The sequence below is a fragment of the Ignavibacteriales bacterium genome, from assembly GCA_026390575.1.
Taxonomy (GTDB): domain Bacteria; phylum Bacteroidota; class Ignavibacteria; order UBA10030; family UBA10030; genus Fen-1298.
In genome coordinates this window covers 634,108-732,357 of the sequence record JAPLFR010000016.1, presented here as the reverse complement: position 1 = coordinate 732,357, position 98,250 = coordinate 634,108, and the positions used below count along the sequence as shown (strand labels likewise).

At 43.0% G+C, this 98,250-nt stretch carries 87 protein-coding genes (1 of these 87 only partly in view); 34 read left to right on the top strand and 53 right to left on the bottom strand.

The window, feature by feature from the left end; all coding sequences use genetic code 11:
• Positions 1 to 213 precede the first annotated feature (213 nt).
• From NTX44_16050 to NTX44_16020, 7 genes are all read left to right on the top strand, one after another.
• Positions 214 to 654, top strand: a complete 441-nt coding sequence (locus tag NTX44_16050) for an energy transducer TonB (GenBank protein MCX6123127.1) — start codon at positions 214 to 216, stop codon at positions 652 to 654.
• A 266-nt stretch (positions 655 to 920) separates the two neighbouring features.
• A complete protein-coding gene (locus NTX44_16045) occupies positions 921 to 1,157 on the top strand; it encodes a hypothetical protein (GenBank protein ID MCX6123126.1) in 237 nt (78 codons plus the stop codon).
• Positions 1,158 to 1,409: 252 nt separating this feature from the next.
• Positions 1,410 to 2,327 carry a hypothetical protein gene (locus NTX44_16040; protein ID MCX6123125.1) on the top strand — a complete coding sequence of 306 codons (918 nt, stop codon included), beginning with the start codon at positions 1,410 to 1,412 and terminating at the stop codon, positions 2,325 to 2,327.
• Positions 2,328 to 2,760: 433 nt separating this feature from the next.
• Entirely contained in the window at positions 2,761 to 3,474 is a 714-nt protein-coding gene (locus NTX44_16035; GenBank protein ID MCX6123124.1) for a hypothetical protein, read from the top strand.
• Positions 3,475 to 3,562: 88 nt separating this feature from the next.
• Positions 3,563 to 3,961, top strand: a complete 399-nt coding sequence (locus NTX44_16030) for a hypothetical protein (protein MCX6123123.1) — start codon at positions 3,563 to 3,565, stop codon at positions 3,959 to 3,961.
• A 112-nt stretch (positions 3,962 to 4,073) separates the two neighbouring features.
• The gene (locus NTX44_16025) at positions 4,074 to 4,700 is read left to right on the top strand and encodes a hypothetical protein (GenBank protein ID MCX6123122.1); all 627 of its coding nucleotides are present in this window, start codon (positions 4,074 to 4,076) and stop codon (positions 4,698 to 4,700) included.
• Positions 4,701 to 5,203: 503 nt separating this feature from the next.
• Positions 5,204 to 6,118 (top strand): alpha/beta hydrolase, encoded by a 915-nt coding sequence (locus tag NTX44_16020; GenBank protein MCX6123121.1) that lies wholly within the window; start codon positions 5,204 to 5,206, stop codon positions 6,116 to 6,118.
• A gap of 302 nt (positions 6,119 to 6,420) precedes the next feature.
• Here the strand turns inward: NTX44_16020 and NTX44_16015 are convergent, their stop codons facing one another.
• From NTX44_16015 to NTX44_15960, 12 genes are all read right to left on the bottom strand, one after another.
• Positions 6,421 to 7,131: an RsmE family RNA methyltransferase gene (locus NTX44_16015; protein ID MCX6123120.1), complete on the bottom strand. Its 711-nt coding sequence runs from the start codon at positions 7,129 to 7,131 to the stop codon at positions 6,421 to 6,423.
• A gap of 62 nt (positions 7,132 to 7,193) precedes the next feature.
• A complete protein-coding gene (locus NTX44_16010) occupies positions 7,194 to 8,471 on the bottom strand; it encodes a hypothetical protein (GenBank protein MCX6123119.1) in 1,278 nt (425 codons plus the stop codon).
• Between the two features lie 125 nt (positions 8,472 to 8,596).
• Positions 8,597 to 11,476 carry an aminomethyl-transferring glycine dehydrogenase gene (gcvP, locus tag NTX44_16005; GenBank protein ID MCX6123118.1) on the bottom strand — a complete coding sequence of 960 codons (2,880 nt, stop codon included), beginning with the start codon at positions 11,474 to 11,476 and terminating at the stop codon, positions 8,597 to 8,599.
• The gene (rnc, locus tag NTX44_16000; GenBank protein MCX6123117.1) at positions 11,460 to 12,302 is read right to left on the bottom strand and encodes a ribonuclease III; all 843 of its coding nucleotides are present in this window, start codon (positions 12,300 to 12,302) and stop codon (positions 11,460 to 11,462) included. The genes gcvP and rnc overlap by 17 nt, the downstream gene beginning before the upstream one ends.
• A gap of 39 nt (positions 12,303 to 12,341) precedes the next feature.
• Positions 12,342 to 13,607, bottom strand: a complete 1,266-nt coding sequence (gene fabF / locus NTX44_15995; GenBank protein ID MCX6123116.1) for a beta-ketoacyl-ACP synthase II — start codon at positions 13,605 to 13,607, stop codon at positions 12,342 to 12,344.
• Positions 13,608 to 13,744: 137 nt separating this feature from the next.
• Complete coding sequence (locus NTX44_15990) at positions 13,745 to 13,981, bottom strand: acyl carrier protein (protein MCX6123115.1); 237 nt, start codon at positions 13,979 to 13,981, stop codon at positions 13,745 to 13,747.
• Positions 13,982 to 14,032: 51 nt separating this feature from the next.
• The gene (gene fabG, locus NTX44_15985; protein MCX6123114.1) at positions 14,033 to 14,779 is read right to left on the bottom strand and encodes a 3-oxoacyl-[acyl-carrier-protein] reductase; all 747 of its coding nucleotides are present in this window, start codon (positions 14,777 to 14,779) and stop codon (positions 14,033 to 14,035) included.
• Between the two features lie 66 nt (positions 14,780 to 14,845).
• A complete protein-coding gene (gene fabD / locus NTX44_15980; protein MCX6123113.1) occupies positions 14,846 to 15,760 on the bottom strand; it encodes an ACP S-malonyltransferase in 915 nt (304 codons plus the stop codon).
• A 3-nt stretch (positions 15,761 to 15,763) separates the two neighbouring features.
• Entirely contained in the window at positions 15,764 to 16,774 is a 1,011-nt protein-coding gene (locus NTX44_15975; protein ID MCX6123112.1) for a ketoacyl-ACP synthase III, read from the bottom strand.
• 7 nt (positions 16,775 to 16,781) lie between these two features.
• The gene (gene plsX, locus NTX44_15970) at positions 16,782 to 17,804 is read right to left on the bottom strand and encodes a phosphate acyltransferase PlsX (protein MCX6123111.1); all 1,023 of its coding nucleotides are present in this window, start codon (positions 17,802 to 17,804) and stop codon (positions 16,782 to 16,784) included.
• Between the two features lie 50 nt (positions 17,805 to 17,854).
• The gene (rpmF, locus tag NTX44_15965; GenBank protein MCX6123110.1) at positions 17,855 to 18,037 is read right to left on the bottom strand and encodes a 50S ribosomal protein L32; all 183 of its coding nucleotides are present in this window, start codon (positions 18,035 to 18,037) and stop codon (positions 17,855 to 17,857) included.
• Between the two features lie 24 nt (positions 18,038 to 18,061).
• On the bottom strand, positions 18,062 to 18,571 hold the full coding sequence (locus NTX44_15960) for a DUF177 domain-containing protein (GenBank protein ID MCX6123109.1): 510 nt from the start codon (positions 18,569 to 18,571) through the stop codon (positions 18,062 to 18,064).
• A gap of 496 nt (positions 18,572 to 19,067) precedes the next feature.
• Here NTX44_15960 and NTX44_15955 point away from each other — a divergent pair, with 496 nt between their 5' ends.
• Positions 19,068 to 19,544 (top strand): methyltransferase domain-containing protein, encoded by a 477-nt coding sequence (locus NTX44_15955; protein MCX6123108.1) that lies wholly within the window; start codon positions 19,068 to 19,070, stop codon positions 19,542 to 19,544.
• On the opposite strand, the gene NTX44_15950 is transcribed toward NTX44_15955, so the two are convergent.
• From NTX44_15950 to fni, 9 genes are all read right to left on the bottom strand, one after another.
• Complete coding sequence (locus NTX44_15950) at positions 19,534 to 21,810, bottom strand: hypothetical protein (GenBank protein MCX6123107.1); 2,277 nt, start codon at positions 21,808 to 21,810, stop codon at positions 19,534 to 19,536. The genes NTX44_15955 and NTX44_15950 overlap by 11 nt on opposite strands.
• Positions 21,811 to 21,816: 6 nt before the next feature.
• The gene (gene ribH, locus NTX44_15945) at positions 21,817 to 22,308 is read right to left on the bottom strand and encodes a 6,7-dimethyl-8-ribityllumazine synthase (protein MCX6123106.1); all 492 of its coding nucleotides are present in this window, start codon (positions 22,306 to 22,308) and stop codon (positions 21,817 to 21,819) included.
• Between the two features lie 6 nt (positions 22,309 to 22,314).
• Positions 22,315 to 23,196: a PHP domain-containing protein gene (locus tag NTX44_15940; GenBank protein ID MCX6123105.1), complete on the bottom strand. Its 882-nt coding sequence runs from the start codon at positions 23,194 to 23,196 to the stop codon at positions 22,315 to 22,317.
• Between the two features lie 71 nt (positions 23,197 to 23,267).
• Positions 23,268 to 23,954, bottom strand: coding sequence for a Crp/Fnr family transcriptional regulator (locus NTX44_15935; protein ID MCX6123104.1), 687 nt, complete (start codon positions 23,952 to 23,954; stop codon positions 23,268 to 23,270).
• A 248-nt stretch (positions 23,955 to 24,202) separates the two neighbouring features.
• The gene (locus tag NTX44_15930; GenBank protein ID MCX6123103.1) at positions 24,203 to 25,255 is read right to left on the bottom strand and encodes a bifunctional phosphoglucose/phosphomannose isomerase; all 1,053 of its coding nucleotides are present in this window, start codon (positions 25,253 to 25,255) and stop codon (positions 24,203 to 24,205) included.
• A gap of 129 nt (positions 25,256 to 25,384) precedes the next feature.
• A complete protein-coding gene (ptsP, locus tag NTX44_15925; GenBank protein MCX6123102.1) occupies positions 25,385 to 27,139 on the bottom strand; it encodes a phosphoenolpyruvate--protein phosphotransferase in 1,755 nt (584 codons plus the stop codon).
• Positions 27,140 to 27,171: 32 nt separating this feature from the next.
• Positions 27,172 to 27,441, bottom strand: coding sequence for an HPr family phosphocarrier protein (locus tag NTX44_15920; protein MCX6123101.1), 270 nt, complete (start codon positions 27,439 to 27,441; stop codon positions 27,172 to 27,174).
• Positions 27,442 to 27,456: 15 nt separating this feature from the next.
• A complete protein-coding gene (locus tag NTX44_15915) occupies positions 27,457 to 28,434 on the bottom strand; it encodes a polyprenyl synthetase family protein (protein MCX6123100.1) in 978 nt (325 codons plus the stop codon).
• A 14-nt stretch (positions 28,435 to 28,448) separates the two neighbouring features.
• Entirely contained in the window at positions 28,449 to 29,537 is a 1,089-nt protein-coding gene (fni, locus tag NTX44_15910; GenBank protein ID MCX6123099.1) for a type 2 isopentenyl-diphosphate Delta-isomerase, read from the bottom strand.
• A gap of 118 nt (positions 29,538 to 29,655) precedes the next feature.
• Between fni and NTX44_15905 the strand changes: the two genes are divergently transcribed.
• Entirely contained in the window at positions 29,656 to 30,420 is a 765-nt protein-coding gene (locus NTX44_15905) for a UDP-2,3-diacylglucosamine diphosphatase (protein ID MCX6123098.1), read from the top strand.
• A gap of 28 nt (positions 30,421 to 30,448) precedes the next feature.
• Positions 30,449 to 32,761, top strand: a complete 2,313-nt coding sequence (locus NTX44_15900) for a PBP1A family penicillin-binding protein (GenBank protein ID MCX6123097.1) — start codon at positions 30,449 to 30,451, stop codon at positions 32,759 to 32,761.
• A gap of 157 nt (positions 32,762 to 32,918) precedes the next feature.
• Here the strand turns inward: NTX44_15900 and aroB are convergent, their stop codons facing one another.
• The 3 genes from aroB to NTX44_15885 form a co-directional block, all read right to left on the bottom strand.
• Positions 32,919 to 34,013 (bottom strand): 3-dehydroquinate synthase, encoded by a 1,095-nt coding sequence (gene aroB / locus NTX44_15895; protein MCX6123096.1) that lies wholly within the window; start codon positions 34,011 to 34,013, stop codon positions 32,919 to 32,921.
• A gap of 4 nt (positions 34,014 to 34,017) precedes the next feature.
• Complete coding sequence (locus NTX44_15890) at positions 34,018 to 34,587, bottom strand: shikimate kinase (GenBank protein MCX6123095.1); 570 nt, start codon at positions 34,585 to 34,587, stop codon at positions 34,018 to 34,020.
• 63 nt (positions 34,588 to 34,650) lie between these two features.
• Entirely contained in the window at positions 34,651 to 36,762 is a 2,112-nt protein-coding gene (locus NTX44_15885; protein ID MCX6123094.1) for a peptidylprolyl isomerase, read from the bottom strand.
• A 238-nt stretch (positions 36,763 to 37,000) separates the two neighbouring features.
• On the opposite strand from NTX44_15885, the gene secD reads away from it, so the two are divergent.
• The 15 genes from secD to rpsT all read left to right on the top strand — a co-directional run bounded on the left by secD (position 37,001) and on the right by rpsT (position 51,007).
• Entirely contained in the window at positions 37,001 to 38,890 is a 1,890-nt protein-coding gene (gene secD / locus NTX44_15880; protein ID MCX6123093.1) for a protein translocase subunit SecD, read from the top strand.
• An 87-nt stretch (positions 38,891 to 38,977) separates the two neighbouring features.
• Entirely contained in the window at positions 38,978 to 39,913 is a 936-nt protein-coding gene (gene secF / locus NTX44_15875; protein MCX6123092.1) for a protein translocase subunit SecF, read from the top strand.
• A 27-nt stretch (positions 39,914 to 39,940) separates the two neighbouring features.
• A complete protein-coding gene (locus NTX44_15870; protein MCX6123091.1) occupies positions 39,941 to 40,279 on the top strand; it encodes an STAS domain-containing protein in 339 nt (112 codons plus the stop codon).
• A gap of 72 nt (positions 40,280 to 40,351) precedes the next feature.
• Entirely contained in the window at positions 40,352 to 40,990 is a 639-nt protein-coding gene (locus NTX44_15865; GenBank protein MCX6123090.1) for a deoxynucleoside kinase, read from the top strand.
• Positions 40,991 to 41,177: 187 nt separating this feature from the next.
• Complete coding sequence (gene ccsA, locus NTX44_15860; GenBank protein MCX6123089.1) at positions 41,178 to 41,993, top strand: cytochrome c biogenesis protein CcsA; 816 nt, start codon at positions 41,178 to 41,180, stop codon at positions 41,991 to 41,993.
• A gap of 1 nt (position 41,994) precedes the next feature.
• A complete protein-coding gene (gene hemA / locus NTX44_15855; GenBank protein ID MCX6123088.1) occupies positions 41,995 to 43,278 on the top strand; it encodes a glutamyl-tRNA reductase in 1,284 nt (427 codons plus the stop codon).
• Positions 43,271 to 44,209 (top strand): hydroxymethylbilane synthase, encoded by a 939-nt coding sequence (hemC, locus tag NTX44_15850; protein MCX6123087.1) that lies wholly within the window; start codon positions 43,271 to 43,273, stop codon positions 44,207 to 44,209. Before hemA ends, hemC begins: the two co-directional genes overlap by 8 nt.
• A gap of 77 nt (positions 44,210 to 44,286) precedes the next feature.
• The gene (locus NTX44_15845) at positions 44,287 to 44,988 is read left to right on the top strand and encodes a uroporphyrinogen-III synthase (GenBank protein MCX6123086.1); all 702 of its coding nucleotides are present in this window, start codon (positions 44,287 to 44,289) and stop codon (positions 44,986 to 44,988) included.
• A gap of 74 nt (positions 44,989 to 45,062) precedes the next feature.
• Positions 45,063 to 46,106, top strand: coding sequence for a uroporphyrinogen decarboxylase (gene hemE, locus NTX44_15840; protein MCX6123085.1), 1,044 nt, complete (start codon positions 45,063 to 45,065; stop codon positions 46,104 to 46,106).
• A 50-nt stretch (positions 46,107 to 46,156) separates the two neighbouring features.
• The gene (hemH, locus tag NTX44_15835; GenBank protein MCX6123084.1) at positions 46,157 to 47,227 is read left to right on the top strand and encodes a ferrochelatase; all 1,071 of its coding nucleotides are present in this window, start codon (positions 46,157 to 46,159) and stop codon (positions 47,225 to 47,227) included.
• A gap of 55 nt (positions 47,228 to 47,282) precedes the next feature.
• The gene (locus NTX44_15830) at positions 47,283 to 47,906 is read left to right on the top strand and encodes a cyclase family protein (GenBank protein ID MCX6123083.1); all 624 of its coding nucleotides are present in this window, start codon (positions 47,283 to 47,285) and stop codon (positions 47,904 to 47,906) included.
• A gap of 10 nt (positions 47,907 to 47,916) precedes the next feature.
• Positions 47,917 to 49,137 (top strand): aminotransferase class I/II-fold pyridoxal phosphate-dependent enzyme, encoded by a 1,221-nt coding sequence (locus NTX44_15825; protein MCX6123082.1) that lies wholly within the window; start codon positions 47,917 to 47,919, stop codon positions 49,135 to 49,137.
• 15 nt (positions 49,138 to 49,152) lie between these two features.
• Positions 49,153 to 50,061 carry an alkaline phosphatase family protein gene (locus tag NTX44_15820; protein MCX6123081.1) on the top strand — a complete coding sequence of 303 codons (909 nt, stop codon included), beginning with the start codon at positions 49,153 to 49,155 and terminating at the stop codon, positions 50,059 to 50,061.
• A 15-nt stretch (positions 50,062 to 50,076) separates the two neighbouring features.
• Positions 50,077 to 50,664, top strand: a complete 588-nt coding sequence (locus tag NTX44_15815) for a CoA pyrophosphatase (GenBank protein ID MCX6123080.1) — start codon at positions 50,077 to 50,079, stop codon at positions 50,662 to 50,664.
• 88 nt (positions 50,665 to 50,752) lie between these two features.
• Positions 50,753 to 51,007, top strand: a complete 255-nt coding sequence (rpsT, locus tag NTX44_15810; GenBank protein MCX6123079.1) for a 30S ribosomal protein S20 — start codon at positions 50,753 to 50,755, stop codon at positions 51,005 to 51,007.
• Between the two features lie 176 nt (positions 51,008 to 51,183).
• Here rpsT and NTX44_15805 read toward each other — a convergent pair whose 3' ends face one another.
• From NTX44_15805 to miaB, 6 genes are read right to left on the bottom strand one after another with little or no spacing between them, the layout of a single operon-like run.
• Complete coding sequence (locus NTX44_15805) at positions 51,184 to 52,464, bottom strand: hypothetical protein (protein MCX6123078.1); 1,281 nt, start codon at positions 52,462 to 52,464, stop codon at positions 51,184 to 51,186.
• Positions 52,461 to 53,987 carry a glycosyltransferase family 2 protein gene (locus NTX44_15800; GenBank protein ID MCX6123077.1) on the bottom strand — a complete coding sequence of 509 codons (1,527 nt, stop codon included), beginning with the start codon at positions 53,985 to 53,987 and terminating at the stop codon, positions 52,461 to 52,463. The genes NTX44_15805 and NTX44_15800 overlap by 4 nt, the downstream gene beginning before the upstream one ends.
• Before the next feature lies 1 nt (position 53,988).
• A complete protein-coding gene (locus NTX44_15795) occupies positions 53,989 to 54,504 on the bottom strand; it encodes an LptE family protein (protein ID MCX6123076.1) in 516 nt (171 codons plus the stop codon).
• Complete coding sequence (locus NTX44_15790; GenBank protein MCX6123075.1) at positions 54,501 to 55,619, bottom strand: sigma-54 dependent transcriptional regulator; 1,119 nt, start codon at positions 55,617 to 55,619, stop codon at positions 54,501 to 54,503. The genes NTX44_15795 and NTX44_15790 overlap by 4 nt, the downstream gene beginning before the upstream one ends.
• Positions 55,619 to 56,338 (bottom strand): SPOR domain-containing protein, encoded by a 720-nt coding sequence (locus NTX44_15785; GenBank protein MCX6123074.1) that lies wholly within the window; start codon positions 56,336 to 56,338, stop codon positions 55,619 to 55,621. Before NTX44_15785 ends, NTX44_15790 begins: the two co-directional genes overlap by 1 nt.
• Positions 56,339 to 56,342: 4 nt before the next feature.
• Positions 56,343 to 57,695, bottom strand: a complete 1,353-nt coding sequence (miaB, locus tag NTX44_15780) for a tRNA (N6-isopentenyl adenosine(37)-C2)-methylthiotransferase MiaB (protein MCX6123073.1) — start codon at positions 57,693 to 57,695, stop codon at positions 56,343 to 56,345.
• 292 nt (positions 57,696 to 57,987) lie between these two features.
• On the opposite strand from miaB, the gene pta reads away from it, so the two are divergent.
• Positions 57,988 to 58,968 (top strand): phosphate acetyltransferase, encoded by a 981-nt coding sequence (gene pta / locus NTX44_15775; GenBank protein ID MCX6123072.1) that lies wholly within the window; start codon positions 57,988 to 57,990, stop codon positions 58,966 to 58,968.
• A gap of 224 nt (positions 58,969 to 59,192) precedes the next feature.
• On the opposite strand, the gene NTX44_15770 is transcribed toward pta, so the two are convergent.
• From NTX44_15770 to rpmH, 13 genes are all read right to left on the bottom strand, one after another.
• The gene (locus NTX44_15770) at positions 59,193 to 60,209 is read right to left on the bottom strand and encodes a PorV/PorQ family protein (GenBank protein MCX6123071.1); all 1,017 of its coding nucleotides are present in this window, start codon (positions 60,207 to 60,209) and stop codon (positions 59,193 to 59,195) included.
• A 206-nt stretch (positions 60,210 to 60,415) separates the two neighbouring features.
• On the bottom strand, positions 60,416 to 62,200 hold the full coding sequence (gene dnaX, locus NTX44_15765; protein ID MCX6123070.1) for a DNA polymerase III subunit gamma/tau: 1,785 nt from the start codon (positions 62,198 to 62,200) through the stop codon (positions 60,416 to 60,418).
• A 77-nt stretch (positions 62,201 to 62,277) separates the two neighbouring features.
• Positions 62,278 to 64,683: an endopeptidase La gene (lon, locus tag NTX44_15760; protein ID MCX6123069.1), complete on the bottom strand. Its 2,406-nt coding sequence runs from the start codon at positions 64,681 to 64,683 to the stop codon at positions 62,278 to 62,280.
• A gap of 127 nt (positions 64,684 to 64,810) precedes the next feature.
• Complete coding sequence (locus NTX44_15755) at positions 64,811 to 65,185, bottom strand: ribonuclease E inhibitor RraB (GenBank protein ID MCX6123068.1); 375 nt, start codon at positions 65,183 to 65,185, stop codon at positions 64,811 to 64,813.
• Positions 65,186 to 65,262: 77 nt separating this feature from the next.
• The gene (locus NTX44_15750) at positions 65,263 to 65,973 is read right to left on the bottom strand and encodes a DUF2461 domain-containing protein (protein MCX6123067.1); all 711 of its coding nucleotides are present in this window, start codon (positions 65,971 to 65,973) and stop codon (positions 65,263 to 65,265) included.
• Between the two features lie 20 nt (positions 65,974 to 65,993).
• On the bottom strand, positions 65,994 to 66,953 hold the full coding sequence (gene murQ / locus NTX44_15745) for an N-acetylmuramic acid 6-phosphate etherase (GenBank protein ID MCX6123066.1): 960 nt from the start codon (positions 66,951 to 66,953) through the stop codon (positions 65,994 to 65,996).
• A 30-nt stretch (positions 66,954 to 66,983) separates the two neighbouring features.
• A complete protein-coding gene (gene rsmG / locus NTX44_15740; protein MCX6123065.1) occupies positions 66,984 to 67,706 on the bottom strand; it encodes a 16S rRNA (guanine(527)-N(7))-methyltransferase RsmG in 723 nt (240 codons plus the stop codon).
• Between the two features lie 55 nt (positions 67,707 to 67,761).
• On the bottom strand, positions 67,762 to 69,681 hold the full coding sequence (mnmG, locus tag NTX44_15735) for a tRNA uridine-5-carboxymethylaminomethyl(34) synthesis enzyme MnmG (protein ID MCX6123064.1): 1,920 nt from the start codon (positions 69,679 to 69,681) through the stop codon (positions 67,762 to 67,764).
• A 38-nt stretch (positions 69,682 to 69,719) separates the two neighbouring features.
• Positions 69,720 to 71,111: a tRNA uridine-5-carboxymethylaminomethyl(34) synthesis GTPase MnmE gene (gene mnmE, locus NTX44_15730; GenBank protein ID MCX6123063.1), complete on the bottom strand. Its 1,392-nt coding sequence runs from the start codon at positions 71,109 to 71,111 to the stop codon at positions 69,720 to 69,722.
• A gap of 122 nt (positions 71,112 to 71,233) precedes the next feature.
• Positions 71,234 to 73,018, bottom strand: coding sequence for a membrane protein insertase YidC (gene yidC, locus NTX44_15725; protein ID MCX6123062.1), 1,785 nt, complete (start codon positions 73,016 to 73,018; stop codon positions 71,234 to 71,236).
• 33 nt (positions 73,019 to 73,051) lie between these two features.
• Entirely contained in the window at positions 73,052 to 73,267 is a 216-nt protein-coding gene (yidD, locus tag NTX44_15720) for a membrane protein insertion efficiency factor YidD (protein MCX6123061.1), read from the bottom strand.
• Between the two features lie 4 nt (positions 73,268 to 73,271).
• On the bottom strand, positions 73,272 to 73,661 hold the full coding sequence (gene rnpA, locus NTX44_15715) for a ribonuclease P protein component (protein MCX6123060.1): 390 nt from the start codon (positions 73,659 to 73,661) through the stop codon (positions 73,272 to 73,274).
• A 32-nt stretch (positions 73,662 to 73,693) separates the two neighbouring features.
• The gene (rpmH, locus tag NTX44_15710; GenBank protein ID MCX6123059.1) at positions 73,694 to 73,840 is read right to left on the bottom strand and encodes a 50S ribosomal protein L34; all 147 of its coding nucleotides are present in this window, start codon (positions 73,838 to 73,840) and stop codon (positions 73,694 to 73,696) included.
• Between the two features lie 355 nt (positions 73,841 to 74,195).
• Between rpmH and dnaA the strand changes: the two genes are divergently transcribed.
• From dnaA to NTX44_15675, 7 genes are all read left to right on the top strand, one after another.
• The gene (gene dnaA, locus NTX44_15705; GenBank protein ID MCX6123058.1) at positions 74,196 to 75,632 is read left to right on the top strand and encodes a chromosomal replication initiator protein DnaA; all 1,437 of its coding nucleotides are present in this window, start codon (positions 74,196 to 74,198) and stop codon (positions 75,630 to 75,632) included.
• 340 nt (positions 75,633 to 75,972) lie between these two features.
• The gene (dnaN, locus tag NTX44_15700) at positions 75,973 to 77,088 is read left to right on the top strand and encodes a DNA polymerase III subunit beta (protein MCX6123057.1); all 1,116 of its coding nucleotides are present in this window, start codon (positions 75,973 to 75,975) and stop codon (positions 77,086 to 77,088) included.
• A 90-nt stretch (positions 77,089 to 77,178) separates the two neighbouring features.
• Positions 77,179 to 78,327, top strand: coding sequence for a DNA replication/repair protein RecF (gene recF / locus NTX44_15695; GenBank protein ID MCX6123056.1), 1,149 nt, complete (start codon positions 77,179 to 77,181; stop codon positions 78,325 to 78,327).
• Complete coding sequence (locus NTX44_15690; GenBank protein MCX6123055.1) at positions 78,299 to 78,598, top strand: DUF721 domain-containing protein; 300 nt, start codon at positions 78,299 to 78,301, stop codon at positions 78,596 to 78,598. The genes recF and NTX44_15690 overlap by 29 nt, the downstream gene beginning before the upstream one ends.
• Positions 78,599 to 78,624: 26 nt before the next feature.
• On the top strand, positions 78,625 to 80,673 hold the full coding sequence (gene gyrB / locus NTX44_15685) for a DNA topoisomerase (ATP-hydrolyzing) subunit B (protein MCX6123054.1): 2,049 nt from the start codon (positions 78,625 to 78,627) through the stop codon (positions 80,671 to 80,673).
• 39 nt (positions 80,674 to 80,712) lie between these two features.
• Positions 80,713 to 83,340, top strand: a complete 2,628-nt coding sequence (gyrA, locus tag NTX44_15680) for a DNA gyrase subunit A (GenBank protein ID MCX6123053.1) — start codon at positions 80,713 to 80,715, stop codon at positions 83,338 to 83,340.
• Between the two features lie 93 nt (positions 83,341 to 83,433).
• Positions 83,434 to 83,973, top strand: a complete 540-nt coding sequence (locus NTX44_15675; protein MCX6123052.1) for a VanZ family protein — start codon at positions 83,434 to 83,436, stop codon at positions 83,971 to 83,973.
• Positions 83,974 to 84,047: 74 nt separating this feature from the next.
• Here the strand turns inward: NTX44_15675 and NTX44_15670 are convergent, their stop codons facing one another.
• From NTX44_15670 to NTX44_15635, 8 genes are all read right to left on the bottom strand, one after another.
• Positions 84,048 to 85,961: a TIGR03545 family protein gene (locus NTX44_15670; protein ID MCX6123051.1), complete on the bottom strand. Its 1,914-nt coding sequence runs from the start codon at positions 85,959 to 85,961 to the stop codon at positions 84,048 to 84,050.
• Positions 85,958 to 86,488 carry a TIGR03546 family protein gene (locus tag NTX44_15665; protein MCX6123050.1) on the bottom strand — a complete coding sequence of 177 codons (531 nt, stop codon included), beginning with the start codon at positions 86,486 to 86,488 and terminating at the stop codon, positions 85,958 to 85,960. Before NTX44_15665 ends, NTX44_15670 begins: the two co-directional genes overlap by 4 nt.
• 351 nt (positions 86,489 to 86,839) lie before the next feature.
• On the bottom strand, positions 86,840 to 88,069 hold the full coding sequence (locus tag NTX44_15660) for a DUF418 domain-containing protein (protein ID MCX6123049.1): 1,230 nt from the start codon (positions 88,067 to 88,069) through the stop codon (positions 86,840 to 86,842).
• A 210-nt stretch (positions 88,070 to 88,279) separates the two neighbouring features.
• A complete protein-coding gene (locus tag NTX44_15655) occupies positions 88,280 to 89,449 on the bottom strand; it encodes an ABC transporter permease (GenBank protein MCX6123048.1) in 1,170 nt (389 codons plus the stop codon).
• Positions 89,450 to 89,552: 103 nt separating this feature from the next.
• The gene (locus NTX44_15650; GenBank protein ID MCX6123047.1) at positions 89,553 to 90,713 is read right to left on the bottom strand and encodes an ABC transporter permease; all 1,161 of its coding nucleotides are present in this window, start codon (positions 90,711 to 90,713) and stop codon (positions 89,553 to 89,555) included.
• Positions 90,714 to 90,722: 9 nt separating this feature from the next.
• Positions 90,723 to 91,397: an ABC transporter ATP-binding protein gene (locus NTX44_15645; protein MCX6123046.1), complete on the bottom strand. Its 675-nt coding sequence runs from the start codon at positions 91,395 to 91,397 to the stop codon at positions 90,723 to 90,725.
• 108 nt (positions 91,398 to 91,505) lie between these two features.
• Positions 91,506 to 92,693: an efflux RND transporter periplasmic adaptor subunit gene (locus NTX44_15640; protein ID MCX6123045.1), complete on the bottom strand. Its 1,188-nt coding sequence runs from the start codon at positions 92,691 to 92,693 to the stop codon at positions 91,506 to 91,508.
• Positions 92,694 to 93,225: 532 nt separating this feature from the next.
• On the bottom strand, positions 93,226 to 93,642 hold the full coding sequence (locus NTX44_15635) for a hypothetical protein (GenBank protein MCX6123044.1): 417 nt from the start codon (positions 93,640 to 93,642) through the stop codon (positions 93,226 to 93,228).
• Between the two features lie 482 nt (positions 93,643 to 94,124).
• Between NTX44_15635 and NTX44_15630 the strand changes: the two genes are divergently transcribed.
• Positions 94,125 to 96,233 carry a glutamine synthetase III gene (locus tag NTX44_15630; protein MCX6123043.1) on the top strand — a complete coding sequence of 703 codons (2,109 nt, stop codon included), beginning with the start codon at positions 94,125 to 94,127 and terminating at the stop codon, positions 96,231 to 96,233.
• 103 nt (positions 96,234 to 96,336) lie between these two features.
• On the opposite strand, the gene NTX44_15625 is transcribed toward NTX44_15630, so the two are convergent.
• Positions 96,337 to 97,839 (bottom strand): DUF2851 family protein, encoded by a 1,503-nt coding sequence (locus NTX44_15625; GenBank protein ID MCX6123042.1) that lies wholly within the window; start codon positions 97,837 to 97,839, stop codon positions 96,337 to 96,339.
• A 49-nt stretch (positions 97,840 to 97,888) separates the two neighbouring features.
• On the bottom strand, positions 97,889 to 98,250 hold the end of the coding sequence (gene pyrF, locus NTX44_15620) for an orotidine-5'-phosphate decarboxylase (GenBank protein ID MCX6123041.1). The gene runs 460 nt beyond the window's last position; the window shows 362 of its 822 coding nt (coding positions 461–822); its start codon lies beyond the right edge, outside the window; the stop codon is at positions 97,889 to 97,891.

Below are 98,250 nucleotides of genomic sequence, written 5' to 3'. Positions count from 1 at the left end.
CATTTGATTGAGCAAAAATATATTTGACAATTGCTGGCTAACCAGGCGCTCAAGCTGACGGTTGCCAGCTGGGTACGTTAAGCATGGCGAGCATAGGTTTTGTTCTTAATAATTTCTTTATCAGCATGAACTCATTTCGTTTAGTGCATATTGAAACTTATCAGCGCCGCAGCTTAGCGCCGATCCGTTAGGCGCCACAAGGATAATTCATCTATGAAAAATAAATATTTGAATATTCTGATCTTCGTTGCTCTATTATCCTTGAGTTGCTCAAAAAACACGCAAAGCCCGACCAACACAGACGAGAACAAACCAGAACCAGCTCCATATGTTCTTGGTGATACTTCAAGTAGTGCAATTCCACCCCCCGATTTTGTTCCATATGCTAAAGCACCAACTGTCACAAAAATAGTAGAACCTCAAGTTCCTGAATATGCAAAAGTCAACAATATCGAGGGTAATGTATTTGTCAAATGTTGGGTTACTACAGTTGGAACAGTCCGAAGAGCTGTTGTGATTAAAACAGATAATGAAATATTTAATAGGCCATCTTTGGAAGCCTCAATCCAATGGGAATTCACACCTGCGTTAAAGGCAGATAGCACTCCAGTTGATGTTTGGGTTTCAATTCCATTTCGGTTTAGGAATAATTAAAATGTGGTGTGGCGCCTAACCAGGCGCTCAAGCTGACGGTTGCCAGCCGAGTACGTTAAGCATGGCGTGTAGAGGTTTAGATGTTTAATAATAAACTTTTCAGCATGAACTTGTTTCGTTTAGTGTATTTTGAAAGTTATCAACGCGGCAGTCCGATCCCGCCAAGCGGGATCGCGATCGCGTCCCGATATGTAATATCGGGACGGACTTAGCTGCCATCCGTTAGGCGGCTACAAATATTTTCGTAATTGAAAAAGGAAAGTACAATGAGCAAACAATTTCAATGTAGTAAATGTGGCGGTTCAATGGTTGAAGGATTCGCCATGGAACTTCCTACTGGAAGACAAGCTGTAAATTGTTGGATAGAAGGAATAGTTGAACGATCATGGTGGACAGGAATCAAATTCATTAATAAACGTCGTCATCCTATTACAACTTATTGTTGTGATAAATGTGGTTATTTGGAATCGTTTGCCAATCTTAGCATTCAGGGATGGAAGTAAAAATAATTATCCCGTAGCCGTCTGACCCACGGCTCCCCGCAAAAAGAGCGGGGTTTCACACAAAACGTTCAACAAACTGACCGAATGAACGTTGGTACTTTACGCAAGGCTAATAGAGGTTTTGATGTTTAATAATTTATTTTTCGGCATGAACCTGTTTCGTTTTGTGAATTACGAAACTTATCAACGCCACAATTTAGTTGCGTCCGTTAGGCAACAACTTTAAAAAAGACAAGAAAGTTGAAGTTTAAAATGACAGAAAATAGAAAAACTAACCTAATGAAATCACAGAGTAGCACATCATTAGACAATAGGCTGGAGCAACGGATCGCACTAACTTTATGTATTGCAGTGCTCGCGGCTAGGATACTTGAGCAGTTCGTTCACAACCGGCTGGTCAGCGCTGAAATTTTCGCTTCGATCGGGATTCCTTTTATTGCCATCGGGTTTGTCGCAGTGGGGCTCATACAAATGAATGGTAGTCCCCAAGGGCTTCGCGTACAGCAAACACTTCGTTGGGGCAGTCTCCTGCTGATGGTGTGGATAGCCAACGGGCTACCGCTCGACTTATTGCGCATAACAGGTCTCATACCCTTTCCCGTTGACTGGCCGGCGCTTGCAACTAAGGCTCTGGCTCTCGCCTCTGTTGTTATACTTGCGCGTCTTGTCCTTGCACGTCCTGTCACACTTAAACCCAGGCACGTGACTACATGGTACGGTTATGCCGCGTTCATGCTGGCACTACCCTATCCGATCCTTAGGACATGTTGGGCACTGGGAGGAACATTGGGGTTAATGAAACCCGGTGTGGCTGGCATTGGTTTTATCCCTTGGCTTGCATCTATTCCATGGTTAGTGGCTGCCGCTCTTTCCCTGTTTCTGGTCTCAAAACGTTGCTGGTTGCCGCGTCGGCTGTTAGTGTTTGCAGGCTGGTCCGCAACGGCCATCGTCGCGTTGATCGGGCCGATTGCCTGCTGGGTGTTGTTTTCTAATTTATTAAAGGGAGAAGATATCGGCGTTAAAGGTATGGCGATCTGGGTTCCATATCTCTTCTATAGTAGCTGGCTCCTCTGGGCTTTAGCAATTGGAGCTGCCACTCGCTCGTTTCAACTACGTAGTTCTGGCTCTGCGAATGCCCTTGAGGGTGTGGCCGATATCGTAAAAGATTAGCATATACAAATAAGTCTAGGCTTATAAGAAGAGATGTATTTTTGTTTTAAGTTGATAAGGTCAAGTTCCGGTTGCACCGCCCGCGTCAGAAAGTTTAAGCGGCATGTAATTCGTAAAGTTTTACAGATATTCAGCAATGAACATAAATCATAATGTGTTGCCTAACCAGCGGCTCCCCGCAAAAAGAGCGGGGTTTCACACAAAACGTTCAACAAGCTGACGGATGAGCGTGTTAGCAATTTACATTGCGAGTAGAGGTTTAGTGCTTAATAATTCAGTTAGTAGTGTGAACCTGTTTCCTTGAGTGCATCGCGAAACTTTTCAACGCGGCAGTCCGATCCCGCCAAGCGGGATCGCGATCGCGTCCCGATATGTAATATCGGGACGGACTTAGCCGCCAACCGTTAGGCAGCGCGTTAAGGAGAATAACAAATTGAAAAAATCCTCGAAAATATTCTTGATAATCTCCCTTATTTGGAGCATAACAACTACGATCTGCTGTATATTGATTATAACAGTTTCTACTTGGACGATGATGCATATTGAATCCTACAATTTCTTCTCTAAGTGGGTAATCTTGCAGGTGGTGCTGAGTATCCTTATTCTTCCCGTTTTGTTTATTCTATTAAGAACCAAATTATTTCCAGAACGTCAACGATTTTATTTAATCACTAAAAGGATCCAAGTTGTTGTTGCCATATTGTATCTGTTTACTGTTTTCTTTGAAGTAAACCGATATGAGCGTTTTATCAAATTCAATTCACTCGGGCCATACAAATCGCTGTCTGGTAAACAAATCGTTCCAATTAATACATCTACTAGTGAAGTGATAAATGGACGTAAAATATTTACTGTAATATATCAATCAGAAATAAATGGCGCAGACACACTCGCTTTGCGGCAAGAGGCAATGTACGTATGGCAACAGATTATTGTCGATGCTGATAAACAAAACGCAAATTTTGCAACAGTCAGCACCAGTAGTGTAAGTAATTCTAATAATGATTCTATTTCAAATATAATATCAATTATTTCTACTAAGGATTCATTAGGAGTATGGAAAGTACTTTATTATAACGTGTTGCCTAACCATTTTAAAAAGGAAAGAGTTCCCGCCGAAGCGGGATTTCGCAGGCTCAACAAGTAAATAATAATCTCGCGCCGCATCCCCATGTATCGGGGCACGTCCGTTAGCGGGCATGTTCTATAAATCATACAATTACACGATAATGTCTATGAAGTCATATTTATTTTTAATATTAATAGTTATTGGGTTGATTGCATGCTATAAAGAAACGTTTATGATCGATGCCCAATACGGACGAATTCCAAGTAATTATCAGCTATCAGCATCACCGAATCCGTTTTCTGATTCTCTTTTTATAACATATACAGTTCCTCCAGCGTCATCACCACATAAGTTGCGTTTAACAATCCATGATATGTCTCAACAGGAAACAATCGTTCTTGTTGATTCTGCTTCACACCAATCGGGGATTTACACTGTTTTATGGAATGGAACCTATCAAAACAATAAACAAGCGCCCGCGGGTTTTTATTATGTCGAACTCAGTGGGTGGGCATACTCTGATCCTCCAATTTGCCGTCTTCTAATTTATAGAGTAGTCAATTAATATGAAAATACTGCTAATACTATTTCTCGGAATAAATAGTTTACATTCTCAAACCGTATTAATGGATTCTACTAGTAAGCTACCGAAATTCACTTTTATGTTTTCAGGCAGTATGACAAACCTTAGGGGCGGAAGCACTTCAAGTTATTATCGTGATGTCGAGTATCTTACTCAACCAACGTTTTTTGTTGGTGCTATTACCCCTGGTGTTATGGCGGTTTCGAACCAGCATAGCAATGTTTCAGTATCTCCCATGTTTACTCTATCAACATTCTATCGTCCGCATAAAGATTGGTATTTTGGTTCAGTTCGAGTATCACGTTTTACGGTCAGCAGGGAGACCTATTTTCCATTTATGACACCAACTGGAAATATTGATGCAAGTATCAAAACAAATCATATAGTGTATCCAATGAGTATTGGTGGTGGTATTAGCAATCCTCAATTGTCAGGGGTGAGAGCCGAATTAGGAGTGATATATGCTCTTGCACAGATACGAGAAGAATCATCGCTCACGGGGTATCCATCTGTAATGGCATCTAGTAATGGTCAAGGTTTCGGACTCTACTTCATATTGTCACCGAGATTAGAAATTGTCAATTCCGTCATATTAAATCTTGAGGTTTCATCTCGTTGGCTCAACATTTGGTATTATCGCGACAATAACAATTTCATTGGCATGAATAGTTTTTCTTATGATGGATTTATCTATTCGATAGGATTAGAAACGGCTTTTTAATATATCATAAATAATTCACGCCGGTTAACCAAGCGCTTCCCGCAATCCCGCTTCAAGAAAGCGGGGCGCATAAAACGCGTAACCTCACCTGCTGAGAATGGCGTGAGCATCTTTACGCTCTCTACCTATGATACAGATCTCATTCTTGTGCGTGAGAAGTCGTTCGAGATTACTTGCCAAACACTAACTAAGGCGGGGCATAGAATCACTTGAGAACAACCGCCGCCAGCTGACCGGGCGCTCACTGACAGCCGGAAATCTGAATATTTATCGCGCAGAGCACGAAACAATTTCTTATTTAGCATTCAAATTAAAAAGATATTAATTTATGATGTGCATCGTGTAGTATAGCTTGTGCTCCAGAGGCTCATGCGCCTCAGGCGCAAAAGTTATCAATGCAGCATCCCGATTTATCAGGAGTCCATCCATTAGATTACGTTTTGAAATATCGAAAGACCATAATAATTCATCTGCACAAGATATCAAATTAGATCCAAAAAGAGATGCGTAAATCAATCATCGTTTTTCTTTTGTTATTTTTTTTAAGCAACTGTGCAACGAATATCAGCAAAGAGACTGATATTTTTCATGGAACATTCGATTATTCCGACAAAATACAAATCAACTACGAGATTCACGGCAATGGGAACTCCACTATTGTATTTCTCCATGGTTTTGGAGCTTCTGTAGAAACCTGGCGAGACATCCAATTACCGCTTTCCAAAGGAAATACGCTCATCTTTTTAGACTTAAAAGGATTTGGTTTGTCATCAAAACCTGACGACGGCAAATATTCTCTTGAAGATCAAGCTGAAATCGTTCTCGCTTTTCTCAAGACACATCATATCCATGACATCACCCTTGTGGGAAATTCTTATGGTGGTGCAGTCTCGGTAATTGCGTATCTCAAGGATCGATCTGACAATGCCCGTGGTAATGTTCGTCGGCTCATTTTGATCGATGCCGCCGCGTATGAACAAGTATTCCCCTTCTTCATTGATGTTCTGAGAAAACCAGTAATAAATTGGATAGTCATGAACCTCGTCCCGACTCAAATAATGGCAGGCTTTATCTTGTACTATCTTTTTTATGATGCAAGTAAAGTGTCGGAAGAGAGGATAGCAAGACATGCTGAATATTTGAGACAACCAGGGAGTTATGATTCGTTTGTCGATTGTGCCAGACAAATGATTCCTGCAAATCCGGATTCTATCTCAGCCTTAATCAAAACTATTGCCGTCCCCACATTGATCATTTGGGGGGCAAACGATCCGGCAATTCCTTTGGAGCATGGTCAGAGGCTGCACCGCGATATTCAGAACTCACAGTTGGTGATCATTCCAAATTGTGGCCATATGCCGCAGGAAGAATCACCAGATGAAACCGTAAAGGCTCTCTTAAAATTTTTGGGACAATGATGGAGTTTTTCGAGCGTCGGATTCGTTCCCATTGCTTATGTCATCAAATAGAAGGAAAATTATGGATCATAATTTTACCAAATATTAAATCAGCAAAATGCCGCCCGACAAGGCGCTCTCTGACCAAATGAGCTTGCCTGCTACAGGCATAGCATCCAAACCACTTTTCGGATTGACTTCCGGTTCATCAATAAATCGAAAACGAAAGCATGTCTCGTCGAACGTGAGACGTTCCAGATATTATAACGGCACAGACCCGTTGAATTTGGCTTGGATGCTGAAGAGACGACGTAACCAGAGAATCACACAAGCACATGGCTTACCGCTACTACCGCCGCTGTTTCTGTACGCAGGCGGCGTGTGCCAAGCAAGATAGACTTGAATCCAGCATGTGATGCATACGCTATTTCTTCTTCGGTAAAACCACCTTCGGGTCCAACGACAATGAGGAGCGAGTGAAGATCGTCGTGCAATATCAATTCTGATGCAATTGAATGCGAGAAATCGGTTTTTTCATGAAGAACGAATTTCAGCTGATAGTGAGAGGAATTATCTACTATCGATCTAAAACTTTGCAATGGCTGAATCCGGGGAAGCCAGCTGCGCCCGCATTGCTTCATTGCCGAAAGAGCGATCTTTTCCAAACGCTCATGTTTTTCGTTGTGAGATATGGTACGCTCACAAGAAACAGGAAGGATTGTCCGCACACCAAGTTCTGTAGTCTTTTCCACCAAATAGTCAAACCTTGCAGGATTTTTTAATAACGAAACGGCAAGCGTGACATCAATCGATGGTTCGTTGTACTTACGATGGATTGCAGCAATAGTACAGCGTGTATCCGTCTTTCCTATCTCTGCAATAACCGCCTGATACATCATCTCATTTCCATCAGTCACAAAGATGGTGTCGCCAATATTCTTTCTCAGCACGCGGACAAGATGTTTCGATTCATCGCCGCGCAGCGTTAATCCATGGCTTGTTACATCTTCCAATTTGACGTAGAAGTAATCCATGATAAATATTCCATAATAACACTCGGGTTTAAATTCCCTTTTTCTTGGGAACGACCGAGGATTTAAAATGATGTATCAAAGTCGATGAAGTATTCGGTCTTGTCCAAGTTGTTTATCGCTGTTTCTGTGCGAATAGTAAATCCGTACGGGAGAAGAAATTGCAATCCCGCTCCATATCCTAAATACCAAGGCTGTTCCGACAGCACTTGACTGCGCGACCATGCTTTTCCTGCATCAGCAAATATACCGAAATATAAGCCGTAGCGGAGTTTTTGGAATTCCGGCACGGGGAACCAATCAATTTCTAAATACCGCGGCAGAAAAATCGGCAGGCGCAGTTCAATGCTTGCACTTATTTTGTTTTCTGCCTCAATCTTTTTATAAAAATATCCGCGAATGCGTTCATCATATCCGAAGAAGGCATGCCGGTACGAAGGAATGATACCGCCCCATGCAAAGGATCCAGCTGTCCGCACACCGAAGGTACTTCCCCCGTTGAATCCAAAAAATTTTCGCACGTCGTAATATGCCGTTATAATGTTTACTTCTGATTCTCCAAATCCATTCTTTGCGACAGCAAAAGAAATAAGCGTGCCGTTCGTCGTGTATTCGTAGTTGTCCCTCGTATCAAACCTGTAGGAAAGCGACAGTGTAAGGAACGCATCACGTCCTGACGAAGAGACCGTGCTATTTAATCGAGGATCACTGACCTGCCAAAGTTCATAACCAAAGGTACTTGAGAGCGTCTGGTATATGCCAAATCGCTTGCCGAGTGTTCCGCGCAGAAAAAGGTTAGAATTCATATACTCTTCAGAAGTGCTGCTCAAGTTATGTATTTTTTGAAGTGTCAGCGCTGTTCCGAAATAGATATCGTCATTGTCTGTTGCTTTAGGATTCTGATAGTTGATCATAAACAATTGGTCGTACCCAAAATATATTAGTGCAAAGACCTTTTCGTTTCGCCCGCGAAAATTATTGTGCATCATTCCGGCACCGTAATACAGTTTCGTCACATCTCGATATTTCATGCCAAAAACTGGAAATGGAATAAAGTACCACCGTTCCGACACTGTCACGATGAGCGTTGCATGATGTTCGTACACCGAATCTTCTATATCCACTTTATTGAAGAGGCGAAGATTGTAGATATTATTGCGATCGAGATTTTTCGCTTGTTGTGTGAGCGTATCGCCGATTTTTAACGACATCTCACGCAGGATGACGTGCTCTTTTGTCGTACTATTGCCTCGAATTTGAATACCCCGAATAATAATCGCAGAGTCAGGTGAAGTCTGCGCCTGAAGCGGTAAGTTGAGAAATGAAATGAATACAAGAAGCATGAGATGTCTTATCACAAAACTCCAAATAATGCAGAACCCATCAGGGCAAAGCAACAATCATGATTGTTCAGCATCGTAGCGTCAGATAGGTTTTTCGGAGTAGGTCTCTACCCGCAATACATGATTTATTTATATTCTTCCATGGGCGGACAAGTGCAGAAAATATTCCGATCGCCATAGGTGTTATTGATACGGCCAACAGACGGCCAGAATTTATTTTTCTTAAGCGATTGGACCGGGAACGCCGCCTGCTCACGTGAATATTTGTGATTCCACGAATCGCTTGTTACTGCCAAAGAAGTATGCGGTGCATTCTTTAAAGGATTATCAATTGTATCAAGCTTTCCTTCTTCGATATCCTGCATTTCTTTTCTAATAGCAATCATTGCATCGACAAAACGATCCAGTTCTGCTTTCGGTTCGCTTTCAGTTGGTTCAATCATCATCGTATCATGAACAGGAAACGAGACCGTCGGTGCATGGAAACCGTAATCCATAAGACGCTTCGCAATATCATCTACGTCAATACCGACATGTTCTTTGAAAGAGCTCATATTCAAAATAAATTCGTGCCCTACTCTTCCATTTTTTCCTTGATAGAGAACTGGAAAATGGTTTTCCAATTTTGATTTCAGATAGTTGGCGTTCAGGATAGCGGTTTTTGTGACTTCTTTCAGCCCTTCCGCACCGAGCATTTTGATATACGCGTAAGAAATAATTAAAATATTTGCACTGCCCCACGGAGCTGAGGCAACAGCGTGTATGGCTTTCTCACCGCCGAGTTTAACAATCGAATGTCCGGGTAAGTACGGCATAAGGTTCTGCGTTACACAAATAGGTCCCATGCCGGGACCGCCGCCGCCGTGCGGAATTGCAAAAGTCTTGTGCAGATTGATATGGCATACGTCGGCACCGATTTCTGCAGGAGAGGTAAGTCCAACTTGCGCGTTCAAGTTCGCACCATCCATATAGACCAGACCGCCATTGTCATGAATAATGTCGCACATCTCATGAATGCGTTCTTCAAACACGCCGTGTGTGGATGGATACGTTACCATAAAAGCGGCAAGTGTGTCTTTATACTGTATTGCCTTTACTCGTACGTCGTCCACATCAATATTACCATTCGCATCACAATTCACAACGACAACGTTCATTCCTGCCATCACTGCGCTGGCAGGATTAGTGCCATGTGCGGATGATGGAATGAGTGTCACGTTACGCTGTGCTTGTCCGTGGTCCTGATGAAAGGCGCGAATGACAAGCAAGCCTGTGAGCTCACCCTGTGCACCAGAATTCGGTTGAAGCGATGCCGCTGAAAAACCGGTCGTCTTGCAAAGTGCACTTTCCAATTCCTGGAATATTTTTAAATATCCTATTGATTGATCAGCTGGTGCAAACGGATGAATGTTCGCAAACTCCGGCCACGTCAGGGGAAGCAATTCTGTTGCAGCGTTCAATTTCATTGTACAGGAACCGAGCGGAATCATTGATGCTGTGAGTGAGAGATCTTTGTTCTCCAAACTTTTAAGATAACGCATCATAGCTGTTTCAGAATGATAGGAGTTGAAGACGGGATGCCGGAGATACGGGCTCATTCTCTGAAATGGAAATGGATATAACACTGCTGTCGATTCAAAATGGGCGTTCAGCGATCCTTTTTGAACTGCGGCGCCTTTCGCTTTTGCAAAAATAGTAACCAGTGCTTCGATATCTTCAAATGTCGTCGTTTCATCAACCGAAACACCGATATATTTATCTTCGATGAATCGGAGATTATAACCCGCTTCAACGGCAAGTTGAAGAATTTGTGCCGCTTGTTTCTTGCTGGCAACTTCAATTTTCAGCGTGTCAAAATAAATTTCGTTGAGTTGTACGAAGCTGCGCTTTATAAGTTCGGTATCCAGCAGTTTTGTTAAGCGATGAATACGGGTCGCGATAGTTTTGATGCCTTCAGGTCCATGATAGACTGCATACATCCCGGACATGATCGCTAAGAGTGCTTGCGCTGTGCATATGTTTGATGTCGCTTTCTCGCGGCGAATATGTTGTTCTCGAGTTTGCAGTGTCAGGCGGTATGCTTTATTGCTTTGCGCATCAATCGAAACGCCAATAAGCCGGCCTGGCATACTGCGGACGTATTCATTTTTAGTCGCAAAGAATGCAGCATGCGGGCCACCGTAACCAAGAGGAATTCCAAATCGCTGAGAGTTGCCGATAACAATATCTGCGCCGACTTCACCCGGAGGAGTCAGCAGTGCCATGGCCATCAAATCCGTTGCAATAATAGCAAGTGCGCCCGCCTCATGCACTTTCTTGATGAATCCACGCCGGTCAATTACTGCGCCGTCTTCACAGGGATATTGAATCAGCGCTCCAAAGAATGACTTATCAAACTCCACTGTATCAGGATTACCGATGACGACTTCGATACTGTGCGGGGTGGCGCGTGTCAGAATGACATCAATCGTTTGGCGGTAACATCGTGCAGAAACAAAAAATTTATTTGCCGATATTTTCGGAGATTTGTTGACGATGCCATACGCCATCGTCATTGCTTCCGCGGCCGCGGTACCTTCATCTAACAGCGAAGCGTTCGCCACCGGCATTTCTGTAAAATCTGCAACCATCGTTTGAAAATTGAGAAGCGCCTCGAGACGGCCCTGTGAAATCTCCGGCTGATATGGCGTGTACTGTGTGTACCAACCCGGATTCTCGAAAACATTTCGTTGGATAACGCTTGGCGTGATGCAATTGTAATACCCCTGACCGAGATACGACTTCAGAACGACATTATTCTTTGCGATTTCACGAAGTTCATTCAGTATTTCGTACTCCGTCTCAGCGGGATCCATCTGTAGTTGTTGCTTACTGCGTATTGTTTCAGGAATTGTCTGATCAAGTAATTCATCCATCGAACGAACGCCGATGGCATGAAGCATCTCGGGAATTTCATGCTCACGCGGGCCAAGATGTCGAGCGAGAAATTCATTTTTCTGTTGCATTGTTTTCATTCTCTACTTTGGAAGTTATAGGATTGAGTTGGATATGTTCAAGCGCCTGCGCAGCCGCAGCTTGTTCAGCTTCTTTCTTGCTTCTTCCAAAACCGCTGCCATAGGACTGCGCTCCAATGGAAACTTCTATCGTAAAACGCCTGTCGTGTTCTGGTCCTTCTTCATGGATAATAGAATAACGTGGAATACCCAGCGAGCGCGCTTGCGCATATTCCAGCAGTGTGCTTTTATAGTTATCATCTGCCATGGCAGAATTGAACACTTCTGTGTTTTTCAAGAGGGTTGTATAAATAAATTTTCGCGCCGCTGCCAATCCTCCATCTAAATAGAGCGCGCCGATGACAGATTCAACGGCATCCGCAATGATCGACTCTGAGCCGTTATCAATTGACTGCGCTGCGCTTGAACTCAAGAGCAGATAATCTGATAGGTGCAATTCTTTTGCGCGTTGCGCTAGAATTTTTCTGTTGACCAATCGAGAACGTAATTTGGTCAGTTCTCCTTCTTCCATATCCGGATACGTTACGAAGAGATGTTCGGCAACAACGAAATTCAAAATCGCATCACCAAAAAATTCCAGGCGTTCGTTGGAATTCCATTGCTCCTCGAGAAACTGAAGATAGGAACGGTGAAGCAACGCTTGCAAAAACAGTTTCCAATTGCGTGGATAGTACTGAATGGCTTCTGTGAACCGAACAAAATCAAATTTCGTTAAGCTGAGTTTCTCTACAAGCAGTTTGAACTGCTCGTCCCGTGAGAAACGAGAAAACCATTGTAGGCGAAGTCGGCAGCAAAGCCGACGGAGTACGTTCTTCAACACAACTCCTTCAGCCCCACCGAAAACATATGGTGAGGATTAGTGTTCTTCTTGATACCTTCTAAACAGAAGGGAGGCGTTATGTCCGCCAAATCCAAATGTGTTGCTGATTGCTACGTTGACATTCCAATCCTGCGCTTTGTTTGGTATATAATTCAAATCGCAATCAGGATCGGGGGTTTCGTAGTTAATTGTCGGGTGCACTTTGTTATTCTGAATCGCCAAGATGGTTGCTACCGATTCAATCGCACCTGCCGCACCAAGAAGGTGGCCTGTCATAGATTTTGTGGAATTGACGGCAATTTTCTTTGCACGTTCCCCAAAGACTGTCTTAATTGCGGCTGTTTCAGATTTATCACCCGGTGGTGTCGATGTACCGTGAGAATTCACATGGTCGATATCATCTGGAGTCAATCCCGCATCGCGGATTGCAAGGCGCATAGCGCGTACTGCGCCTTCTCCGCCGGGAGCCGGCTCAGTGATATGATGTGCATCTCCAGAATAGCCAATGCCGCCAATTTCTGCATAAATTTTAGCACCGCGTTGTAGAGCATGTCCAAGTTCTTCTAATATGAGAATACCGCCGCCTTCGCCCATCACAAAACCATCCCGGTTCTTATCGAACGGACGGCTGGCTTTTTGAGGAGCGTCATTGCGCGTGGAAAGAGCTTTTAATGAATTGAATCCGCCGACACCCATAGGACAAATGCTCGCCTCGCCTCCGCCTGTTACCATAACATCGGCGTCACCGCGCTGAATATGTATAAATGCATTACCTATAGAATGAGATGATGTTGCGCATGCGGAAACCGTTGCGTAGTTAACACCTTTAAGCCCGTATATCATCGAAATGCGTCCGGCTGCAATATCGGGAATCAACATAGGAATAAAAAATGGACTGATGAGGCGCGGACCTTTTCCTTCCACAAAATTCATAAACTGCTTATGGTATGTCCACATGCCGCCAATACCGGAACCGTAAATCACACCGATGCGTTCACGATCTTCTTTCTCGAGATTCAGTCCTGAATCTTTCATCGCTTCCTGACAGGCGGCAATTCCGTACAGCGCAAATAAATCGGCACGCTGCGCAAGTTTTCGATCCATATACGTGAGAGGATCGAATCCCTTTACTTCGCATGCAAATTTCGTTTCGTATGCGCTGGCATCAAAGAGCGTAATTGGACCTGCGCCGCTTTTTCCGTCCATCAAAGCTTGCCAATACTCCTGCACAGTATTGCCGAGAGGTGTAATAACTCCCATTCCCGTTACAACTACTCGTCGTTTGTTTACATCAAACGCCATTGGTTCTTCCTTGTCAAATAAAATGATGCTCAGCGCCGTACATATCTGCACACTTCGCTCACCGACACTGTTCTTTTGAAGAGAGCAAAGCCGGTTAAATCCAGCTGTTCCCTTTCCAACGTATTACCAAGAGTGAATTAGATACCCTTTGTTTTTAAATAATTAAGCACATCGCTCACGTTGGTAATTTTTTCTGCGTCCTCATCTGGAATCTGGATGTTGAATGCTTTTTCAAATTCCATAACCAACTCAACTGTGTCGAGTGAATCTGCGCCGAGATCATTTGTGAACGACGCTTCTGGTGTCACTTGAGCGGCATCAACGCCTAGCTTGGACACAATAATTTCTTTTACTTTTTCAGCAGTATCTGCCATCGTATTACTCCTTGGTTTATTGAAAGAATATTATTTGAATTAATTATTCACTTACATAACAAGTCCACCGTCCACGTTTAACACTTGGCCGGTAATGTAGCTTGCAGCCGGGGAAGCGAGGAAGGCAACAACGTTCGCAATTTCTTCCGGCTTGGCAATTCGTTTCATCGGGATCACATTCATTAAAGTCTCGCGTTGTTGAGGAGTGAGTTTCTGCGTCATTTCAGTATCGATAAATCCCGGCGCAACCGCGTTTACTTGAATATTGCGAGATGCAAACTCTTTTGCAAGTGTTTTCGTAATACCGATAACGCCTGCTTTCGAAGCAGAGTAATTCACTTGACCTGCGTTGCCCATGACACCAACAATTGATGCGATGTTGACAATTTTTCCCTGTCTTTGACTAAGCATTTGCCTTGATGCGGCTTTACAAAAATTGAATGTGCCTTTCAAATTAATAGCAATGACAGAATCCCATTCATCTTCTGACATGCGCATGATCAAGTTGTCCCGCGTGATGCCAGCATTGTTCACAAGGATATCGATGTGTTGATATTCCTTCACCACCGCATCTACTGTACTTTGCGCTTCGGCAAGATTACGGACATCGGATTGAATCGCTGTTGAATGAACACCCTTGGCACGGATTAAGTTCATCACTTCATCTGCCGCTCCCTCTAAACGGATATCAGTAAATGCCACATGTGCACCTTCGGAGGCAAGCTTGAGAGCAATTTCCCGGCCTATGCCACGAGCACCGCCAGTCACCAGTGCTACTTTATTATCAAGAACACCCATACATTTCCTTTTAAATTAATATTACAATATTACAGCTATGGAGCGCTCAACTCTCTCAACCGATTATTACTTTCTATCAACAATGTCGCTCAATTTTTCAAATCCGACAGTTTTTACATTTCCATTAATCCGTTTCACCAATCCTTGAAGCACTTTGCCGGGACCTATTTCGACAAACGCTGCCGCGCCATCGGTGATCATATGTGTCACACTTTCTTCCCATTGTACCGGACTGATAAGTTGCCGAATCAACAGAGTACGAATCTCATCCGCAAAACGCATCGGCCGAGCGGTGACGTTTGCATAAACCGGAACTACAGCATCTCGAATTTCTATTTTGTCCAATGCTGTTTTTAATCCAGCCTGTGCAGATTCCATGAGTGGAGAATGAAACGCGCCGCTGACTGGAAGTTCTTTCACAATTTTTGCACCGCGTACTTTTGCAAGCTCCATTGCTTTTTGTACACCGGCCAACGAACCGGAAACGATCACTTGTCCAGGTGAGTTGAAATTTGCCGTTTGCACAATTCCAACTGCCGAAGCTTCAACACACAACTCGTTGACGATCATTGCATCAAGACCAATAAGGGCAGCCATCGTACCAGGATGCTCGAGACCGGCTTCTTGCATCAATTCGCCGCGCAGCCGAACAAGTTTCAAACCGTCTTCAAATGTCAACGCACCAGCCGCAACCAATGCAGAATATTCACCTAGCGAATGTCCTGCAGTCATGTCAAACTGTTTTTTATTAATAAGTTGGAAAAGAACAATGCTGTGCAAAAAAATTGCCGGCTGTGTATTTTGTGTCTGTTTCAGTTCTTCTTCCGGACCCTCAAAACATATCTTGCTGATGGAAAACCCAAGAATTTTATCTGCTTTATGAAAAAGTGCTTTCGCCGCGGGGTTGCCTTCATAAAGATCTTTGCCCATACCGACATATTGCGAACCCTGTCCTGGAAAAATAAACGCTGTTTTCACCATCGATTATGATTTCTCTGGATTCACAAGCGACCATTTCACTAGTATAGAGCCCCACGTGTAACCTGCGCCGAATGCAGCAAGAACAATGTTCTGTCCGCGCTGTAACTTACCGGCTTGCCACCACTCCGATAAGCAAAGCGGGATTGTTGCCGCTGTGGTATTACCATACTTCTCGATATTGATCATCACCTTGCTGTTGTCAATCCCCATCCGCTGCGCTGTCGCGTCAACGATGCGCAGATTCGCTTGATGGGGTACAAGCCACGCGATATCATTGCTTATCAAATGATTTCGTTTCATTATTTCTTCCGAGACATCTGCCATACAAACAACAGCGCTTTTGAATACAGCCTTTCCGTCTTGAAATACATAGTGCATCTTTTTATCAATCGTTTCGTGAGTCGGCGGGTTCAGACTTCCTCCGCCTTTCAAGTTTAGAAAATCTCCGCCGGAACCGTCACTATACAAACATTGATCGATAATGCCATACTCTTTCTCATCCGTCGGTTCAAGCAGCACAGCTCCGGCAGCATCGCCAAACAAAATGCACGTGTTGCGATCTGTGTAATCGGTGATGGAACTCATTTTGTCTGCGCCGACAATGATGACCTTGGAATGCACACCCGTTTCTATGAAGCGGGCGCCGACACTGAGAGCATACAGAAATCCAGAACATGCTGCATTCAAATCAAAACCCCATGCTTTGCGGGCGCCGATTTTTTCTTGCACCACATAAGCTGTTGCAGGCAGCATCATATCCGGTGTTATGGTCGCAACGATTATCAAATCAATTTCTTCGGCAGTGATACCGCGACGAGCCAGCACTTGCTGAACCGCTTTCACAGCTAAATCTGAGGTTGCCCCGTGTTCAAGAATGTGCCGTTCACGGATACCTGTTCGTGTGCGAATCCATTCATCGTTTGTGTCAACCATTTTTTCAAGATCAGCATTCGTGAGAATCTTTTCCGGAACATAGTGACCTACTGCAGTAATTGTCGCTCGTCGTAATTCCATCGCTGCCTTATGAAAACCTTTTCTCTGTTAACGCTGCTTCGATTTGTCGATTTACCTGGCTCTGTGCAACTTCTACAGCACGGAGAATCATATTTTTAATACCCTTTACCGTTGAACTCCCATGACCAATAATAGCCACCCCATTCACTCCCAACACCGGTACGCCGCCTTCTTCATTTGGATCCATATCTTGAAGAGACGCTTTCAGCGGCCACAACGCCATGCCTACAGAGAGTTTGTTGAGTACACTGCGAGTGGAGAATTTTTTTAATCGGCTTTTGAGAAACGAAGGTACACTTTCCGCAAATTTCAGAACAATATTCCCCACAAAACCATCGCACACAATTACATCGGCTTTTGATTTGAGAATATCACCGCCTTCTACGTTTCCGATAAAATTGTAACTGCTTGCCGAAAGAAGTTTATGCGCTTCCTGCGCTGCTTCCGTCCCTTTTGATTTTTCTTCGCCTACATTGAGCAGGGCTATTGAAGGACGCTCCTTCTTCCTTAAAAGTTGAACATAAATACTTCCCATTAATGCAAATTCATATAAATGTTGCGCGCGGCAATCGACGTTGGCGCCTGCATCCAAGAGCAAACAAGTACCATGCTCTGCTGGAATAAACGTACCAATCGTTGGACGGCTGACATTTTTAATGCGTCCTAAAATGAGTGTTGCAGCCGAAAGTACAGCACCAGTATTTCCAGCACTGACACACGCATCAACATTTCCTTCTTTATGAAGACGCATTCCAACAGCGAGTGAAGAATCTTTCTTTTGTTTGAGAGCAGCGGTTGGGGAATCTGCCATCGTGATGACTTGCGAAGCGTGTACTACTGTACACGGAAGATGTTCTGCTTTGTGCAATGCAAGCTGTTGGCGAATAGCTTGTTCATCTCCCACGAGAACAATTTCAAACTGTTCGCGAGATACTCTGAGTGCCTCTACTGCAGCAGCAACTTCACGCCCGGGTGCATAGTCTCCTCCCATGGCATCAAGCGCAATACGTAATTTCTTGGGAGATTCCATGAAATTCGCTTCTGATACCTATCTTCCGGTATCGAGGCGTATCCTGCTAATTAGGCTTCCTTCGGGGTGACTATAGAGCGGCCATTATAGAATCCGCAGTGGGGACATGCCCGGTGTTGCAGTTTTTGTTCGTGGCAATTGGGGCATTCTTGTGTTGACGGTGCCGTTGCCTTGTAATGTGTTCGGCGCTTACGTCCGCGAGCTTTGGAATGTCGTCGTTTAGGATTAGGCATATGATACTTCCTTAAATTATATACTCAGTTATGGGACAGCTTCTTTAGCACATCCCAACGCGAGTCTACCTCCTGAGCGCCACAGGTGCAACTCGCAATATTTTTATTCACCCCGCACGTGGGACAAAATCCCTGACAGTCTTCCTTGCATAAAAGCTTTTGCGGGATGGTGAGCAAAATGTACTGCCGCACATCATCATCCAGATCAATGTAATTCATGTCAGCTGCGAGGATCTGGATCTCTTCCTCTTTATTCAGATCGACGGTGGAACGGGCACCTTGAACATACACCATCGAATACGCCGTATTCATCTCTTGATGAAAATTTTCGAGACATCGGTCACAGAAAAAACTTCCTTCTGCCCGAATTTCTGCTTGAAGGAAGATTTGGCGTACGTTTTTATCTATTCTGGTTTCAATTTTAACAGTGCTGATAAACCTTTCATCCAGACCAATCTTCGACGGCTCCGCTTCAAAGCGATACTCGTGAATCCCTTCCGAGAGATTTGAGATATTAATCCGAAATTCAGCCATCGAACCCATAACGTGAACCCCGGCTCAACCGGAAGCTATTGAAATTGGCAAAAAAATGAACATACTTTGCAAAAAACGTTTGAAAATATACCTCTTTCTGTGCAGAGAATCAAGAAAAAAGTCGACCGATGATTGAATCTCAACTATACATTCGCGATTACATTTGGAATGTACAATTAGATTACGTAGCTTTTTTAAGAAAATGCATCTCAAACGAATAATAAAGCGCATTCTTCCAAAAAATCTAGAAGTCAAATTTCGGCAAATGTTCTACTTCCTCCGGGGGCTCGTATATCGAGGTGGTAAACATCACTGCCCTTGTTGCGAAACGCGAGTTCGCCGATTTCTTTCTGGCGGTGTCACACTACGACCCAATGCACAGTGCCCACGATGTGGATCTCTGGAACGACACCGGCTGCTTTGTCTATATCTCAAACACAAAACTGATTTTTTCAATCGACGCTTCCGTGTTTTAGATGTTGCTCCTACTTATTATATGCAGCAAAAATTCAGGCATTATACTAATCTCGATTATATAAGTACGGGTCTTGATGATCCGTGGATGATGACACATATGGATATTATGGCAATCCCTTTACCTGACAGCCATTTTGATTGCATTCTCTGCTACCATGTATTGGAACATATTGCCGATGATCGACAAGCTATGAAGGAATTATTTAGAGTTCTAAAGCCGGATGGATGGGCAATTCTTCAATCACCTATTGATATGACTCGGAAAACCACGTTGGAGGATCCTCGGCTAACTACACCGGAAGATCGTCGGAATCTATTTGGCCAAGAGGACCACGTAAGAGTCTATGGACGCGACTACATCGAACGACTCAGAGAAGCTGGATTCTTTGTTACGCCCGAAACATTTATTCAGCAGTTTTCCGATAAAATGATAGATAAATTCGGGTTGATGAAAGAGGAGATATTATTTATCTGCAAGAAACTAGTTATTTCCTAATGACAGCAACTTTGCCGGTCACAGTTTGTGAACCATTCTCTGCAAATGCTACGATAAAGTAGATCCCTGACGGAACGAAAACACCATTTTTATCCCGTCCATCCCAAAACGCCCTTCCGCCGCCCTGCGCTTCAAATTGCCACACAACAGAACCGCTTACAGTCAATATTTTGATAGTGCTGTTAGCAACAAGGTTGCGGATGGTCAATCGCTGATCATTGGGCAGGATAAATGGATTGGGACCGACCTCAAGTTCGGAGTATGATCGGTTCGTCTGAACAGCATCGATGGAAAGACTCGACAGCCCCTGCTCTGTCCCGAAATATGCAATACCGCGTTTCTGATCAATGGCAATTGTTCGTACGTCATTAGAGAGCAGGGATTTATTTGTTGAAGCCACAGTATAACTTTGCAATAGTTGTGTACCATCTGCGTTAACAACTAATATACCTTCTTTTGTTCCAACCCATTTGTTGTTCACTGCATCTACTGCAATTGATTGAATAACTTGCTCGCGTAATGGATACGATGTACTTCGATTCGCCGGTATCAACGGATTGAGCGGGTCGTGAATTATGACTACACCAAGTCCAAGTCCAACCCAGATTTCTCCTTCAAGATCGAGAGAAATCGAAAGAACTTTACTATCCGACATATCTGAGATATTTCCCCAACCATCATATTGCTCCGTGCCTGATATGGTTTTATTTTCATTAAAGAAATACAATCCGTTTCCATTGTCCATATGCCAGGGTACTGTACTTCCCATCCATTTCGTATTATTTCGATCAATCACAATACCATGAAACCATCCCCAACTGGAATTGAATTGATTATCAAAAAATGTTCCTGTTGTGTCGCTGTCAAGCCGAAGAAGGCTTCTGCCATTTGCTTGATTTCGATTAACAATCCATGTTTTTCCCTCGTTATCTATTGCAACACCGCTACTGACAACAAAATTAGGATCTTTCGTAACCGCGCTGGGAAGCTTTGGTGTGGAGTTATAGTTGTACTTCCGCACAACAGAATCGCCAACAACTTCAACGACTCCATCGCCCCATGAACTCACCCAAACTGAGCCATTCGCACCAAGTGAGACATTATAGTAATCATCCTCATCCCAACCAGGACGTCCCATAATCGGAAAGCGATCTCTCGTAAAATTTTTCCATTGTTTATCTTCGGATAAGGAAGGATTGTACCGATAGAAACCAGCATTAGCAATTTCGCCGGAAGCACTCCAAAGAACGCCATCCGCATCAACAGCGAGACTACTGAAAAAATTGGAGTTCGGCCCGTTAGGATATGAATAATTCCAGATGGAACCGATGAGATGTGCCAATCCTTTTGATACAGTTGCAATCCAGAGGGAAGAAGCTGGAATGATACAGACTCCTTGAACATCGGAATTTGAGATTACCGTCTGCGGCATATCAAGTATAGATGCAAGCGTTTCAACTGTGAAATTTGAACCGGAAGCGGAAAGCACATACAATTTGCCATTATCAACTCGCAAATCACAGACAGATCTATTGTTCAATAAGGGAATAGCTTTCGGCACGATATAATTTTGAGCAAAATATATAGCTCCATTCGCAGTTCCAACAATCAATGTATCGTTGAATAGCGCGAGCGCCGTTACTGCGCTTGATACAATTCCCGGAAACGAATTGTACGTGGTCCACGCACCCGATCCTAATAAAGAGACTGTAAGTCCCTTGTCGGTTCCGATCCACATTCGACGTTGCTGAAGTGACATGCAAGATACTTGCGGCGATATAAATCCCAAATTCTGATATGTATCTCCAAATTCCCACCGTGAACGCCTAAAGACCGAAACACCAAATTCAGTAACAATGAACACTGTGTCCCCTTTGAAACTGAATGATTTAATATCCCTGTGTGTGGATTCTGTTCTATTCGCTATGTCCGCAATTGTTTGCCACTGATGTGTGTTCATATCATAGACATTTACCCATCCACCTGCCCCACCGACCCAAATGTTATTCGTGCCGTCAAAAGCAATAGCGAGAACATCGTTTGTATTTAAACCGTCAATATTAGTAAATTTAGTGAACAACCCGCTTGTCGTATCATAAACAAATACGCCTCCGCCTGTTGCTGCCCAAATGCTGTTTCCAACCAGAACTGCGCTGCGAACGGATTTCATATCTGTAAATGATTTCCACTGCCCAACATGCTGTTGACCTTGTGCATACATGATAAGAAATAGAAAAGCGAGGAAAAACTTTGGGATGCGATACATAGATACCTATCGAGACTTACGTTTCAGCGTTTTAAAGAGAGCAGCCATTTCGAGAGCCGTCAAAGCTGCATCCCATCCTTTATTTCCCTGCATACCGCCAACACGATCTCGTGCTTGCTGTTCATTGTCGGTTGTCAGCACACCGAACACTACCGGAAGTGAATAACGCAATGCTACCTCTTGAATGCCGCGCGCTGTTTCGGCAGAGATATATTCAAAGTGCGGAGTGTCTCCACGAATAACCGCGCCAAGACAAATAATCGCATCCCATTTTCTTTGAAACGCTAACCGATTGGCGACTTGAGGCAACTCAAATGCACCAGGACAAAAAATAACTTTCCGATTTTTTTCAGGTACGCCATGGTCACGCAGACAGTCTTCCGCACCTTCCAACAATTTCGCAGTGATGTGGTGATTGAATCGGCTGACAACAATGGCAAAGTGCAATGTTGCTGCTGATCCTTGAAACATTTTTTGTGTGTATTTTTTTGGATTCATGATACTTTATGAAAAAAGACGCGTGCGCATATCCTCAACAATTTGCAGTGGTACCGTATACACTCCAAGCACTTGGTCATCGTTCTTCCTGCCGCCATGGTAATCAGAACCGCCGCATTCCAAGAGGAAATATTGATGGACTACACCACGATAAAATTCCTGACGCGCTTCGTTATGCGATGGATGGACGACTTCAATCCCATCCAATCCGGCTTGAATGAGGGTTGAGAGCTCAAAATCTGTAGTATATTTACCGGGATGCGCGAGGAACGTAAGTCCGCCAGCCTGAGCAATAAGCTGAGTTGCTTCAAGTGGAGATAATTGATACTTTTTTTCGTACGCTGGAGCGCCAACACCGAGGTATTTCATGAATGCTTCGTGGTACGTTTCAATCAATCCTTCTTCTAATAAAGCGCTGGCAATATGGGGTCTGCCCACAGAACCGATTCCTGCTTGATCGAGCACTGCATCCATTTTTAGAGAAATGTTGATGTCGTTCAATTTCTGAACAATGCGTTCAGCACGTTTCAATCGTTCGTAACGAAAGAAGGCAAGATAATCCTGAAGTTTCTGGTTGTTATAGTCAAAGAAGTACGCAAGCAAATGAATGTCTTTTTCATTCAGTGCAACGCTCAACTCCACACCGGGAATAATTTCTACACCACGGCTCTTCCCAGCTTCGATCGCTTCATCAAGAGCACCAACATTATCATGATCGGTAATTGAAACAACGGAAAGCCCTGTTGCATGTACGCGCTGAACAAGTGTCTCTGGAGAGAGTGCTCCATCGGAGTACGTTGTATGCAGATGGAGATCTGCTCGAGGATTGTTTGAATGATTTATTTGTTTGGTTAGCTCATTCCCCATCTCAGCCATAAATACCTGCATACACCTTTATTCGTACACTCATAGAAGGAGATATCCTGCGCTTTGATTCATCGCAAAGCAAAGAGGATATTTTATAAATATTTTTTACGGAACGCTTCATAATCGTTGATAATAAGTTTATTCCCAATAATTTGTACTTCTTCGCTATCGATGAAAGAATGAATCATACGCGAGACTGTCTCGCGAGACGTACCCGCCATATTAGCAATGTCCTGCTGAAGCGGCAAGTCATCGATTTCAACTTTTCCTTTTCGAAATACTCCAACATCATCAGCAAGAATCAACAGCACATTAGCAACACGTCCAGCGGCATCTTTAAGCGATAGACTCTTTATTTGCATATCGGCTTTGCGAAGCCGCATTGCAAGTTCAGCCAGCAGGGAAATCGCTACCAGAGGAAATTCGTGCAGCGATTCTAAAAAATCCCGGCGGTGAATCATAAACAATTCTGATTTCATTGTCGCTACAACGCTCGCCGAGCGCGCTTGTCCGTCCAACAGAGACATTTCGCCGAAAAACTCGCCTGGTCTAAACATTGAAAGAATGACTTCTCTTCCATCCTCATCCATCCGTACTACTTTTACTTTTCCAGAGACGATAACGAAGAGCGCCGCACCGCTCTCCTGTTCAAGCAAAACGATATTACCCTTCTTATATTTTTGTCGCGTGCCAAGTTTTACAATCTTCTGTAAATCCTTTTCTTCGAGGTCGGCGAAGATAGGCACATTACGGAGAAAATTAATTTCTTCTTGGGGCATTGTGATCCGCGCAGGGTGTTAACGTTCAGATACCTATTTAATTAGGAATTTTTGTTCGTACGTACTACGACTTTTATAATATATCTTCCGGTGTTGTGAAATGCAAGGTTTTTATAACCACCCGAGAGTGACACGGACTCTCAAAATATCAACATGAAGAATTGTTTCGTGGCTTTTTTCATTCCGTCACCACTTCAGAATAGATGCAGGATATCCGCTTTATTCCAGCAACTACAAGTTGCTTATTGCTATCTCACCTTACTCAACTCGCTTTTCAGATAATCAATGACGGCAACAGGTTCCGGATCTACATTATTTAAGATTGCAAGATACAGCGTAACCCAATCGCCAAAGTAGATCAATGAAAACAGCCTCGCCAAGAGTCCTTTGCCATCGCTTGCAACTTCTGTAACTTCTCCGGCATACTGTGATACGATTTGATTAGTAATTTTTTCACGGATCGCGACACGTTTGTGAGTGCCTGAATCGTTTAAGAAAACAACATGCATGTGCTTCATTAATTCGGTAAGCACTTTCCAGCCTACCAATTCGTTGTGGTTCATTTCCGGAAGTACGTGACCGAAAGAAAGTTGTTTGGCGTTTTCTGCAATTTGCCCTCGCCAACGGATGTTCACGGTATCAAAATGCTCGACGGGAGAATATATCACCGGCAACTTGCCTTTCATGCGCTCCGCCAGCTTCAGCGGTGCATTCTCCGGCGATTCTGGATTACTAAAGAGCGCAGATTTTTTCTTTAAAAGTTGAATTGTCTCTTGGATATCTTTGTCTTTTGGTTTAATGAAGCCCAACCTGCCAAGCATGACGAGCAACGGAAAAAAGGAATAGCCCAGCGCCGCGCGCGGGGAAAGTCCTGGCGGAATTTGTATCCATGACTGTTTAAGTTTTTTCGCCATTTTTGCCGTCTCTCCACCAGTGCTGATGCAAAGGACGCGCGCCTTTCGTTTCACTGCATCTTTGTATGCAGATATTGTTTCCTCGGTATTGCCGGAATAACTGGATACGATAACAAGTGTATTTTTTCCAACAAATTCCGGAAGAGTATAATATCGATTCACGGTGAACGGAACGTCCAGTTCCTCGGAAAGATAAGAGCGAAGCAGGTCGCCTCCTATAGCCGAACCTCCCAATCCGGTGAGAACGATGTTTTGCACACCTATCACATTCAGTTTTATTTTTGTTTCTTTTCCAATTCGAACGGCTTCTTCAATCTGTTTGGGAAAATTTGCAATCCAAGTGTACATACCTTTGGGGTCTATACGTTTGATATCATCGAGTGTCATGAGTTTTTTCCTTAGAGCAATTGAGCGGCTGGTTCTGCACTATCGATTTTTATTTATGCTATATGATTTTCTTATGTCATTTTTTTGATTCATGAATTCTGTTTTTGAATTCGAAGCAGTAACCTGGTTTTATCCAATCGGGATGTCTGGAAATTTATGTTTCATCAAATGCTTGAGGAATGCTTTAATTTCATCTTCGGATTGCATCGTCAACACTCGCTCGGCAACATGTTGCGCTTCCGTATAATGTATAGAGCGAATAATTTTCTTAATTTCCGGCAAAATAGTTGGAACAACACTGAACTCATCTAATCCAAGCCCAACGAGTAAAATGGTTGCCAGCGGGTCACCTGCCATTTGTCCGCACATACCAACCCAAGCGTGTTCCTGCTTACCGCGCTCAATGATGCGCCTCAGAAACCGGATGACTGCCGGATGAAATTCCTGAAATAGATCCGATACAATATCATTGCCGCGATCAACGGCAAGTAAATACTGAATAAGATCGTTTGTACCGATACTCAAGAAGCTCACTTCCCGCGCAAGATGATCTGCAATGACGGCTGCAGCGGGCACTTCGATCATAACTCCTAGCCGAAGATTTTCATCGAATGGAATTTTATGTGCACGTAAATCATCCTTTGCTTGTACTATAAGCTGTTTGCTAAGTTTTACTTCTTTAATGCTCGTAACCATCGGTAACATGATGGCAAGATTCTTCAAAGTGCTTGCACGCAGAATGGCACGCAGTTGATCTAGGAAAATCTGCGGTTTATCCAGCATAACACGTATTCCCCGCCAGCCAAGAGATGGATTGCTTTCTTTCATCACCGGCGTCATAAATTTATCGCCGCCAATATCAAAGGTTCGGATAATAGCGTGTTTAGGAAAAACCGACTCAGCAATGCGGTGATAAATTTCGTATTGCTCTTCTTCACTCGGAAAAACTTCTTTGCCAATTAGCAAACTTTCCGTGCGGTAAAGTCCAATACCATCAGCTCCCCGAAGCTTAATGAATTCTAATTCCTCTTCTAACTCCACGTTTGCTGCAAGTTTGATATGATGCCCATCAAGCGTTTCTGCCGGAAGATCGCGCAGAGGGGCAAGTGTTTCTTCAAAGGTGTGGTATTGCGTTTTCTTTTTTTTGTAAAATTTTAAAGTCTCCACGCTCGGATGCAGTACAACTGTACCGCTGTATCCATCGACAACGATTTGATCATCTGTTTGCGCCAACGATGACAATTGATGCATGCCAACAATGGCTGGAATTTTTAATGCACGCGCGAGCAATGCCATATGGGACGTTGCACCGCCTAGTTCTGTTACATACGCCAGCACATCGTTACGGCTAAAGATGAGTGTGTCTGCCGCTGCGAGATTGTGCGAAATAATGACATGCGAACCCTCGATTTTCGAAATAAGTTTTTGTTCTTCGAGATTTCTGAGAATACGGTTTTCAACATCGAGCAGATCGTCAGCGCGCTCGCGGGCATATTCATCCTTGGATGCCATCATCAATTGGTGATACTTCTCCATCTCATCTTTGAGGAGATATTCAGCATTTTTACGTTCTCGTTTTAATCGTTCGTACACTGCTTCAAAGAGTACAACATCTTCAAGGATGAGAAGCTGTGCTTCGAAAATTTTCGATTTTTCAGTTCCTAGTTTTTGTTCGGCAAATTCGAATACCTTGGTAAGTTCCTTCTTGGAGCGTGCGACGGCATTCTGAAGGCGTTCGATTTCTTGCTCAACTTCACCGGCAGCAATTGAACGAATGAGAATTATTGGTTCATGTTTTCGAAACAGGAAAACAGGTCCGATGGCGATTCCGGGAGATGCCGGAATTCCCTTCAGTTTCATTTCTTGTTTGATAGTCTGATCCATCTTCTACCTGTTTACTGGTGAACAGTTCACGTCTACATCGGCTCGCCAAAGCCGCTCTCGAAGAGCTCGGACATAGCTTGGCACGCTTCTTTTTCATCAGGTCCATCAAAGCGCACGAGAAGTTTGGACCCTTGTTCTGCAGCCAGCGTCATGACACCGATAATACTCTTTCCATTAATTTGGAAACTATCTTTTTCGATGAAAAATTCTGATTTAAATTTCGCCGCCAGTTTCACAATTGCAGCAGCCGGGCGTGTATGCAGCCCCGCTCGATTCCGAATCGTTATTTCTTGTTCAATCATTCCTTGCACATCTCGTTAGAATTTCCTATTCAACAATTTATCTGTCATCCACCGAAGCGTTTCTCGAGCTGCGGAAGCAGGCAATGTCGAAAGTTGATTTTTTGCTTCAGTGATATCGTTTTCAATTCGTTTCTTGGCAGAATCAATTGCACCTGTTTCTTCATAGATGAGACGAAACGCTTTTACCTGTTTTCGGGGCACACCACCTTTTGTAAAAATGCGCTGAAGCATTTTCTTTTGCTCTCCTTTTGCACGGCGTAACGCCTCAAGGAGCAGAAATGTTTTCTTGCCTTCTACTAAATCACCGCCAATAGTTTTGCCAAATTCTTTTTCGTCGGCAACGATGTCCAGTAAATCATCTTGAATCTGAAACGCACGTCCTACATATTCGCCGTACCGTCGTAATGCTTCCAGATCCAAAACCGTTGCATTCCCAATAAGCGCACCCACCTGCGCCGCTATCGAAACTAATTTGCCGGTTTTCTTTTCGATCATCATCAGGTATTCGTTCACATGCACACGATGACGTGTTTCAAATTCTTTATCCAATGCCTGTCCTTCGCAAATTGTAACGACACCTTCCGTAAAAATTTTGCTGATTTCCTGAATGCGTGTTGATTTTGTTCTGAGTAAGGCACGGTAGGCAAACGCAAGCAATGCGTCGCCGGAAAGAAGCGCAACATTTTCATCCCATTTTTTATGAACAGTAAGTCGTCCGCGGCGTGTTTCCGCATGGTCCATTATATCATCATGGACGAGTGTAAAATTATGGAGAATTTCAATTCCAGCTCCCGCGTGCAGCGCATTGTTCGCTTCACCACCAACAGCTTCGCATGCAAGGAGAGTAATCACTGGGCGAATGCGTTTGCCGCCTGCCACGAGAACATATTTTGCAGGAGAGTACAGCGTCTGCGGTTTGTGTTCGGTGACAAAACTTCGAAGATATCGCTCCACAGATGATTTATGACGTTCGTATCGTTGTTCAGGATTCATAATTCATTCTCAACTTAAACTCTTGAAAACAATATTTGCTTTTGCAGGTCAGCGATAGTACGCGAGCCGGTGAGAAACATCGTGCCTTTCAACTCCCATTCCCATTGATCAATGAGCCCAATAACTGATTCTGTTCCGCCGTTTGCAAGGGCTTTGAGTATAGACATAGCAGATGCGGCAAAATCAGCCCCACATGCAATTGATTTCGCGCAATCGATACCGTTTGAAATTCCACCGGAAGCAATAACCTTCAACGATGGCGAGTCACTCTTCAGACGACAGACGGTTTTCAAGGCATCTATTGTTGGAATTCCCCAATCCCAAAAATTTTCCGCATTTGAATTTTTTCCTTTTTTCTTCCTTGTTCCTTTTCCCAAAAAGTTTTTTTTCTTTTCATTTCTTCTTCTTAAAATTTCAACTCCCGCCCAGCTCGTACCACCAGCTCCTGCAATATCAATAATTTTTACCCCGACATCAATCAATCGTTGTGCAACATCAGCTGAAATACCTGCGCCGATTTCTTTAACAATGAGAGGAACCGGAAGCGACCTCACCAGTAGTTCTATACCGTCAAGCACACCGCAAAAATTTGTATTGCCTTCCGGCTGAAGCAGCTCCTGCAATGGATTGAGGTGCACTGCAAACCCATCGGCGTGAATGAGATCGATCAGCCGCATAATCGGCGATGCATCCCGCAGTTTTGCAACTTCCGCTGCGCCAATATTCCCAAAGATCGGAATGTCTGGTGCAGTTTCACGCACTACTGAAAAGGAACGATGATACCGCACATTCTCTGATGCCTGTCGTTGGCTGCCAACACCCAACGCAATTTTCTTTTGTGCGCAAACTTCAGCAAGCTGCTGATTGATCCGTTCCGCCTGAGCATAGCCGCCGGTCATGCTAGAGATGATAAATGGCAGTGCGATTTTTCTCCCCAAGAAATTTGTCGATGGATCTACATCTGAAAGATTGAGTTCGGGCAAAGCGTTATGCAGAAAATCCCAACGATCAAATCCAGAAGATTTGGTGCGAAATGCTACATCCTTGGTCAGGCTAATGTTGACGTGCTGCTGTTTGCGTGAGGATGTCCGTGTCATTTTCATACATCATAATCTCTTTAGAATAATAAAGAAATCAGTTTCGAGATGCAAGGTAGCGAACAGAAAGCGTTTCTTGATTTTCCTTCAATTTTTCGGTATCTAATTGCAATAGGCAAACACGATGAAGACAACGAAACCTCGGCAGCCGCAAAAGTCACCTATGCGACAAAAAATTTATTTCTTCTCAGACGCTCATCTCGGTCTCGGTTCAAACGAAGAAGATCGTCAGAAAGAATTGCGGCTTATTCGTTTTTTAAACTTTATTCAGCAAGATGCATCGCAAATTTATATAGTGGGTGATTTATTTGATTACTGGTTTGAGTATAAGACTGTCGTTCCCAAAAAATATTTCCGACTCTTTGCAAAATTTGCGGAGTTAACGGAACAGAGCATTCTTTTGTACTTTATCGCGGGCAATCATGATTTTTGGGTGAAAAATTACTTCCGTGATGAACTCGGTATGGAAATACATTTTAATCCTGTTGAGGCAGAAATTTTCGGTAAGCGGTTTCTCATTCATCATGGCGACGGTTTGCTGAAGGACGACCTCGGTTACAAGATTCTCAAAAAAATATTACGCAGCAAAACGAATATCTTTCTCTTTTCGCTCCTTCATCCGGATATTGCAGGATGGCTTGCACGGTGGTCATCGAAGACAAGCCGCCAGTACACAAGCAACAGGACGTACGAGAGCACTGGAATGGAAGATTTTGCCGCCCGCAAGATAAAAGAAGGATTCGACTATGTGATCATGGGACACAACCATGTTCCATCGTGCCAAACAATTGAGAGCGGTGTGTACGTCAATCTTGGCGACTGGATTTTTGAGAACACGTACGCAGTCTTCGATGGCAAGAAATTAAAGCTGAAGAAGTGGGTAGATTGATTTATGTATTTGAAACAAATTCAACAATATGGCCGATAAAAAATTTAGTTCCGAAAAAATGGAGCGGTACTTCAACGATCCTGAGTACCGGCATGGAAATATGAAGCTCAACAAGCGGTATTTTAACCAGAAATACTTCGTTATTTTCGGTGGCATTTTTGTAATTGCCGCGTTGATCACATGGTACTCCGTGTATATTGTAAACGGATTGCCGACTCTCGAACAGTTAGAAAATCCAAAACCTGAACTGGCAACAAAAATTTATTCCGCCGACGGCGAAGTACTGGACCAGTTTGCATACAAAAATCGGACACGCGTTGCACTCAACACAATTCCCCCGGGATTAATTAAAGGACTTATCGCCACCGAGGATAAAGATTTCTACAACCATTGGGGCGTCAACTTGCCGCGTTTCATTCGCCAAATGGTGATTAATGTCGTTACATTTCGGCAAGCAGGTGCCAGCACTATCACGCAGCAGCTTGCACGGAATCTCTACGGCCTTCAGATCAGACACGAAACGATGTTTGATAAAATTACGCGAAAAATCCGGGAATTTTTGACGTCAGTGCAAATCGAGCGGCGTTATACAAAAAATGAAATCTTGGAATTTTATTTGAATATCTCTGGATTTGGCAGAGGAGCATACGGCATCGAATCCGCCGCACAAATGTATTTCGGGAAGCCCGCTGCAGAACTTACGCTACCAGAGTATACGTTGCTTATCGGTATGCTTAAAGGGCCAAGTTACTATGATCCATTTCTACACGCCGACCGTGCATTCGCACGCCGCAATGTTGTCATTGGGCAGATGGTAAAAGAAGGATTGTTCACGGAAGAGACAGCACAGCAAGTCCGTGCTGATTCTTTGGATTTGAAATCGATCGGATCAGAATTTCGCTCTGGCATTGCACCGCACTTTGTAGAATGGATTCGACAGCAGCTTCTGAAAAAAGCCGAAGCCCATGGTTACGACATTTACCGTGACGGCCTGCGTATTTATACTTCTCTCGACAGCCGGATGCAGCGGTACGCGATCTCGGCCATCGAAGAACATTTGAAGGATTTTCAACAATCGTTTGATGCGACGTGGAATTGGAAAGAACATCCAGAAATCATGAATGACGTCATCAACAAGGCAATCCGCGAAGATGAATCGTATAAAAAATCACGCAATGCCAGTATGCGGGACAGCATTATCAACGCACTTCGCACCAGCCGTACGTTTATCGACTCAGTATTGAAAGCAGCGCAGACGATCGAGGTCGGTTTTGTTGTTCTTGATCCGCACAACGGAAAAATTAAAGCGATGGTCGGTGGACGCAATTACCGTGCATTCAAGTACGGACTGAACCATGTTACACAAATTCACCGTCAGCCAGGATCTGCGTTTAAACCATTCGTCTATACCGTTGCGCTTGATAACGGATATCCGGCATGTTATGAAGTGTTGAATCAACCTGTCACCATACCAATGCCTGATGGAACTCGCTGGGCGCCGGAAAATTTTGAGAAAGACATCGGTGGCAAGTATACGCTGCGTGAAGCATTAAAACATTCTATCAATCTTGTAACTGTTCGTGTCATTTTGGAGATCGCTCCCGCCGCACAAGTTTCGGCGTATGCACATCGTATGGGCATCACATCACCCGTACCGGCGTACGAATCTCTCGCACTTGGCACTGCAGAAGTCTCACCATTGGAATTGACGTCGGCATACGGCGTGTATGACAACGAAGGCGTGCTTGTCTCGCCTATCGCCGTCATCCGCATTGAAGACAGTGACGGTAATGTTATTGAAGATAATTCTCCCGATAAAAAGGAAGTCCTGAGCAAAGAGACTGCGTATCTGATAACCGACCTGCTTAAGGGCGTAGTAAATAGTGGAACAGGAACACGAGTGCGATCGTATTTCACTGGCGCATGCGCTGGTAAAACCGGAACGACAGACAACTATGCCGATGCTTGGTTTGTCGGTTTTACTCCGCAACTGGTTGCCGGAGTATGGGTGGGCTTCGATGATGCGCGCATACGCTTCATAAGTTCAGATGGTCAGGGCGGCAGGGCAGCAGCACCAATCTTCGGATTATTTATGCAAAAGACGTATGAAGATCCCGATATTGGATTAACGCAGGAAATTTTTGTTCAACCGGAAGGAATTATAACCGACACAATTTGTGCGGACACGAAGAAGAAAGCGCGCGAGTGGTGTCCGAACAAGACGACAGAAATTTTCAATGCTAAATATCCCCTTGGATTGTGCGATAAACACACGAGCGCAGATTGGAATCAGGGCAAAGAAGGCGAAGACACTCGAAAGAAAAGCAAGATAAACTGGTAGTGAGAAAAACATAAAAGATGTCCGACTTTTGCTATTCGCTTCAGTCCGGAAAGTGTTTAGACATCTAAAAAGGAAATTTTACTTTCCCTTCGCCTTTTATCAAACAAATGCTCTCCTGCAGTTTAAAATAACAAGATATACGGAAAAGATACCGTACTCATTTTTTAAGTATTTCTTTCACAGCTTTTTGAATCAGTGTCGGGGTCACAGTATCAATGACGTTCACTTCTCCAATTTTTATTGGCAAGACGAAACGCTGTTGAGAGCCAATGTGTTTCTTATCGCGTCCTATAGCATTTAGAATATCGGCAATTTTTAACATAGAGAATTTCGTTTTCATCGGAATGCGACGTATGAGTGCAACGATACGCTTATAGGAATCTGCATCTAACAATTTCATCTCTTTGGCGATAAAGCTTTCAGCTAGCATGCCGAGTAAAACTGCTTCACCGTGCTTCATCTGTTTGTAGTGACCAGCAAATTCCAGTCCATGACCAATTGTATGCCCGTAATTAAGAATGATACGGATACCAGATTCTTTCTCGTCCTGCGTTACAATTTCTGCCTTGATTGCTGCACACTGCATCTGTACATATATTACCGTTTCGGTATCGAGACGGAGAGTTTTTTCCAAATTCAATTCAAGAAATCCAAACAACGCTGCATCGCGGATAATGCCGTATTTGAGCACTTCGCCAAGACCGCAGATAATTTCTCGCGGTGGCAATGTTTTGAGGTAATGAGCATCCATCCACACAAACACTGGCTGGTGAAACGCACCAATCATATTTTTCCCCAGCGGATGATTGACGCCGACCTTTCCGCCGATGGAGCTGTCAACTTGAGCAAGTAATGTTGTCGGCACTTGCACCAATTTAATACCGCGCTTGTACGTTGCTGCGACAAATCCGGCCAGATCACCAATCACACCACCGCCTAAAGCAATAACAGCTGAGGTGCGTGGAATTCTTTTTTTCAACAGTTCGGTGAAAATGGTGTTTGCACGATGAAGATTCTTCTGATTTTCCCCCGATGGTACAATAATAGTCGTTGGCTGAAATTTATAGTGCTGAAGATTTCGCAGAAGCGGCTGGAGATGGTACGACGCTGCATTCCGGTCGGTGATGATAACAAGAGAATCCGAAATTCCATGCTGACGGCACATTGATGCAAACGATGAGACCATGTCCGTGCCAGCATAAATAGGATACGAGCGTTCGCCAAGCGCAACATCAATCTGCCGTTGAATCATAGATTTATTCCTTATCAATCATAAAGTGAATGTTTTTCATAATCTCATCCACCGTCGCCCCCACGCGCATATTGTCGGCTGTAATCACAACATCGGCCCGTGCATAAAATTGTTCACGTCGGGTCATGAGATCACGTATTCGATTCCTCAGTTCCGGCGGTGAGAGTTGATTGCCATGTACATCCTTCAACATCGGACGATCGCTCCGATACTGTACACGCTGTATAATTTCTTCCGGTGAAAGTTTGAGATAAACAAGAATTCCCTTCAGTAATACAAGCTGGCAGTTTTCTTCGTTGGCAATTGTACCGCCGCCAAGGGAAATGACACAATGCTTACGTTCGGTCAGCTCTCGTAACGCATCCCGTTCCAAGGTGCGGAAAGCCTGCTCGCCTTTTGAACTAAATATTTCCGCCACGCGCTTATTTGTTTTTTGTTCGATATACTGATCAACATCAAGATACGCAAAACCAAGTGTGTTGGCGAGAATAGGACCAATCGTGCTCTTCCCGCTTCCCATAAATCCAGTCAAGAAGATAAGCGACTTCTTATGTCCGTGCTGTGAATCTTTCATATTCTGCGTTAAAAAAAAGGCGTCTCGATAAATCGGGACGCCTCAGATAAACGAGCGTGAATTTTATCGGAAGAATTTATCCCGGTGATCAACAATGTCTGCCTTTTCGCGCAGCGTTGTTTGCCAGTCTGTTAACACACGCTGTCGCTTCTCCTGCAAGAGTTGTGTTCGAAGCGATTCACGATCCAAACTAAAAGTTGAGCTATCAACTTCTGTTTTCGACAATAATTTTATGATGTAATAACCGAGATTGCCTTCAAAGGGCTTCGATAATTCACCGGACTTCATAGCAAGTGCGGTTCCAATAAATTTCAGATCACGTCCAATGCTGGCTGGACCATCGATTGGTTTAAACGGACCGGTGAGACGTGCTGTCAAATTCGGGTTGGATTGCGCAGCGACCATTAAGTCGCTTGAAGAAGAAAGCGTTTTGTAAAACGCATCCACATCAGGGCGAATCTTTGCTAATTTCTTTTCTTTGAGGGCTAACGCATGAACAACGCCTTTCACTTCATCAAGTGGCCGGATACCCTCTTCCCTGATATTTGATACTTTACTTACAATCACGCCGTTTCGTACATAAATTGGTTCGGCAATTGTTCCGACTTTATTATTGAATGCAAAATTCGACAACGCATCGTTTGGACCAATACCGGGAATCGATCCTGTTTTTGTAAATTCCTGCGTTTCCTGTACTCTATACTTACTATTCTCAGCAGCTTTCTCAAATCCTTCTTCCTTCGCTAAAACACCAAAGTCCTGAGCCTGCTGGAATGCGGTTTCCATTGTTTGCGTGCTTGCCTTCACTTTCATAACAAGATCAAGCAGTTGTACTTCGCGTTTGTCTTTGCCGGTTACTTTAATAATATGCCAGCCAAATTGCGTACGTACCGGGCCAACGATATCGCCCACACGCGCCTTAAATGCCGCGTCGGCAAAAGGCTTCACCCAGCGATCTTTTGACCCCCATCCGAGCTCGCCGCCTTGCATTGCAGAGCCGTAATCCTGACTATTCTCACGAGCAAGCTTTGCAAAATCTGCGCCTGAACGCGCTTGCACCAGAAGCGCTCGTGCTTTCTGAATCGTCTTCATGCTATCCGGACCAGTAACAATATTCAGTAGTATGTGACTGGATTTGACAAACTCTGTTGTCCCTTGCCGCTGGTCAAGAATTTTGATAATGTGAATACCATCATTGTCATTGATCGGACCGACGATATCGCCTTTCTTTGCAGAAAAAATTGCGCTCTCTTTTTTCTGGCTCAACTCGCCGTGTTTAAAAAATGCTTCTGTGGAAGGACCTTCAGAATATGTTTTTACAAGTTCGGCAAAATCCATAGCGCCGGATTTTGCTTGTTCCAGCAAATGCTTTATTTCCGTTTCTACAGCCGCAGAATCTTCTGAAGATGCAGTCTGACTGAAGAAAACATATTTAACTTTCCGTGCGGCTTTCGCTTGGAAGTCGGCGGCATGTAAATCGTACTGCTTCTTCAGATCATCGTCTGACACTGTGACGGCGGATTCCGGTACGAGCCGATTGATATCAAACAAAACGTAAACCGCATCCATCGTCACATTGCGGTCAATAAAGCGCTGCATTAACTCGCCTTCGCTTGCATTAACGTTTGCCAGCAGAAGACTTTGCAGCTTCCGGCGTTTCTGCTCTTGACGAAGCATTTCTTCCACTTGAATCCATGCAGATTTATTCTGCGGATCCCTCATTGCCTGCTGGTATGCGTCACGCCGAAATGTACCGGTGGAATCTTTAAATTGTTGAACAAGAAACTCCGGCGGATTCTGTCCGTTGACAATATCGAGAATCTCTTGGTCCGTCACCGTAATACCAAGGCGGTCAATTTCCTGTTCAATCAGCATTTCATCAACAAGTTGGTTCCATACTTGCGAACGAATCTGACGTTCGGTTTCATCGTCGATGTCGCTGCCTTGCTGTTTCTTTTGGTTTTCGGCTGTTCGCCGCACCAATTCGCTGAATTGTTTATAGCTCACTTCTTTGCCGTTCACTTTGCCAAGCACTTCACTCGTACCGCCGCCGCGCCCTTTGCGTCCGGAGATATCGAAGCCCCAGTCGAAAATGATGAGGACGATAAAAATTACTGCCGCGCCGGCAATAATAAATTTTGGAGACTTTTCACGTATATCATTCAAGACTGCCATATCAGAACAACTCCTCTTTCCTGATCGAAACTTGAGATTGCATTTTTTTTAACTGATAAATATAGCCGACAATCGCTTGATATGCAATGACTTTCTTGTTGACTTTGTTGGCATATCCGGTTATATTTTCAAACGAAAATTTATTCACGATTGTAATTTTCAAGCAAAGCGCGAAGAGTTATATTGTCGCGCTTTGTTTCTTCGTTTATCACCAATGTTATAAGTGTGGAGACAATTTGTGAGAAATCAGCTAACCAGAATTATTATCACCGTCTGTTTTGTCGTCCTTGCTGTCTATTTTCTGTGGCCGACCATACAGGATTATAACTATCGCAAACAACTCAGCAAGCTTTCAGGACAGGACAGCATCGCGTATGCAGAAAAACATCACGATGATATGCTGGATGCAAAGCTGAAACGTATGAAGCTGGGTTTGGATTTACAAGGCGGAATGCGCGTTGTACTGGAGGTGAATATCGTCCAGTTGCTGGATGATATGGCAAAGAATAAGGATGACAACTTCAGGGCGATTGTTAAAGAAGTGTACGATGAAACAGTATCTAACGACCTTTCAATTATTCCTATCTTCGCTAAAAAATTCCAGGATCGCGGTATAAGAATGAGCAGGTACTATGGCAGCATCCGGGATGATGACGCTAAAGTGATAAGCATGTTGGAGAGTGAATCCGGAAAAGCGGTTGATCGCGCCAGCGAAATCGTAAGAAATCGTGTTGACCAGTATGGCGTTTCCGAACCAAACATTCAAAAGCAGGGCGGACGCCGTATCATTGTCGCACTGCCGGGCGTGAAGGATGAAAATGAAGTGCGTTCGTTGCTTCATGGTACAGCGCTGTTGGAATTTAGAATGCTGAAGGATCCTCAGGTTTCATATAGGGTAATGGAATCCATTGACAAATTCCTTACCGGAAAATTGGAAACCGATACAATGGCCTCGTCAGCGGCAACTACAGAAAAAAAGAAGGAACCGGCAAAGCGTAAAGACGCACTAACCGAATTGACCGGCGGTGCGGCGGCGGTTGCTGAAACGGATACAACGAAGGAAGCGCAGTTTGCGCGCGAACACCCGTTCTTTATGTATGTAAAACCTGACCAGCGCGGTTCCGGTGAAGGATATATAGCCGAAAAAGATAAAGATCGCGTTGTTCGATTGCTTAATCGGCCGGAAGTTCAACAAATCATTCCGCAAGATTTTGAATTTCTCTGGGCTGCAAAAGCCCAAACATTCCAGAATGGGCAAAAATTTTATCTTCTGTACGCAGTAAAGAAAACATCTGAGCTTAAAGGTGACGTTGTTGTGAACGCTCAAGCGAGTGTGGATCCCGAAGACGGCCGCCCTGTAGTGAACATGGAAATGAACAGTGAGGGTTCGCGAGAATGGGCACGCATCACCGGGGCTAATATCGGCAAGCGAGTTGCCATTATCCTTGACAAAGGAATATTTTCAGCGCCGGTTGTGCAGACAAAAATCAGCGGCGGCCATTCACGCATTACCGGAATGGATTCTCCGAATGAAGCACGTCTCTTGGAAATCGTACTCAAGGCAGGCGCATTACCTGCCCCTGTGAGCATCATTGAACAACGATCTGTCGGAGCGTCACTCGGCGAAGACTCAATCCGGGCCGGAATGAACTCAATGATCATTGCTCTTCTCTTTACCGTGTTGTTTATGATCTTCTATTATCATACGTCCGGTGCCATTGCAGACTTCGCATTGTTATTCAATATCATTTTTATCCTCGGTGTCATGGCAGGATTTCAAGCAACACTGACACTTCCGGGTATCGCCGGTATGGTCTTAACGATCGGTATGGCTGTTGATGCGAATGTGCTCATCAACGAACGCATTCGTGAAGAAATGGCAGGCGGTAAGACAGTGCGCGCTGCAATTGATGCAGGATATTCCAAAGCGTTCGCCGCAATTTTTGATTCAAATATCACGACATTTTTAACTGGATTAGTGCTCTATCAGTTTGGAACCGGGCCGGTGCAGGGTTTTGCGTTGACACTAATGATCGGTATCGGTGCAAGTATGTTTAGTGCCATCGTAATCACGCACGTTATTTTTAACATTATGACAGAAAAAGGCATAAACCCGAACTTCGGTTGAGCCGTCGAATGATTTACAAGAGTACGCGGAACACTCAACGCGGGTGTTTTGCACGGAGATGGATTATGAAAAGGAGAATGAGTTTCAATGCGACTGTTTAAGAAAACAAACATTGACTTCCTCGGTAAACGGAAGATGTGGTATGTCGTTTCAAGTATCATGGTACTTATCGGCATGATTTCAGTTGTGTTTAAAGGTATCACTTATGGTATTGATTTTCAGGGCGGCACAGAAATCGTGCTGGCATTTCAACAAAAAATAGAAATAAGCGATATTCGAACAGCCTTGACAAAAGTTGGCTTGGGGAACTGTGAAATTAAAACCTACGGCGCGGATAATTATATTCTTATTAACACACCAGAACAAGCCACAGGTACAGGTATTGCAGATAAAATTAGAAGCGCGATACAGACATCATTCGCCGATAAAAAGTTCAACGTTATCAAAGAAGATAAAGTCGGCCCAAAAGTTGGAAAAGAACTCCGCACTGATGCAATGTTAGCGGTGTTCTGGTCATTTATTGCTATTCTGGCGTATGTTGCTATCCGATTTAAGTTCGCGTATGGATTTGGCGCAGTTGTCGCGTTGGTGCATGACGTCTTTACCACATTGGGATTTCTCTCTATTCTCAATGGCCTGGTCCCGGGCCTCAATCTTGATATTTCCCAGGAAGTCATTGCTGCATTTCTAACACTCATCGGTGTGTCGGTTAATGATACCGTTATCATTTTCGACCGTATCCGCGAGAATGAAAAGATTTATCGAAGTATGCCGTTGATGGATGTGATGAATAAAAGTTTGAATGATACGCTGAGCCGGACTATTATAACGTCTGGTACAATTTTCATAGTGTTGATCGTTCTCTTGATTTTTGGCGGCGAAGTGAACCGCGGATTTGCGTTCACAATGGCTTTTGGTATCGTTACGGGTACCTATTCGTCGATCTATGTAGCAAGTGCGTTTGTGCTCGATTATACGCGCTTCAGAAATCGCAGAAAAGCAGCGAAAACGGTTACAGTATAATTCTTCCTTTCAATTGAAAGGGCATCTATGAAATTTAAGACAAAAGAGATCAAGGGCGTTACCGTTGTTGAATTAGAAGGCAATGTGATGGGCGGTCCGGATGCATCCGCCCTCAATGATTTTTTACACGAACTCATCACTGAAGAAAAGAATCATGTTGTCGTTGATCTTAAGGCAGTGAGTTTTATTAACAGTTCGGGACTTGGCATGCTTATCGGCGGGTTGACAACAATGCGCCACTCCGGCGGTGAATTAAAACTTGCACGAGCTTCCAAGAAGGTCGAGAACCTGTTGGAAATGACAAAACTGCTCAAAGTGTTTGATCTTCACAAGAACGTGAACAATGCAGTCGCGTCCTTCAAGTAATTGCTGTTATGCGAGTGTGATGAACACTCGCATAACCTCGCTTCTCACATACACTCCATAACACTGAACTGAATGCCATCTCAACCACTTTTCGTCGCGGTCGCAGGAAACATCGGCGCTGGTAAATCTTCGCTGGCACGATTGCTGGGTGAACGCTTTCAATGGAAACCCTACTTTGAATCTGTCGATGACAATCCTTACCTCGCTGATTTTTATGGCGATATGTCTCGTTGGTCGTTCCATCTTCAAATCTATTTTCTTGCTAACCGATTCAAGTGTCATAAAGAGATTGTCGAATCGAGCGAGTCGGTAATTCAGGATCGCTCGATCTATGAAGATGCAGAGATCTTCGCACACAATTTATACGACATCGGTAAAATGACAGAACGCGATTACACCAACTATGTATCGCTCTTTCATGTAATGATGGAGTACCTCAAACCGCCCGATTTGATGATTTATCTCCGGGCGAATGTCGATACGCTGGTAAAACAAATTTCAAAACGCGGCCGCGATTTCGAACAAGGTATTCAGCGCTCGTATCTTGAGACGCTCAATATATTGTACGAAGATTGGATTGCCCGCTATAAACTTGGTCCGCTCCTCATTATTGAAAGCGATGACCTCGACTTCGTCAACAACAAAAAAGACCTTGACTATATTCTCACAAGCGTAAAAGACCACCTGCCCCAGATGCAGTTGTTTGAATGAAGGTGCAGGTGAATAATAAGTTACGAGCGAAGGTGATTCTGGAGAAGAAGTCGCTTTTTTTTATTTATACAAGATCCCCATCACACATGCGCCCACCCTTCGAGATTGCATTCAGACGCCGCATCGTCTTGTTTCTCCCGCAACATTTCTCTACATTTTGAATGAACATAGACTATGGATTACCGCCGTGAGCAATATATTTAATTACTCTTTGCCCTTTTTTTATTTCGCCGTGGTGTGGACATATGGTAAAGCATTCTTTGCCGATCAACTCTGGGCGAAGCATGCTAAAACACCAATATTAATTGGCACTATAGTGCTTCACCTTCTTTCTCTTGCAAACAGAATAATACTATTTCGACACCCGCCTGTCACCACAATATTTGAGATATTCACCGTGCTGGCTTGCTCGATTACCATTACATACTTTGTCATAGAACTTCGTTCGCGGCACAAAGAAACAGGCTATTTCATTCTCAACATCGCTTTTTTTTTCCAGCTTGCTTCATCTCTCTTTATCAAAGATACACCGGAAGTTCCGGAAATTCTCCGCAGCCCTCTCTTTGGCGTCCATGTGAGTTCTGCGCTCCTCGGGTACTCCGCTATCACTATTGCCGGTGCTTATGGTTTGATGTATCTGATGCTTTACCACGAAATGAAAGCGACACGGTTTGGCGTCGTCTATAAAAAACTTCCAACGCTTGAGACTTTGGAACGAATGACCTTCACCGCTGTGAAGCTTGCATTTTTACTTCTCAGCATTGCTATTCTTTTCGGATTCATCTGGCTGAACCGCGCAATCACCAATCCAAACTACTTCGATCCTAAACTCATAGGCACCATACTTGTCTGGGCTATGTACGGATTCCTCGTCATTGCGAAAACACGATACGGATGGAAAGGCCGCAAGGTAATGATTCTTTCCATCATCGGTTTTCTGATCTCAATCTTTTCAATGACCATTATCAATATTTTCTTTAGCGGATTCCATAAGTTTTACTGATATGAATCTTCTTTGCGCTGGCATATCACACCACACGGCTCCACTGGATGTTCGTGAACGGCTCTGGTTTTCTTCCGAGGAAATACGTCAAACCCTGCCTCTTTTGAAACCTACCGGCATAGAAGAATGCGTCATGTTCTCTACATGCAACAGGACTGAACTGTACGTGTTAACCGAAAACAACACACTTCCAGCAGAGGATATTAAAAGAATATTAATCGTGCAAAAAGCGGCAGATGGCAAAGTTCAATTATCTGACCTCTTCACGCTCACGGCAGGTGATGCAGCGCGGCATCTCTTTCGTGTTGCTGCCGGCATTGACTCAATGGTGTTGGGTGATGTGCAGATTCTCGCCCAGGTGAAAGAAGGATTTCTCCTCGCCACAGAACTTGGCACAGCAGGCTTTTTTATGAACCGTCTATTCCAACTTGCCTTTCGTGCTGGTAAACGCGCACGGACGGAAACAGAAATTGGAGATGGCGCCGTCTCCGTCAGCTATGCCGCAGTAGAATTAGCGGAAAAGATTTTCGATGATTTGCACAAGAAGTCTGCGCTTGTTATTGGCGCCGGTGAAACAGCAGTGTTAACAGCAACCCATTTACGCGGTAAAGAAATCGGCAGGCTTTTCATCACAAATCGCACACAGGAGCGCGCCGAACAGCTCGCAGCAAAAGTTCAGGGCGTGGTTATTCCCTTCGGCAACTGGGTCGATACACTTCCCGATGTAGATATTGTGATTTCGTCTGTCGAGGTGAATAAGTTCATTCTCGCTGCACCTGATATTCAGCGCGCCTTGGAGCATCATAGTAATAAGACCTTATTCGTAATTGATATCGGCGTTCCGCGTAACATCGACCCGGAAGTAAAAAATATTGAAAATGTTTTTCTTTACGATCTCGACACGCTCAATTTAATGGTTGAAGAAAATCTGCAAAAACGACGAGCAGAAATTCCAAAAGTCGAAGCCATTATCACAGAGGTCCTTACTGAGCTGACACGCTGGTATTCGTCACTCGAAGTCAATCCTACGATTACCGCACTCACACAGTTCATGGAAAACATCCGGCAGGAAGAGCTTGCCAAAAACATAAACCGGTTCGACCCGAAAGACCGCGAACTTGTGGAGTTGGTGACAAAACGCATTATTAATAAAATTGTACACGCGCCAATTGTAAATTTAAGAGGCGGGCAAGAAACATCGCTCGTGGAACGTTTGCAAAAGATGAGTGCCATTCAAAAATTATTTGGACTTACCAATCTGCCCAAGGAAGATTCTGATGCTTAATACTATTCGCATCGGCACGCGCAGCAGTGAACTTGCGCTTTGGCAAACATATCACGTGAAAGCACTGCTCGAAGCACGTTTCCCCGGCCTTGCTATCGATGTACAAAAGATAAAAACCACCGGCGATAAAATCCTTGATGCACCGCTTGCAAAAATTGGTGATAAGGGTCTTTTCACCAAAGAGCTTGAAATTGCTTTATTGGAAAACCGCGTGGATATTGCCGTGCACAGCTTTAAGGATGTACCAACCCTTATTCCCGAGGGACTTCTCATCGCTGCTGTGCTCGAGAGAGAAGATGTGCACGATGTGTTCATCACCAATCCGAAGAAATCACATCAAACATTCGTCGGCATTCCTCTAAACGCCATCATCGCAACGGGAAGTCTGCGCCGAAAATGTCAATTGCTTAACACACGTCCCGACCTACAAATCGTTGAAATTCGAGGCAATCTGAATACACGGATGAAAAAATTAGATTCGTCCGAATGGGACGGAATGATTCTCGCACAAGCAGGTGTTACTCGCCTTGGCTGGGCGTCTCGAATTACGGATATTTTACCGCTTGAACTCATGCTTCCAGCTGTTGGCCAAGGTGCACTGGCAATTGAAATCAGGATCGGTGATCAGCGCGTTCAAGAAATGCTTCGCCCGCTTCACGATCAGACAACAGCTGCAGCTGTAACGGCAGAGCGTGCTTTTCTTCATTATCTCGAAGGCGGATGCCAAATTCCTATCGGTGCTTATGGACAAATAAATGGAAATGAATTGCGGCTCAATGCCGTGATTGGAAGTTTAGACGGGAAACGAATTGTACGAGGGAAAAAAATCGGAACAATTGTTGATGCCGAACAAATAGGAATTGATTTAGCAAAAGAATTGTTCCAGCAAGGCGGAAAAGAAATTTTAGAGGAAATCAGACAACCATTCTGAATCATACTATCTTGATACTTTCTGGTAAAACAATACTCGTAACACGTTCAAGAAAAGCAAGCTCGGAGATTCGTGGCATGCTCGAATCCAGAGGTGCGTCAGTAGTCTGTCTTCCTACAATAGAGATTGTCGATCCGGATTCTTGGTGTGAATGCGATGCGAAAATTTGGAAACTTGCTGAATATGACAGCGTCTGCTTTACCAGCAAAAATGCTGTAGAGAAATTCGTCCAGCGGATTCGTCTTATCCGTCCGCAGGCATTAAATACATTAGCTACGCGAAATCTGTATGCGGTCGGAGAAAAGACCAAGTCGACCTTGGAGGCAACTGGGTTCTCTGTGCAGCCGATTCCACAGAAACATTCTGCGGAAAATCTGGCACATTCATTCTATGGTCAGAATATTTCAGGAAAACACTTTCTCTTCCCGAAAAGCAATATTGCCCGTGATGTTCTCCCGCAAGAAATACGATCACTTGGCGCTGTTGTTGATGAAATAGTAACTTATAAAACAGTAATTCCAGAACCGGAGAATCTCGAACATACTCGCGCTCTTTTAACAGATGGAAAGATCGATATCATAACATTTTTCAGCCCATCAAGCGTTCGTAATTTTTTGGAAATGATTAGCGCGGAAATAGTGCAGCGCGTTTTCATTGCTGTTATCGGACCGACAACTGCAGAAGCGGCCAAAGAAGCGGGATTAGAAGTTACTCTCGTTGCCAGACAGCAGACAGCGGAGAGTTTGGTTCAAGGAATTGTGGAGTACCTTGGCGGTTAATGATTTAAGGAAAAGTATTCTGAATTCTAGACTTTTCATTTGCTGTTACACTCATATAAAAAGGCTATCAAAGAATGACAAATGATTTGTTTCTTCGTGCATGCCGGCGAGAACCTGTGGAACGGACGCCTGTGTGGATCATGCGCCAGGCAGGACGTTACTTACCGGAATACCGAGCTGTCCGTGCAAAGGTGGATTTTCTCACGCTCTGCAAGACACCTGAGCTTGCAGCAGAAGTTTCTATTCAACCGGTGGACATACTCGGAGTTGATGCCTGCATTATCTTCTCAGACATTCTTATTGTGCCGGAAGCTATGGGCATGAAATTATTTGTTGAGGAAGGCAAAGGCGGGCCGCGCTTTGAAAATCCCATTCGTACCCGTTCTGATATTAACAAACTTGCCGTCCCGGACCCGACTCGTGAGCTAAAATATGTGATGGAGGCACTCCGGCTCACACGAAAAGATTTACATGGGCGCGTTCCGCTCATCGGGTTCGCAGGATCGCCATGGACACTTGCAACCTATATGGTAGAAGGAAAAGGATCGAAGAATTTCCGTGCTATGAAAGAGCTCGTTTATTCCTACCCGAAAGATGCGCATGCCTTGCTCGATAAACTCGCACGGACTGTTGCCGCCTATCTCAGTGCGAAGATTGAAGCTGGCGCACAAGCTGTGCAAATATTCGATACGTGGGGCGGCATATTGCCGCCAGATGAATTTAAAGAATTCTCTCTCCAATATATCGAACAAGTTTTGAGACTTCTCAAGCGCAATGGCGCTCCAACAATTGTCTTCTGCAAAGACTGCGGACATTCCATTGAAGCTATCGCTGATACCGGTTGTGATGTTGTTGGACTTGATTGGTCCATCGATATCGCAAAGGCAAGAATGATGGTTGGCAGTTACGCTGCACTGCAAGGCAATCTCGATCCGACGATGTTGTACGCACCGCCGGAACGCATTCGCGAAGGTGTGAAGAAAATATTGGAGAAGTTCGGCAACGGATCTGGACATATATTCAATCTGGGCCACGGTATCTTACCGGATATTCCGGTCGAGCATGCAAAAGCATTCGTGCAAGCTGTGAAAGAAGAAAGTGTGAAGTATCATCGATAACGAACTAAAAAGCCGATACCCATCAAACAATGTTAAGCGCTAAAAGCTCAATGTCGTTTACTCGTAAAAAAATTGCTGTTGTTCTCTTTCAACTTGGAGGACCGGATTCATTGGAAGCGATTGAACCGTTTCTTTTTAATCTTTTTATGGATCCTGATATCATCGATTTTCCGTTAGCATTTTTAGCGCGCCGGCCGTTAGCAAAATTGATATCCCGCAAGCGTTCATCAATTGTGCAAAACAATTATAAACTGATTGGAGGAAAGTCTCCCATTCTCGACCTCACGCGCCTTCAGGCAAAGGCACTCAATGAAAGTCTCATTCAGCAAGGTATTCAGGCGCAGGTATTTATCGCTATGCGGTACTGGCATCCGATGACAGACGAAATTGTAAGTGAAATAAAAGCTGCTGGATTTGATCAGCTCATTCTTCTCCCGCTTTATCCGCAATTCTCGCAAGCGACAACGGGTTCCAGCGTCAACGAATGGAATCGACAGGTAAAGAAACAAGGATTGAATCTTCCGACACAGTTTGTGTGCTGCTATCCAAATCATCCATCTTTATTGGAAGCGTTTGTCGAAAATATTAACAAATCGCTGAAGAAATTCTTCAATATCTCGCCGGCAGATATTGATCTCGTTTTCAGCGCTCATGGCGTTCCTGTTCGTTATATTCAAAAAGGCGATCCGTATCAGTTACACATTGAAGAAACTGTGCGCCGGGTAGTTGATCTGGGAAAATGGAATTCTCCGCATACACTCTGTTTCCAGAGTAAGGTCGGACCAATACAATGGCTCAAACCATCTCTTATCGAAACGGTAGAGCGGCTCGCAGGTGAAAATCGTAAGCACTTTCTCATCATTCCGATAGCATTTGTAACGGATCATATTGAGACATTGCATGAAATCAATATTGATGTACGCAAGCACGCACTGTCACGAGGTGTTCAGCAATTTGAACTTATGCATGCATTAAATGATCATCCGAAATTCATAGAATGTTTAACAGACCTGGTGATACGGCACGTAACAGATGCTGCCAAATATACTATGTGCGAAATGCTCTGGCAGGAAAACAGCAATAGAACAAGACCCAAGAAATGTCCATTTTATAAATTATAAGATTGGTGAATGAAAAGTTCACTTATTGCTGACATCAATACAAAAAGATGTAATTATGCAGACACTTATCGATCTATCGCTTCCCCTTACCGACTTGATGCCAGTGTACCCTGGTGATGAACCGCCACATCTTCTGAAAGTGAACACCATTACGTTGGATGGATTCAACAATTTCCATTTGTCCACCACCATGCACACAGGAACACACATTGACGGTCCAATGCATTTAACACAGAGTGAAGAGTTTTTAAATGAAATTCCGTTGGAACAATGCATTGGCGTAGGATGTCTTCTGAATGCTGCCGGCAGGACCAATATTCCGCTCACAACAGAGTACGAATTACTCGTTCAACCACAAAGCATTGTTTTGCTGTACACAGGAATGAGCAGTATGTTCGGGTGCAAAGAATACTTTAATAATTATCCAACAATCAGTCGAGAACTCGCTCAATTGTTCATCCAACGACAGGTGAAGATGGTTTGCATTGATTCACCGTCGCCGGATCGGCATCCCTTTGATATTCACAAACTGTTATTAGAAAACAACGTACTTATTGCAGAGAATCTGACCAACCTCGACAAACTTTTAACGACCAATAAACTTGAGGTGATCGCATTGCCGCTGAAGATTCATGCTGATAGTTCGCCAGCGAGAATTATTGCACGAATACTGGAGTGAAAAAACTATTATGAAAAAGAAAATCTCCCAGCAACTTTCCATCGCCACACGGGCAATTCATGGAAAACAACTATTTGCATTTAAGGGACCCGTTGCAACTCCGATCTATCAAACCTCCACATATCGATTTGAAACATCCGAAGACGCAATCAGGTATGCAAAAGGAGATCCGTCTGTCTATGTGTATTCGCGCTACCACAATCCGACGGTTCACGACGTAGAAGAAAAACTTGCGTTGATGGAAAATGGTGAAGCAGCAGCAATCTTTGCATCTGGTATGGCGGCAATCACTACTGCAATTCTTGCGGTGACAAAAGCGGGCGATAATATCATCAGCACGCCGGCTTTATACGGCGGCACGTACCGATGGATGCGTGACGAATTGCCGAAACAAAATATCAGCGTGCGCTTTGTCGATCCTCATCATCTCGAAGAGATTGCTCGTATTGCCGACAACCGAACGACGATCGTTTATATTGAAACTCCAACCAATCCAACGCTTGCCATCGTGGATATTGCAGAAGCTGTACGTCAAACCAAACATGCAGAAAAAAGATTACATCACCCTATTCTGACAATGATTGACAATACGTTTGCTACAATTCTCAATCAGGATCCATTCAAATTCGGCGTTGATGTCATCACGGAAAGCGCCACAAAATACCTTGGCGGTCATACCGACATTCTCGCTGGTGTTGTTGTTGGCAAGGAAGAGTTTGTGAAGCGGGTACGCGCGCTTGGAAAATACCACGGCGGTTGCGCTGATCCATTTGCAGCGTATTTACTCGGTAGAAGTCTGAAGACGTTTGAACTTCGTGTGCACAGACAAAATGAAAATGCTCTTGCTCTTGCACATGCGCTGGAGAAAAACAAAAGGGTGAATCGAGTGATCTATCCCGGACTTTTATCGCACCCGCAATTTCAAATTGCAAAGAAGCAGATGACCGGCTTTGGTGGAATGGTCACAATTGAAGTGAAGCCGTCAAAACGGTATTCGCCGATCGATGCGGCAGCAAAGGTTTGTGATCATCTTAAAGTTGCTGTCAACGCAATGTCGCTGGGAGGTGTGGAGACCCTCGTAAGCATCCCTGTTTATTCTTCGCATGTCTTTATGTCCGACGAGGAGCTAAAGCGGCATGGTGTAACAGCGGGAATGATCCGTATTTCTGTTGGCGTGGAAGGTATCGAAGATCTCATTGAAGACTTTGAACAAGCACTGAATATGATTTAAAGGAAATTGATTATAATGAAAATTCTACGTTCCCTTTTCTTGTTACTATGTTTTTTTTCTCTTTCGCTGTGCAGCCAGAATGTGATCATTGTGGTGATGGATGGCGCTCGTTATTCTGAAACCTTCGGTTCAGATTCTCTGTACATACCGCATATCTGGAACCAACTTCGTATGCTTGGCACCATTTGGACAAACTTTTATAACGATGGTTTGACAAAAACCGATCCTGGGCATGCAACAATTGCAACAGGAGTTTGGCAAACAATTGACAATAAAGGAAACGGCAGGCCTGAACATCCAACGGTGTTTGAATATTTCCGCAAATATACTAAGGCACCCATGAAAGCAGCCGCAGTTGTTGCTGGAAAACAAAAATTAGCTATACTTACTTACAGTACTCATCCTGATTATGGCACAGAATATAGAGCCTCATCATTCATTAGTTCTACTGATATTTCTGTGTTAAGCGATGTAAAAAAAATTCTTTCATTCAACCGACCGCAGATTATGATGATCAATCTGCCCAGTACCGATAGCGCCGGACATTCAGGTCGTTGGACTAAATATCTTACTGCAATACATATTGCTGATTCGCTTATTTGGAATCTTTGGCAGACTCTTCAGTCAGATTCTCTCTATCGGAATACGACGACGCTTTTTGTAACAAATGATCATGGCAGGCACGATGATGCACATGGCGGTTTTAAAAGCCATGGTGATAGCTGTGAAGGATGCCGACATATTCTTTGTCTTGCTGTCGGGCACAGGTTCCAAGCAAATCAGATTATCAAGCAGAGGCGAACTCAATGCGATATTGCACCAACGGTCGGTGAACTTCTTTCTTTTCCAACACCATTTTCGATAGGAACGAGCTTACTGCGGGATGTCGATTCCGATAAAGTCGAAATTCAAAACAAGAAATGAAATTTTTCCTCTCCCATGCAATTCTCTGTTGAGTCGATCAAGTATTTTTTTCAATCCTTTCATCGCATCATACAGGAAAATTCTGAATGTACTCCTGCGGCTGTCCTCATCTTGCTTTTTGAAAAAGACGGTCAGCTTCATGTTGTTTTAACAAAGCGCACTGACCGTGTAAAACATCATAAGGGACAAATCTCTTTTCCCGGCGGAACAAAAGACGAAGAGGACATTACAATTATTGCGACGGCTTTACGGGAAGCGGAAGAAGAAATTGGCCTCTCAAAAAACAATATTGAAGTACTTGGCTTATACAATGATTTCATTACACCAAGTGGATTCTGCATCACCCCTGTCATAGCGTTTTATCCAACTATGATTACGTTCTCGATAAATCCTTCGGAGGTCTCTGAAGTTTTTGATGTACCTTTGTCTTTCTTCCTCAACAATCGGAATGAACAAGTAGAATTTCCTATATTCAACGGAATAAAAAGACCGGTGTATTATTATTCTTACGGCAACCATGAAATTTGGGGAGCGACAGCAATTATGTTACGATCGTTTTTGCTTGACCTTGCCAAGCAAAATGGATGGAAAAAGACTTTGTAAATCTGGCAATTCTTAATTATATTTACTCAAGAAAGAAACTGAAGCAATAGCAACATGCCCTGAATTCAGGACAAAGGAGAATGAAGGAATGCCACGACATAAATCAGCCATTAAACGAGTTCGTCAATATGCAAGCCGCGCAGAAGGCAATAAAAATCGCCTCTCGAAAGTGAAAACGCTCGTAAAGAAAGTGCGTTCTTCCAAAACTAAGGAGGAAGCAAGTGTCGCGTTGAAAAACGCTGTCAAGTATCTTGACCAGCTTGGCGCGAAAGGCACAATTCATAAGAATAATGCTTCCAACCAGAAGTCAAGACTTACAAAGTTTGTTAACAAAATTAAGTAAACACATTTTACGCATCGAAATAAAAACCCCGATTTAAATTAAATTGGGGTTTTTGCATTTTGTAAAAGAATTTTAGAAAATCTCTCACCATAGTAGAGCTTGATAAAAACAAAACGTCCAGTCGGATCTTTCAACGGGACGTTTTTTATTTAAACTCAAGAATGTTGTAGAATCTGTTATCCTCCGCTTTTTTTCTTTAATTCTTCCAACTCGGCGATCCGTTTTTCGTACCGTTCTTTTTCCGCTGGCTTACTGCGCGCAAGTGTTCTGTATGCTTTGATAGCATCGTCGAACCAGCCCTGCTTTGCATAAATTTCTGCAAGTGTTGGTGTTACGAAGCCCATGCCCGCCGGTGTATCCTGCTCGGATGCGGCAGGTGTCTCTTTCTGCGCAAAGTTGATAACAGGTGTAATCTTGCCAGCACTCTGCAGTTTATTTGTAAGCTCTTCAATCTTATTCTGCACGCCAGTGGGTATGGAATCATTACTCGGCAGAGTGAATTCTTGCGGCATGAAACCAGTACTCGGCAGTGTGAATTCCTGCGGATTTGAATTAGTGCTTGGTGGTGAAAATTCTTGCGGATTTGCAGGAGATTTATTGCCTAGGTAGTCTTCCAGTGAAACTGTGTTCTCACCAGTAAGTTCTTTCGTCCGCCGCGAAGCATAGTTTTCAAAAGATTCTTCTTCCGATTGCACTGAAGTCAAAGAAAAATTGATATCGGAGATCGGTGGCGTAAATTCAAATCCACTTGACGGTTCTGTTGATGGCGTTGGTGTTGTCGGAGCATTGAACGGTTCTGGCTGTGGAAAATTGAATTCGGAAAACGGCGATGTTTTAAATGTATCCGGCGTTTCAACTGACGGTTCATTAAATCCAAAACCAAATGTGTTTTCTGGTGGAGTTGCAGGCGGTGCTTGCGTTAATTCATCAAAGAAATTTTGTCCCTGTGAAGCGGTTGGTGTAGGTTCAGGTCGTTGTTCCGGTACCACTTGTTCAATTCCGCCAAAATTAAAATCTGGCAACGGATTAAATGGCGCTTCTGGCGAAGTGGACACTGGATAATCATATTTGGCCGACGAGGGTGTCGCTGGTTCCGGTGTAACTGTTTTAAGTGGTACCTTTTGCGGCGGGGGCGCAATTGTTTCTTCGGCTACCGGCGGCATCTGCGCAAGTAAATTTATTAATGTTTCGTTGTTTGGCAGAAAATCAAGAACGAATTCAAATTCGCGGCGCGCCTCCGCTTGCATATGTAATGCGACAAGCGCTTTACCTTTGATGAGATGTCCGGTGGTATAGAACGGAAAATTTGCGAGCCCTGCATCGCATACACGCAGCGCGTCTTGTGCGCGCCTTGCCTCAAGATAATAGTGAGCTAATTGAGCAAAGAGCGGCGACTTGGCGTCTGTTCCGACCTTCTTTTCCAGCACAGTAATATGCTGTTGAGCTGTGTCGATCATTGTGTTTGTTGACGAAGTTTTCTTGCCTCAAGTGCGTGTCTGACAGAGAGCCACGAAACACATGCGAATCCCATAAAATAGAGCATCTGGAACGGCACTGCGGCTATCTCTAAATAGTATAATGATGAAATCACACCGAAGAAGCAATAGACAGCAAGAATAATTTCAATTGCTACCACCCAGTCGAATTTCTTTTTGCTGATGTACATATTCTTTTTCCAGGTGTCTTTTTTGCCTTCGATAGCATATTTTGGCGTCCGTACAAATTCGCTCTTACGCTTAAAGAGCCCTTCAAACACGGCACGCGAATTGTTTACCGCAAACCCCATACTGCCCGCCATAAAGAGGGGAAAGAGCATGATGCGCCGACGCCAATCCGGATAAACAGCTTTTTGTGATATGAGATAAAACAGGAATGAGCCGATGAATGCGATCACAAAAACAGACATCATTGCAAAGTACGCTTCATGTCCGCCTTGTTGTTTGATAAAAATGAGTGGGCCGTTCAATATTCCAGCCAGAACTATAAACGGATAGACAATGTTGCTTGTCAAGTGAAATGTTGAGTGAATCTTGATGCGCAGTGGTATATTTGACTTCCATACCACTGGAATCATTTTGCGAGCAGTCTCAATAGCACCCTTCGTCCAGCGAAATTGTTGAGATTTCAAAGCGCTGACCTCGGCGGGTAATTCTGCCGGTGATGTAACGTCAGTGAGATATTTGAATTTCCAGCCCCGAAGTTGTGCTCGATAGCTTAGATCCAGATCTTCCGTTAGTGTATCCGATTGCCAATTACCAGCATCAAGAATGGTTGCCTTACGCCAGACACCTCCTGTACCATTAAACTGGATGAAGAATCCTGCTTTATTACGCACATCTTGTTCTACAACAAAGTGCCCATCGAGGGCAAATGCCTGTGCGCGTGTGAGCATCGAGTATTCTCGATTGATATGCTCCCATCGCGTTTGCACCACGCCAATTTTTGGATCAGTAAAAAAATGAGGAATTGTTTTTATTAAAAAATCTGTGTTGGGGACAAAGTCCGCATCGAAGATTGCAATGAATTCACCTCGTGCGGTTTCAAGCCCATGCTTCAGTGCGCCAGCTTTATAACCGGAACGGTTTGTACGGCGGATATGTTTAATGTCATATCCCAGAGCACGATAGTGAGTTACAGCTTTCGCCACTAATTCAATTGTCTCGTCCGTCGAGTCATCCAGCACCTGCACTTCCAATTTGTCCTTAGGATATTCAAGAGCGCATACCGCATCAATCAGCCGATTGGTAACATACAATTCGTTGAATAGTGGGAGTTGTATCGTCACAACTGGTGTTTCCTTCAGAAGCGGTTGAATATTTGCAATTCCGCGCTGTTTCATGTAATGATATACCATCACAAATCCATGTGCACCGAACGCGAAGAGAATAAGTAATGAAATAAAATACAGATACATTACAAAATCCGAGAATGCTGGATTCTCGATAATTTCTTGCCTAAAGAAAAATACTGCGAGTGTCATATTACCATCCTGCGACTGTGTCGTTAAGAATATCTTCTGTTAATTTTCTGACCGCTTCTGTTACTCCCTCGTTGCGCTGCGTCAAACCACCGCCCGAAGGATAATCTCCCCAGTTGCTAAAATCTTTTTCCCACACTTTTTTCCTAAGTTTTAAATCCTGAAAGGTCATTCGTACGGTTACCGTAATACGTCGCTGTGCGACCTGTTCGCTGCCTTGGAGTACCGCGGGTTCGTCTTTCACGTTTGTTATCACGCCTTCGAGCATAGAATCTGCAGTATTGCGGTCTGTTAATTGAAGTGTATTATCGTTTGTAAATAGAGCTACTAATTGTTTCGTGAACGTATCCCGGAGTGTTGGATCACCATAGGGGCTGGCATCTTCCACAATAGGAATCGCGATTGTTTTCAGATGCGGCGGCACCGATCCACCCTTAAAAGAATAAGTACATCCAGCAAGGAGCAATGAAAGAAGAATAATGAGCAATGAAAGAAGAAAATGTGCTCTCTTTTTTTTCATTGAAGTCCAAAGTCTTTTATTTTTCGGTACAATGTTCGCTCGCTAATATTCAACTCTTTTGCTGCAAGACGCCGATTCCCTTTATTGCGTTCAAGCGAACCAGAAATCATTCGTCGCTCCATTTCGTCCATCGTGAGAACACCGTTGCCGTTGTGTGGTTGTACATGGTTGCCTTGCAGTTCATCTACAACGGACACCCGTTCAGTCAGCAGTTCTTTCATCTCAATAATATTGGATTTAAGATCAACCAACGCACGATAAATGAGCTCGCGTTCTGCTTGCTCAACAGTTTTATTTGATACAACCGGCAGATTCCGTTCCGTGACCACTGACGATTGCTCGTGAAGATATTTTCTCACATCGTACCCGTCAAGTCGTTTCCCGCTTTCCAGAACAAGCATACTTTCGATGGCGTTTCGTAATTCACGAATATTTCCCGGCCAGCTATAACTCATCAACAATTCAGTTGCGTCATCAGTAAATCCGGCGAACTGAATCTTGTTCTTGTCGGATGTCTCTTTCACAAACTGCTCAACAAGCGCGGGAATATCTTCCTTCCTGCTGCGCAGCGGCGGCAAATGAATATTTACCGATCGCAGTCGAAAATAGAGATCAGGACGAAAATGTTTTTGCTGAACTTCATACTCCAGCAGTTTGTTCGTCGCCGCGAGAACACGTACATCTGTCCTGCGCGCCGAAGACGAACCGACTCTCATATATTCACCGCTTTCCAGCACACGCAATAGTTTCACTTGCGTAGCGAGCGGCATCTCGCCGATTTCGTCAAGGAGAATAGTTCCGCCATCTGCGATCTCAAAATAACCGCGGCGCATATCTGCGGCACTGGTAAACGCGCCTTTTTCGTGTCCGAAGAGCTCGCTTTCAATCAATCCTTCCGGAATTGCACCGCAGTTTACCGACACAAGAGCTTGCTGAGAACGCTTGCTTGCACCGTGAATCGCCTTGGCAATGACTTCCTTGCCCGTGCCGCTTTCTCCAGAGATAAGCACAGTAATGTCTGTCGGTGCTACCTGCTGAACGACGTCAACAATTTCCTGTATCTCCGGCGATTTCCCAACGATGCCGTATGTTTGCTGAAATAGTTCTCGATCCATTAACGTGAAACAACTATCGATGTCAGATTAAATTTACTTTTAATTTCCGCAGTAAATCGCCGCGCTTCATCATACGATTGGAACTCACCCACCCAAACTTTATGCAGTTTTTTGCCCTGGCTGACCATGGTAAAGATGTTTGATTGAAATCCTTCTTTTTCAAATTTTGCTTTCAATTCTCCCGCGTTTTGAAGCGTCGAAAATGCTCCTACCTGCACAGTAAAGTTTGTTGCAAATTTCGGTACAGTTCCTTTGGGTTTCATGACCGTTGGCTTTTCTTTCGCTGCCTGCTTTTCCTCTACGACCGAATTTTTTTCTGCTGCATAAGCGGAGAAGGGATATTCTTCTTTCAATTGTGTCAATTTTTGATTTGCGGTTTTGTATAATCCGATAGAATAATAATATTGATACAGTTTATAGAGCGCATCATCGCCCCATTCACTTTTTGGAAAATTATCCACAATATTCTGATACAGTTTTGCCGCTTCTGCACCATCCGTAGTTAGTACTGCTTGTAAGTACATCACACCAGGATTGTTTTGATAGTTCGTCATGAGTGACGGAAGCTCGGCTCGCACTGCTTCCGCTTGACCTTTCTCGATCATTTCGAGACGACGTCGAATATCCGGTTCACCGTTGTTCATCTGAGCACAGAGCTGTGGTGTGCACAAAACGAAGATACTAATCGAAATGAAAAACGTTTTGATGAGTACTCTCATGGCTTTACCCTTCCTGTGTCGTGAGTATAACAAACTGGGGAAGCTGGTGTCCGGTCTTTGTACCAAACAATGTTGCGGAATTGGCTCGTTCGATACGAATACCAATGTAATCACCAATAGCATCACCATTTTTTGGAAAGACTACCATTTTATTTGTATCGGTTCTGCCGCAAAATTCATGAACGGATTTCTTGCTCAATCCTTCGACAAGAACTTCTACAGTATCACCAATCATAGTTTTGTTTCGTCGAAGTGAAATAGTGCGCTGAAGATCAATAATTTCACTGAGCCGGCGGTTCTTTGTTTCTTCAGGTACATCATCACCCATGTGCCATGCTTTCGTATGCTCTCGCGGAGAATACTTGAATGTGTAAGCGCCGTCAAATTCTACTTCATGCAATAATTCTAACGTTTTCTTGTGATCGTCTTCTGTCTCGGTCGGAAAGCCTGAAATGATATCGGTGGAGAGGCTTACATCAGGAATAATTTTTTTAATTTTACAGACGAGGTTAAAATACTGATCTCTTGTATACGTTCGGTTCATCAATTCTAAAATTCTATTTGAACCGGATTGCACCGGCAGGTGAATATAATGACAAATGTTATCCCGTGATGCAATAGCATCAATCAGCTTATCCGACATATCTTGCGGATGGGAAGTCATAAATCTTATACGCATTTTTTTATCGACATCGGCAACCATGACGAGTAAATCTGCGAAGTCGAATGCACCATCGCTGTACGAGTTCACATTCTGACCAAGCAATGTTGCTTCCTTAAAACCACGGCGTGAAAGATCTTCCATTTCTGAAATAATAGATGCCAACGAACGGCTTCGCTCGCGGCCGCGTGTGAACGGCACAACACAGTACGTGCAAAATTTATCGCAACCGCGCATAATGGAAATCCATGCACTTAATCCATCGGTGCGGAATGGAACAATGTCGTCGTACTTTTCTACGCGGGAAAGTTTTACGGCAATGCCTTTTTCACCGCTATCCGCCGCCTCGATAAGTGCGGGCAGCTTGCGGTATTCATCTGGTCCAATAACGAGATCAACAAAATCTCCTAACTCCATCAACTCATCTCGAACACGCTCTGCCATGCATCCTAGAACACCTACTATAACGTTCGGATTTGCTTTTTTATAATGATTGAAATCACCCAGCCGACCGATGATTCGCTGTTCGGCGTTATCGCGTACGGCACATGTGTTTATCAACACAATATCAGCGCTCGAGAGTGTTTCAGTACATGTAAAACCGGCTTCGCGCATAATGCTAAGGACAATTTCTGTGTCCGCCATGTTCATTTGGCAGCCGTACGTTTCAATATAAACACTGCGATTCGTTTGCATTTCTTTCTTTTTAGTGAATCATGATAATGAAACAATGGCAGACACACAACAAATCACCCACATCATTAAGGTTAATTAATCTTAAAGAGATTGTTGATGTTTTCAATCTTAACCTCTTATCCTATTGCCAAATCGGCAGGTTGCGTACTCCTTTTTGTGAGTTTTTGGGGATTGATTGAACACAAATGCTGTCGTATATTGAAAGAGATCGAATAAGCGTAAATTGAAAATCAGCTTATCGTGAAATATTCTTAGAATCCATAACTTGAAGAAACAAATAAGAAGGCATTATATGGCAAAAATTATTGAAGAGATTAGAGCAAAAGCAAAACAGCTCAAGAAACATATTGTCCTCCCCGATGCAATGGATGAACGCGCAATTCAAGCGGCACGTATCATTTTAGATGAACAGATTGCAAATATTTCTCTCATCGGCAACGAAGAAGCAATTCGCGCCAAGGCACAGCAACTTGGTGTCGGTTTGGAGAAAATACGTATTGTTGATCCTGAAAAATCAGAGAAACTTACCGACTTCACTCATATTTTTTTCAATCTTCGCAAAGCGAAGGGAATACAGTTTGAACAAGCACAGCAGACTATGAAACATCCGCTTTTCTTTGGTGCGATGATGGTTCGAGAAGAAATGGCGGATGGGAGTGTCGCCGGATCGCTTTCGACCACAAGCGATGTGATTCGTGCGGGAATTCAAATAGTCGGAATGCCTGTTGGGATTGCAGTTGCATCGAGTTTCTTCTTGATGGTTTTCCCGCATATAAGTTATTCATATGCCGATTGCGGAGTCGTGCCGGATCCAACAGCAGAACAACTTGCAGATATCGCAATTTCCACAGCAGCGAATCATCGCAAGTTGACAGGCGAAGAACCGCGTGTTGCGATGCTTTCATTTTCAACAAAAGGAAGTGCTTCACATCCTTCCGTAGAAAAAGTACAGAAGGCAACCTCTATCGTAAAAATGAAACAGCCCACCCTCATCGTCGATGGAGAATTGCAGTTTGATGCTGCTATTGTTCCATCTGTGAGTGCAAAGAAAGCTCCGGGTAGTCCGGTCGCAGGCTCAGCTAATGTTTTTATTTTTCCAAATTTAGATGCCGGAAATATCAGCTACAAGCTGACACAGCGGTTAGCCGGGGCTGAAGCTTTTGGCCCGATTATTCAAGGTTTAAAGAGGCCTTGCTACGATTTGTCGCGCGGATGCAGTGTGAGCGACATTGTGACGATGGTTGCGATTAATTCTGTAGCGGGAGCCGTCTAACGAACACGCTTCCATTAGTGAAGCGCACACGTCATACCTGGAGCGAAAGAAGCATTCAAAACTCATCAGAGGTATTTTTTGATGGATGGGGTTCTGTGTCGCGTGGTCGTTTCTATTCAATCCTTGCTAATCGTTAAAAATCTTGCAAGTATTTTCTCTCAGGATTACCGCCAAATACACCTTGCGTCAAGCGGGTCCACGCGCGTTGTGTTGAATCCATGCAATTACTCTTTCGCTCTTGTGAGACGTTCTTCTTGAAATATCAAGCGCAGCGAAATTCGATGTGTATCTCCAAGGTCATTCTCTTTGTCGAATCGAGCAAATGAGTAATCGATATCGAGCTTACGCAGATGAATTCCAGCGCCAAGCGTCATTTGCTTTACATCATTGTACCCAACACGCAGTGCAATAGATTTTTTGAAATCGAATTCAAGGCCCAGGTGTGGATCAAAACTAACAGGGCCGAGATGGGCTATAGAAGCGAATTGACGATTTTCTAACCGAACGTCGATGTCTGCAGTTGGTGCAAATCGTCCGCCAAAAAGATCTATAAAATATGCAGTTCCTACTTTTAATGTTGGCGAGATTAATTCGTTTGTACCGGTGGACCATGCGACCAGTGTTGTCGTAATGTCCTGTGCATTTACCGCAACGTACCAATTATTCGCTGGAGAGTAGAGCATTCCAATATCAAAGCCGATACCTGTTGCGGAATATTCTGCCAAATTACGCCGAAGCACTTTGAGATTGAGACCAAACATTAAACTTGAAGAAGTACGTTGTGCATAGGAAAAGAATATTGCCCAATCGGCTGAATTGAAATACGAAATTTTATCTGGATTGATATAATCGCCGCTATCAAAAAGACCATTATTATTTCTATCTTCCCAAGCGTTGCGTGTATCGGGGATGCCATCTACACCAAGACGCATCACACTTACACCAAGTGTTGCATTTGTACTATAAGGAATTGCCGCGGCAACGAAATCATAGTTCAGCAAACTGCCGAACCCTTCCTCGTGCATGAGCATCACCTCGGGATAATCGATGCGTGCAAGTGCTGCCGGATTCCAATAGCCGGCCGAAGCATCATTCGCGAGCGCTGCATACGCACCACCAAGCCCCAAGGCGCGGCCACCAACACCAATGGAAAGAAACTCTCCTGCATATTTTGCAATATGCTGAGACAATGCGCATTGTCCAATAAGCATCACGAGTAGAAGTACCTTTAGATTCTTCATATTCCACCTAAGACAAAAAACCCGACAATGTGCGCCGGGGTTTGATGACCAAACTCTTTCTCTATCGTTGCGTGATTTGGTCGATGACAACGTTCGAGATAAGTTACGATGCACAACAACAGCACAGCACAACTCTCTCACAATTGTCTATATGCGTATTCCTTTCGTTCTGTTATAAGGTAGAAGATTCCATGAAGAGAATCAAGCTATTCAATACGTTCTGCTCCCAACTCGCGTTTGAGTAAGGTGAGCATTGGATGTTCGTTTATATGCGGGGACTTTTGCATAGCTCCCGCATCCAGATTCTTTATATCTCCAGATACGGTTGGTGTTGTGTAGATCGCTTTTACCGGTATAGTTGCATCGGAACGGAGAACCGGTTCTATTGCAACCTGTTTGCCAATCACTTGATGAAGAACGTTCGCCAGAAAATCTCTATTCCGTTTCAGTGTTGAAACATGATAGTCGTCCGGACAAGAAATACGCACCATACCGTTATGAACATCCAGAATACTCGTTTCCGTTAATGACGTACCGACAGCAATATGTGATTTTGAAACATTACTAACGAACGTGGACCATTGCTCTGTTATCTCGTCGGCAGAAGCTGATTGAATAATTGCTGGCGGTTCGGCAACTCTTTGAATGGAATGCTGCACTTCAAGAGGTTTTGATACTTCGGTTAGCTTTGTAAGATCCGTACCAATAAGTGATGAATAACTTATTGCAGATTTACTTTTTAAGTATCCCGCACCAACCTCGCCAACAACTCTTAGATCGGAAGAGGGTGGCGTACTGTATCGCATGGAGTCTGGAGACGATGGAGCTACATTGATACTGCTGCTACTGCTTATTTTTTTTTTAAGCAACTCGATTTGTTGAAGCAATTCTCCAATCTGCACAGAATTTTCCATCTTCGCCATTTGTATGAGTCCAGCTTCAAGTCGATACCGCGGCTGTGCTGCCCATCGAAGCGCTTGATCTAATTCGTTCGTTTGCTTAATATAGCGCAAGATATCTTGCTCTGTGAATTGACTCGCTTCCTTTTCATACCGCTTCTTATAATTTTCAGATACTTCGATGAGCTGAGTCGATTCAGTGGAGCGCACAATGAGCAAATTGCGAAGATGTTCCGTTAATCCACCGACAAACTCACGTAAATCATAACCGCTTTTTATAACTTCATCAACCAACTGTATAGCACTTTGTGTGTTGTGGCTTTTCAGAAAATCGGACACACGAAAATAAATTTCCTGGTCGACCACATTGAACGCCTTGAGCAGTTCTGCCGTTTTAATCTCACTGCCGCAGAACGACCGTACTTGGTCGAAAATACTCTGTGCATCCCGGAGAGATCCATCGGCACGTTTGGCTATTACCATTAATGCATCATTTTCGATGGTTATATTTTCTGCATGCGCGATTGTTGTAAGTGTCGTAACAATTTCTTCGGTGGCAATTCGCCGGAAATCGAACCGCTGACACCGGGAAAGAATCGTCATCGGCACTTTGTGCACTTCGGTCGTAGCAAATATAAAAACAACGTGTGGTGGAGGTTCTTCCAGCGTTTTCAGGAGCGCGTTGAACGCTTCTTTCGTCAGCATGTGTACTTCATCGATGATATAGATTTTATATGTACCGCGGGTTGGCGTATACCGGACAGAATCACGCAGGTTTCGGATTTCTTCCACGCCTCGGTTGGAAGCACCATCAATCTCAATGACGTCAAGACCACGTCCGTCGATGATTTCCTTGCAGACTTCACATGTATTATCAGGATTTTGGTGAACAGGGGAGAGACAGTTGAGTGAACGTGCAAGAATACGGGCTGTTGTTGTTTTTCCGCATCCGCGCGTACCGCTGAAAATATATGCATGCGCAACGCGGTGAGATGCAATCGCATTGCGAAGAGTATTTGTCACATGGCTTTGACCAACGACATCGTCGAAGATCATCGGCCGCCATTTACGCGCTGTTACTTGATAACTCATTTCATCTCACAGTGGAATATTATTCATTCAAGGATACAGAATTCAGTACATAAAATCCAGAATAATCTTTGTCCGCATTATTTCCTGATGATTTTTGACTTTTTACTTGAGAAGACATACTTCATCGCTTCTTCAATCGTCTCAATCGGAATGATTGCTAATCCCTCTTTCACTTTGTCTGGAATTTCAGTCAGGTCTTTCACGTTTTCTTTAGGGATTAATACTGTCTTGATACCGCTGCGTTGTGCCGCAAGAAGTTTCTCGTTCAATCCGCCGATAGGGAGAACGTTGCCGCGCAATGTAATCTCGCCTGTCATCGCTACATCGTTGCAGGCAGGCCGATTGCTTGCCGCAGATATAATCGCCATAGCCATTGTCACACCGGCCGACGGACCATCTTTAGGAATTGCTCCTTCCGGCAGATGAATATGAATTTCGCGATTCTTGTTAAATTCCGGATTCACACCGAGCTTTTTCGCATTCGAGCGTATGTAGCTCAATGCTGCTTGCGCCGATTCTTTCATAACATCGCCTAGTTGTCCGGTAAGTGTCAGGCGCTCCGTACCGCGCATAATTGTCGCATCAACGTTAAGAATCTCACCGCCAACGCTCGTCCACGCCAAGCCTGTAACAGAACCAATACGCGGCTGTGATTCGGCTGGCTTTGTGCGGAATTTTGGAACACCAAGATATTTTTCCACACTTTCTGAGAGCACAAGAATATTTGTTTTCTTTTTTATCTTTTCCTGTATTCCATTCGTTTGTTTCTTCAGCACCATTTCCTTCGCTACTTTACGGCAGATAGATGCAATTTCACGCTCTAGATTTCTTACACCGGCTTCACGTGTATATTCTTGAATAATCTTTGTGATTGCATCATCTTCGAAATGAACTTCATCCGCTTTCAAGCCATGCGCTTTCAGTTGTTTGCCTACAATATGACGTTTGGCAATTTCTTTTTTCTCGTACTCAAGGTATCCCGGCAATTCAATAATTTCCATACGATCTTGCAGAGGGGCTGGAATGGCAAAGCGAACATTTGCCGTTGTGATGAACATGACTTTCGATAAATCATAATCGACTTCAATGTAATGATCATTAAACGCAATGTTCTGTTCCGGATCGAGCACTTCTAACAGTGCTGCAGATGGATCCCCGCGAAAATCCATACTCATCTTATCTACTTCATCCATCAACAACACGGGGTTGACAACACCAGCGCGTTTCATCGATTGAATAATTTTGCCGGGCATCGAACCGATGTACGTGCGTCTGTGACCTCGAATTTCTGCTTCGTCGCGAATACCGCCGAGCGAAATGCGTACAAACTTTCTGCCCAGCGCACGCGCAATCGATTTTGCCAAGGATGTTTTTCCCACACCAGGTGGACCGACAAAGCAAAGAATTTGTCCGCGCATTTCTTTCACTAAATTCAGCACAGCGATATTTTCGAGAATTCGCTCCTTCGGCTTGTCCAATCCATAATGATCCGCATCGAGGATTTCCTTCACATACGCAATCAATAAATCATCTTTTGTCCGCTTCTGCCATGGCACCGCAATGAGCCAATCAAGATAGTTTCGTGTTACGCCAAACTCAGGAGACATCGGCGAAGTTTTCTTCAGTTTGTTAAATTCCTCAAATGCCTTCTCTTTGGCCTCCTTCGGCATGTTCGCCGCAAGAAGTTGTTCTTTGAGTTTTACCATTTCTGGCGAAGCTTCATCATCACCAAGCTCGTCTTGAAGAATTCTGATCTGTTCCTGAATGAAAAACTTACGTTGCGACTTTTGAATATTGTCCTGCACCTTGGTATCAATGTCTCGTTCTATTTTCAGGATGTCTACTTCTGTGCTGAGAATTTTTGAGAGCTCATACAATTGATCACGAAGCGCTGGTGTTTGCAAAATTCGTTGTTTCACATCCACGCTTTGGACAAGATTGGATGCAATGTAATACATCTTCCGCTGCGGTTCTTTGATGCCGTCGTACGCCATAATTACTTCGGGCGGAATATTACGATTGAGTCTCACATACTCTGCGAAGAGGGCAGATGCATGCCGAACAAGCGCGTCAATTTCACGCCCTGCCGGCGGATCGAGGCGATTCACAATAATTTCTGCTTCAAGGAAATTAGAATTGGGAATAAATTTCTTGATGTTTGCCTGCGCAATGCCGTCAACAAGGATTTTCATCAAGCCATTCGGCAATTTGAGCATTTGAAGTATCTTTGCTACGGTTCCTTCGCGATAGACGTCTTCTTCTGTGGGTTCATCAACCGATGAATTTTTTTGAGCAACAAGGAGAATATTCTTGCCCCTCTCCAATGCTTCGTTCGCGGCACGAAGCGATGACTCTCTTCCAACAAGAACGGGAAATATCATATACGGAAACAATACGACGTCCCGAAGCGGCAAAACCGTTAAAATGTTTGGAATATGATCTAATGTCTCAATATGCAGATTGGGCTTTGCGGTATCACTCATAGAATCGGTCTGGTTTTAGCTACAAAAACAAAAAGAGGGCACATCCGTCTCATACGGACACACCCAGTATTTTCATGATTGTAATATACCGAGGAATGGTAGGAGAGTCAAGGAATGGTGGTAGAAGCTAGAACGGGTGGTTTTTGCTCTTATTATCAACTGTATCATTGTTTTCAACGAGAGCACCCCACCCATCAAATTCACAATTAAACTCAGCCGCAAGATCATACATTTGATTCGACCAGTCGAGCATTTCTTTTGATTGCATAGTAAGTTGCGGTGTATTCCCCGTAATTAAAAACTTTTTGTCACCGCTATTTGATGGTACACATTCAACAGAATAATTCTTTTTTTTAAGTTCATTCATAAGATCGAGTGCGTTGTCCATTGTATCGGTATAGAAAAAAAACTCCACTTCACAGGTATCGTTCGCCGGCGCACCAAGCATTTTCCTCAATTCTATTGACCGCTTTATTGCTTTTTCTCTTGGATTGTAAGACAAGATGGTATACCTCAGGCAGAACTCAAAGCACTTTATGTATGATCGACAAAATCAATATATTTCAAATTTAAAATGATTTACATCAAACTTTTGTTCAGGAAGCGTACAAGCGGTGACGCTTCTTCACATATACGTGCAGTTTCATCAAGCAATGATTCACTGTGGCACTTCGTTTCTGGCAACGAAACACCGACAAAGAATTGCTTATATTTCAGCCAATCGGCCATCGGATTGGTCTCATCATATCCTTTTGGAACACGCTGAAGTTTTGACCAATCGAATGGCGCAAAGCGTTTTTTAAAACGACGATTCTCAATAATCGAAAGAAATTCTTCACCACGTGTAGCAATTGCTTTCCGTATGTTTTTAAGTTGATTACCATCTGGAAGATAGATTCCGCCACCGACAAAAAATTCTCCTGGTTCAAGTTGAATATAATAACCTGAACCGATAAAACCTTTTGGCATTCCTCTCAATACAAAATGTGCAGCAACATGTGTTTTGTATGGAGTTTTGTCCGAGCTGAATCTAATATCGCGATAGATTCTAAAGATGGATCGTTTCGGGTTAAGATCGAACTCTGGCGCAAATCGAGCGAAGTGCGGTTGCAGTGCCGCGATGAATGAAAGCATCGGAGCTTTCACATTTCGTTCGTACTCTTCTTTATGTTTTTCAAACCACTCGCGATTGTTGTTCCGCTTGAGTTGTTTGAGAAAGTTGATACATTCTTTTGGAAATCCTTCAAATGGCGGATAGAGATCAAAATCCATGATAGGTATCTTAGACATAATATTAATCTCCTTTATAATTATTTACTACGAAACTCTATTCCTTGAATCGAGGCGCGAACAAATCCATCTGAATTTTTCAATCTTATTTGCGCTTCCTCGAGTGAGACATTTGCTTTGATCATAACGAGAGCTGTTTTTACATGGAAGTTTGTCTTTGTTAAAAAATCCGTCGCTTCATCGTACGAAACATGTGTGATTATCATAACAATGCGTTTCGCTCGTTCGCGCAATTTTAGATTCGTCGTCTGAAGATCGATCATCATGTTCTCATACACTTTTCCTAAGCGAATCATTGCCGCCGTCGTTATCATATTAAGGACAAGTTTCTGAGCCGTTCCGGATTTCATTCTCGTTGAACCCATAATAATTTCCGGTCCGACTTCCGGACAGAGAGCAATGTCGACTGCAGAAGCTATATCAGAAAATTCTGGGAGATGAAAATTGGATCGAGGATTTGTTGTTATAAACAGTGTGTGCGCACCAAGCTGTTTTGCCCGTTTCACTGCACCGATAACATAGGGCGTGCGGAGACTTGCCGCAATTCCACAGACGATATCATTTATTCCAATATTTTTATTATCAATATCGCAGGCGCCGTTTTCCTCAAGATCCTCTGCACCTTCTTGAGCGCGGAACATTGCTTTCTCGCCGCCGGCAATCATCCCTTGGATCATTTCTGGATTTGTTCCAAATGTCGGCGGACATTCAACAGCATCCAGCACCCCTAATCTTCCGCTTGTTCCTGCGCCAACATAGAGAAGGCGTCCTTCATTCCGAAATGCTTCAACGACAAGTTCAACAGCTTTGGTGATGTATGGTATTTGCGTTTCAACTGCAAGCGCTACTTTTTTATCTTCGCTGTTGATAAGAACAAGAATCTCCTCGATAGAACGAGAATCAATATCCATGCTCGCAAGGTTTCTTTGTTCTGTCATTAAATATTGGAGTTGATTAAAAAGTTCTCTCTCTGTAGACAATGTTGTGTGTCTTTCTATTAATTGAAAATTTCATGCATGAACTACCAATATTTTTTTATCTGAAGCAATAAGCTGTTCCGATCCAGTAAAGGTAAGATCAATCACACTGATATTCACGTGATGATGTCTTCTCTTTGCCAGATCGATCTCCTGTGTCAAGTCACCACCTTTGAATGCAATGAGTGCCGGTGGATTTGGATCTATGAGATCACTTTTTATTATATTTTCAAGTGAACGAGACTGATTTCCTTTATTAAGAAAGTTTATGGAAAAAGCAATTAATTCGTTTAATTGACAAACCGCTCTTGCAATTGCAAAATCAAATTTTTGCAAATACTCGGGTTGCATTCCAATTTCTTCGGCTCTCCCCCACACGACATTGACGTTCTTAAGCTTCAATTTGTCGACCATGTGCGTAACAGCGTTTGCCTTTTTCCTTGTTGCATCAAGACAAAGTAAAGAAATGTCCGGCCGTAAAATTTTTAACGGAATGCCGGGCAATCCGCCTCCGGTTCCAATATCAACAATTCTACTTCCTTCCGCGATTTTTAACTTAAATAATGGCGACACACTATGGAGAATATGATAAGTCCAAACATTTTCTTCGTCTTTTCTAGAGATCAGGTTAATTTTATTATTCCAATCGAGGAGTAATTTTACATATTGATCTAATTGCTCTATCTGAAAATCCGTTGGAGTGACTCCGTTCCCAATACATAGTGTACGAAACCAAATTTTATTTTCAGGTTGCACTATATCTTTACTCCAATTTCAATCATTTGTTCCACGTGAAAAATATACCATAAAACTATTTTCTAAGATACACCATCAACACAGAGATGTCGGCCGGTGTAACGCCGCTAATTCTTGATGCCTGTCCTATGGAAACAGGTTGAACCTTGATCAATTTTTCTCTCCCCTCCGTTGACAGCGATTTCACTTTGTGATAATCTATTCCTTGAGGTATTTGGAGAGAATCGAATCTATTAAATTTTTCTATTTCTTCTTTTTGCCGTTTGATATATCCATCGTACTTTAATTCTATCTCTATCTGTTCCACTATCTCTTTGTATAATCGATTATCGCAAACGGACAGGAGATGCGAAAAGAAAGCCGTAGAAACAATGGATTCACATTTCGCAAAGTCTAAAAAGCGAACATTTGTTCGTTTCAGGAGTTTTGCCAATTTTTCGTTTTCTTGAATAGTCCCAGCGTTTGCCGTTCTTAATAATGGATTTGCATCCTCCGGTGTCATTGAAAATTGATTGGAGAACAGCAGGCCTTCATTGATAAGGGTTTCCTTCTTTCGCAGTCGCGTTATTACTTCGTTAGGAATCAATCCTAACCCATGCCCAATTTCCATCAATCGTCGATCTGCGTTATCTTGACGAAGAACAAGCCGATGTTCGGCGCGTGAAGTAAACATCCTATAGGGTTCTTCAATGTCTCTATTTATTAAATCGTCAATCAAAACTCCAATATATGACTCAGCTCTTTTAAGAATGATCGGATCTTCTTTTCTTATATACTTCGTGGCATTAATTCCAGCCAACAAACCCTGCGCAGCTGCTTCTTCATATCCGGAAGTTCCGTTAATTTGTCCCGCAAAAAACATTCCGCTCACAAGTTTTGTTTCTAACGAAAGATTGAGCTGATGCGGTGGGAAATAATCATATTCTACGGCATATCCGGGGCGCAGCATCTTTACGTTATGCAATCCAGGAATAGTGTGTAGTCCCTCAAGCTGAATATCCGCAGGGAGGCTTGTTGAATACCCGTTTACATATACTACATTTGTATCATAACCCTCTGGTTCAAGAAAGATATGATGACGATCTCTGTCGGCAAAACGGTTAATCTTATCTTCAATCGATGGGCAATAACGCGGACCTACACCCTTAATTCTTCCGGTGAATAGTGGTGACCTGTCAAATCCTTTACGAAGAACACTGTGCGTCGCTGTGTTCGTATAGGTCAAGAACATTGGAACAAGGTTATTTTTGATTTTTGAATTTTGAAATGAAAATGGCTGTGGATTGATATCGCTAGGCTGTTCTTCAACCTTAGAAAGATCAATGCTTTTCTTATCAATTCGAGGCGGTGTTCCAGTCTTAAGTCTTCCGGAAATAAAACCTCGTCTTATTAAGCTTTCTGTTAAACCATCAGCAGAACTTTCAGCATATCTTCCCCCTATAATACTTTGTATCCCCGTGTGCATAAGTCCCCTGAGAAATGTGCCGGCGCACAGAATAAAAGCCTTACATCCAACTCTTGTTCCATCGTTAAGAATAACAGCATTAATAACTGAACTATTCGGTGAGTTTTGTTCTTCAACATCAATATCTCTTATCGTTCCTTCAAATACTTGAATATTTGACTGTTCTTCAATACGATATCGAGCTTCGTGGGAGTATAGTTCACGATCATTTTGAGAGCGTGGCGACCAAACCGCAGGTCCTTTTGAAAGATTGAGCATACGAAAGTGAATTCCGGTTGCATCGGCAATCTTTGCCATTTCTCCGCCGAGTGCATCAATTTCCCGGACAAGATGTCCTTTCGCTGTCCCACCAATTGCTGGATTACAAGACATCCTGCCAATTGCGACCTTTTCCATCGTTACCATTAAAACTTGGCAGCCCATTCGCGCAGCTGCTAAACTAGCCTCTATTCCAGCATGGCCGCCACCAGCTATAATAACATCGTAATTTGTGTAATTTAATCCGGGCAACGTTTGTACTCCATCTTCGTTTCACGTGAAACTAAGTACTATTTACCAATGCAGAATTTTGAAAAGATATTATTCAGTATATCTTCCGTAGTCACAAGGCCGATAATTTCTCCGATTGAATCTATCGCTGTTCTTAGATCAACTGCAATAAATTCTTCACTTTCCCCATTTTTTAGCGAGTCCAAAGCAGAAGTCAGACTTTGTTTTGCTCTCAATAACGCAGAATAATGCCTTTCATTGGTAATAATTACAGATTCTTTACTCTCCGCATGTGTTTTATTAAGAACTTTTTTGAATAATGCATCTTTGAGCCTTTCGATGCCAGTGTTATTCACAGCCGATGTCTCCACCACAAGGGTTTTTTCCGGTATATATTGAAGCGGTATTTTTTCATCTTGAAGATCTATTTTATTGTTTGCGATCACGAGCTCTTTATGGTTTTTGTTTTCTTTAATAATTTCAAGAAAATTCATTTCATCATGTGCTATTGTTTTTGTACTGTCGTGGACTAAGACTACTATATCCGATCCTGATATGACTTTCCATGTTCTATGTACACCTTCTTTTTCAACTGGATCTTCTGTCTCGCGAAGTCCCGCTGTGTCAATCATTCTAAACAGCACACCCTCGATTGTCATTTTCTCTTCAATGAAATCTCGTGTTGTACCGGGAACATTTGTTACAATGGCTCGATCCTCTTTAAGTAGTGTGTTCAGCAAACTTGATTTACCAGCATTTGGAACTCCAACCAAAGCAACGCGAACACCTTCACGCCATACTTTGCCATATTTATATGTTTTAATAAGTCGATCTATTTCTAGTATTCCGAGTTTGAATAAATTCTCTACCTTCTTTTTGTCAACAAGTGCAATGCCTTCTTCTGAAAAATCTAATTCTAATTCTAAGAGCCCAAGAGACTGGACTAATTGTTCTCGCACTACATGGATTTGTTTTGAAAGGGCGCCTTCTAATTGATCTAATGATGTTTGTCGTGCTTTATCTGATTGAGCCTGAATAATGTCGGCAATTGCCTCAGCTTGAGAAAGGTCTAATTTGCCATTGAGAAATGCCCGTTGAGTAAATTCACCTGGTTCTGCAGGGTCTATACCTGTTTCCAGTATACATTCCAACACTCGGCGTGTTACATGAATTCCGCCATGGCAGCTCACCTCGACTGTGTCTTCGCCTGTGAACGATTTAGGTGCGCGAAAGATTGTACATATAACCTCATCAACAGTCGCGTTTTGACTGTCGACAATGCGTCCAAAGTGTGCGGTACGATTTTTTGCTTTTACGAGGTTTTGTTTTCCCTTAAATCGACTAGCAACTTTATAAATTGCAGATTCACCGCTGACGCGTATAACCGAAATTGCTCCTTCACCTATTGGTGTTGCAATGGCGGCGATAGTCTTTTCTAATCGTCCTATCACTTTTTTTCTCTCCGTAAATAAATGTACGAAAAGCCATGTCCTTTAACAATGCTATAAAAACAAAACGTCCCGTCAAGTAATATGGACGGGACGTTTCAATAACGATTTGTATTCTCGTTAAATCATTTTTTTAGACGTGGTAAATCTTTTGTGAATTTAAATATTCCACCGCGAGGCTTCTTTTTTTGTTCAACTTTTCGAAGCGGCTCGTCATCATGCTGTTTATTGATTAATAATTGTTGACCAATAGACAATATGTTGAACACCGTGTAATACAAATTTAATCCTGCCGGAAAACCGTTAAATAAAAACGTCATCATAATTGGCATCATCCACACCATTGCTTTTTGCCGTGGATCTTTTGTTGTCATTTTCGTTTGAATAAACATGGTGACACCCATCAGTACGGCGATGCCGCTGATGTCTTGAATACCCACGAATGGCAGCTTGAACGGCAGGCGATAAATTACATCAGGAATCGATAAATCATGTATCCATCCAACAAAACTTGCTTGTCTCAATTCAATTGCTCCGCGAAACACTGCATATAATGCGTACATAATTGGCATTTGCAGTAACAATGGTAGACATCCGCCAGCAGGATTAACACCGTATTCTTTGTATAAATTCATTATTGACTGATTCATCTTTTGGGGATCATCTTTGTATTTTGTTCGCAACTCATCCATTAATGGCTGAAGTTTTTGCATTTTCTTCATCGACTTCATTTGACTCTTGGACAGCGGATGCATAGCCAGCTTAATGAGAATAGAAAAAACAATAATTACCAATCCCCAGTTGGGTACGACATAATGAATTGCTGTGAATATTGGCAGCATGATATATTCGGAAATAGGCCGGATCAACCATGCCCATCCTAAGCTCATTATGTTTTCAAGTCCCTTCTCGTATGACTTCAATACACTGTGTTGAAGCGGACCCAGAAACACCTTGAATGTACTGTTCTCTCTCGCCCCTCCCTTATATGGCATCTTTAAGGAAATGCCGTACGTCTCCTTTTCGCCATTGTCCGGCATTGCAGAGCGCGTTCCTTCCAAGTACGCACCTTCGCTTACATTTTCTGTTGGAATAAGTGCAACAGCAAAATATTTGTTGCGTGTTGCAACCCAATCGATAGCACCGGAAAATTCTTTTTGTTCTTTTTGATCATTTTTTGTTGCATCGATTTCTGCGAGTTCTTTGCCAGCGTACGCATATGCTGCTGCAAAACCCGATTCGTCAACGCTATTTTGTTCTGCATACCGGATGCCTTGTTCCCAGGCAACTTCATACTGGTAATTTGCAACTACAGAGCTTAGATTAAGCAATTGTATTTCAGTTTCGAAACCATACTCTTCATTGCGAAATTTCATCTTCTTCACAAGCTGTCCACCGTTGGAGGCGGGAAGAGTAAATATTACTTCAAATTCAAAATTTCCTTCAACCTTGACGTTGTTCCGAGGTGCCTGTACGTCAAAATAAAGATCTTTCGTGTTAATCACTCGCCCATCAGATGTTGTAAAGAGAACTGCAAAATCTCCGTTTTTCGTATAATCAACAAGTTGGACCGGATGTCCATCCCAAGTCTTAAATTTTTTAAGCTCCCACTTCTTAATTACCCCGCCTTTTGTCGAAACCTCCGCTGAGTATAAATCAGTCTCTATGGAAATAATTTTTTCTATTCCTTTCGCGCGCTCGGAAAAGAACTTTCCGTACGGATTCGTTTCTTGCGTTTCTTTTGGCTCTGGCGGTTTCTGCCGATTGAGGGCCTTAACCGTATCTTTCGCTTGTCCCATTTTTGCGGTTTGCTCCACTGGCTTCTGTTTCTGTACAGGCGAATTAAGCCACATCCACACAACGAGAACAACGAAAATCAAAATAAAACCAATTGTTGATTGTCGATCCATAAGAATTTTTACCTCAAAGCTTCTTGTGAATAATTAAGGAACTGGGTCATATCCGTTTGAGGTGCTAAACGGATGACACTTTGAAATTCTTTTAATGGTAAGCCAAAATCCGCTCATAAAACCATGTGTTTCAATTGCCTCTAGAGAATAGTTTGAACAAGAAGGATAAAAACGACAGTGGTTAAATGGGAGCAGCCCTGAAATAAAGCGTTGATACAGTCGAATTATTAGAATAAACGCTTGCTTCATGTTTTTATCTGGGGCAAACAAAATTTATTGTTGAGGAAAGTTCAGCAAGTGCATTATTTATATATGAAAATCGGCACTTTTTCGGTAAGGTTTTCATATCGCCGTTATACAAAAAGACAATTTCTAGCAGTGTTTCAGGCTCGATATGTCCGAAAAACTCCTCCCTTTTAGTTCGAAACGCTTCTTTCATCCATCTTTTAAACAAATTGCGGTGGGCTGCTTTCCGTATCCCTCTTGACACTGCAAAACCGACTCGTAATGACGTTTGCTCCGATAGAGACGTACACACAAAAGCTTTTATTGGCTTACTTTCGTATTTTTTACCACGAGTGATTACTCTAGTAAACGATCCAAACCCACTTAGAGTTTCAATTGATGGCTGTAAATGAGGCATACACGCCTCGTCTTTCCGGCAGGTTTGTTCTTTTATTTTTCGCTACTCACAGAAAGTTTTTTTCTGCCTGCGGCCCGTCGTCGGTTAATTACTTTTCGACCATTTTTTGTCGACATCCGCGCGCGAAATCCATGTGTATTTTTTCTTTTTCGCTTATGTGGCTGATACGTTCTCTTCATTGTAATGGACTCTTTCTTGTGTGCCTTTTGTTTTTAGTTTAATTAACTTACGAAAATATTGGTGTACAAACAAGAAAACATGTTGGATGATCTTTTTGCATTGCTATCAAAAATATTTTCCCTATTGTAAAAATTCCTCTTGCATGCTTCCACCATTGGTGCTATAATAAAGTTCGATTGCTAAGCTAAACACTGGTGTTGATAACTTGTGGAAAACCAACGGCCGGTAGATATTTGTGTGCTTGCTTGTCGGTGATATCTTGTTCTATTGAGATAACGGTATTGTTTTTTGCTCCACTTTTAGTCTGTGTATATAAATGTGAATAAGTTGTTTGTTGTTTAGATGGAGAGTGCTATGTTGCTGCCCGCTCAAGCCGGCCAAATTTCTGACGATCAGGTCCTTGCAAACCAAACATGGGAACGATGCCTATCGATTATCAAAGATCAGGTTTCTTCGTTGAGCTATAAAACTTGGTTTCAGCCCATTATCCCAATTCGTCTGAATGAAAAAGATTTAACGGTTCAAGTCCCCAGTCAATTTTTTTATGATTGGTTAGAAGAACATTACAATACACTGATTCGAAATACAATCACAAGCGTTATTGGGGAATCCGGAAAACTATATTACTTTGTTGCTTCTGAAGAACCCGCTTCAATCCAGCCGGCACAACCCGAACACGAGACGGTCTTGCTAACAAACGATCCAGCACGTACACCGTTTGCTCCTCATGTACCTTTTCGTACAGAAAACTTACAATCAATTCGTAATAATTTAAATCCCCGCTATTTATTCGACAACTTTATTAAGGGTGACTGCAATCAGCTTGCCCGTGCTGCAGCAATGGCTGTTGCGAACAATCCTGGTGGTACTTCGTTTAATCCTCTAGTATTTTATGGCGGTACTGGACTTGGAAAAACACATTTGATGCACGCTCTTGGAAACCACGCGGCAGTCAACGGCAAAGCAAAACGAATTGCGTATATATCAAGCGAAAAATTTACTGTCGACTTTATCGAATCTGTGCAGGGGGATAAGGTTACCGAGTTTTCTTCGTTTTATAGAAGTATGGATTTATTGATTGTTGACGATATTCAGTTTTTTGCTGGAAAAGAAAAAACCCAGGACAATTTTTTTCACACCTTTAACACACTCTACCAGCTTGGTAAACAAATTGTTCTTTCTTCTGATGTTCCACCGAAAGAACTACACGGGTTGGATGAACGTTTGATTTCTCGTTTTCAATGCGGACTTACCGCAGATCTTCAACCTCCCGATCTCGAAACACGCATAGCTATTCTTCAAAAGAAGAGCGAAGAGAACTCTTTAGAGTTGCCAACAAATGTTATCGATTTTATTGCTGCAAATGTCACAAAAAATATTCGTGAACTTGAGGGATGCCTTATTAGCCTCCTTGCAAGAGCTTCCCTAGAAAACCGTGAAATTGGCATAGACCTTGCGAAAGACGTATTGCGAGTTGTTGTTAACGATATTCACACACCTCTTACTATTGAGCAAATACAAAATGTTGTTTGCGAATATTTTAATATTCCTGTTGATCTTCTTCGCGCTAAAACAAGAAGACAAGAAATCGTTGTCGCTCGGCAGATTGCAATGTATATCGCAAAAGACATGACGAATTCTTCACTCAAAACAATAGGTATGCACTTTGGTGGAAGGGACCATAGTACTGTTATTCATGCATGCCAAGCTGTGGAGGACTTCTTAAAAACAGACAATAAACATAAACAACATATCGATCAAATACGTAGAACTATCGAACTTAATAGGTAATGTCGTTACGAGTTATACACTTGTTGATAACGTGTTTATTATTGTTCCTGTTGTGTGAATAAATTTTTTTAATTTTAGATTTTTACTCCTTTATAAATAAACTGTTTACAAATCGTTTTATTTAAACATTATATACACACTATCTTATATGTGTATTGCGTTCTCCTTATGTTGTTATAGTATGAATTATTTGTTTATACACAGTATCCACATTCTTATTATAAGTATTATTATTTCTTTAAAATATATTAATTATATACACTGAGTTATATTGTGTATTGCCTAAAAAATAGGTAAATTCACACAAACCTGAAGTTTAAGTATTATAGGAGTTTTCGTAATGAAATTTACAGTTGAAAGCAGTGAACTCCAAAAAGCACTGATGAAAATCAGTGGTGTTGTTCCATCTAAATCAACACTTCCAATATTAGAGAATATTCTTTTTTCTCTATCAGCTAATTCCCTTAAACTTATTGCTACAGATTTAGAAATTTCTATGTCGGCAACTTTAGATGTAAAGGGAAATGAAGATGGATCTATCGCTGTACCAGCTAAAAGGGTTATGGATACGTTAAGAGCTTTACCAGAGACACAACTGAATTTTCATGCAGACACAACAACAAACAAAATTCGTATGATTACCGATAACGGAGAATACAATCTTATAGGTGAAATAAGTCAAGATTATCCAGCTGTCCCTGAATTTAAAGGTGAAAGCGAAATTGTGTTTGAAGGGTCTTTAATAGGATCTATGATTTCAAAAACTATTTTCTCTGTCAGCACAGATGAATTACGTCCTTCCATGACCGGGTTGCTTCTCCAATTCAAAAACAATGTAATGAACGCCGTAGCAACAGACGGACACCGTCTCGTTCGTGTTGTCTATTCAAATATCAACCAAGCAAAACCGCATAAAGATATTATTGTGCCGGCAAAAGCACTTATTTTAGTGTCAAAAGCTATTGAAAGCGGCTCTAATACTCTTTCGGTTAACACGACACACATTAAGTTTTCATTTAAAAACTTTACACTTACTTCACGATTAATTGAAGAAAGTTATCCTAATTATGAAAGTGTAATACCGCTTGACAACGAAAAAAAATTGTCTGTGAATAGAAATATGTTATTGGCATCGGTACGAAGAGTCTCTCTTTACTCAAGCAACACAACACACCAAGTTCGATTTTCAATGAGAAAGAACGAATTAAAAATTGCTGCAGAAGATATTGATTTTGGTGGTGAAGCACGTGAGCATATCACATGTGTATACAGCGCAGATGATTTAGAAATTGGTTTTAATGCCACATATCTTGTTGATATTCTTTCTCATATTGATTCTGATGAAGTTGTGTTTAGTTTCAGCAGTTCTGTCAAGGCGGCAATTATAACGCCGGCAACCATAAAAGAAAACGAAGATGTCTTGATGTTGGTTATGCCCATGCGCCTCAATGTCTAATACGACATCACAAGGTGTTGGTGTTATCGTTGATAGCCCCATTCTGAAGAGGAACTGGGGCTATCGTGTTGTAAGCAAGGTAACCTTGGATTGAAATTACAGCGGCTAGCACTCGAAACGTTTCGTAACCATGAACAAACCATTGTTGATTGTTCCTCGGGTGTAAATCTTTTTTTAGGGGACAATGGTGAGGGGAAGACAAATATACTTGAAGGTATTTCTTATCTTTGCCTCTCAAAAAGTTTTTATGCAGCAAACGATACAATTGTCATGAATGTTCAGAAGAACGGGTTTGTTGTCACGGGGGGTTTTCTTTCTGACGGTAATATATTTTATGAAGCACGGGTAGTGTTTGATAAACTACAAAATCAAAAAACAATTACTGTGAATAAAGCAAAAGTTGATAAAGCGTCATCTCTCCTTGGCCAGTTTCCCATGGTAATTCTTTCACCAGAGCAGAGCTCTATTACAATTGGTTCTCCGTCGGACCGAAGACGATTTGTAGATTTTGTTATCTCTCAATCGAGCAGAACATATTTAGAATATCTTTTAGATTATAGGCGGATATTAAAGCAGCGAAACAAAATTTTGTCGGACATGCTGTTTTCGCATAAAGAAAACAACACCGCAATTGAGCCATGGAACGAAAATCTTGTTCATGTTGGCACCGCGATTGTAGAGAAACGCATTGAGTTTATTGAAGATTTTCAAACAATTGTGATTGATTCATACGCAACCATTGCCGGAAAAGCAGAAAGCCCAGAGATTTCTTATGTGCCGTCGTTTGAATGTGCCGGGAATGGTAAAGAGGCGATAGAAACGACTTTTCATCAGGCGCTTAGAGATCGCAATCAAGAGGAATGCCGCATCGGGCATTCGCTTGTTGGACCTCATCGTGACGAATTTATTTTTAAGATTAACAAGCTTGAGGCACGGAATTTTGCGTCACAAGGACAACATAAAACTTTTTTAATTGCGATCAAACTGGCAGAATTTTTTTACTTAAAGGATCGATGCAACGAGACACCCATTTTATTGCTTGATGATGTTCTTAGCGAGATGGATGGACGTCGATCTCAGAAATTGTTAGAAACGATAGCAGAGCTTGGGCAGGTCTTTATGACGTCAACCGACGAAAGAGCACTCAACTGGATACCGATTGTTACTTCAAATCCGCGAAAGTTCTTTGTAAGACAAGGTACTATTAATCGTGTCGAAGACGCTGCGAACATCCGTTAGACCTATCGGTTCTGCATTAGACGAACTCGTAAAAGGTTTAGGAATTCAAAAGAAGCTTCAAGAGTACGATGCTGTTGTCTATTGGGAAAGTGTTGTTGGAGAACGCATTGCGCAAATGACAACAGCAACACGAATTTTGCAAGGCGTCCTGTATGTGCATGTAAAAACAGGCACATGGAGAAACGAATTAACGCTGAGAAAAAAAGAAATTATAGATAAACTTAATATCGTCATTGGAATCAACGTAGTGAAAGATATCAAGTTTCAATAAATGGACAAAATTAAAACGGAAGTAACGTGAAAGAAGAAAAAAATAATAAAACAACAAAAAGCAACGGTTCAAGCGACTACAGCGCCAGTGACATCACTGTACTTAAAGGGTTAGAAGCTGTGCGTCGACGTCCGGCAATGTACATTGGCGACGTCAGTGCACGCGGCCTTCATCATCTCGTCTATGAAGTTGTGGATAACTCGATTGACGAAGCGCTTGGAGGGTACTGCAAGAACATAGACGTATGTATTAACAACGACGGCTCTGTTACCGTGGAAGATGACGGTCGCGGTATTCCGACCGATATCCATAAAGAGGAAAAACGTTCGGCACTTGAAGTTGTTATGACGGTATTACATGCTGGAGGAAAATTCGATAAAAATTCGTACAAGGTTTCAGGTGGTCTTCACGGTGTAGGCGTTTCCGTGGTAAACGCGCTGAGCGAGTGGCTGGAAGTAGAGGTGTACCGCGATGAAAAAACATATTATCAGAAATATAAAAAAGGCGACCCCGTTGCACCAGTGAAAACAATTGGCAAAGCGGTGCGTGGAAAAAGCGGCACGAAGATTACGTTTATGCCAGATGGAACGATTTTCAAGAACCGCATATATAAATTTGAAACACTTGCTGAGCGTCTCCGTGAACTTGCTTTCTTAAACTCCGAAGTCACCCTCAACATCAAAGATGTCCGATCCAAATCAAAGGAAGAAGAAAGTTTTCATTTCAAAGGCGGTATTGTAGAATTTGTGAAATATATCGATTCAACACGTCCGTCCATAATGAAAAAAGTGATGTACGCGAAAGGGAGCGCAAACGACGAGAACGGCCGAGCGGTTGAAGTAGAGATAGCATTCCAATATAACGATCAATACACAGAAAATTTATTCAGCTACGTTAACAATATCAATACGCATGAAGGCGGAACACACCTTGTTGGATTTCGCACTGCGCTGACCCGCACACTGAACAATTATGCGTCAAAGAACGGTATTGTAAAAGAGGGCGGCGTGCAATTGACGGGTGATGATTTCCGTGAAGGATTGACAGCGATTATCAACGCAAAAGTGCCGGAACCGCAGTTTGAAGGCCAAACAAAGACAAAACTGGGCAATAGTGAATTAAAAAGTATTGTTGAATCAATTTTTGGGCCTGCACTTTCAGATTGGCTGGAAGAAAATTCTCCGGACGGTAAGCGCATTATAGATAAATGCCTGCGTGCAGCGGAAGCGCGCGAAGCTGCAAGAAAAGCGCGTGATTTGACAAGGCGCAAAAACGCATTCGATGGTGGAGGGTTACCCGGAAAACTTGCCGACTGTTCCATCAACGATCCTGAACATTGCGAACTTTATGTTGTTGAAGGAGATTCTGCCGGAGGCAGCGCTAAGCAAGGGCGCGACCGGCGCTTCCAAGCAATTCTTCCATTAAAAGGAAAAATTCTGAATGTCGAAAAAGCACGCATACATAAAATTTTAGAAAACGACGAAATACGCGCTATCTTTACCGCCATTGGTGCCGGCATGGGCGAGACGTTTGATGCAAGTAAAATTCGCTACGGTAAGATCATTATCATGTGCGACGCCGACGTGGACGGTTCACATATTCGGACGCTTCTGCTAACACTTTTCTTCCGCTATATGAAGGAAATTATAGAACTGGGACACCTTTACATCGCACAGCCGCCACTCTATAAGGTCAAAAAAGGGAAACAGGAATTTTATGCTTTTGATGAAGAAGAACGCGACGAAATTATTAAGCGTTTGAAAAGCGAAAAGAAAGGCAAGGCGGAAAAAATTGAAGAAGAAGAAAAAGAAGAACAACTTGTTGTGAATGAAGAAGGTGTGATAATTAAAGAAGGGGGCATGGCAATTTCACGATTCAAAGGTCTGGGTGAAATGAATCCTGAACAGCTATGGTCCACCACCATGAATCCGGAAACGCGCACCGTCCTCCAGGTATCAATTGAAAACGCAGCAGATGCCGATCGCACATTTTCTATTCTCATGGGCGACGACGTGGAGCCGCGCCGCGAGTTCATCGAGAAGAATGCAAAGTACGTACGAAACTTAGATGTGTAATGAAGAAAAGTGACAACCGAAAAAGAGAACTAAAACGACATGGCAACGATAAGCGAAAAAATAATACCGGTTGATATTGAAGATGAAATGAGAGGATCGTACATCGATTATTCGATGTCGGTTATTGTGTCGCGCGCCCTACCAGATGTTCGGGATGGTCTCAAACCAGTGCACCGGCGTGTGTTGTTCGGTATGCAAGGACTTGGATTGGCAAGTAATCGTGCATATAAAAAAAGCGCACGTATCGTTGGAGAAGTTCTCGGTAAATATCATCCGCATGGCGATTCTGCTGTGTACGAAACAATGGTGCGCATGGCGCAGGATTTTTCAATGCGCTACATGCTTGTAGATGGGCAAGGAAACTTCGGCTCGGTTGATGGTGATTCGCCTGCGGCAATGCGCTATACAGAAGCGCGCCTTACTAAAATCGCAGAAGAGATGCTTAAGGATCTCGAAAAGAATACTGTGAACTTTGCGCCAAACTTTGATGACACGCTCGAAGAACCAACGGTGATGCCATCGCTTATTCCCAATCTCTTATGTAATGGCACCAGCGGCATTGCAGTTGGCATGGCAACCAATATTCCTCCGCATAATTTGCGTGAAGTGATTGACGGCTGTGTCGCCTATATTAAGGATTCGAATATCAGCAATGAAAAGCTGATGAAACATATTCTTGCGCCGGATTTTCCAACAGGTGGAATTATCTACGGGTATGGAGGTGTGAAAGATGCGTACACAACAGGACGCGGCAAGGTTGTTGTCCGCGCCCGCGCCAGCATTGAAACGGGTAAGGGTGAACGTCAGCGAATTATTATCACAGAGCTGCCATATCAAGTGAACAAAGCATCGCTTATTGTCAAGATCGCAGATCTCGTCACAGAAAAAAAATTAGAAGACATTTCTGATGTTCGAGATGAATCCGATCGCGACGGGTTGCGCGTTGTTGTTGATTTGAAACGTGAGGCGAATGCCGAAGTCGTGCTCAACAATCTTTACAAGCACACACCGATGCAAACAACATTCGGCGTTATTATGCTCGCCCTGGTGGACGGCCGTCCAAAGGTGCTTCAGCTGCGCGAATTCATACAGCACTTCATCGAGCATCGCAATGAAGTCATAGTACGGCGTACAAAGTTTGATTTGGATGAGGCCGAAAAACGTGCACATATTCTTGAAGGGTACATCATCGCGCTCGACAACATAGATGCAGTGATCGCACTCATCAAGAAATCGAAAGATGTCGAAAGCGCCAAGCTGGGTTTGATGAAAAAATTTAAGCTGTCTGAGATTCAAGCAAAAGCGATTCTCGACATGCGCCTGCAGCGGTTAACCGGTCTTGAACGTAAAAAAGTGGAGGATGAATACCGCGAGACAATTAAACTTATCGAAAGACTAAAATCAATTTTGAAGAATAAACAGCTCCAGATGAAAATAATAGAAGAAGAGCTGGTTGCAATGAAAGAGAAGTACGGCGATGACCGCAGAACCGAGATTGTTTATAAGGCGGAAGAATTTAGCATTGAAGACATGATTGCCGAAGAAGAAGTTGTTGTGACGATTAGCCACAGCGGCTTCATCAAGCGGTTCCCCGTATCAGGTTATCGACGGCAATCACGCGGCGGCAAGGGCGTTACCGGAGCCGCAACACGTGAAGACGATTTTGTTGCTCATATGTTTATCGCCAGCACTCATGATTATGTGCTTATCTTCACCGATAAAGGACGATGTTATTGGCTGAAAGTGTTCGAGATTCCCGAAGGCGGAAGAACCGCAAAAGGGAAATCGATTAACAATGTTATCGACAAAGATCCGGACGAAAAGATTGCCTCATTCATCGCGGTTAAAGAGTTTGACGATACACATTTTGTTTTTATGTTCACAGAGTTGGGGTTAGTGAAAAAAGTTGTTCTATCAGAATTTAGCAATCCTCGACGCAACGGTATTGTTGCGGCAAACTTGAAAAAAGGCGATCAACTCACCGATGTAAAGCTCACCGATGCAACGCAGGATATTGTCATCGGAACGCAAAACGGACTGGCCATTCGTTTTCACGAAGATGAAATTCGACCCATGGGCCGTTCGGCGGCAGGTGTACGCGGTATCCGGCTTGGCAAAGGAGACAAGGTTGTTGGAGCGGTGAATCTGCGGCGCAAAGGCACAACTATTCTTGTTGCAACACAGAAAGGTTTCGGCAAACGCAGTGAAGAAGACGAGTATCGCATTAGCCACCGGGGCGGTAAAGGTATTTTTACCGTGAAGGCATCTGAAAAAACCGGAAAGATGGTGGCGATTAAAGAAGTTGTCGATACGGACGATGTTGTGATCGTTACAAGCGATGGTATGGTTATTCGTCAGCATGCAGCGGATATTCGAGTGGCAGGGCGCAACACGCAAGGCGTACACCTTATACGACTAAAAGAAGGTGATTCGGTTGCAGACGTAGCTGCTGTTGTTGCCGAGGAAGAAGAAGAGAAACAACTTGCCGAGAAAGAAAAAAATGGCGCTAATATTAAATCATCAACACCGGATAAACCATTAATCGGTGGAAGAGATGAATTGAAACAAGAGAACATCGTTACACCAAAATCCGATAAAAACGAAAAGAAAAAACCAGCTTCGCCAACGAAACCAGTAAAGAAACTATCCAAAAAAAAGAAAAAGTAAACCGAAGAAAATAAGTATAACCAGGAAATACCGTTATCGTAAAAATTCGGTTCTTAATGTTGAACGCCGGTAATAATTCTGCATTATTTTTTGTTGTGTGTTTTTCTCTACCGTTCGTATCTTTACGATCCGGATAAATCTGTTTGTAATATTAAATCAGAGGAGAATATTATTTCAACTGAGAGTAAAATAAGTTTCAGGAAAAAAGTTCAATATTGGTTTCCGGCTTTTCTATGGATAGGTTTTATCTTTTGGATGTCAACAGGAATATTTTCTGCACACAATACTTACCTGTTCTTCGTACCGCTGCTGCGTTTTTTTTCGCCGTCCATTTCCCAGAAAGAAATAATTGTTGTTCATTTCATCATACGGAAACTGGCACACGTTACCGAATACTTTATTTCAGGACTTTTACTTTTTCGAGCTTTTAGAAATGGCTCCGACAAGCAGAGGGAATGGCTTTGGGCGTTTTCTTCCTTCTTCGTCGTTGTGATGATAGCTGCCAGCGACGAGCTACACCAATCATTTGTCTATACGAGAACAGCCTCTTTCGCCGATGTTGGTATCGATATACTAGGAGGATTTCTTGCTCAATGCGCGAGTGTTTTGATATACCGGCGTCATCGACAATAAAAAACCGTGCCGCTTCTCATACTACATATAATTTGAGAGGTAAGCTAAAAGGAGAAATGGAATAGATTTCACATTTACTTAAACAATCCTTTTAACGCACCTTTTGCTTTCTTGGTTATATCGTCCGCTTGCTTTTTCTTCTCTTGATCGATGCGATTTTCGATATCTTTTTTCTTTGCCTCTACCACTGCAAGCTTGTCATTGAACTGGTTCTCGTAATCTTTCAGGCGGTTTGTTACCATATCTTTCTTTTCAGCTAACAGTTTTTCTACCTCTTGGCGTTTTTCCGCAATTTTTGCATTCAGTTTGTTGCGGAGATCATTCTGAATTTTCGCTACTTCGTCTCCAATGACTTGCTTCGTGCGCGATGTCAGTTGATCGTCAAGGTCGGTTGTAAATGCGACATCAAACTTATCTTCATTTCGCCACATTCTTAAATTGACATTAAAGCCCTTAATAGAAGAAAGCACATCGTGCACAATACGTTCAACCATTCCATTGGGATCGCGCTCAAACGCTAAGTTCATATTTTTAAATACAATCTTTGTGTTTGAATCAAAATGATTACCCGGCACATCGACAACAATAGAAGCATCAGCAACTGCATTTGACACTTTCGCAGGCAGAAAATCTGACTGTCCTAAAGACATTTCTGTAACTGCTAAGCCGGAAAGCCGTGCTTTATAATTGTCTACAGCAATCTCCTTGCGGCGATCGAAAAATGCGTCAAGAGAAAGAGTTGTTGTTCCACCTTTGGTTGCCATCAAATCAACAGTGAGCGGTAAACCGGTAATACGCTGGTCGTTGCTGATGTTGAGTACTTGTCCTTTGGCATAGAAGTACTGTGGGTCATTCGCTTTGTCCGTGCCGCCGGAAATAAGAATTTTCTTGATCCAGAATTTTGGGTAAGCGCGTTCGACAGGGAATGGAATGTTTTGTCCCTTTAATCGCTTGGGCGTTTCAATTTGCGGTTTATCAGAAGAGTTTTGTATTTTTGTTCTTGCAAGCTCAACATAGCCGAGATATTTATATGCTTTATTTAAAAGATCTTTTCCCATGACCATCTCTGCAATACCCTTCATTGAAACATCCGGCAGATGCGCCATGCTTACAACATTTCGAAAATCCTGTGTCGCAAGATCGTCCAAATCTTTCATAGAACCGTTGAACTTATTAACACCATCAGTCAATACAGTCTTTTGATTATTAAAAGAAGTTTTTACCTCGTTAGCATTATTAAGAATATTTTTTGTGTTATTTAAAGCATCGCTTGCCGACTGTATATCCTTAATTGCTCCCACATCAATTGATTTTGCTTTGGATTCAATCTCTGCAAGTTTCGCTTTTGATTTATCCATATCATTTAAAGTAGCCTGCCATTGCGTGCTTGCATCGTTGATTTGTTTTTTAAGTGTGTCGATGTGGCGGTATGTAGCGAGGTTGTTAGGATTCAACAAGCTGTCGATTTTTAATTCGCGCTTGATCTTGTCAATATCAAATGATGGTGATGTTTTTGAACCCCCAGGGTTCAGAGACGACTTTGCTTGTTCCGTGAGCGGAGGAAGGATTGCAATGGGTTTCCCCGTCGAATCAAATTGTAACTGTTGAGATGTCGAAATATTTTCTTTTGGTTTAGGAATGGAACCATCCGTTGCGCGTTGAGTGCCAAGGATAAGATTGTTCACTTCCATGGTTTCGATGATGTACTTGCCGCGTAATAACTGGCCGAAATTCAAGGCAAATTTTACTTTGCCGGTTTCAAATGCATTCTTCCAACCATCGTCGGGACTCGTAACCTGTAAACGGGCGAACTCAACACCAATCGGATTGATTGTTACATGTAAGCGGTCAATTTCTACTTTTGCACCGACAGCTTTTTCACCAGCATATTCAAGTCCAGATGTAATCCAGCTATCGACAAATAAATAAACAATGATCGAAAAAATGATAAAAGGAATAAGGATAAAAAGTACAAATTTCCTTCTCATAGTACACCCCCCAGGTTCCGTACGCGCTTATACCATTGTACGAGAGAACTTCGGTCTATAATCTGATAGATTTTCATATTGCGCATCCGAACTCCGAGGGTTGCGCGGTACGCAATGACGAATTTCTTCATTCCGAAATAAATTGGCGTAAAGAAAATGAGGGCACTAACAAAACTTCCAATAACCACCGTATTGTTAAAGCGGGTGAGCGGAGCAATGGGCGCATTGTAAAGTATTGTCCACAATCCCTTCAAGCCGTCGATATCTACAAGCAAGAAATATCCTAACCGATGAAATATTGGATCGAAGATGTATGCGATCAGCGCAAACAGTCCCAGTGAGAATGTCGCTGCCGATAAATTGACATCTAACACAAGTATAATCAGCCACACCACCAACCCTTGAAGTGTGAGCATAGGAGATAAACCGAGAATGGAGCCAAGCGCGAAGCCACCGGCAACCTGCGCCGGTGTCTGCCCCTCTCGCAAGATTTTTATAAAATTTGTGACGAGTTTAAGCCAGAACATAGGAATTAACTCCGAGCAGTTATTTGATTAATACGTCGACAATAAGATAACCGTTCAGAATGTATCTATCAAGTATTGAAATTACAAATAACCAATATTCTTTTACTGAAAAAATGGCGGGACGAAAGCATTTGAAAAATTAATATAGATGGAATCCGTCTTTGAAATAGAACTTATCTATATCGAATAAAGGTTATTCTTCTAGAGCTTACGCTTATTGCCCCGACAACATTCAATCGCGCTGCACTTGAGTTACCGCTAACATTCTTGTGGTGCATGACTGCTTGTTGTACACCGTATGTATTCAACATTTGGTTTACATAACACACAAAGAGAAAAAAGTGATTTGTTTTACTTTGAACCAACCCATGTTACATTATGCCAAATGGTTTCGAGTGGTCCTTTCGTGCGGTGTTTAAACCACCATGAACTAAAACATCCCTGCAGCACGGCCAACACAATACCGATAAGTAAACAAAATGTTGCGCCAGTGTATTGGTATAAACCCAATCCAAAACCATAGTAAATAAATGAACCAATGATAGATTGCATGATATAGTTTGACAAACTCATACGCCCAAAAGATGAAAAGACATTTAAAAATCGATGAAAAAATCTGGTTTGAAAAAGCAAAACGAAACCCGATACTAATACCAACATAAAAGCCATATTTGACCAAGAAGATATGATGGTTATTAATGGACGGTGAATTGCTACGCTATTCACCCAATGACCAATGCCGTTTTTAGCAATAAACAATGGGATGAACAATATAAATGCAATGATCAGTGTTTTAACCCAAAACCGTTTAGATTCGGCAGACATTACGAAAAGAGCTTTGCGGCCGGCCAACATACCGAACATAAATAATGATGCCGTTTGAAAAACCCGTCCATTTTCCCAATTCCAGATTAATACCCCTATTTTTCCTGTAGTCAAATTACCAATCCATGTTTTTAGTAATGAATTGCCGGTGATGTATTCACCAATCTTACCAAAGTATGACCATGATACAGGATCGACCATTTTTAAATCGGGATTTTGTAATCCATTTAAAAAGTTGATCCACTCATAAGGCTGAAGCATCAATAAAAATGCAATCCAAAATACAGTACTATTTCCCAGCGTGGCGACAGGGATCAACACGAAACCAATAACTGCATAAATAGTAAGAATATCCCCTTCGTAGAACGCAGAATTGATGAGACCAAAAGCAAGCAAAAGAACTAACCTCCAAGCAAATCGTCCCCTAAAATCTTTGCCTCTTTTCTCTTGATTATTTGATTGAATGAAAAACGTCAGACCAAAAAGTAGAGCGAAAATAGCATATGATTTTCCGCCAAACAGAAAAAATAAGCTGTCCCAAATACCTTTATCTAAACGAACCATCCAAGCAGGAAGATTCGTTGGAGAGTAATAGAAATCGAAATGTTCGATATTGTGTAAAAACATGATCGATACAATAGCAAAACCACGCAACGCATCAACGACATGAATACGTGATTCAATTGAAGTCTTAGTTTTATTGGCACTTTGATTATCAACATTCATATTTTTTATATAATTTTCTTTGTCTACCATAGAAGAGTCACTACTCTAAACAAAACAGTACCGAGTTTTCTATCTAATCTCAAGAGTATTAATAAAAACTTTTCATGAAAAGACAGAGAACCGGGGTTTCTTCAAAGAGAGAATTATGGCAGAATAGAATCCTCCGCATGGTCTTTGTAGATGGAGCCCATCTTTGAAGATGGGCTCCATCTGACTATGCGAAAATAGCTTATCTAGAATTTAAGCTGAACGCAACGCATTGACAATATTTAATCGCGCCGCCCGCACGGCAGGTAAAAAGCCGCCGGCAAATCCCATAAAAAGCGAAAAGAGAAGTGATGTAAAAGCAATGGAAGGCGACAGCGCAAACGAAAATTGCAGCTCAGAAAAAGATTGGTAATTCAATGTCGAGATGGAAAAGAATTGCAGGAATGATGCCAAGAATAATCCGATCACACCGCCAATCAATGCAAGGGAAAGCGATTCGATTAAAAATGCCGACAGCACACTGCGGCGCCTGAATCCGAGCGCGCGTAATGTTCCTACTTCCACCGTACGGTTTGCGACGGCGGCGTACATCGTAATCATCGCGCCGATGGTTGCACCGAATGAAAAAACAACTGTGATGAAAATACCGAGGATGCGGATAAATGTCGCCATTGCCTCCGATTGCTCCTCAAAAAATTTCTTTTCAATCTTTGGCTCGAATTGCTGCAGCCGCGGCTCGGCATCAAATGCTGCCTTGAAGGCATTAAACGCATCAGGCTGATCAAGTTTAAACGTCATTGTTGAGTAACCGCCCTGGCGGTTAAAGGCATCCTGCAGCTGATCATTGTCGCCCCACATCTCTGAATCAAACCCGCTTCCGCCAGCATCAGATTTCCCAACAATTGTCCATTGATTACCACCGAAAGTTACCATAGAACCGATTTTTGTATCGGTAAAATTTTTTACTATTGCTGAACCGGCGACAACTTCACGCGCTCCTGCTTTAAACATTCTGCCTTCTACAATGTGTACTTGTGGGCGCAGGAGGAACGCTTCTTGTGCAACGCCGCGCACAGTTACGTTGCTTAACCCGCCTGTCTTTTTCGGTAAGTTGATGATAACAACTGTTTCACCGGATGCCAGAGGTTTGCCGTCAGCTTGTTTTGCAATATGCGGAAGCGTAAGCATGATATTATAATCGTTACGGACAATAATACTGGAGATTTCTCCGTTTGCTGATTTACGTGCCACGATAACGTTGTCCGGCATACCTGTTGCAACGAGAGTTTTCTGAATACCATGCGCAAGCATAAGAACCGCGGCGAACACAAAAACAACAAGTGCAATACCTGTAACAGTAATTGCTGTCGTAAGCCTGCGCGATTTAAAATTGCGTAATGTATATTTCAAGGGAATTTTCATAAAAAAGACCTTTCAAAAACACTAGCTTCATCAAACTAAAAACAATCTTTTATAAGAACTATGATTTTATTTATTGGCGATTGATTATTATTAATCGACTCCCTTATCCCGCAAACCTTAAACCATCAACAATCTTTGTTCTTAATGCACGCTGGATCGGAAAGATCGAAGCAGCAACACCGATAAGCAATGCAGCGCTCGCGGCAATAATAAGCGTTGAAGGAGTTATGAAAAAGTACGGAAAGAATCCTTTGGGTACAACCGCTTCAATGCCGGCAACGACCGGGTAAGTGAGCAACACTCCTGCACCCGCGCCGAGTGCTGAGATAAACAATGATTCGCCGAAAATAAGTCCGAATAAATGTCCGCCGGAAAATCCGAGCGTCTTCAGTACCGCATATTCGCATGTTCGCTCGCGTGCAGACATGATCATTGTATTGCCGAGTACGAGCATAATAATGCCAATAATAATGTAAGAAACAGCGTTCATCGCATTAAGCAGCGAGCTGAACCCCGAAATAAAACCCTGTGTAAATGCACGTTCTGTTTCTGTTTTGGTTGAATTCGAAGAATTTTTAAAAGGTGTATCAACTTGTTCCGAAATAGCTGCGGCTTGTGCCGGATCCTTAATTTTAATAATATACCAGCCAACGTTTCCCGCTCGTCCTGGCATTTCCACTTTCATACGTTCATCGATCGATGACCAGTGAAAAAACATTTGCGTTCCATCGGTCGATTTATCTCGCGGTTTATAAATGCCGCGGACAACAAACTCCCATTTGCCCGGATAAATGTCGCCATCAATGGGAATAATATCGCCGATCTTAAAGCCGTATTGTTTTGCAATTGTCGAGCCAACAATACACGAGTTGCGTTCCTGTTTGAATGTTTCAAGTTCTTTTGCGCTAATAAGGTATTCAGGATATACATCGAAAATTGTTTCGGGATCAACGCCCATACGTGCGAAAAAATTATTTTTATCTTTATACGTCCCCCCGAACCAATTAGCAAAAGATACTGTTTCGACACCTGGAATTTTTGCTATCTTGTCCCGGTATGAATAAGGAAGCGGGAAAACGAACGAGACTGAATGCCGCGTTATGAGGCGATTCGCGGCGGTTGCCTCCAATCCCTCATAATACATATCCACAACGGTGCGCAAAACGCCGAAAGCCATCACAGCAATCGCCATACCAAGGATGGTAAGCGACGTCCGGAGTTTATGACGTAATGCATTTTTAAAAATAAGTTTAAGTACTCGCATACGAACTCCTTAAGACAATTCGCCTTTGTCGAGGTGATGAACAACTGTGGCCTTTTCCACTGCGCGCGGGTCATGCGTCACCATCACGATGGTTTTTTTATATTCTTTATTCAAACGCTCGAGTAAAGTCATAATCTCTTCGGCCGAGTGTTTATCAAGATCACCAGTCGGTTCATCGGCAACCAGCAATGTAGGATCGGTCACGATGGCACGGGCAATAGCCACACGCTGTTCTTGTCCGCCCGAAAGTTGTTTAGGATAATGCCGAGTCCTGTCGCCGAGGCCGACGACATCGAGTGCAAGATCGACATGCTTTTTGCGTTCAGCTTTTGATAATGATGTTAAAAGAAGCGGAAGCTCGACATTTTCAAATGCCGTGAGTACCGGAAGAAGATTATAAAATTGAAATACAAACCCGATATGCTGCGATCTCCATTTTGCCAGCGCCGACTCGTTGAGTTTTGCGATATCGATACCGCCGACAATAATATTCCCTTTGCTTGGACGATCGATGCCCGCAATGAGATTGAGCAATGTTGTTTTTCCGGATCCGGATGGACCCATCAATCCGAAAAACTCCCCTTCATTCACTTCTATAGTGATATCATTTAGAACAGGAACTTCAAAACTATCCCGCCAATATGATTTTGAAACATTTTGAACCTGTATGACGGTATTTGCCATAATGGAATCCTTTAATATTGAGAATTCAGGATATAGTAATCATAAAAAAATGTACTGCATAAAATCTTTCTTATACATAACTAAATGTATCACATTCCATCTTCTGCATTATTGTATTTTTACTTTCACACCTTCAACAATGGCGGCATTGATATTGTCGATAACTTTTTCTCCTGGTGTGAGGCCGCTCAGTATTTCTGTCGATGTGCCTAAGTGACGGCCGATCGTGACAACAACGGACGTTGCAGTGTTATCGTTCATAGTGTACACAATTTTCTTTCCGTCTCGTTCCGTAACAGCAGTTGAGGGAATGGATAAAAATGGCTTTTCTTGCATTTCGTTTTTTTCTGCCTGTTTTGTAAGGAATAAAACTTTTGCACCCATTTCCGGCAACACGCGGCTATCATAATTTCTAAATGCCACTTTCACCATAACGGTTGCTTTTGAACGGTCGGCAGTCGGAACAATTTTTGCAACAAGTCCTTCATAGCGCAATCCCGGGTACGCATCAAGCGTTATTTCGCATGGTTGATTATTGTTCACATTCTCGATATTTGATTCAGAAACATCGGCTTCTACTTGCAAAGATGTCATATCGGCAATCGTTACAACCGCAGATTTCGAGCCCACACTTGCCGCCATTGGTACAACCATTTCACCGATATCTGCATTTTTAGCGAGCACGGTTCCATTAAACGGTGCTCGAATAAGAGTGTTTTCCAACGACACTTCCGCACCGGTTACCATCGCTTTTGCTACCTCAATCGAGGCAGCAACGCGCTGTTGACGTGCATCTGCAGCATCATATTCCGCTTGTGTCGTCAATCCTTTTTCCAGAAGAGATTTCTGACGCGCAAGAGATCGCTGTGCATCTTTCAAATCCGCTTCGTTCAACCGGAGATTTGCACGTGACTGTTCGAGCAAAGCACGAATGTCGGAATCTTCCAGGCGCGCAATAATTTGATCCTTCTTCACACGATCCCCCTCCACAACCCCAAGAAATACCAGCCGTCCCGTCCCCTTGGATGCGACGGCAGCTTTGCGCTGCGCGACAACATAGCCGCTTGCCGTGAGCACTGCATTTGATTGTGACGGAGACGTCCAAGCCGCTGTTACAAGTTTTACTTCTATAACAGGGGAAAATATTTTCTGGGAAAGATAAAATGTGCCGGCAACAAGAATAATTATTGTCGCAGCAATTCCTATAAACATTCCAGTTTTTTTGGGTGGTCCATCCTGTACGCCTTGTGAACGATGAATGCGAAGTGCTGAAAGATCGATGTTTTTTGTTTCCATAAAGTGCTTCTTCGGGGTTGAATTCAGATACCTTGGGTATTGTCACCTAAAACGAACTTTGTGCCATAAAAGTTGCAGTTACACGGAAAGTTCAGTAATAGTAAAATACATTTATTTCTTCTTTAAAGCTTTTTCAATTTTACCATCTCAACGTATACGAAAAACACAGAAAAACTACAATAATTTCGGCAGATAACGGAGGGGAGTCGGCGAGTAGCGTCTCCAATGAGGATTTCGTCTTATGGAGCAGGTTTATTGGTAAGAAAAATAAGCAGATTCTAATTCTGCAGTACCGGATTTTGTTTACTATATGTATGACATCAGTCTGACGAAATCATTCCAGTCTCTCTTGATTCGTAGGATCAAGTCCATTTCTACTTAGAACATCGAACACATCAAATTGGACTCCGGTCACAATCAACAACCTTATCTCAACAGAGCATGTGAAATTCAATGAAACCGGACAGATCAATCAAAGCGATTATGCGTTTCTTTTTCGAGGGATAAAAAGAATCACTTCCGTCGAAGATCTTTAATAGATCGAGAAAAGATTATAGATACTTGCAGTCATGCTAATCTTATGACGAGATCCTTTGAGTGACCAATAATAAAATGCATTGTTCACATTGAGCGGCGTATAAATTTCTTCGAACAACTGGGAATATGAATACGCGACGCTCACGGTTAGGTAAGAGGTCGTTGGAATCTTGAGCATCACATCGAGACCGAATGCTGCCGGATACCGTGTCGCTCCTGTATCCCGTACAGTGGTAAAATAGGAATCCGTGACTTGAGTTGAAGGCACGAATAATGGAGCATAACGGTCATAGTCTGCAGTTCCCCAGAGCCATGATGGAGTGATGTGAAGGGAGGCGTTATGACCATCAGGATTTTGAGCATAAAGCGACCCGGCACTACAAAGCAAAAATGCAACGATGAAATATTTCATGATAACTCCTACGATCTTGAACGAAGAAAAATTTTCTTAATGAGTTATAATGCATGATGTGACACGGAATATCAACACCGGAGGGTAAGTAAAAAACTACCTTGCCCAGAATTATGTGTCATTGCAAAGGTAGCGATCTTATTAGGAATTGGCAAGTTGTAGAAGATAAGAGGTGTATGGTGCAGGAGGCTGACATCCTCCTGGGCGGTGCAACCCTATCGGGTTGTAATGATTTCCCGTCGTTCTAGAACAACCTGATCCTCCAATATTGGATCAAAACCCACCCAGTTAAACAATTCAATGCAAAGCTGTAAAAGCCCAGCGTTATTTAAAAAACCATCAATATTTGGAGAGATTTGCCCATCATTATATTAACAATAAATAATCTGTAAAAACACTTGATTACATTAATTATTTATGTTATTATTAAGTAGACCTTAATAAAATAATGTATATCTAATAATCAGGAGCAATGTCGAAACATGGAAAGGGAATCATTGATGCTGAAAGAATCATTGGAAAACACTTTTGCATGCAACGTCTTTAGCGATGTTGTTATGCGGGCACGGTTGCCAAAAAATATTTATAAGATGCTGAGAAAAACTATTGATGAGGGTTTGCCACTTGCGCCAGAGGTTGCTGATATCGTGGCCAATGCTATGAAAGATTGGGCGATAGAAAAAGGTGCAACACACTTTACGCATTGGTTTCAACCAATGACCGGAATGACAGCTGAGAAGCATGATTCCTTTATTTCCCCAGCCAGTGATGGACGTATCATTATGGAATTTTCCGGTAAGGAATTGATTAAAGGCGAGCCGGATGCTTCCTCGTTCCCATCCGGAGGATTGCGTTCAACATTTGAAGCCCGCGGTTATACCGCATGGGACTGTACGTCATCGGCATTCTTTAAAGACAACACGCTCTGCATTCCAACGGCATTTTGTTCTTACACGGGTGAGGCACTCGATAAAAAAACACCGCTTCTCAGATCAATGGAAGCCCTTTCAAAACAGGCGATTCGAGTTCTCCGATTGTTAGGCAATGCTACCGCGACTCGAGTTGTTGCAATGGTTGGACCCGAACAAGAATATTTTATCATCGATAAAAAAACATATGAAAAAAGGAAAGATCTCATTCTTACGGGACGCACACTGTTCGGTGCAAAGCCAGCGAAAGGTCAAGAGTTGGAAGATCATTACTTTGGCAATTTGAAGGAACGAATTGCGTCATTCATGGCAGAAGTAGATCAGGAACTTTGGAAACTCGGTGTGCTGGCAAAGACAAAACATAACGAAGTCGCACCGGCTCAGCATGAACTTGCTCCTATATACAGCACAACAAACATAGCAACCGATCACAACCAACTTGTGATGGAAACTTTGAAGAAGATTGCAAATCGTCAAGGATTGGTTTGCTTGCTTCATGAAAAACCGTTTGCAGGTATCAATGGTTCGGGTAAACACAATAACTGGTCAATGAGCACTGATGATGGACAGAATTTGCTTGATCCCGGAAAGACACCACACGAAAACGAACAATTTCTTTTATTCCTTACCGCGGTTATACAAGCTGTGGATGAATATGCTGATCTATTGCGTGTTTCTACCGCAAACCCGGGTAACGATCATCGGCTTGGAGCAAATGAAGCGCCACCAGCTATTATTTCCATTTTCCTTGGAGAACAGCTGACGGATATTTTGAAGCAGATCGAAAATGGGGGCGCGAAAACCTCCAAAGCTGGCGGCGAATTGAAGTTAGGTGTTAACACATTGCCAGCATTACCGAAAGATTCCACTGATCGAAATCGAACATCGCCATTTGCCTTCACCGGTAATAAATTCGAATTCCGTATGGTAGGATCCTCAGCTTCAATTGCCGGGCCGAATACCACGTTAAATACGATTGTTGCTGAAATCTTATCGCGCATTGCGACCCGGATAGAGAAAGCAAAAGATATCGACGCAGAGGTTCAAACTATTGTAACCGAGATTGTAAAGAAACACAAACGAATCATTTTCAACGGCAACAATTATACAGACGAATGGGTAAAAGAAGCGGAAAAACGCGGCTTGCCAAATATCACCTCAACAGTTGCCGCTATTCCGGTGTTCATCAGCGAAAAATCTATAAAGGTGCATGAAAAGCATTCTGTCCTGAGTAAAGAGGAATTGCATTCACGCTATGAAATCTCTCTCGAAAACTATACAAAGACTGTCAATATTGAAGCATTGACAATGTTGGAAATAGCAAAACGTCAAATATTGCCGGCATCTCTTACGTTTGCTGGCAAGATTGCATCAACAATCGCTTCAATGAAAAGCGTTTCTGCAAAATCGAAATCTGCAGAAAAATTATTATCGGAGTTGACCACAACTATCGATTCCTTTGGTAAAAATATCGAAGTACTTGAATCAGCGCTTAGTAAATTGAAACATGATAACAACGCCTTGAAACAAGCACAATATTATCGTGATGTTGTTTTTGTCGCGATGGGAAAATTACGCGTTGACGGTGACATGTTAGAAACGATGGTGGACGCAGATATCTGGCAGTTACCGACGTATGCTGATTTGCTCTTCAATATCTAATGTTCTTTTTTATGTGTAAACCAAAAAGCCCGCATTCGTATTTTAAATGCGGGCTTTGTTTGTACTGACAAAAATAGTGTGAAAACAGAAGAGAAACGGAAGTCTAATGCACTAGAACCGCCCCGAGTTCACAATCAGAACACAGCCTCTCGGCACAGTAAAACTTATAGAGTTGAATCACAGCTTGTTGGCGACTTACATTTTTCAACGGCAGTCTTCCTTTTAGCAACTGTTTTTCCATCAACCGAGTAATGGCGTTGTTCTCGGATACAGGAAGAGCTTTGTACACATCAAGCGCACCTTCGCGGACAGCTTTATCTTTAAAAATGCGCGCATACAACATCGCGATTGGCAGAACAGCATTAATGATGATTTCGCGGATACGCGGTGCGCCGAGCGCTGTAACATTATTTGAAGCCGTCGTATCAAAGCTGTAATGATGTCTCCAGAAGTCGTTTGTTTCAATGCTGAAGAGTTGAACCAGTTTGCACTCCTTTTCCGCAGCGGAACTATTGGCTTTTAGCATCTGGATGATACAGCGGAAGAAATCATTTACTAAAAATTTTCTGATCAGTACACTTGCGGCGGCAAGCCGGATTGTCGGAAAGTTTGTAGGACGTGTTGGGAAGAATTGCCAATCAGCAGCGTTAAGAATTTCACCGTGATACTGCGGACGTAGTTCTTTCCACTTCTTGCGTAATTCATGTACATACTGTCGAGCTTCTTTCTCCGTAATACTTTTACTTTTAGGCAGCAACTTGGCCGTGCTGAACAACAGTGATTCTATGGTAGAATGAGTAAGGGACATTCCGAAATTTGCAATGATTTTTAATGTCATATTTTCAGCTAACCGCAAAAAGGGTTCCCGATTCTTACTGTAGCCAAGTCCCTCCATCACACCTTCGTAAAGAACTTGTTCCCATAATTCTTTGTTAGAAAAATCTTTTTGTGTCAACTCAAGAATTGGCGGCGGAATTTCATCGTGTTCACCCTCCACCGGCAGTTCACCGTACGGGCGCTGCCATTCGCGCAACGTCATGCGGCGTTCGCGTGCAAGCTGTTTCAATCGTTCCTCAAACCGGCGAAGCTTTAATTCAAGCCGTGCAATAGCTAACTTTGTAAGCCAATGATCGATCGCATCGGATGTCAAGACATGGTTCTTGCCGAAGCATTGAATTGTTTCTGACTTCTTTGCGCGTTCGTCGAGAATAGCTTTGTGCCATATGCTCTGGATGGAATCTGAAAGAAACTGACCGAGCACAAGGATGGGAATCCGCCTGCCGCTGTGGGCAAGTGTTGGAGGAGCGTCGCTGGTGGTTTCCAGAACAACGTGGAGGATGACTTTATTGTAGCGTGGATCTTCTTGATGTTGATGCTGAAGCCACTCGAACACTGTACGGTGAATCTCAACATCACCCACGTACGTCACACCAGCGATTTTTATTTTTGCGTTGAAAAAATCTGGTCCACCGTCGGAATTTAATTGACCGACGTCGAAAACTTTTAGGGTTTTGCCGTCTGCCGTCTGCAGAGCGGCGGTAAGATACTGTTTGCTCCAGATGTGACGAAGGAACCGCTCGTGGATATTGTGTGTGCGACGGTTCATAATACACCTCCCTGAGTTGCATTACCCAATCGGACAAATACTCAACGACTCAATTATTTAATTGTTCAACGTACTTTCTCATTTCTTCCACCATCTTCTTTGCTTCTGATCGTGCCGCTTCCGCAAAATCTATTCCTGATGATGCAAAGATGATACTGCGGCTTGCGTTGATGACGGCAAGCTGTCCGTGTTTGTCGCAGCCGTTACGAATTGCCGATTTCAAATCGCCGCCCTGCTTACCAACACCAGGGATGAGAAGCGGCATATTTGGAACAATCTTACGTATGCATCGCAATTCTTTCGGATGTGTGGCACCAACAACGAGACCGATGTTCTGATACTTGTCCCATTTCTTTACACGGTATACTACTTTTTCATATAATGGTTTCGTTCCAACTTTTAAACGCTGGA

Coding starts and splice junctions, on each gene's coding strand:
- NTX44_16050 (MCX6123127.1), top strand. CDS start 214: ATGAAAAATAAATATTTGAATATTCTGATCTTCGTTGCTCTATTATCC.
- NTX44_16045 (MCX6123126.1), top strand. CDS start 921: ATGAGCAAACAATTTCAATGTAGTAAATGTGGCGGTTCAATGGTTGAA.
- NTX44_16040 (MCX6123125.1), top strand. CDS start 1,410: ATGACAGAAAATAGAAAAACTAACCTAATGAAATCACAGAGTAGCACA.
- NTX44_16030 (MCX6123123.1), top strand. CDS start 3,563: ATGAAGTCATATTTATTTTTAATATTAATAGTTATTGGGTTGATTGCA.
- NTX44_16025 (MCX6123122.1), top strand. CDS start 4,074: ATGACAAACCTTAGGGGCGGAAGCACTTCAAGTTATTATCGTGATGTC.
- NTX44_16020 (MCX6123121.1), top strand. CDS start 5,204: ATGCGTAAATCAATCATCGTTTTTCTTTTGTTATTTTTTTTAAGCAAC.
- NTX44_16015 (MCX6123120.1), bottom strand. CDS start 7,131: ATGGATTACTTCTACGTCAAATTGGAAGATGTAACAAGCCATGGATTA.
- NTX44_16010 (MCX6123119.1), bottom strand. CDS start 8,471: ATGCTTCTTGTATTCATTTCATTTCTCAACTTACCGCTTCAGGCGCAG.
- gcvP (MCX6123118.1), bottom strand. CDS start 11,476: ATGCAACAGAAAAATGAATTTCTCGCTCGACATCTTGGCCCGCGTGAG.
- fabF (MCX6123116.1), bottom strand. CDS start 13,607: ATGGCGTTTGATGTAAACAAACGACGAGTAGTTGTAACGGGAATGGGA.
- NTX44_15990 (MCX6123115.1), bottom strand. CDS start 13,981: ATGGCAGATACTGCTGAAAAAGTAAAAGAAATTATTGTGTCCAAGCTA.
- fabG (MCX6123114.1), bottom strand. CDS start 14,779: ATGGGTGTTCTTGATAATAAAGTAGCACTGGTGACTGGCGGTGCTCGT.
- fabD (MCX6123113.1), bottom strand. CDS start 15,760: ATGGTGAAAACAGCGTTTATTTTTCCAGGACAGGGTTCGCAATATGTC.
- NTX44_15975 (MCX6123112.1), bottom strand. CDS start 16,774: ATGGAATTACGACGAGCGACAATTACTGCAGTAGGTCACTATGTTCCG.
- plsX (MCX6123111.1), bottom strand. CDS start 17,804: ATGGAATCTCCCAAGAAATTACGTATTGCGCTTGATGCCATGGGAGGA.
- rpmF (MCX6123110.1), bottom strand. CDS start 18,037: ATGCCTAATCCTAAACGACGACATTCCAAAGCTCGCGGACGTAAGCGC.
- NTX44_15960 (MCX6123109.1), bottom strand. CDS start 18,571: ATGGCTGAATTTCGGATTAATATCTCAAATCTCTCGGAAGGGATTCAC.
- NTX44_15955 (MCX6123108.1), top strand. CDS start 19,068: ATGCAGCAAAAATTCAGGCATTATACTAATCTCGATTATATAAGTACG.
- NTX44_15950 (MCX6123107.1), bottom strand. CDS start 21,810: ATGTATCGCATCCCAAAGTTTTTCCTCGCTTTTCTATTTCTTATCATG.
- ribH (MCX6123106.1), bottom strand. CDS start 22,308: ATGAATCCAAAAAAATACACACAAAAAATGTTTCAAGGATCAGCAGCA.
- NTX44_15940 (MCX6123105.1), bottom strand. CDS start 23,196: ATGCAGGTATTTATGGCTGAGATGGGGAATGAGCTAACCAAACAAATA.
- NTX44_15935 (MCX6123104.1), bottom strand. CDS start 23,954: ATGCCCCAAGAAGAAATTAATTTTCTCCGTAATGTGCCTATCTTCGCC.
- NTX44_15930 (MCX6123103.1), bottom strand. CDS start 25,255: ATGACACTCGATGATATCAAACGTATAGACCCCAAAGGTATGTACACT.
- ptsP (MCX6123102.1), bottom strand. CDS start 27,139: ATGGATCAGACTATCAAACAAGAAATGAAACTGAAGGGAATTCCGGCA.
- NTX44_15920 (MCX6123101.1), bottom strand. CDS start 27,441: ATGATTGAACAAGAAATAACGATTCGGAATCGAGCGGGGCTGCATACA.
- NTX44_15915 (MCX6123100.1), bottom strand. CDS start 28,434: ATGAATCCTGAACAACGATACGAACGTCATAAATCATCTGTGGAGCGA.
- fni (MCX6123099.1), bottom strand. CDS start 29,537: ATGAAAATGACACGGACATCCTCACGCAAACAGCAGCACGTCAACATT.
- NTX44_15905 (MCX6123098.1), top strand. CDS start 29,656: ATGAAGACAACGAAACCTCGGCAGCCGCAAAAGTCACCTATGCGACAA.
- NTX44_15900 (MCX6123097.1), top strand. CDS start 30,449: ATGGCCGATAAAAAATTTAGTTCCGAAAAAATGGAGCGGTACTTCAAC.
- aroB (MCX6123096.1), bottom strand. CDS start 34,013: ATGATTCAACGGCAGATTGATGTTGCGCTTGGCGAACGCTCGTATCCT.
- NTX44_15890 (MCX6123095.1), bottom strand. CDS start 34,587: ATGAAAGATTCACAGCACGGACATAAGAAGTCGCTTATCTTCTTGACT.
- NTX44_15885 (MCX6123094.1), bottom strand. CDS start 36,762: ATGGCAGTCTTGAATGATATACGTGAAAAGTCTCCAAAATTTATTATT.
- secF (MCX6123092.1), top strand. CDS start 38,978: ATGCGACTGTTTAAGAAAACAAACATTGACTTCCTCGGTAAACGGAAG.
- NTX44_15870 (MCX6123091.1), top strand. CDS start 39,941: ATGAAATTTAAGACAAAAGAGATCAAGGGCGTTACCGTTGTTGAATTA.
- NTX44_15865 (MCX6123090.1), top strand. CDS start 40,352: ATGCCATCTCAACCACTTTTCGTCGCGGTCGCAGGAAACATCGGCGCT.
- hemA (MCX6123088.1), top strand. CDS start 41,995: ATGAATCTTCTTTGCGCTGGCATATCACACCACACGGCTCCACTGGAT.
- hemC (MCX6123087.1), top strand. CDS start 43,271: ATGCTTAATACTATTCGCATCGGCACGCGCAGCAGTGAACTTGCGCTT.
- NTX44_15845 (MCX6123086.1), top strand. CDS start 44,287: ATGCTCGAATCCAGAGGTGCGTCAGTAGTCTGTCTTCCTACAATAGAG.
- hemE (MCX6123085.1), top strand. CDS start 45,063: ATGACAAATGATTTGTTTCTTCGTGCATGCCGGCGAGAACCTGTGGAA.
- hemH (MCX6123084.1), top strand. CDS start 46,157: ATGTCGTTTACTCGTAAAAAAATTGCTGTTGTTCTCTTTCAACTTGGA.
- NTX44_15830 (MCX6123083.1), top strand. CDS start 47,283: ATGCAGACACTTATCGATCTATCGCTTCCCCTTACCGACTTGATGCCA.
- NTX44_15825 (MCX6123082.1), top strand. CDS start 47,917: ATGAAAAAGAAAATCTCCCAGCAACTTTCCATCGCCACACGGGCAATT.
- NTX44_15820 (MCX6123081.1), top strand. CDS start 49,153: ATGAAAATTCTACGTTCCCTTTTCTTGTTACTATGTTTTTTTTCTCTT.
- NTX44_15815 (MCX6123080.1), top strand. CDS start 50,077: ATGCAATTCTCTGTTGAGTCGATCAAGTATTTTTTTCAATCCTTTCAT.
- rpsT (MCX6123079.1), top strand. CDS start 50,753: ATGCCACGACATAAATCAGCCATTAAACGAGTTCGTCAATATGCAAGC.
- NTX44_15805 (MCX6123078.1), bottom strand. CDS start 52,464: ATGATCGACACAGCTCAACAGCATATTACTGTGCTGGAAAAGAAGGTC.
- NTX44_15800 (MCX6123077.1), bottom strand. CDS start 53,987: ATGACACTCGCAGTATTTTTCTTTAGGCAAGAAATTATCGAGAATCCA.
- NTX44_15795 (MCX6123076.1), bottom strand. CDS start 54,504: ATGAAAAAAAAGAGAGCACATTTTCTTCTTTCATTGCTCATTATTCTT.
- NTX44_15790 (MCX6123075.1), bottom strand. CDS start 55,619: ATGGATCGAGAACTATTTCAGCAAACATACGGCATCGTTGGGAAATCG.
- NTX44_15785 (MCX6123074.1), bottom strand. CDS start 56,338: ATGAGAGTACTCATCAAAACGTTTTTCATTTCGATTAGTATCTTCGTT.
- miaB (MCX6123073.1), bottom strand. CDS start 57,695: ATGCAAACGAATCGCAGTGTTTATATTGAAACGTACGGCTGCCAAATG.
- pta (MCX6123072.1), top strand. CDS start 57,988: ATGGCAAAAATTATTGAAGAGATTAGAGCAAAAGCAAAACAGCTCAAG.
- NTX44_15770 (MCX6123071.1), bottom strand. CDS start 60,209: ATGAAGAATCTAAAGGTACTTCTACTCGTGATGCTTATTGGACAATGC.
- dnaX (MCX6123070.1), bottom strand. CDS start 62,200: ATGAGTTATCAAGTAACAGCGCGTAAATGGCGGCCGATGATCTTCGAC.
- lon (MCX6123069.1), bottom strand. CDS start 64,683: ATGAGTGATACCGCAAAGCCCAATCTGCATATTGAGACATTAGATCAT.
- NTX44_15750 (MCX6123067.1), bottom strand. CDS start 65,973: ATGTCTAAGATACCTATCATGGATTTTGATCTCTATCCGCCATTTGAA.
- yidC (MCX6123062.1), bottom strand. CDS start 73,018: ATGGATCGACAATCAACAATTGGTTTTATTTTGATTTTCGTTGTTCTC.
- yidD (MCX6123061.1), bottom strand. CDS start 73,267: ATGAAGCAAGCGTTTATTCTAATAATTCGACTGTATCAACGCTTTATT.
- rnpA (MCX6123060.1), bottom strand. CDS start 73,661: ATGCCTCATTTACAGCCATCAATTGAAACTCTAAGTGGGTTTGGATCG.
- rpmH (MCX6123059.1), bottom strand. CDS start 73,840: ATGAAGAGAACGTATCAGCCACATAAGCGAAAAAGAAAAAATACACAT.
- dnaA (MCX6123058.1), top strand. CDS start 74,196: ATGTTGCTGCCCGCTCAAGCCGGCCAAATTTCTGACGATCAGGTCCTT.
- dnaN (MCX6123057.1), top strand. CDS start 75,973: ATGAAATTTACAGTTGAAAGCAGTGAACTCCAAAAAGCACTGATGAAA.
- gyrA (MCX6123053.1), top strand. CDS start 80,713: ATGGCAACGATAAGCGAAAAAATAATACCGGTTGATATTGAAGATGAA.
- NTX44_15670 (MCX6123051.1), bottom strand. CDS start 85,961: ATGAGAAGGAAATTTGTACTTTTTATCCTTATTCCTTTTATCATTTTT.
- NTX44_15665 (MCX6123050.1), bottom strand. CDS start 86,488: ATGTTCTGGCTTAAACTCGTCACAAATTTTATAAAAATCTTGCGAGAG.
- NTX44_15660 (MCX6123049.1), bottom strand. CDS start 88,069: ATGGTAGACAAAGAAAATTATATAAAAAATATGAATGTTGATAATCAA.
- NTX44_15655 (MCX6123048.1), bottom strand. CDS start 89,449: ATGAAAATTCCCTTGAAATATACATTACGCAATTTTAAATCGCGCAGG.
- NTX44_15650 (MCX6123047.1), bottom strand. CDS start 90,713: ATGCGAGTACTTAAACTTATTTTTAAAAATGCATTACGTCATAAACTC.
- NTX44_15645 (MCX6123046.1), bottom strand. CDS start 91,397: ATGGCAAATACCGTCATACAGGTTCAAAATGTTTCAAAATCATATTGG.
- NTX44_15640 (MCX6123045.1), bottom strand. CDS start 92,693: ATGGAAACAAAAAACATCGATCTTTCAGCACTTCGCATTCATCGTTCA.
- NTX44_15635 (MCX6123044.1), bottom strand. CDS start 93,642: ATGAAATATTTCATCGTTGCATTTTTGCTTTGTAGTGCCGGGTCGCTT.
- NTX44_15630 (MCX6123043.1), top strand. CDS start 94,125: ATGGAAAGGGAATCATTGATGCTGAAAGAATCATTGGAAAACACTTTT.
- NTX44_15625 (MCX6123042.1), bottom strand. CDS start 97,839: ATGAACCGTCGCACACACAATATCCACGAGCGGTTCCTTCGTCACATC.